A 111,268-nucleotide genomic window follows, 5' to 3' on the forward strand; every position below is an offset into this window, starting at 1 on the left:
CGACCAGCTGCTTGATGTTGAGGATCAGGTCGGTGACGTCCTCCTTGACGCCCGGCACGGTGGTGAACTCGTGCAGGACACCGTCGATACGGATGCTGGTGACAGCAGCACCGGGGATCGACGACAGGAGGGTGCGACGCAGGGAGTTGCCGAGGGTGTAGCCGAAGCCCGGCTCCAGCGGCTCGATCACGAACCGGGAACGGAATTCGTCGACGACCTCTTCGGCCAGCGAGGGACGCTGAGCGATCAGCATGAAGTGAATCCTTCAGTTCAGGGGCACCCGCTATTTGATGCCCTGAGGTACTTCAAGGGTACGGGCGGTACCGCTCTGCACAGAGCCGTACCGCCCGAAAGCGCCGAAACCGGCGGAGCGCTGCGCGTCAGACGCGGCGGCGCTTCGGCGGGCGGCAGCCGTTGTGCGGGGTCGGGGTGACGTCCTGGATGGAGCCGACCTCGAGGCCCGTGGCCTGCAGGGAGCGGATGGCGGTCTCACGACCGGAACCCGGGCCCTTGACGAACACGTCGACCTTGCGCATGCCGTGCTCCTGGGCGCGGCGGGCGGCCGACTCGGCAGCCATCTGCGCGGCGAACGGCGTGGACTTCCGGGAGCCCTTGAAGCCGACGTGGCCGGCGGAGGCCCAGGAGATCACGTTGCCGGACGGGTCCGTGATGGAGACGATCGTGTTGTTGAACGTGCTCTTGATGTGCGCGTGGCCGTGAGCGACGTTCTTCTTTTCCTTGCGGCGCACCTTCTTGGCAGCGCCCTGACGACCCTTGGGGGGCATCTACAAACTCCTACGGGGAGGTGGTCGGTCCTACAGCGAAGACCGCTGATGAAGCGTTGTCCGCCGAGGACTACTTCTTGCCCGGCTTCTTCTTGCCGGCGATGGCGCGACGCGGGCCCTTGCGGGTGCGGGCGTTCGTGCTGGTGCGCTGACCGCGGACGGGCAGACCGCGACGGTGACGGAGACCCTGGTAGCAGCCGATCTCGACCTTGCGGCGGATGTCGGCCTGGACCTCGCGACGGAGGTCACCCTCGGTCTTGATGTTGTTGTCCACGTACTCGCGGATCGCGACGAGCTGCTCTTCGCTCAGGTCACGAACTCGGGTGTTCGGGTCGATGCCCGTCTCCGCCAGCGTCTGCTGCGAAAGGGTCCGGCCAATACCGAACACGTAGGTGAGGGCGACCTCCACGCGCTTTTCGCGCGGGATGTCAACACCGGAAACGCGTGCCACTTCAATGGCTCCTGGTGATCTTCGGAGGTCTTCCGCAGAACCGATTCCCAGCCGCCGTACCAGGTACGAACTGGGTCCCCGGCCTCCGAGCCGGGGGTGTCAGGCGCCTTCGGCACCTGGGTTCTGCGTATGAACATATTCAGCTCGCGTCGCGCGAATCTCTGCGATGTCGATGCAGAGGGATAGGTCGTGCGTCAGCCCTGGCGCTGCTTGTGGCGCGGGTTGTCGCAGATGACCATGACCCGACCGTGACGGCGGATCACCCTGCACTTGTCGCAGATCTTCTTGACGCTCGGCTTGACCTTCATGGGATTGAGGTTCTCCGGGTCAGTTGCCGGCGGCCCCGCTCACGCGGGACGTGGGCAAGATCTACTTGTATCGGTAGACGATCCGGCCACGCGTCAGGTCGTACGGAGACAGCTCCACCACGACCCGGTCGTCAGGGAGGATGCGGATGTAGTGCATACGCATCTTGCCGCTGATGTGTGCCAGGACCTGGTGGCCGTTCTGGAGCTCGACCTTGAACATGGCGTTCGGAAGAGACTCGACGACAGTGCCCTCGATCTCGATGGCACCTTGCTTCTTGGCCACGCTTCGCCCTTCGAATCGACTACCTTGATCGACTCTCGTTGCTTTCCCTTACGGGCGCATGCGGACATGCGGGTGCACGAGAGCCGACGAGTCAGTCTACGTCAGCGCACTCGGAAAGACGAATCGGGAAAGCCTGCCCCAGCACGGAGATCGTTAAGCCCACAGCACAGGAGCGCCCGGTCAGACATCAGGCCAGCGGGTCCGGAGCGGCAGTGATTCCGTGCTCCGCCAGCTTCGCCCTGCCGCCGTCCGGGGACGTGAGGACCAACGGGCCCTCCTCGGTCAGGGCGACCGAGTGCTCCCAGTGGGATGACCAGGTGCCGTCCGTGGTGATGACCGTCCAGTCGTCGGAGAGGACCTCGGGCCCCATATCTGGATGCCGCCCTCGCGGGCTCGGCGCCCAGGGCGCCTCACAAGCTTCGAGCGGCTGCGCCGGCCTCCGGCCGCCGGTCGCGGCTCGGGCATCAGGCCAGCGGGTCCGGAGCGGCAGTGATTCCGTGCTCCGCCAGCTTCGCCCGGCCGCCGTCCGGGGACGTGAGGACCAACGGGCCCTCCTCGGTCAGGGCGACCGAGTGCTCCCAGTGGGATGACCAGGTGCCGTCCGTGGTGATGACCGTCCAGTCGTCGGAGAGGACCTCGGTCTTCGGGGTGCCGAGGGAGACCATCGGCTCGATCGCCAGGCAGAAGCCGGGCACCAGCTTGGGGCCCTTGCCGCGGCGGCGGTCGACGTAGTTCAGCAGGTGCGGGTCCATGTGCATCTCGGTGCCGATGCCGTGGCCGCCGTAGTCCTCGATGATCCCGTACTTGCCGCCGCCCGGCTTCGGCTGGCGGCGGATGTAGGTCTCGATGGCCCGGGAGACGTCGACGAGCCGGTTGCCCTGCTTCATCGCCGCGATGCCGGCCCACATGGACTCCTCGGTGACCCGCGAGAGCTCGATCAGCTCCGGCGCGTGACCCGAGCCCACGAAGGCGGTGTACGCCGCGTCCCCGTGCCAGCCGTCGATGATCGCGCCGCAGTCGATGGAGATGACGTCGCCGTCCTTCAGGACGACGTCGTCGGACGGGATGCCGTGGACGACGACCTCGTTGACGGAGGTGCAGATCGTCGCGGGGAAGCCGCCGTAGCCGAGGAAGTTGGGCTTGGCGTCGTGCTCGGCCAGGACCTTGCGCGCCACCTGGTCCAGGTCCTTGGTGGAGGCGCCGGGCACGGCCGCCTCACGCGTCGCCGCGTGGATGGCGGCGACGACCAGCCCCGCCTCGCGCATCTTGGCGATCTGCTCGGGGCTCTTGATCTGCACCATGGGGTCCTGCGCTCTCCGTCACTTCGGCTACCGGTTACCAACACAACACTACGGCCGTGACGCCCCTTCGGGTGCCACGGCCGTAACAGGCGGACGACTACGCGCCGTCGTCCTTGCGCTTGAGTGCCTCCAGCGCCCGCTGAGTGACCTCGTCCACCGGGCCCAGGGACGAGATCGTGACGACCAGGCCCTGCGCCTTGTAGTAGTCGATGATCGGCTCGGTCTGCGTGTGGTAGACCTCGAGCCGCTTGCGGACGGTCTCCTCGGAGTCGTCGTCGCGCTGGTAGAGCTCCCCGCCGCAGACGTCGCAGACGCCGTCCTTCTTCGGGGGGCTGTACGTCACGTGGAACACGTGCGCGGAGTCGTTGCGGCAGATGCGCCGGCCGGCGATCCGCTTGACGACCTCTTCCTCGGGGACCTCGAGGTCGAGCACCGCGTCCAGCTTGATGTTCTCGGTCTTGAGCAGCTCGTCGAGCGCCTCGGCCTGCGAGACGTTGCGCGGGAAACCGTCGAGCAGGAAGCCGTTCTCCGCGTCCGGCTGCTCCATGCGGTCCTTGGCCATCGCGATGGTCACCTCGTCGGGGACGAGGTTTCCGGCGTCCATATAGGACTTCGCGAGCTTCCCGAGCTCCGTCTGCCGGCTGATGTTCGCTCGGAACAGATCGCCCGTGGAGATGTGCGGGATCGACAGCTTCCCGGCGAGGCGCGTGGCCTGGGTGCCCTTCCCAGCACCGGGTGGCCCGACGAGGACGATTCGCATCAGCGGAGGAACCCTTCGTAATTGCGCTGCTGGAGCTGGCTCTCGATCTGCTTCACCGTCTCAAGACCCACACCCACGATGATCAGGATGCTCGTCCCGCCGAAGGGGAAGTTACCGGTTGCCCCGAACCCGACCAACGCCATCGTTGGTACGAGAGCGATCAGCCCCAGATACAGCGAACCCGGCCAGGTGATCCGGTTGAGTACGTAGCTGAGGTACTCAGCGGTCGGTCGGCCAGCCCGGATGCCCGGGATGAAGCCACCATACTTCTTCATGTTGTCAGCGACTTCTTCGGGGTTGAAGGAGATCGCCACATAGAAGAACGCGAAGAAAACGATCAGCAAGAAGTAGCTGACCAGGTAGATCGGGTGGTCGCCCTTGGTCAGGTTCTGCTCGACCCAGGTCTTCCAACCGGCCTTGCTTCCGGAGAACTGAGCGATCAGCGCCGGGATGTAGAGCAGCGACGACGCGAAGATGACGGGGATCACACCCGCCTGGTTGACCTTCAGCGGAATGTAGGTCGATGTGCCGCCGTAGGAACGGCGGCCGATCATGCGCTTCGCGTACTGCACCGGGATGCGCCGCTGCGCCTGCTCGACGAAGACGACCAGACCGACCATGACCAGGCCGACGACGATGACGGTGCCGAACTCGATCCAGCCGCCGGCCAGGGTGCCCTGCTTCTTGATGGCCCAGAGCGCGGACGGGAAGGTGGCGGCGATCGAGATGAACATCAGGATCGACATGCCGTTGCCGATGCCGCGGTCGGTGATCAGCTCACCGAGCCACATCACGACGGCCGTACCGGCGGTCATGCAGATGACCATGGTGATGGTGGTGAAGATCGACTGGTCCGGGACGATCGAACTCGCGACCGGGCAACCCGAGAACAGGGCGCCGCTGCGGGCGGTGGCCACCAGGCCGGTGCCCTGCAGGATGGCGAGCGCCACCGTGAGGTAACGGGTGTACTGAGTGATCTTCGCCGTACCGGCCTGACCCTCCTTCTTGAGGGCTTCCAGGCGCGGGATCACCACGGTCAGCAGCTGCAGAATGATGCTGGCCGTGATGTACGGCATGATGCCGAGCGCGAAGACCGTGATCTGGAGCAGCGCGCCACCGCTGAACATGTTGACCAGACCGAACAGACCCTGATTTCCCTTGGACACGTCGATACAGGTCTGGACGCTGTGGTAGTCGATGCCCGGGATCGGGATGTGGGTACCGACGCGATACACCACGATGATGCCGAGCGTGAAGAGCAGCTTCTTGCGCAGGTCGGGCGTCCTGAACGCCCGGGCGAACGCGGTGAGCACGGTGCCTCCTGCGACCCCCGCGTGTGCGCGCGTGAGGTGACGACTGAATAGGGATGGCCTGTGGAACGAGATTACGGCATGCGAAGTCGGCGCTGGGCACCAACCTGCAGCCTACCTACATCGCGGGCCTACCGGGATACCGATCCATCGTCTTCCAGGTCACGCCGGGCAGTTCAATCCCGCCACACTGCACCCGCACACCACGGCCAAAATCGAACGCAGGTGCCATTAACTCCTTGACCCTCCCATGTGCATGCCATAAGGTCCCATGATCGAACGGCCGATCATGTGGCCGTGCAGCGTCAAGGACGCGGCTGACCACCGCACTCTGCAGGCCCTTGACGAACCACAAACTGGGGGTTTCACAATCATGCGCACAAAGCGCTCCGTACTGACCGTCGCCTCTCTCGCCGCGGCCGGCGTGGCCGTCGGCGTACTGCTGGCTCCGACCGCCGGGGCAACCACTGGTGACGGCAAGTGCACCAGCACCGAGCTCTGCGTGTTCAACGACTACGGACACAACAAGTCCAAGGGCTACTACGACCTGGACTCGCCTGCCCTCAAGAACTTCCACGGCAGGCACTACTTCAACGACGGCGCGTACATCGGAGACTCCATCTCCAGCTTCATCGCCGGCTCGGGCACCTCCTGCGCGGGGTACAAGGTTTTCGTGGACGTCGACTTCAAGGGCGCGAGCCTCAAGCTCGACAGGGGCACGAAGGGTGACTTGGACAGCCCCTTCACCAGCCCTTACAGCGACGTCATTTCCTCGTACTCCAAGTTCGGCTGCTAAGTCCTCCACGGACGGCCGACTGACGTCCACTTCCCACTGCGTGGCCTCCTGCCGTGAAGCAGGGGGCCACGCGGTTTTTCCTGTTGCCCCACGGAGGACATGTGACTCTCAGGAGATCCGTTCTATTCCTTGCAACCTGCGCGGCGCTCGTGACCGGCTGTTCGGGAGCTCACTCCCAGGCGAGACCCGCCGACACGAGGCACCCTCAGGCGCAACCACCCGTTCGGAACGTCTCGAAAGTGCACGTGGATGGGCTGCAGATAGCGAGGCCCTTGGACAGATACGCTCCCAGCCTCGATGAGAACACGCTGCTGAAGCGTGCTGAAGCCGTGGTGGCGAACCGCTGCCTCAGCCGGCTCGGCTACCGTCGGCATCCGCTCGACGAGGCGGCGAAGGCCGCGCCGGAGCCAAACATCTACGAGTTCTACTGGTTCCCCAAGGCCGACGCCAGCGGCTATGCGACTCCCGCCGATGCCACAGCCGGAACTGCCTGGGACGACACGGCACCCGGTGTCGAGAAGGAACTGCTCTCCGGGAAGCTCACGGCCTACAAGGGACGCCAGGTTCCGAAGGACGGTTGTTACGGGGAAGCCGGGCGCGGGCTGACGGCCGGTGCCCAGCCACCCCACGTATTCGACGAGCAAGGCATGACCATCACTCGCGTGGCCGACACGAGCCCGCGCGGGCTCATCGAGTCGTACGTGAGCCTGATCCGACAGGCCCTGTCCTTCCAGATCGAAAAGGACAGCCGGATCAAGCAAGCCGTATCGCAGTGGGCTGCCTGCATGGACTCCAAGGGTTACCGCTACTCGTCGCCGACCCAGGCCGCGACCGACAAGCAGTGGCAGCAGAACAAGGGCAAGGCAGCAAGCAGGGCCGAGATCGCCACGGCGACGGCAGACATGGCATGCAAGAAGCACGTCCGTTACCTGGACAAGGTCATTGCCGTCGAATCTGCTTACGAGAAGCGCTACATCGACCAGCATCCGAAGCGGATGAAGAAGTTGCTGGAGCTCCGCGGCAAGTGGCAGCGGAACGCTCAACGCGTGGTCGATTGAAAAAGGCCGGGGACGCCCCTCGAGAGAGGGACGTCCCCGGCCGTGTCGCTGACGTCAGCGACGGGCCACCTGGACTCAGACGAGCTCGGTGACGGTGCCGCCGGCGGCGGTGATCTTCTCCTTGGCGGAGCCGGAGACGGCGTCGACCGTCACCTGCAGCGCCACGGAGATCTCGCCCTGGCCGAGGACCTTGACGAGGCTGTTCTTGCGAACGGCACCCTTGGCGACGAGACCCTCGACGGTGACCTCGCCACCCTCCGGGTACAGCGCGGCCAGCTTGTCGAGGTTCACGACCTGGAACTCGGTCTTGAACGGGTTCTTGAAGCCCTTCAGCTTCGGAAGACGCATGTGGAGGGGCATCTGCCCACCCTCGAAGCGCTCCGGAACCTGGTAGCGGGCCTTCGTGCCCTTGGTACCACGACCGGCCGTCTTACCCTTCGACGCCTCACCACGACCCACACGGGTCTTGGCGGTCTTGGCGCCCGGGGCGGGACGGAGGTTGTGGATCTTGAGCGGGTTGTTCTCCGCCATGATCAGTCGACCTCCTCGACCGACACGAGGTGGCGGACGGTGTGCACCATTCCGCGGAACTCGGGGCGGTCCTCCTTGACGACCACGTCACCCAGGCGCTTGAGGCCCAGGGAACGCAGGGTGTCACGGTGGTTCTGCTTGCTGCCGATGTAGGACTTGACCTGCGTAATCTTGAGCTGCGCCATGATTACGCACCCGCCCCGGCGCGTGCACGGAGAAGAGCCGCGGGAGCGACGTCCTCGAGCGGCAGGCCACGGCGCGCCGCGACCTCCTCGGGACGCTGCAGGCCCTTCAGGGCCGCCACGGTCGCGTGCACGATGTTGATCGCGTTGTCGGAGCCGAGCGACTTCGACAGGATGTCGTGGATGCCGGCGCACTCGAGCACGGCGCGCACCGGACCACCGGCGATAACGCCGGTACCGGGGGACGCGGGCTTGAGCAGCACGACGCCGGCAGCCTTCTCACCCTGGATCGGGTGCGGGATGGTGCCCTGGATACGGGGGACCTTGAAGAAGTGCTTCTTGGCCTCCTCAACACCCTTGGCGATGGCGGCCGGCACCTCCTTGGCCTTGCCGTAACCGACACCCACGGTGCCGTCACCGTCGCCCACCACGACCAGCGCGGTGAAGCTGAAGCGACGACCACCCTTCACAACCTTGGCGACGCGGTTGATCGCGACGACGCGCTCAACGTACGCGGTCTTCTCGGCGGCGGCGTTGCCACCGTCGCGACCCTTCCGGTCCCGCCGCTCGCCGCCACCGGCACCGCCACCGCGGCGCTGGGGTCCAGCCATTGGAATTACCTCTCTCTGTTTCCGCTAGCTACGGAACCGACTCAGAACTTGAGTCCGGCTTCGCGGGCGGCGTCCGCCAGGGCGGCGATGCGCCCGGCGTACTGGTTGCCACCACGGTCGAATACGACAGCCTCGACGCCCGCGGCCTTGGCGCGCTCGGCGACCAGGGCGCCGACCTGCTTGGCCTGCGCGGACTTGTCGCCCTCGGCACCGCGGATCGAGGTGTCCAGGGTGGACGCCGACGCAAGGGTGTGACCCTTGATGTCGTCGATCACCTGGGCCACGATGTGGCGGTTCGAGCGGGTCACGACCAGACGAGGACGCTCCGCCGTTCCGTTGATGTGCTTACGGATCCGGATGTGGCGGCGCTTGATCGCGGCGCGCTTGTAGGCGTCGCCCTTGAGGATCTTCTGTCCGTATGCCATGGCTTACTTACCCGCCTTTCCGACCTTGCGGCGGATGACTTCGCCCTCGTACTTGACGCCCTTGGCCTTGTACGGGTCGGGCTTGCGCAGCTTGCGGATGTTGGCCGCAACCTCGCCGACCTTCTGCTTGTCGATGCCCTCGACCGAGAACCGGGTGGGGGCCTCCACCTTGAAGGTGATGCCCTCGGGGGCCTCGACGGTGATCGGGTGGCTGTAGCCGAGAGCGAACTCGAGGTTCGAACCCTTGGCCTGCACGCGGTAACCGACACCGCTGATCTCGAGCTTCTTCACGTAACCCTGGGTCACGCCGGTGATCATGTTCGCCACCAGCGTGCGGGACAGGCCGTGCAGGGCCTTGTTCTGACGCTCGTCGTTGGGGCGGGTGACGTTGAGAACGCCGTCCTCACCCTTGGCGATGTCGATCGGCGCCACGACGGTGTGGGTCAGCGTGCCCTTGGGGCCCTTGACCGAGACCGTACGGCCGTCGATGGTGACGTCCACGCCGGCGGGAACCGTGATGGGGAGCTTGCCAATACGCGACATAGCTTTTTCCTCCGTTCCCTTCCGCTACCAGACGTAGGCGAGGACTTCCCCACCCACGCCCTTCTTGCCGGCCTGCTTGTCGGTGAGGAGCCCGTGCGACGTGGAGATGATCGCCACGCCCAGGCCGCCGAGCACCTTCGGCAGGTTGGTGGACTTCGCGTACACCCGGAGACCGGGCTTGGAGATCCGCTTGATGCCCGCGATGGAGCGCTCACGGTTCGGGCCGAACTTCAGCTCGAGGACGAGGTTCTTGCCGACCTCGGCGTCCTCGACGCGCCAGCCCGTGATGAAGCCCTCCTGCTGGAGGATCTCCGCGATGTGCGACTTGATCTTCGATGCCGGCATCGTCACGGAGTCGTGGTATGCCGAGTTCGCGTTTCGCAGACGCGTAAGCATGTCTGCGATCGGATCAGTCATGGTCATGAATTGGCCTTCGGCCTCTCTCGCCGGGGTTTCCTGGTGCGCCATCCCTCTCCCCGATCCGAGACGGGACGGGTGCGGCGCGGTGGACCTACGGCGTAGTAAGTCGTACGGGCGACCGTCAGGCGCCCAACCCCCCAAGCCTAAGCCATGGAAGGGAGGGCGCCTGACACGCCCATTGCTTACCGAGAGCCCTTGGAATCCCTAAAAGGGGGATTACCAGGAGCTCTTGGTCACGCCCGGCAGCTCGCCACGGTGAGCCATCTCACGAAGGCACACGCGGCACAGGCCGAACTTGCGGTACACGGAGTGGGGACGGCCGCAGCGCTGGCAGCGCGTGTAGCCACGCACGCCGAACTTGGGCTTGCGAGCAGCCTTCGCGATCAGAGCCTTCTTCGCCATCTCGCTCACGCCTCCTTGAACGGGAAGCCGAGGTGACGAAGGAGCGCGCGGCCCTCAGCGTCGTTGGTCGCCGTGGTGACCACGGTGATGTCCATGCCCCGGGTACGGTCGATCTTGTCCTGGTCGATCTCGTGGAACATGACCTGCTCCGTGAGACCGAAGGTGTAGTTGCCACGGCCGTCGAACTGCTTGGGGGACAGACCACGGAAGTCGCGGATGCGCGGGAGCGCGAGCGACAGGGTGCGGTCCAGGAACTCCCACATGCGGTCGCCACGGAGCGTGACGTGGGCACCGATCGGCTGACCCTCACGCAGCTTGAACTGCGCGATGGACTTGCGGGCCTTGGTGACGGCCGGCTTCTGACCGGTGATCGTGGTCAGGTCGCGGATCGCGCCCTCGATCAGCTTCGAGTCACGGGCGGCGTCGCCGACACCCATGTTGACCACGATCTTGACGAGGCCGGGGATCTGCATGACGTTCTCGTACTTGAACTCGTCACGCAGCTTGCCCGCGATCTCCTCGCGGTACTTCGTCTTGAGACGCGGAGTGGTGGTGGTAGCCATCAGATGTCCTCACCCGTCCGCTTGGCAACGCGGATCTTGTTGCCCTCGTCGTCGAAGCGGTAACCGACACGCGTGACGACCTTGTTGCCGTCCTTCTCCACGACCAGCTGAACGTTGGACACGTGGACAGGGGCCTCGGTGGTCACGATGCCGCCGGCCTGCGAACCGCTGGCGGTCGGGCCGGCCTTGGTGTGCTTCTTGACCCGGTTGACACCCTCGACCAGGACACGGTCCTCGCGGGGGTAGGCCGCGATGACCTTGCCCTGCTTGCCCTTGTCCTTGCCGGTGATGACCTGGACCAGGTCGCCCTTCTTGATCTTCATGCTTACAGCACCTCCGGCGCGAGCGAGATGATCTTCATGAACTTCTTCTCGCGCAGCTCACGCCCGACCGGGCCGAAGATGCGGGTGCCGCGAGGGTCGCCGTCGTTCTTCAGAATGACGGCGGCGTTCTCGTCGAAGCGGATGTACGAGCCGTCCGGACGGCGGCGCTCCTTGACGGTGCGAACGATGACCGCCTTGACGACGTCACCCTTCTTCACGTTGCCACCGGGGATCGCGTCCTTGACGGTGGCGACGATGACGTCACCGATACCCGCGTAGCGGCGACCGGAGCCACCGAGCACACGGATGCAAAGGATCTCCTTCGCACCAGTGTTGTCGGCGACACGAAGTCGCGACTCCTGCTGGATCACGTCTATCTCCTGTTTGTCTGCCGGTTCCCGGCAGGGGCTTCCTCGTCACGAGGTGGCGCCCCTGCCGAGCCTGGCGGAACTGTCCTGCGGAGCAACTGCCCCGCAGGAATTGCTACTTGGCCTTCTCGAGGATCTCTACGACGCGCCACCGCTTCGTGGCGGACAGCGGCCGGGTCTCCGCGAGGAGGACACGGTCGCCGACACCCGCGGCGTTCTGCTCGTCGTGCGCCTTGAGCTTGTTCGTACGGCGGATGACCTTGCCGTACAGCGCGTGCTTGACGCGGTCCTCGACGGCGACGACGACGGTCTTGTCCATCTTGTCGCTGACGACGAGACCCTCACGGGTCTTGCGGAAGCCGCGCGCGGCCTTCGTCTCTTCAGTCACGTTGCTCTCGCTCATCAGGCGCTCTCCACCGTCTCGATGCCCAGCTCGCGCTCACGCATCAGGGTGTAGATCCGCGCGATGTCCTTGCGGACCGCCTTCAGACGGCCGTGGTTCTCGAGCTGACCCGTCGCCGCCTGGAAGCGGAGGTTGAACAGCTCTTCCTTGGCTTCGCGAAGCTTCGCGAGAAGCTCCTCGTCACCCAGTTCGCGCAGCTCGGACGCCTTGGTACCGACCGACATCACGCTTCACCTGCCTCGCGCTTGACGATCCGGCACTTCATCGGCAGCTTGTGGGCCGCACGAGTCAGCGCCTCACGGGCGATCTTCTCGTTGGGGTACGACAGCTCGAACATCACGCGTCCGGGCTTGACGTTGGCGATCCACCACTCCGGAGAACCCTTACCGGAACCCATGCGGGTCTCGGCAGGCTTCTTGGTGAGGGGACGGTCCGGGTAGATGTTGATCCAGACCTTGCCACCACGCTTGATGTGACGCGTCATGGCGATACGAGCGGCCTCGATCTGACGGTTCGTCACATACGCCGGGGTGAGCGCCTGGATGCCGTACTCGCCGAACGCAACCGTCGTGCCACCCTTGGCAGCGCCGCTGCGTCCCGGGTGGTGCTGCTTGCGGTGCTTGACCCTACGGGGGATCAGCATTTCGGTCAGGCCTCCGTTCCGGTGCTCTCAGCCGGAGCGGACGCGGGAGCCTCGGCCTTGGGGGCCTCGGCGCCGGCAGCCTGCTGCGGCTTGCGACCGCGCCGCTCGCCACCACGGCCACCACGGGCCGGGCGGTCGGCACCGCCACGGGCCGGGCGGTTACCCGCACGGGCCGCAGCGTTCTCGGCGCGGACCTCGGCGATGTTCTTGACGTCGCCCTTGTAGATCCAGACCTTCACGCCGATGCGGCCGAAGGTCGTCTTGGCCTCGAAGAAGCCGTAGTCCACGTTCGCGCGGAGCGTGTGCAGGGGCACGCGGCCCTCGCGGTAGAACTCCGAGCGGGACATCTCGGCGCCGCCGAGGCGGCCACCGCACTGGATCTTGATGCCCTTGGCGCCGGCCTTCATCGTGCCCTGCATGCTCTTGCGCATGGCACGACGGAAGGAGACGCGGGAGGAGAGCTGCTCGGCCACGGCCTGGGCAACCAGCTGAGCGTCGGTCTCGGGGCTCTTGACCTCGAGGATGTTCAGCTGGACCTGCTTGCCGGTGAGCTTCTCGAGGTCACCGCGGATGCGGTCGGCCTCGGCGCCACGGCGGCCGATGACGATGCCCGGACGAGCGGTGTGGATGTCCACACGCACGCGGTCACGGGTGCGCTCGATCTCCACCTTCGAGATGCCGGCGCGCTCCATGCCGGACGTCATCATCCGACGGATGGCGACGTCTTCCTTGACGTAGTCCTTGTACAGCTTGTCGGCGTACCAACGCGACTTGAAGTCGGTCGTGACACCGAGCCGGAACCCGTGCGGGTTTACCTTCTGGCCCATTACCGGGTTCCTTCCTTGCTGCTGACGACCACGGTGATGTGGCTGGTCCGCTTGCGGATCCGGTAGGCACGACCCTGGGCGCGCGGCCGGAACCGCTTCAGGGTCGGACCCTCGTCGACGTACGCCTCGGAGATGACGAGGCTGTCGGCGTCGGTGTGGTCGTAGTTGTGCGCGGCGTTGGCGATGGCGCTGTCGAGCACCTTGCCGACGGGCACGGAGGCTGCCTGCGGGGCGAATCGCAGAACAGCCTGAGCCTCCGTGGCATCCATGCCACGGATAAGGTCCACCACGCGGCGGGCCTTCATGGGCGTAACGCGGATGTACCGCGCCTGGGCCCTGGCTTCCATGGTTGTCCCTCTCAGTTACTTACGTGTCTGAATGCGATCCGCTGCTAGCGGCGCTTCGACTTCCGGTCGTCCTTGACGTGACCCCGGAAGGTGCGCGTCGGCGAGAACTCGCCGAGCTTGTGGCCGACCATCGACTCGGTGACGAACACCGGGATGTGGGTCTTGCCGTTGTGCACCGCGATCGTGTGGCCGAGCATGGCCGGGACGATCATCGAGCGACGGGACCAGGTCTTGATGACGTTCTTGGTGCCGGCTTCGTTCTGGACTTCCACCTTCTTGATCAGGTGGTCGTCGACGAAGGGCCCCTTCTTGAGACTGCGCGGCATCTAAACCCGCTCCTAGCGCTTCTTGTTCGTCTTGCGGCGGCGGACGATGTACTTGTTCGACGCCTTCTTGGGCGAACGAGTACGACCTTCCTTCTGGCCCCAGGGGCTGACCGGGTGGCGACCACCGGAGGTCTTGCCCTCACCACCACCGTGGGGGTGGTCAACCGGGTTCATCGCCACACCGCGAACGGTCGGGCGGACGCCCAGCCAGCGCTTGCGGCCGGCCTTGCCCCAGTTGATGTTGCTCTGCTCGGCGTTGCCGACCTCGCCGACCGTGGCGCGGCAGCGCTGGTCGACCAGGCGGATCTCACCGGACGGCATGCGGAGGTGGGCCATCGAGCCCTCCTTCGCGAGCAGCTGCACGGAGGCACCGGCGGAGCGGGCGAACTTGGCGCCGCCGCCCGGACGAAGCTCCACGGAGTGGATCGTCGTACCGACCGGGATGTTGCGCAGCGCCAGGTTGTTGCCGGGCTTGATGTCGGCGCCGGGGCCGTTCTCGATCCGGTCGCCCTGGTTCAGGCCGCGCGGCGCCAGGATGTAGCGCTTCTCGCCGTCCGCGTAGTGGAGCAGCGCGATGCGCGCGGTGCGGTTGGGGTCGTACTCGATGTGCGCGACCTTCGCCGGCACGCCGTCCTTGTCGTGACGACGGAAGTCGATCACGCGGTAGGCGCGCTTGTGGCCACCACCCTGGTGGCGGACGGTCACACGACCGGAATTGTTACGGCCGCCCTTGCTGTGCAGGGGACGGACCAGCGACTTCTCCGGCGTGGACCGCGTGACCTCGACGAAGTCGGCGACGCTGGAGCCACGGCGGCCCGGCGTAGTCGGCTTGTACTTGCGGATTCCCATTTCTCAGTCCTCGTCCGATATCGGACGATCCGACCCGCTTACGCGGTCGGACCGCCGAAGATGTCGATACGGTCGCCCTCGGCGAGGGTCACGATCGCGCGCTTGGTCGCCGCACGCTGGCCGAAGCCGGTGCGGGTCCGCTTGCGCTTGCCGATGCGGTTGATCGTGTTGACCCCGGTGACCTTGACCGAGAAGACCGCCTGGACGGCCTGCTTGATCTGGGTCTTGTTGGCACTCGGGGCGACGATGAACGTGTACTTGTTCTCGTCGAGGAGCGCGTAGCTCTTCTCGGAGACGACCGGCTTGAGCAGCACGTCACGGGGGTCCGTGAAGGACTTGCTCAGCGGCGTCTCGACAGTGGCCTTGCCCTCGGCCTCGTGGCGACGCGCCTTGGCGACGCGCGCGGCCTTGGCGGCCTTCGCGGCCTTGGAGGCAATGCTCGGGTGACGCGTAGCCATCAGGCTTCGCTCCCTTCGGTGTCAGCGGCCTTGGGGCCAGACACGAAGGACTCGAAAGCGGCCTGGGTGAAGACCACGTCGTCCGAGACGAGAACGTCGTACGTGTTCAGCTGGCCCGGTTCCAGGATGTGGACCTGGGGCAGGTTGCGGGCGGACAGCCACGCGGCCTCGTCGGCGCGGTCGACGACCAGGAGCAGGTTCTTGCGCTCCGAGATCTTGCCGAACAGCGTCCGGGCGGCCTTCGTCGACGGGCTCTCACCCTCGACGACGCCGGAGACGACGTGGATGCGGTTGTGGCGGGCCCGGTCGGTGAGGGCGTGACGCAGAGCGGCAGCCTTCATCTTCTTCGGGGTCCGCTGCGAGTAGTCACGCGGCTGCGGGCCGTGGACGACGCCACCGCCGGCGAACTGCGGCGCACGGGTCGAACCCTGACGGGCGCGGCCGGTGCCCTTCTGGCGGTACGGCTTCTTGCCGCCACCACGGACTTCACCGCGGGTCTTGGTCTTGTGCGTGCCCTGACGGGCGGCGGCCAGCTGCGCGACGACGACCTGGTGGATCAGCGGGATGCTGACCTTCTCGACGTCGAAGATCTCCGCGGGGAGCTCGACGGAACCGGCCTTCTCGCCAGCGGGCGAAAGGATGTCAACAGTGCTCATCGGTACCTCAGGCCCCCTTGGCCGCGGTGCGGACCAGGACGAGGCCGCCGTTCGGACCGGGAACCGCGCCCTTGATGAGCAGCAGACCCTTCTCCGCGTCAACGGCGTGGACGGTCAGGTTCTGGGTGGTGACCCGCTCGTTGCCCATGCGACCCGCCATGCGGAGGCCCTTGAACACGCGGCCCGGGGTGGCGCAGCCACCGATGGAACCGGGAGAGCGGTGCTTGCGCTGGGTGCCGTGACCGGCGCCGAGGCCCTTGAAGTTGTGACGCTTCATGACACCGGCGAAGCCCTTGCCCTTGCTCTTGCCGGTGACGTCGACCTTGACGCCCGCCTCGAAGACCTCGGCGGTGACTTCCTGACCGAGGGTGTACTCGGAGGCGTCAGCCGTACGGATCTCGACGAGGTGGCGACGGGGGGTGACGTCGGCCTTCGCGAAGTGGCCCTTGAGGGGCTTGTTCACCTTGCGCGGGTCGATCTCGCCGAAGGCGATCTGGACCGACTCGTAGCCGTCGACGTCGTTCGTACGCACCTGGGTGACGACGTTGGGGCCGGCCTTGACGACGGTGACCGGAACAACACGGTTGTTCTCGTCCCACACCTGCGTCATGCCGAGCTTCTCGCCCAGGATGCCCTTGATCTGCTTAGCCATTCTCAGCTCACCGGCCTTCAGAGCTTGATCTCGATGTCGACACCGGCCGGGAGGTCGAGTCGCATCAGAGAGTCAACGGTCTTCGGGGTCGGGTCGAGGATGTCGATCAGGCGCTTGTGCGTGCGCATCTCGAAGTGCTCGCGCGAGTCCTTGTACTTGTGCGGCGACTTGATGACGCAGTACACGTTCTTCTCAGTGGGCAGCGGCACCGGGCCCGCGACCGACGCACCAGTACGCGTCACCGTCTCGACGATCTTCTTCGCCGAGGAGTCGATGACCTCGTGGTCGTAGGCCTTGAGCCGGATGCGGATCTTCTGTCCCGCCATGGCTACTCAGTAGTCCTGTCTCTCGTAACGCTCTGGAACCCGGTGTTCCGTGAATCTCTGCCTCCGACCCACGCGGTCGGGCGTGTCGCGCTCTCACTGACACAGATGTCCCTTGTTCGAACATCCCTGCTGCGAGAGCACGGCCCTTTCGGAACCGCAGGCCGGGGACGAAGGGTCCACCGGGTGCCTGGCCGGTGCCGCACTGACACTTCCCGGAAGATTCCCGTACGTCCGCCCCAGCGCTGCCTTACGGCAGTTAGGGCGACGAGTACTGTGGGACTCGCTTCCGGTCCTCCCGGCGGGAGGCGCGCAGCATCAACACTCGACCGAGCAACTCGGACAGTCTGCCATATGGGGCAGGGGCCTGGCCAATCGAGCCGGAGACAATACCCCGAGGGTGACGCAGGTCAAACCCGCACCCTCACCGCAGCCCGGAGTACGTTCACCCTTGTGAATGAGAATCAAGTCCACGTCTATTGACGCGTCCACAGCAAGCGCTTACGGTCCCGTCCGAGGATCCGAGAAAGCGCTTTCTCCACTGCACGGCAGCCCTGGTCACGACAAACCCGGAGGCACCACCATGCAAGTGAGACCCGTCATCGCGTGCGTCAGCCTGCTGGCAGGCGCACTCGTCGCGCTGTCCGGCGCTCCGGCGCAGGCCGAGAGCTCCACCCAGTACGTGTCGCCCAGCGGCACCGCCGGCGCGGCAGGCACCCAGTCCGCCCCGACGACGCTGGCCACGGCGATCAGCCGCATCGCGCCCGGCGGCACCATCTATCTGCGCGGCGGCACCTACGCCTACTCCTCGACGATCACGATCCCGGCCGGCAGCGACGGCACCTCGAGCGCCCGCACCACCCTGAGCGCCTACCCGGGCGAGACCCCGGTGCTCGACTTCTCGGCGCAGAGCGAGAGCTCGTCCAACCGCGGCCTCCAGCTCAACGCGAACTACTGGCGCCTGTACGGCCTCACCGTCGAGCACGCCGGCGACAACGGCATCTACGTCGGCGGCAGCAACAACGTCGTCGAGCGCACGGTGACGGCGTACAACCGCGACACGGGCCTCCAGCTGGGCCGGATCTCCTCCGGCACGCCCAGCAGCCAGTGGCCGTCGAACAACCTGATCGTGAGCTCGGAGTCGCACGACAACGCCGACTCCGACGGCGAGGACGCCGACGGCTTCGCCGCGAAGCTCACCACCGGCACCGGGAACGTCTTCCGCTACGACGTCTCCCACAACAACATCGACGACGGCTGGGACCTGTACACCAAGACCGACACCGGTGCCATCGGCCCGGTGACCATCGAGTACGCGCTCTCCTACGGCAACGGCACCCTCAGCGACGGCACCGTGAACTCCAACGGCGACCGCAACGGCTACAAGCTCGGCGGCGACGACATCGCGGTCGACCACGTCGTGCGGCACAGCATCGCCTACCGCAACGGCCATCACGGGTTCACCTACAACAGCAACCCCGGCACGATGGCGATCTCGAACAACGTCGGCATCGACAACGCGGAGCGCAACTTCTCCTTCGACAAGGGCACGTCGGTGTTCCGCACCGACACCTCGTGCCGGTTCGCGGTCGACGGCTCGAACGACAAGACGGTCGGCGACGCCGACAGCTCCAACCAGTTCTGGACCGGCACCAACGGCTCCCGCTGCTCCTCCTACAGCGGCGCCCTCGGCTGGTCCTTCGCCTCGGACGGCCATCTGGCCGTGACGTTCGGCGGCAAGGTGGTGACGCCGTAGCAAGGGCTCGGGGCCCGCGCGACGGCGTCGTGCGGGCCCCTACGCCTCCGCGCTGCGCAGCCGCGCGAAGGAGGCGTCCAGACCCCGCTTCAGCAGCCTCGCCACCGGCCGCTCCACGAACCGGTGCACGAGCCAGCTCAGGACCAGGAACCCGGTGATCACCAGGGCGACCAGCAGCCGGGGATCCGTGGTGCCGCGGAGCCGGCTGATCAGCGTCGTACCGGCGACGTAGTGGATCAGATACAGCGGATACGTCAGGCTGCCCGCGGTGACCAGCCACCTCCAGCGGACGCGGTCCGTCGCGCCGAGCGCGATCGCGACCATCAGGAGCAGGAAGGCGGTGAAGAGCACCACGCATCCCCGCCAGCCGGAGACGTGCTCGAAGCCGTCGATCCTGAGCCCCAGTTCGCGCTGGCCCATCAGCCACGCCATGGCGAGGATGCCCCACAGCAGCAGGTCCTGGCCGAACCGGTGCATGAGGTAGAGGGCGAGGCCGGCGATGAAGAACCAGGCGCCGTCCGGGTTTGCGGCCAGCGTCAGCAGAGGGAGGTCCGCGGCCGGGGCCAGCATCGCCGCCGCGCCCCAGACACAGCAGAAGACGACGACCTTGCGGTACGTCAGACCGGTGGCGACCACGGCCATGAAGAGCAGGTAGAAGCGGAGCTCCGACCAGAGCGTCCAGTACACGCCGTCGACGCTGTCCACGCCCGAACCGGACTGGAGCATCGTGAGGTTGAGCAGGATGTCGCGTACCTTCAGCCGGTCCCAGACACCGGGCACGAGCATCACGAAGGCCGTGGTGAAGACGATGCCGAACCAGTACGCCGGGTAGAGCCGGATCACCCGGGAGACGAAGAACTCCCGCGGGGTGCGCCCCCAGCACGACATGCAGATGACGAAGCCGCTGATCACGAAGAAGATCTCGACGCCGATCCAGCCGTAGGCGGCGAGGTGGAACACCGTCGGCATGATCTCGGAGACCGGCCGGTCCCAGACCGGGTTGGCCGGCTGGTCCACGCGCCGGCTGCCGGCGTAGTGGTGCACGGCGACCATCAGCGCGGCGACCAGCCGCAGACCGTCGATGGCGTACAGCCGTGGGCGCTCACGGCGGAGCGGGGCGGCGGTCCGGAGGACCTCCACCCTGCGCAGCTGCTGCGTCGGCCGGTCCACCGTCACGGACATCAACGATCATCCCCTGTCTTGCTGTCGGCCCCTTCACGCTAGGGCCTCACATGCACCCCGAAGCGAGCAAACAGGAACATTCGGCACATGGTCGACGGTGAGTTGGCGCAACTCTCGACCAGGTGTCCCGCGGAGTTCGCCGAGCCTTCACAGGACAACCGAAAGGGCCCGTACGACCGAAGTCGTACGGGCCCTTCAGAGACCTGCCTGGTCAGCCCTCGCGGGCCAAGATCACTTGTTGATCTTGGTGACCTGGCCGGCGCCCACGGTCCGGCCACCCTCACGGATGGCGAACTTCAGGCCCTCCTCCATGGCGACGGGCTGGATGAGCTCCACCTTCATCTCGGTGTTGTCACCCGGCATGACCATCTCGGTGCCCTCGGGGAGGGTCACGACGCCGGTCACGTCCGTCGTACGGAAGTAGAACTGCGGGCGGTAGTTGTTGAAGAACGGCGTGTGACGGCCACCCTCGTCCTTGGACAGGATGTAGGCCTGCGCCTCGAACTCGGTGTGCGGGGTGACCGAGCCCGGCTTGATGATGACCTGGCCGCGCTCGACGTCCTCGCGCTTGATGCCGCGGAGCAGCAGACCGACGTTCTCACCGGCCTGACCCTCGTCGAGCAGCTTGCGGAACATCTCGATGCCGGTGACCGTGGTGGTGGTCTTCTCGGTCTTGATGCCGATGATGTCGACGGTCTCGTTGACCTTGAGGACACCACGCTCGATACGACCGGTGACGACGGTGCCACGACCGGTGATCGTGAAGACGTCCTCGATCGGCATCAGGAACGGCTTGTCGACGTCACGCTCGGGCTGCGGGATCGACTCGTCGACGGCCTTCATCAGGTCGAGGACGGTCTGGCCCCACTCCTTGTCACCCTCAAGGGCCTTGAGCGCGGAGACCTTGACGACCGGAAGGTCGTCGCCCGGGAACTCGTACTCGGAGAGCAGCTCACGGACCTCGAGCTCGACGAGCTCCAGGATCTCCTCGTCGTCCACCATGTCGGCCTTGTTCAGGGCGACGACGATGTACGGAACGCCGACCTGGCGGGCCAGGAGCACGTGCTCCTTGGTCTGCGGCATCGGGCCGTCGGTGGCGGCGACCACGAGGATGGCGCCGTCCATCTGGGCAGCACCGGTGATCATGTTCTTGATGTAGTCCGCGTGACCGGGGCAGTCGACGTGGGCGTAGTGACGCGTCTCCGTCTGGTACTCGACGTGCGCGATGGAGATGGTGATACCGCGCTGGCGCTCTTCGGGAGCCTTGTCGATCTGGTCGAAGGCCGAGGCCTCGTTCAGGTCCGGGTACGCGTCGTGCAGCACCTTGGTAATGGCGGCCGTGAGGGTCGTCTTACCGTGGTCGATGTGACCGATGGTGCCGATGTTGACGTGCGGCTTAGTCCGCTCGAACTTCGCCTTCGCCACTGGGGTCCTCCTGGGAGTGGTTCTGGTACGCCTTACTTCATCGGCGCCAGGTGATCTTTGCTGTTAGTGCCCGGGCCCCGGGGCATTCCCCACAATTGCGGAGGAATGCCCCGACAGGCTCCGGAGTCAAGCCTAAGGCGTGGAAACGCGGTGCGTTAACGCGGTGCGTTACTCGCCCTTGGCCTTCGCGATGATCTCCTCGGCGACGTTCCGCGGAACCTCGGCGTAGGAGTCGAACTGCATGGAGTAGCTGGCCCGGCCGGACGTCTTGCTGCGCAGGTCGCCGACGTAACCGAACATCTCCGAGAGGGGCACGAGGCCCTTCACGACGCGGGCACCGGCCCGCTCCTCCATGGCCTGGATCTGACCACGGCGGGAGTTGATGTCGCCGATGACCTCACCCATGTAGTCCTCGGGCGTGGTGACCTCGACGGCCATCATCGGCTCGAGCAGCACGGGGCTGGCCTTGCGCGCGGCCTCCTTGAAGGCCTGCGATCCGGCGATCTTGAAGGCGAGCTCGGAGGAGTCGACCTCGTGGTAGCCACCGTCGATCAGCGTGACGCGCACGCCGGTCATCTCGTAGCCCGCGAGGATGCCGAACTGCATGGCCTCCTGCGCACCGGCGTCCACCGAAGGGATGTACTCCTTCGGGATACGGCCACCGGTCACCTTGTTCACGAACTCGTACGAGGCGTCGCCGCCCTCGATGGGCTCGATCGCGATCTGCACCTTGGCGAACTGACCGGTACCACCGGTCTGCTTCTTGTGGGTGTAGTCCACGCGCTCGACGGCCTTGCGGATCGTCTCGCGGTACGCGACCTGCGGCTTGCCGACGTTGGCCTCGACCCGGAACTCACGGCGCATACGGTCGACCAGCACCTCGAGGTGCAGCTCGCCCATACCACCGATGATGGTCTGGCCGGTCTCCTCGTCCGAGTGGACCTGGAAGGACGGGTCCTCCTCGGCCAGGCGCTGGATCGCGACGCCCAGCTTCTCCTGGTCGCCCTTCGACTTGGGCTCGATGGCGACCTGGATGACCGGCGCCGGGAAGTCCATGGACTCCAGGATCACCGGGTTCTTGTCGTCGCACAGCGTCTCGCCGGTCGTGGTCTGCTTCAGACCCATGACCGCGACGATGTCGCCGGCGCCCACCGACTCGATCTCCTCACGCTTGTTCGCGTGCATGCGGTAGATCTTGCCGATGCGCTCCTTGCGGCCCTTGACGGAGTTCAGCACGGCCGTGCCGGACTCCAGGCGCCCCGAGTACACCCGGACGAAGGTGAGCTTGCCGAGGTGCGGGTCGCTCATGATCTTGAACGCCAGCGCCGACAGCGGCTCGTCGTCGGACGGCTTGCGCTTGACGACCGTCTCCGGGTCCTTCACGTCGTGGCCCTCGATGGCCTCGACGTCCAGGGGGGAGGGGAGGTAGCGCACGACCGCGTCGAGCAGGGGCTGGACGCCCTTGTTCTTGAACGCGGTGCCGCAGAACACCGGGGTGACCGTGGTGTCCTGGGACTTGCCGGACGCGATGGTGATACGACGGATCGCGGCGTACAGCTGCTCCACGGTGGGCTCGGTGCCCTCCAGGTACAGCTCCATGATCTCTTCGTCGTTCTCGGCCACGGCCTCGAGCAGCTTGCCGCGGTACTCCTCGGCAGCCTCGACGTGGGTGTCCGGGATGTCGACGGTGTCGTACATCTCGCCCTTGGTGGCCTCGGCGGACCACACGAGGGCCTTCATCGTCACGAGGTCGACGACGCCCTTGAAGTCGGCCTCGGCACCGATCGGCAGCTGCATCACGATCGGCTGAGCGCCGAGGCGGTCAGAGATCATGTCGACACAGCGGTGGAACTCGGCACCGGTGCGGTCGAGCTTGTTGACGAAGCAGATGCGCGGAACGCCGTAGCGGTCCGCCTGACGCCACACCGTCTCGGACTGCGGCTCGACACCGGCGACGCCGTCGAACACCGTCACGGCACCGTCGAGCACGCGCAGGGAGCGCTCCACCTCGACGGTGAAGTCGACGTGACCCGGGGTGTCGATGATGTTGATGGTGTGGTCGACGTCTTCCATCGGCCAGTGACAGGTGGTGGCAGCAGAGGTGATCGTGATGCCACGCTCCTGCTCCTGCTCCATCCAGTCCATGGTGGCGGCGCCGTCGTGGACCTCACCGATCTTGTAGGAGACGCCGGTGTAGAACAGGATCCGCTCGGTGGTGGTCGTCTTGCCCGCGTCGATGTGGGCCATGATCCCGATGTTGCGGACCTTGGCCAGGTCAAGTGAAGTGGTAGCCATAAGGCTTCAGTCTTCTCTCGGTCTCGATGTGGGTAGCGACTACCAGCGGTAGTGCGCGAAGGCCTTGTTGGACTCGGCCATCTTGTGCGTGTCCTCGCGCTTCTTCACAGCGGCACCAAGGCCGTTGGAGGCGTCGAGAAGCTCGTTGAGCAGACGCTCGGTCATGGTCTTCTCGCGACGGGCGCGGGAGTAGCCGACGAGCCAGCGCAGCGCGAGCGTGTTGGCACGACCGGGCTTGACCTCGATCGGAACCTGGTACGTCGCACCACCGACACGGCGGGACTTGACCTCGAGGGTCGGCTTGATGTTCTCCAGCGCGCGCTTCAGCGTGATGATCGGGTCGTTGCCCGTCTTCTCGCGGAGACCTTCCATGGCGCCGTAGACGATGCGCTCGGCGGTGGAGCGCTTGCCGTTCAGCAGCACCTTGTTGATGAGCGACGTCACCAGCGGAGAACCGTAGACCGGGTCGATGATGACCGGGCGCTTCGGGGCGGGGCCCTTACGAGGCATTTCTACTTCTCCTTCTTGGCGCCGTAGCGGGAACGGGCCTGCTTGCGGTTCTTGACACCCTGGGTGTCGAGGGAGCCACGGATGATCTTGTAGCGAACACCCGGCAGGTCCTTCACACGGCCGCCGCGCACGAGCACGATGGAGTGCTCCTGCAGGTTGTGTCCCTCACCCGGAATGTAAGCGGTGACCTCGATCCCGCTGGTCAGACGCACACGCGCGACCTTACGCAGGGCCGAGTTCGGCTTCTTCGGGGTGGTCGTGAACACACGCGTGCAGACGCCACGACGCTGAGGGGAACCCTCGAGTGCGGGCGTCTTGTTCTTCTCGACCTTGTCCTGCCGGCCCTTACGGACCAGCTGCTGGATCGTAGGCACTACTTCTCCGGTTTCTGTGTGCCGAATGGTGAAGCTAACCTGGAACGTCGCCGACCCACGCGGTCGGGTGTGTCGAATCCGGCGAACTCCCGCCGCGAGGCGAAAAGAGCACAGATTACGGTGGCCGCTCACAGCTCGCTATGCGGTTTGAAGGCACGCACGAGAGCCAGGGCACACCCCAGGCACAAGGTCTGAGCGTACCTACCTCATTCGCTGCGGTCAAAACAAATGGGCCTCACCCGCATCGCCGTACGTTCCATGTCAAGACCATGCACGCTGTTGATCTTCGATTCGCCACGGCGGCGGCCGTCATCCGGAGGCGAGGGACACCGCGAGGAGCAGGGTCAGCACCAGCGCCCAGCCGGCGGTCGAGAGCCAGCCCAGCACCAGTCCGGTCAGGACGAGACCCTCGCCGGCCTCTCCGGTGCGCTCCATCTCGTTCCGTGCCGTGTGCCCCAGGATGACGGCGGGTATGCCCGTCAGCCCCATCGTCGGCAGGCACAGCAGGCCGCAGACGGCGGCTCCGATGGCCTTGGCGTTCGTCTGGCGCCGTACGACCGGCTGGAACGTCTGTGGCACGGCCAAGGAGGCCGCAGGCTGCGGCACAGGGCCCGCGGGCAGGTCGGCGACCAGCACGGCCAGCTCCCCCACCGTGCGCGCCGCATAGGCACGCGCGACCCGCTTCTCGAACTCGTGATGCTCCAGCCGCCCCTCCCCGTACCCGGCTCTCAGTACGTCCACGGCCCGCTCACGGTCGGCGTGGGAGGCGAGCATGGACGGAGGGCTCTGGGCCTGCCACGGCTGTGGAGCACCCTGTCCCGTCTGCCACGGCTGCCAAGGCGTCGGATTCGACACGGAGCACCTCCCCGAACCCCCCGAGTCCCTCCATGATGCGCCGAACCGGTGTTTCGGGCACAGAGGGCGTAGGGGACACGTCGCCTCCACCCGCTGCAGATCATTTCGCGTCGTTGGCCGGTTCGCGCTCTTTCGTCTCCGGCGCGATCGCGCTTTCAGTACGTTGATCTGCCCGCTGCGAGGGCAGTGCGGGGAATCGGGGGACGAGCGTGACGAGGACGGCGGTGCACCCACCGGACGACGGGGGCCTGGACGACCGGGTGCCCTTTCTGGCGCGGCTGGAGAGCGGGGACCGCTCGGCGCTGCTCGTGCTCGGCCGCCATCTGGACTTCACGGCCCGCATGGTCCTCATCCACCAGCACGAGCCCTCCTCCCACGTGCTCTTCCTGGTGCACGGCTGGACCAAGGTCACGGCCTCCGCGGCCAACGGTTACGAGGCGCTGCTCGCGCTGCGCGGCCCCGGTGACATCGTCGGGGAGTCGGCAGCACTCACCGGGCGGCCGCGGTCGGCGACCGTGACAGCGCTGGAGCCGGTGCGGGCGGTGGCCGTGGAGCACGAGCGCTTCACGGACTTCCTGAGCCGCTCCCCCGCCGTCTCCCTGGCCCTGCTCGGGCTGACCGCCGACCGCACCCGGGCCGCCGACCGGCGCCGCCTGGAGTTCGCGTCGATGAGCGTGCGGGAGCGCTTCGCCGTCCTGCTGCTGGACCTGGCCCGCACCCACGGCCGCCGTACCGAGGAGGGCATCGAACTCGCCGTACCCCTGAGCAAGCAGGAGCTCGCGGGCTCGGTGGGCGCGTCCCGGGAGATGGTGCAGCGGCTGCTGCGTGAGCTGCGGGACAAGGAGGCGGTCGTCACGGGCCGCCGTGCGCTGCTGATCCGGCGGCCGGACGTACTGCGCCGGATCGCGGCGGACGGGCCGGCCTCCGGGATCCCCTCGCCGCAGGGGCCTCGCGAGGAGTGACCTCCTCCGCATCACGAGCCCTTCTGTGCACACGGTCACAGAAGGAGTGCGTCATCCGCCCTCACCACCCGGGTCACCCGCGCGCCACGCTGCTGCCCTGCACCGCACCCCCTCGGAGAGGCGACCATGACCGACCCCGCGAGCCGCACGATCCTGTTGCTGGACATCGAGAGGTACAGCGACCGGGACGACGTGGAGCAGGCGTATCTGCGACGCATGCTCTACGACGTCACCGACCGCGCCCTGGAGGCCGCCGGCATCGACGAGACGCTGCGACTGCGGGCCGACCGCGGGGACTCGGTGATGGAGCTCATCGACGCGAGCGCCTCGGTCACGGCCCTGCTGCGCAGTCTGCTCACCCAGGTGCCGGCACAGCTGCGGACGATCAACCGGATGGCGTCCAGTTCCGCGCAGATCCGGCTGCGCGGTGTCGTCGCCACCGGCTGGGTCGCGGTGGACGAGCTGGACGGCTGGGTCGGCTCCGACCTCAACCACGCCTGCCGGCTGCTGGACGCCCAGGTCCTGCGGGACGCGCTGCAGGAGCGCCCCGACGACTTCGCGCTGTGCGTCTCGGACGTCCTGTACGCGGGGATCGTGCGGCACGACCACACCGGGATCCCCAAGGCCGAGTTCCACCCGGTGACGGTGAACAGCAAGAACGGCCCGCTGAAGGCCTGGCTGCACGGGCCGGTGCCGGGCGGCGCGGCGGGCGAGGACCACGGTGACACGGGGGCGGGGGAGGCGTCGGGGGGTTCGGGGGACCTCCCGACGCCGCGGGTCCCCGCACAGGGCGGCCCGGCGCCGGACCGGGGAGCCCCGGCGCCGGGCCCGGTCTTCGACGGCCCGGTCACCATCGGCGGCGGCACGGTGAGCGGCGACCAGAACAACGTCACCGGCAACCGGATCGGCGGGGACTTCACCATCGGCGGCAGGCGGGGTGAAGGCTCGTGAGCACGCCCGAGCCGCAGCCCGGGGGCGGCGGTCCCGCGCCGGACCGGCCACCGGCCGACGGCGACCCGAAGGCCACGGACGCCAAGGACGCCAAGGACGCCTCCCGAAGAGAGGGCGCGGACGACGAGTCCGAGGAGCGGGACCAACCGCAGAACGCCTGGTCGGCCCGCCGGGACCTGGTCGACCACAGCCCGCGCAGCATGCGCGTCGGCGCCCGGGCCCGCTTCGGCGGCGGCACGGTCGGCGGCGACCAGAACAACGTCACCGGCAACCAGGTCGACGGCGACGTGATCATGGGCACCAAGACGGTGTACCAGTTCTCCATGCCGGGGTTCTCCGGCTCGGCGTCCGCGTCCGGCGAGGTCCCGGCGGCCACCCTGGAACGGCTGGCCGAGCACTTCGTCGCCGACGAGCCGCTCGTCGGCGGGCTGCTGGACCGGTTGCGCCGCGACCATGTACTGATCCTTTCCGGCGCCCGCTTCACCGGCCGCCGCACGGCCGCACTGATGCTGCTGCACCGCCTCGGCCTCGCCGCCGTCCGCACCCTGGACCGCGACACCGGCCCGAGCGCCCTCGCCGACCAGCTCGGTGCGGAGGAGGACGGCTCCCGCGGATACGTCCTGTGCGACCTGTCCACCCGCCGCGACCGCCCGCTGAGCGAACCCCACCTGCTCGCCGCCCGCGACCGGCTCGGCGAGCACGGGTACCTGATCGTCACCGTCGACGACACCGCCGTACTGGAGGACGTGCCGTTCACCGCGGCCTGGCGGCCGCCGGCCGCCGCCGCTGTCCTCGCCGCCCATCTGCGCACCCGGACCGACGCCGGGACCGCCGCCAAGCTGCTCGAACTCCCGGACGTGGCCGAGTTCCTGGCCGGCAGTCACCAGTTGCGCGAGGTCGTCGGGTTCGCCCAGGTGCTCGCCCGGCACGCGGCCGGGGAGCTGGGCGCGGACGCCGTCGCGCAGTACTCGCTCGGCTCGCTGGAGAGCCAGGTCCGGGAGTGGTTCGAGGAAGACGAGGCCTCGGTCCATCTGCGGGACAAGGCGTTCCTGGTCGCCCTCGCCGCCTTCGACGGCGGCCCGTACGCGCTGACCGCCGAGGTCAGCGACCTGCTCTACCGCCTCCTCCAGGAGACCTGGAACCGGTCCCAGGAACCCGAGGTCCCGGTCTTCGGCACGCACATCGGCAAGCGCCTCCAACTCGCCCGCGCGGAGCGGTTCGAGGAGGACGAGCACACCGAGTGGGGGCCGGTGCCCCAGCAGAAGGCCCGGTTCGTCGACGAGCGGGTCTCGTACGTCCTGTTGCGCGAGGTGTGGACCGGTCACCCCTCCGCCCGGCCCGCGCTGATCGGCTGGCTGCGCCGGCTCGCCGACGACGGCCGCCCCCTGGTGCGCACCCGCGCCGCGTCCACCGTCGCGGTCCTCGCCCGCACCGACCTGCCCTCCGCGATGGCCCTGGTCATCGAGCCGTGGGGCACCTCGAAGCCGTTCCGGCAGCGGCTGGTCGCCGTCAACGCGCTCACCCTCGCCCACCTCATCGACACGCCTCACGTCCCACGCATCCTGGACAGCTGGTGCGAGGGCGACGACCCGCGGCTGCGCTGGGTGGCCGTTCGGGCGTACGCGCTGATCGGACCGGAGCGCCCGGAGCAGGCGCTGGCCGCGCTGCGCGGCGCCGTGCGCAGGCTGTACGAGGACGAACCCGACGACCTCGACGGCGAGATGGCCCGCGAACTCGCCGAGGCCGTCGAGCTGTTGCTGCTCTCCCCGGCCAGCGACCGGGTCCTGGCCGAGCTGCGCGGGCACCTCGACGACGACCGCGCCGTGCACGACCTGGCCCTCGGCGGCTTCGTGAACGCCTGCCGCCGTACCGAGGACGGCGAACGGTACGGCACCCCGCTGGTCCTCGACTGGTACGCCCGCTCCGCACAGGAGAACGGCGAGCCCGCCCACGGCATCCCCCTGCTGTGGCGGGCCGCGCTGGCCGACCCGCGGGCCACCCGGCACGCCCTCGACGTGCTGCGCGAGTGGGTGCTGATCGCCGACCGCGCCACGGCCACCGAGTGGGCGCTGGCCGCCCTGCTGCCCCGGCTGGTGACCTCGCCCGCCGAGTACGACCGGCTGAGCCATCTGCTGCGGACCATGCCCGGCGAGGACGGCGACCCGCCGCCCTCGGTCGCCGCCCGCCTGCACGCGGTCCTGTCGCCCCGCTGACCTGTCACATCCCCGAGGAGAGACGCACCATGCCCGCTTTCAACCGTCCGCCCGAGTGGCAGCAGCAGGCAGACCGGCACACCGAACTGGTCGACCCGGTGCTCACCGTGCGCCAGTTGGGCCGCTTCGACTTCAACCTCAAGTCGCTGGTCCGCATCGACCACGCCCTGGTCTTCGCCACGCCGAAGGGCGGTTACGACCCGTATCTGCCGCCCCGGCGGCCGACGCGCAGCGAGATCGCGGCGAAGCGGTACACGGCCGTGTACGAGGTGGACATGGGCGTGCACCCGTTCACCGCCGAGCTCGCGCTGCCCAGTGACAACGACGCGTTCGAGTTCACGGCCGCGGTCGAGCTGTCCTGGCAGGTGCTGGACCCGGCCAGGTTCGTGGCGAGCGGGCACCGGGACGTGCCGGCGCTGGTGCTGGGCGAGCTGCAGCAGGCGGCCCGGCCGGTGACGCGGCGCTTCGCGATCGCCGACAGCGCGGACGCCGAGCGCGAACTGCTGCAGGCGGTCATGGTGCTGGGGCCGCTCGGGGCGCCCGCGGGTCTCCAGGTCACCTGGACGCTCCGCCTCCGCCGCGACCAGGAGAACATCGACCACCAGCGTCGGCTCCAGGCCATCGACCACTCCGCCACCGAGCAGATCCGGGCGGCCGAGCGCGGCATGGAGATCGACGTCGAGGTGGACCGCCGGGACCGGCAGCAGGACCGGCTGCAGATCGAGCGGGCCGCGTCGTACGGGCATCAGCAGCAGGAGCTGATCCTCCAGCAGCAGCGCTGGCAGCACGAGCAGGCGATGCTCGGGAGCGGGCAGCAGCACGAACTCGCCCTGCAACAGGGCCACCAGATGCTGGAGCTGCAACGCATCGAGGCGGAGAAGATCAGCTTCTACCAGTGGCATCTGTCCCAGGGCGGCGTCCAGGCATGGGCGCTGCACCTGGCCCAGCACCCGGAGGACTCCCGGCTCGTCATGCAGAGCATGCGCGAGGACCAGCTCCGCATGATCCAGGCCCAGATGGACCTGGTGGGCCAGCTCCTCAGCGGCGACCAGGCGGAGAACTACGAGCTGGAGGGCCCCAAGCAACTCGCCCTGCGCACGGTCAGCGACATCCTCAACCAACGCCTCCCGGGAGTGGCCCAGACCCCGCCCCTGCTTCCACCCCGGGGAGACGGCCCCGGCCACCCGGGTCCACCGGACAGCGAGCCGACGCCGGGGGCCCCGACACCGCCGCCTCAGGGCATGCCGGGAACGCAGTCACCGCCTTGGCAGCCCTCGCCGCAGATCTTTGCGGCTCCAACGCAGATGCAGCCGCAGCACCCTGCCGCTGCGGGACCCCAGACACCTGCGACTTCGGCACCTCAGCCACCCGGCCCGTACGCCAACCCCGCGGCGACGCAGTACCCGCAGCCCCCGGCCCCCACCCCGCCGGCCGGCACCCCGTCCTGGCAGCCGCCCACGCCCTCCACTCCCCCGCCCAACCCGTACGCCCCACCGGCCCCGGCCTGGCAGCCCCCGCCCGGCTACGGCAGCTCCCCGACCCTGCCCGCGCAGCCCACCGAGGCCCCGGACGGCACCCCGCAGGACCAGCCGGCCGACACGGCCTCCGAGGACAACTCCCCAGAGCCGAGCGGAACATGACGACGACCGACCCGGCGCCGACGCCAGCACCCGTACCCGTACCAGCCGTCGCCTCCCCCGAGCGCCAACGCCTCTGTGAACGTCTGCTCGCCGACCAGCGGAGCGAGATCGCGCGGGCCGACAGCAAGGCGTCCGTGCTGGTCGCGGCGCTCGGGACGACGGCCGGGGTGTTCAGCGGGCTGCTCGCCGGACGGAACTGGACCCCGGCGGCCCTGTCCACGGTCGGCACCGCGCTGTGGTGGTCCGGCGCCACCGCCCTCACCGTCTCCCTCTTCGCCCTGCTCCTGGCCGTACTCCCCCGCTACAACTCCGGAGCGTGGACGCCGGGCCGCCCGCTCACGTACTTCGGCGACATCCGGCAAGCCGCGCGCGAGGGCCACTTGGAGTCCGCGCTCACCGAGACGGCGCACGACCCCGTCGCCGCCCTCACCACCGCCCTGACCGAGTCGAGCCACATCGCCGCTCGCAAGCACCAGTGGATCCGCACCGGCCTGATCGCGTTCTGCGCCGGCACGGTCCTGCTCCCCGCGTCCCTGCTGATCGGCTGAGCCGCCGCACCAGCGTTCCCGACCGAAGCAACCACTAGGAACACCATGACCCAGCAACCACCGGAGTACCCCCAGTACCCGGCACAGTCGCCTCAGCCGTCGGTGCCACCGGAGTACCCGCAGTGGGCCGGACCGCCGGTAGAGCCGCAGCACCGCCGGCCACCGCAGCAGCCGCAGTGCTCACAGGCACCGCAATATCCCGGTCAGGCACCCCCGCAGTACCCCCACACGCCCCCGTTCCAGCAGGCCGCCCAGCCCCCGCAGTACCCGCAGACACCCCCGTCCGCTCCCACCGCGCCACCGACACCGCCCGCGCCCCCGGACCCCACCGCCCACCCCCACCACATCAGCACCGACCACACCGGCCGGGTCCACATCCGCAGTGACCAGCGCCGTACCGACGTCACCGCCGTCGGCAGCCTCCTGCTCCACCTGCCGAACTTCCTGTGCAGCCTGTTCGTCGTCGGCCTGGTCTCACTCCTCTTCGGCGGCTTCGGCGTCCTCGTGATCCTGGCCTGGCTCGCCAGCGGCGCACTCGTCTTCCACCGCCCCACCGAAAGCGCCGTCGCGCGCCGTTTGCTCCGTCTGCGCTACCCCACTCCACAAGAACGGGCCAAACTCGAACCGGTCTGGCGCGAGGTCACGACCCGCGCCGGCATAGAAGGCCGTACCTACGAGCTGTGGGTCGAGGACAGCGACGGCCTGAACGCGGTCGCCGCGGCCGGCCACATCGTCGGTGTCACCCGCTTCGCCATGAACGAGCTCCCCAACGGCGAACTCGCCGCCGTCATGGCGCACGAGCTGGGCCACCACGTCGGCGGCCACGCCTGGGCCGGCCTCCTCGGCTACTGGTACGCCCTGCCCGGCCGCATCGCCTGGCGCGTCCTGAAGGCGTTCTCCAGCGTCGTCTTCCAGGTGTCGAAGGCCTTCGGCTGCATCGGCGTCGGCGTCGTCGTGGTGGTCATCGGCAGCATCACCCTGGCGACGATCAGTTCCCTGTACGGCCTTCCGCTGCTGGTCCTGGCCGTGCCGTACGCGCTCGCCGCAGTCGGACGCCGCTCCGAGCTGCGCGCCGACGAACACGCGGCCGCGCTGGGCTTCGCTCCGATGCTGGCCGCCGTACTCGGCAAACTGCACCAGCAGGAGCAGCAGGCCGAAGCCGCGCTCACCGCGGCGAACGGGAGCGTGAAGCTGGAGGAGAGCGCGCTCAGCAAGCTGCTCTCCTCGCACCCCGACTACTACACCCGCCTGCACCACCTGCAGCCGTACCTCCAGCAGCCGCCGCACTGACGGACCGCACGAACGCCGAAGGGCGGCCACCCCAGGGGTGACCGCCCTTCAACTCATGCTGCTCGCTTACTGGTTGTACGGACCGTAGTCGTAGTCCTCCAGCGGGACGGCCTGGCCGGAGCCCGTGCCGAACGGCGAGTAGTCGATGTCGTCGTAGCCGACGGCCGAGTACATCGCGGCCTTGGCCTCCTCGGTCGGCTCGACCCGGATGTTGCGGTAGCGGGACAGGCCCGTACCGGCCGGGATGAGCTTACCGATGATGACGTTCTCCTTGAGGCCGATGAGCGAGTCGGACTTGGCGTTGATCGCCGCGTCCGTGAGAACTCGCGTCGTCTCCTGGAAGGACGCCGCCGACAGCCAGGACTCCGTGGCCAGCGAGGCCTTGGTGATACCCATGAGCTGCGGGCGACCGGAGGCCGGGTGACCGCCCTCCTGGACCACACGACGGTTCTCGGTCTCGAACTTCGAGCGCTCGACCAGCTCACCGGGCAGCAGCTCGGCGTCGCCGGACTCGATGATCGTCACGCGGCGGAGCATCTGCCGGATGATGATCTCGATGTGCTTGTCGTGGATCGACACACCCTGCGAGTTGTAGACCTTCTGGACCTCGCCGACCAGGTGGACCTGGACGGCACGCTGGCCCAGGATGCGCAGCACGTCGTGCGGGTTGGTAGCACCCACGGTGAGCTTCTGGCCCACCTCGACGTGCTCGCCCTCGCTGACCAGGAGACGGGCGCGCTTCGAGATCGGGAAGGCCGTCTCGTCGCTGCCGTCGTCCGGGGTGACGACGATCTTCTTGGTCTTCTCGGTCTCCTCGATCCGCACGCGGCCGTTGGCCTCGGAGATCGGGGCGACACCCTTCGGGGTACGGGCCTCGAAGAGCTCGACGACACGCGGCAGACCCTGGGTGATGTCGTCACCGGCCACACCACCGGTGTGGAAGGTACGCATCGTCAGCTGGGTGCCGGGCTCACCGATGGACTGGGCGGCGATGATGCCGACCGCCTCACCGATGTCGACCAGCTTGCCGGTGGCCAGCGAGCGGCCGTAGCACATGGCGCAGGTGCCGACCTGGGACTCGCAGGTCAGGATCGAGCGGGTCTTGACCTCCTCGATGCCGTTGGCGACGAGCTGGTCGATGAGGACGTCGCCGAGGTCCACGCCCGCGGGGGCGAGCACCTTGCCGTCGACCACGATGTCCTCGGCGAGGCAGCGCGCGTACACGCTGGTCTCGACGTCGTCCGCCTTGCGCAGGACGCCGTCGGCGCCCCGGTCGGCGATCTTGAGGCGCAGACCGCGGTCGGTGCCGCAGTCCTCCTCGCGAATGATGACGTCCTGGGAGACGTCGACCAGACGACGGGTGAGGTAACCGGAGTCGGCGGTACGCAGGGCGGTGTCCGCGAGACCCTTACGGGCACCGTGCGTGGAGATGAAGTACTCCAGCACGGACAGGCCCTCACGGAAGGACGCCTTGATCGGACGCGGGATCGTCTCGTTCTTCGCGTTCGACACCAGACCACGCATACCGGCGATCTGACGCATCTGCATCATGTTGCCTCGTGCGCCCGAGTTCACCATCATGAAGATCGGGTTGGTCTTCGGGAAGTTGTCGTTCATCGCCTCGGCGACCTCGTTGGTCGCCTTGGTCCAGATCGCGATGAGCTCCTGCGTGCGCTCGTCCTTGGTGATCAGACCGCGCTCGTACTGCTTCTGGACCTTCTCGTCCTGCGCCTCGTAGCCCTTGACGATCTCCTTCTTCGCCTCGGGAACGACGACGTCGGAGATGGCCACGGTGACGCCGGAACGGGTCGCCCAGAAGAAGCCGGCCGCCTTCAGGTTGTCGAGCGTCGCCGCCACGATGACCTTCGGGTAGCGCTCGGCGAGGTCGTTGACGATCTCGGAGAGCTGCTTCTTGCCGACCTCGTAGTCGACGAACGGGTAGTCCTCGGGCAGCAGCTCGTTGAAGAGCGCGCGGCCCAGCGTGGTCTTCAGCCGGAAGCTGTCACCCTGCTGCCACTCCGGCTCGCCCTCCTCCTGCGCCGGAGGCGTCCAGCCGCGCGGCGGGATGGTGCCCACCGGGAAGCGGATGTCCACCCTCGACTGCAGCGAGAGCTCGCCGGCGTCGAACGCCATGATCGCCTCGGCGACGGACGCGAAGGAGCGGTCCTGGCCCTTCACGTTCCGCATCTCGCCGTCGGTGGTGAGGAAGAACAGACCGAGGACCATGTCCTGGGTCGGCATCGTCACCGGACGGCCGTCGGCGGGCTTGAGGATGTTGTTCGAGGACAGCATCAGGATGCGGGCCTCGGCCTGCGCCTCCGCGGACAGCGGCAGGTGCACGGCCATCTGGTCACCGTCGAAGTCCGCGTTGAACGCGGTGCAGACGAGCGGGTGGATCTGGATGGCCTTGCCCTCGACCAGCTGCGGCTCGAAGGCCTGGATGCCGAGACGGTGCAGGGTGGGAGCACGGTTGAGCAGCACCGGGTGCTCGGCGATGACCTCTTCGAGGACGTCGTACACGACGGTGCGGCCGCGCTCCACCATGCGCTTGGCGCTCTTGATGTTCTGCGCGTGGTTCAGGTCCACCAGGCGCTTCATCACGAACGGCTTGAAGAGCTCCAGCGCCATGGCCTTGGGCAGACCGCACTGGTGCAGCTTCAGCTGCGGGCCGACGACGATGACGGAACGCGCCGAGTAGTCGACTCGCTTGCCGAGCAGGTTCTGGCGGAAGCGGCCCTGCTTGCCCTTGAGCATGTCGGACAGCGACTTCAGCGGACGGTTGCCGGGGCCCGTGACCGGGCGACCACGACGGCCGTTGTCGAAGAGCGCGTCGACGGCCTCCTGGAGCATGCGCTTCTCGTTGTTCACGATGATCTCGGGCGCACCGAGGTCGAGAAGGCGCTTCAGGCGGTTGTTGCGGTTGATCACACGGCGGTACAGGTCGTTCAGGTCGGAGGTCGCGAAGCGGCCACCGTCCAGCTGCACCATCGGGCGGAGGTCCGGCGGGATGACCGGGACGCAGTCGAGGACCATGCCCTTGGGGCTGTTGCTCGTCTGCAGGAACGCGGAGACGACCTTCAGCCGCTTCAGGGCGCGGGTCTTCTTCTGGCCCTTGCCGGTGCGGATGATCTCGCGGAGCTTCTCGGCCTCCTCGTCGAGGTCGAAGGACTCCAGGCGCTTCTGCAGCGCCGCGGCACCCATCGAGCCGTCGAAGTACGTGCCGAAGCGGTCACGCAGCTCGCGGTAGAGCAGCTCGTCGCCCTCGAGGTCCTGGACCTTGAGGTTCTTGAACCGGGTCCACACCTCGTCGAGGCGGTCGATCTCGCGCTGCGCGCGGTCGCGCAGCTGCTTCATCTCGCGCTCGGCACCCTCGCGCACCTTGCGGCGCACGTCGGCCTTGGCGCCCTCGGCCTCCAGCTCGGCCAGGTCGGACTCGAGCTTCTTGGCGCGGGCCTCCAGGTCGGAGTCCCGGCGGTTCTCGACCTGCTGCCGCTCGACGGAGACGTGCGCCTCCAGGGAGGGCAGGTCGCGGGTGCGGCGCTCCTCGTCGACGTACGTGATCATGTACGCCGCGAAGTAGATGACCTTCTCGAGGTCCTTGGGCGCCAGGTCCAGCAGGTAGCCGAGGCGCGAGGGGACACCCTTGAAGTACCAGATGTGCGTGACGGGGGCGGCCAGTTCGATGTGGCCCATCCGCTCACGGCGCACCTTGGCGCGAGTCACCTCGACGCCGCAGCGCTCACAGATGATGCCCTTGAACCGGACACGCTTGTACTTGCCGCAGTAGCACTCCCAGTCCCGGGTAGGACCGAAGATCTTCTCGCAGAAGAGTCCGTCCTTCTCGGGCTTGAGGGTGCGGTAGTTGATGGTCTCGGGCTTCTTGACCTCGCCGTGGCTCCACTGACGGATGTCGTCAGCGGTGGCCAGACCGATCCGGAGCTCGTCGAAGAAGTTGACGTCGAGCACTATGCGTCAATCCCTCTCAGGGTTGTAAGTCATGGGGTCTGATACGGGGGTCCTGGGGCCGGCCGGAGGTTCCTCACCAGTTCCTCCGGCCGGACTCCCGTCAGACCTCTTCGACGCTGCTCGGCTCGCGCCGGGACAGGTCGATGCCAAGCTCCTCCGCCGCGCGGAAGACGTCCTCGTCGGTGTCGCGCATCTCGATGGACATGCCGTCCGAGGACAGCACCTCCACGTTGAGGCACAGGGACTGCATCTCCTTGATGAGCACCTTGAAGGACTCGGGGATGCCGGGCTCAGGGATGTTCTCGCCCTTGACGATGGCCTCGTAGACCTTCACGCGGCCGGTGACGTCGTCGGACTTGATGGTCAGCAGCTCCTGGAGGGCGTAGGCGGCGCCGTACGCCTCCAGCGCCCACACCTCCATCTCGCCGAACCGCTGGCCACCGAACTGGGCCTTACCACCCAGCGGCTGCTGGGTGATCATCGAGTACGGGCCGGTCGACCGGGCGTGCAGCTTGTCGTCGACCAGGTGGTGCAGCTTCAGGATGTACATGTAGCCGACCGAGATCGGCTCCGGGAACGGCTCACCCGAGCGCCCGTCGAACAGCGGCGCCTTACCGGTCGGGAGCACCATGCGCTCGCCGTCGCGGTTCGGGATCGTGTGGTTCAGCAGGCCGGCCAGCTCGTCCTCACGCGCACCGTCGAAGACGGGGGTCGCGACGTTGGTACCGGGCTCGACCTTGTCGGCCGCGATGGCCTGGAGGCGCTGCGCCCAGTCGTCCGCGAGCCCGGAGACGTCCCAGCCGCGGCTGGCGAGCCAGCCGAGGTGGATCTCCAGGACCTGTCCCGGGTTCATTCGGGACGGGACACCCAGCGGGTTCAGGATGATGTCGACCGGGGTTCCGTCCTCGAGGAACGGCATGTCCTCGATGGGCAGGATCTTGGAGATGACACCCTTGTTGCCGTGTCGGCCGGCGAGCTTGTCACCGTCGGTGATCTTGCGCTTCTGCGCCACGTACACGCGCACCAGCTGGTTCACACCGGGGGGAAGCTCGTCGCCCTCCTCGCGGTCGAAGACGCGGACGCCGATGACCTTGCCGATCTCACCGTGCGGCACCTTCAGCGAGGTGTCGCGCACTTCGCGCGCCTTCTCACCGAAGATCGCGCGGAGCAGGCGCTCCTCGGGGGTCAGCTCGGTCTCACCCTTGGGCGTGACCTTGCCGACGAGGATGTCACCGGCGACGACCTCGGCACCGATACGGATGATGCCGCGCTCGTCGAGGTCGGCGAGGACCTCCTCGGAGACGTTCGGGATGTCCCGGGTGATCTCCTCGGGGCCGAGCTTGGTGTCACGGGCGTCGACCTCGTGCTCCTCGATGTGGATCGAGGAGAGGACATCGTCCTGCACGAGGCGCTGCGACAGGATGATCGCGTCCTCGTAGTTGTGACCCTCCCACGGCATGAACGCCACGAGCAGGTTCTTGCCCAGCGCCATCTCGCCGTTCTCGGTGGCCGGACCGTCGCCCAGGACCTGGCCCTCGATGATCCGGTCGCCCTCGTTGACGATGACCTTCTGGTTGACCGAGGTGCCCTGGTTGGAGCGGGCGAACTTGGCCAGGCGGTACGTGATGTACGTGCCGTCGTCGTTGGCGGTGGTGATGTAGTCCGCGGAGACCTCCTGGACCACACCCGCCTTCTCGGCCTTGACCACGTCGCCGGCGTCGACGGCGGAGCGGTACTCCATGCCGGTGCCGACGAGCGGGGACTCGCTCTTGATCAGCGGCACGGCCTGACGCATCATGTTCGCGCCCATGAGGGCACGGTTGGCGTCGTCGTGCTCGAGGAACGGGATCATGGCGGTCGCGACCGACACCATCTGGCGCGGCGAGACATCCATGTAGTCCACGTCGTCACCGGCGACGTAGTCGACCTCGCCGCCACGGCGGCGGACCAGGACGCGGTTCTCGGCGAACCGCATGTCGTCCGAGAGCGTGGCGTTGGCCTGCGCGATGACGAATCGGTCCTCTTCGTCGGCCGTCAGGTAGTCCACCTCGTCGGTGACCTGACCGTCGACGACCTTGCGGTACGGGGTCTCGACGAAACCGAACGCGTTGACCCGGCCGTAGGAGGCGAGCGAGCCGATCAGACCGATGTTCGGGCCTTCGGGCGTCTCGATCGGGCACATGCGGCCGTAGTGCGAGGGGTGCACGTCGCGGACCTCGAAGCCGGCCCGCTCACGGGAGAGACCACCCGGGCCAAGAGCCGACAGACGGCGCTTGTGGGTGAGACCCGACAGCGGGTTGTTCTGGTCCATGAACTGCGACAGCTGGCTGGTGCCGAAGAACTCCTTGATGGAGGCGACGACCGGCCGGATGTTGATCAGGGTCTGCGGCGTGATCGCCTCGACGTCCTGCGTGGTCATGCGCTCACGGACGACGCGCTCCATACGAGCCAGACCCGTGCGGACCTGGTTCTGGATGAGCTCGCCGACGCTGCGCAGACGACGGTTGCCGAAGTGGTCGATGTCGTCGGTCTCGACGACGATGTTCGTGCCGCTGTCCCCGGTGGTCTCGGTCTCGCCGGCGTGCAGCTTCACCAGGTACTTGATCGTCGAGATGATGTCCTCGACGGTCAGGATGCCCGCGTCCAGCGGAGCGTCCGCACCCAGCTTCTTGTTGACCTTGTAGCGGCCGACCTTGGCGAGGTCGTAGCGCTTGGGGTTGAAGTACAGGTTCTCCAGCAGCGTCTGCGCGGCCTCACGCGTGGGGGGCTCGCCCGGGCGCAGCTTGCGGTAGATGTCGAGCAGCGCGTCGTCCTGGCCCTGGGTGTGGTCCTTCTCCAGGGTGGCGCGCATCGACTCGTACTCGCCGAACTCCTCGAGGATCTGCTCGGTGGTCCAGCCGAGAGCCTTCAGGAGCACGGTGACGGACTGCTTGCGCTTGCGGTCGATACGGACACCGACCATGTCGCGCTTGTCGATCTCCATCTCCAGCCAGGCACCCCGGGACGGGATGATCTTGGCCGAGAAGATGTCCTTGTCGGACGTCTTGTCGATGGAGGAGTCGAAGTACACACCCGGCGAACGGACCAGCTGCGACACCACGACACGCTCGGTGCCGTTGATGACGAAGGTGCCCTTGTTGGTCATGAGCGGGAAGTCGCCCATGAAGACCGTCTGGGACTTGATCTCGCCGGTCTCGTTGTTGGTGAACTCGGCCGTGACGAAGAGCGGGGCCGCGTACGTGAAGTCGCGCTCCTTGCACTCGTCGATGCTGTTCTTCGGCGGTTCGAAGCGGTGGTCGCGGAACGTCAGCGACATCGACCCGGAGAAGTCCTCGATCGGGGAGATCTCCTCGAAGATCTCCTCCAGACCGGACTTGGTGGGGACGTCCTGACCGGACTCCAGAGCCTCCTCGACCCGACTCTGCCAGGCGGTGTTGCCGAGCAGCCAGTCAAAGCTCTCGGTCTGCAGCGCGAGCAGGTTGGGAACCTCGAGAGGCTCCTTGATCTTTGCAAAAGAGATGCGCAGCGGGGCGGTGCTGGCGGCGTTGTTCGTATTCGCGGTCGAGGCATTGCGCGAGGCGGCCAAGAGGGGGTCCTTCCGAGGGCTCGGACTCACTACGCGCGTACCGGTCCCTCTCCCGACGCACAGAGACAGATTCCCCTGAAATGACTCTTCGGCCAGGTCAGAGGTGTTCTGATCGTCGGTGCTGAGGCGAGGGCAGACCCCTGGTGACGGGCAGGGGGCAGCTAACAGGCAGCGCAAAGGGTCAGTGTAGCCACTTGGCACACTGATGTCCAGCCCCGATTTTCTGTGACCCTCGTTGTCCTCAACGCCCTCGGCATGCCTGCCCTCGATGCACGTTGATACTGCCCTCTTCGTCGCCGATCCATGCCTCGGATTCGGATCCTTGTGACGACGCGTCCTGAGAATTGCGCGCTGCGTGCGGTTCGTCAAGGCCCCCATGGCCCAAACCACATGCCACCTGGGGTGCTTGGAGGCACGACGAAGATCACCATACTCCGCACACCCACCGGTGCAAGGCAGCCGCCGCCCGACGCTCAGGAACGCCGAAGAGCGACCACCCGGATGGATGATCGCTCTTTCGCGCTCAGGCGTTACAGGCTCTGTGAGCCCGAAGGGTCTTACTTGACCTCGACGGAGGCGCCGGCGCCCTTGAGGGACTCGGCGGCCTTCTCGGCGGCGTCCTTGGCGACCTTCTCGAGAACGGGCTTCGGGGCGCCGTCCACGAGGTCCTTGGCCTCCTTCAGACCCAGGGAGGTCAGCTCACGCACGACCTTGATGACCTGGATCTTCTTGTCGCCGGCACCCGTGAGGATGACGTCGAACTCGTCCTTCTCCTCCGGGGCCTCGGCGACGGCGGCCGGGCCGGCCGGGGCGGCGGCGACGGCAGCGGCGGCGGTGACGTCGAACTTGTCCTCGAACGCCTTCACGAACTCGGAGAGCTGGATGAGGGTCATGCCCTCGAACTCGGCGAGCAGTTCGTCCTGGGTGAGAGCCACGATGGCTTTCCTTCCACTAATTCGGCTGGTGCCGATGTACATGTCTGGCGGGCGTACGTTCGGCCCGCTACGACCGCTTCCTCGGGGCGCTGGGCCTCAGGCGGCGGTCATTTCGCGAGCCGAGTTACTCGGCACCGCCCTGCTCGTCCTGCTTGGCGCGAAGTGCGTCCACGGTGCGGACGAGCTTCGACGGGAGCGCCTGGAAGACCTGAGCAGCCTGCGTCTGCTTGCCCTTCAGAGCGCCCGCCAGCTTGGCGAGCAGAACCTCGCGGGACTCGAGGTCCGCAAGCTTCTTGATCTCGTCGGCGGACAGCGCCTTGCCGTCAAGGACACCGCCCTTGATGACGAGGTTCGGGTTGTCCTTGGCGAAGTCACGAAGACCCTTGGCCGACTCCACCGGGTCACCGGTGACGAAGGCGACCGCCGTCGGACCGTTGAACAGGTCGTCGAGCGTGTTGATCCCGGCCGCGTTGGCCGCGATCTTGGTCAGCGTGTTCTTCACCACGGCGTACTCGGAGTTCTCACCGAGCGAACGGCGCAGCGTCTTGAGCTGGGCCACGGTGAGACCCCGGTACTCGGTCAGCACGGCGGCGTTCGAGCTGCGGAACTTGTCCGTGAGCTCGGCTACCGTGGCAGCCTTGTCGGGCGTCGGCATAGAGCGTCGGCCTCCTTCCGGGTGATGAGGACCGCTCAAAAGGAGGCTGGGAAAACGAAACGCCCCGGCGCAGGCGCTCGGGGCGTGGCTCGACCGGTTTTCCCCGTGGAGCGGGGTTCCGGGAGCACTTCCACAGTCACCTGCGCGGGTCGTCCGCGGTTCAGCGGATCCTTCGGCCACCGGGCCCTCTCACGAGCGCACGGCAACGACCAGCGGTCTTTGGCTTCTGTAGGAGAATACGTGACCGGCTCGCCGTCAGGCAAATCCGGTCCTACGGCGCTCAGCCGCTCTGGGCCTGCTTCATCATCTCGGCCAGGTCGGCGGTGTCCTTGGCGGGCGGGGCCGTGACGGTCACCGGCTTGTTGTAGTCGAGGAAGGTGATGGTCATGTCCATCGGGCCCTTGTCGGCGTCGCCGCGCATCCGGAACTGCTTGGTGTGGTCGTCGCCGTCGATCCACATGTCCATGGTCATCGAGTCGATGCCCATCTTCTGGTACTGCTCAAGGCTCTTCTCGCGCTGCTCACGGACGGTCTTGTTCTCGCCCTTGAGAGAGGCCTTGAGGTCGGCGACGGTGACCGTGCCCTTGTAGTGGGTGGTCTTCACGCCCTCCACGGTCTCGGTGCCGACCTTCTTCACGTCCTTGGAGCCGGTGAGGAAGGTGGAGTCGCTGGCCGGGTTCTTGTCGGCCTGGCCGGCGCCCAACTGGTCGGCGTCCATCCCCTTGCCGGCGCCGAGCGCGGACATGTCGAACTTGATCCAGCTCTTGCCGTCCATCTCCTTGGACATCTCGGCGTTCCCGCCGATGTACATGGCCTTGCCGACGAGCCGGATCTCGACCGGGCCGTCGGTGGCCTGGTCCTTCGCCGTCATCTTCATGCTCATGGCCAGCGGCTTCATGCTCATCGCCGCCTCGCCGGAGACCCGGCCCTCGCCGGGGACCTTGCCTGTCATCCGGTAGCGCAGCGACGTGATGTTCTCGGTGTTCTTCGCGGCCTTGGCGACGGCCGCCGCGGGCGTCATCGCCGGCGACCCCTCCGCCTTGTCGCCCTTCTGGCAGGCGACCGCTCCCCCGGCAAGCAGCAGGGCCGCGAGGCCGGCGCCCATCGCTCTGCGACGTACCGGACCACGAACGGCAGACTCCATCGATTCCCCCCAAAGGAATGCATGGCTGATACACAGTAAGGACGAGAGCCTAACCTCAAGAGGTGGCAAAGGTCATCCCAATTCCCGTGTGAACCATGCGCACCAGCAGTCTCAGGAACCACTGCCGTTCGTGCTCTGCTTCTTCAGCAGCTCCCTGAAGTCCTCGGTGTCGCCCGCCGGCGGCCTCGCGGCGGACGCCTTCACCCCGTAGTCGCTGTAGTACGCGGTCTGGCTGTACTCGCTGGCCGACATCCGGCCCTTCTCCGTCTTCTTGACCAGCAGGTCCTTGCCGTCTACCCAGATGTCCACGGTCTCCGTGCTGACGCCGGCCTGGGTGAGCTGCTTCTTCAGTCCGGCGAGCTGGCTCGCGGTGAGGCTGGAGTTCTTGCCGGCAAGGTCGGCGACGTCCACCGTGCCCGAGTAGTGCGTGGTGTCCACGCCGCGCACCTTCTCGGTGCCGACCTTCCTGACGTCCCCGGAAGCGAGCAGCAGCTTCACCGACTGGTTGGGCGTCGTGTTCTGCATCTGGTCCTTGAGGTAGGCGCCGGAGCTGCCGCCGAGCTGGGCGAGGTCGTCGTAGCCGTACCGGATCCAGTGCTTGCCGCCCGCCTGCCGGGCGAACCGGTCGCCCATCCTCGCGTAGTAGGCGTCGGGCAGATAGCGGGCCTGCATCGACGTGGTGCCCAGCCGGCGCATGGTGTCCGCCATGGAGCCGCCGGTGTACGTGATGGTCAGGTTGCCGGTGAGTCCGTCGGCCCAGCCGAGGGCGCCGTCGGCCTTCATGGACATCAGCGAGCCCATCGTGGTCGTCGACTCGACCTTGGCGGAGTCGGCGCCGTCGGTGGACCTCTCGGCACTGCGCAGCGCCGCGACGGGGCTGACGTGCGTCGCGCCCCCGCCGGACGCCCCGTCGTCCTTGCCGCCCGCCGAGGAGTCCGAGGAGCTGCAGGCCGCCACCCCCGACAGTGCGGTCAACACCGCGACGGCCAGGCCCACTTGACGCGCTGTCGTGCTCTTCATCCGTCCCCACCCCTATGCGGTCGCTGTGCCTGCACGCTAACGCAGGGCACAGACACGTATCAGGAAAAGGGACGGGCCCCGCACCTCGAAAGGTTGCGGGGCCCGCGGGAAACTCGCGTACGCGACGCGGCTGCCGTCAGGATCAGACGGCGGCCGGGTCCTCCTCGACGAGGAGGTTGCGGGTGCGGTTGGAGTCGACCGGAATGCCGGGGCCCATCGTGGTGCTGATGGCGGCCTTCTTGATGTAGCGACCCTTGGCGGCGGACGGCTTCAGACGGAGGATCTCCTCCAGGGCCGCGCCGTAGTTCTCCACCAGCTTGGTGTCGTCGAACGACGTCTTGCCGATGATGAAGTGCAGGTTCGAGTGCTTGTCGACGCGGAACTCGATCTTGCCGCCCTTGATGTCGTTGACGGCCTTCGTCACGTCCGGGGTCACGGTGCCGGTCTTGGGGTTCGGCATGAGACCACGGGGACCGAGCACGCGGCCGAGGCGGCCGACCTTGCCCATGAGGTCCGGGGTGGCGACGACGGCGTCGAAGTCCAGGCGGCCCTTCGAGACCTCGTCGATCAGCTCGTCGGCGCCGACGATGTCGGCGCCCGCGGCACGCGCGGCCTCGGCACGGTCACCGGTCGCGAAGACCAGGACCCGGGCGGTCTTACCGGTGCCGTGCGGAAGGTTCACGGTGCCACGGACCATCTGGTCGGCCTTGCGCGGGTCGACACCCAGACGGAAGGCGACCTCGACGGTGCCGTCGAACTTGGTCGTGGAGGTCTCCTTGGCGAGACGGACGGCCTCGAGCGGGGCGTAGAGCTTGTCCCGGTCGATCTTCTCGTCCGCAGCGCGGAGAGACTTGCTGCGCTTGCTCACTGCTTCTCCTGGTGAGTCTTAGGAGTCGTGGTACGGGCCGAGCAGGCCCCGCCACTTCTGCTGATGTACGGGGGAGTTGGGGCTCAGCCCTCGACCGTGACGCCCATGGAACGCGCGGTGCCGGCGATGATCTTCGCGGCGGCGTCCAGGTCGTTGGCGTTGAGGTCGGGGAGCTTCGTGGTGGCGATCTCGCGGACCTGCGCCTGGGTGATCTTGGCGACCTTGGTCTTGTGCGGCTCGCCGGAGCCCTTCTCGATGCCCGCGGCCTTGAGGATCATCTTGGCGGCCGGCGGCGTCTTGGTGATGAAGGTGAAGGAGCGGTCCTCGTAGACCGTGATCTCCACCGGGATCACCCAGCCACGCTGCGACTCGGTCGCGGCGTTGTACGCCTTGCAGAACTCCATGATGTTGACGCCGTGCTGACCCAGCGCGGGGCCGACCGGCGGAGCCGGGTTGGCGGCACCGGCCTGGATCTGGAGCTTGATGAGCCCCGTGACCTTCTTCTTCTTGGGAGGCATTACTCTCCGGGTCCTTTCGGTTCGGGTCCTGCCTGTCTCCGGGGACCACCCGAACGCAGGCATACCGCACAACGATAACGGGTATGGATGCGCGGCCAAAAACCGAGCAGGTCAGGCGTGCTGCGAACAGCCCACCTGACCTGGTCGGAAGCTCTTTTCCGGAAGAAGCTAGTTCTTCTGGATCTGGTCGAAGGAGAGCTCGACCGGCGTCTCGCGGCCGAAGATCTCCACCAGGCCCTTGACCTTCTTCGAGTCGGGGTTGATCTCGTTGATGGTCGCCTGGAGCGTGGCGAAGGGGCCGTCGGTGACGGTGACCGAGTCGCCGACCTCGAAGTCCAGCACCTGGACCTCGACCTTGCGCTGCGGGACGGGCTTGCCCTCGGCCTCGGCGGCCTCGCGGGCGGCCTTCTCCTCGGCCTCCGGGGCGAGCATCTTGACGATCTCGTCCAGGGTCAGCGGGTAGGGGTCGTAGGCGTTGCCCACGAAGCCGGTGACGCCGGGGGTGTTGCGGACGACGCCCCAGGACTCGTTCGTCAGGTCCATGCGGACGAGGACGTAGCCGGGCAGCTTGTTCTGCTTGATCGTCTTGCGGTCGCCGTTCTTGATCTGGACGACCTCTTCCTGCGGCACCTCGGCCTGGAAGATGTAGTCCTCGACGTTCAGCGAGACGGCGCGCTGCTCCAGGTTGGTCTTCACGCGGTTCTCGTAGCCGGCGTAGGTGTGGATGACGTACCACTCGCCGGGCAGGGTGCGAAGCTCCTCGCGGAGGGCCACGACGGGGTCGACCGGCTCGGTCTCCTCCTCGACGGCCTCTTCCTCGGCGGCGTCTTCCTCGGCGGCGTCTTCCTCCGCCGCCTCTACCTCGGCGGCCTCCTGCTCGTCCACGACCTGCAGGGCGGCCTCCTCGGCGGGCTCGCCCGCCTCGGCCTCGGCAGCCTCGAACTCGTCCTGCTCGTCCGCGCCCTCGACGATGTCCAGCTCGTCGTCCACGGACTGGTCCGGCTCGATGGCGTCGTCGTTCAGGTTCGTGTCAGACACGGTGGCTGCTTCTTCCTGGATACATAGGGGTGGAACATGCGAAAGGGGCGCCGGGTACCTCGGCGCCCTTCGCTCTCGGCTCAGCCGAAGACGTACTTGGCGGCGTGGCTGAGTCCATAGTCAATCACCATCACCAGGCCGATCATGATGACGACGAAGACGATCACGACGCTCGTGTAGGTCGTCAGCTGGTTACGTGTCGGCCAGACGACCTTACGGAGCTCTGCGACAACCTGGCGGTAGAAGAGGGCAAGCCTCTTGAACGGACCCTTCTTGGCCCGCTTGCCGCCCTTGCGGGCCTTTTTCGGCTCCTGCGCCTCGTCCTGGGCGTCAGGCGTGTCGATGGAGCCCACGGCGTCCGCCATTCGTCCTCACCTGTTCCCGGGTCGTGGCCGTGCCGCGCCCGGTCTGAGCCGCACGGCGTTGCAATGCTGTACGTACATGGGCACACCGGCGAAGGTGTGTGTAGCAGGGCCGGAGGGACTTGAACCCCCAACCGCCGGTTTTGGAGACCGGTGCTCTACCAATTGAGCTACGACCCTTTGCGTGTCCCCCAACGTACCGCATCCGGACGGGTGCTCGGTGTGCACCGCCCGCGGCGCGGCAGCTGATGGCCAACGAGGTGAGAGTGTACGTGGTCCGAAGCGCCCCGTCGAACAGAAAGCGCCCGTGGGGGCCTTGGGAGAACGGGATCGCCGGGAAAGGGGCGGAAGATCACCCAGGCCATCGGAGGATTCCGGACGGGTGTTCAACGACCGACCCTTGGATGTTCAGTCTGTGAAACCCGCGTGCCGCGCCGGTTTCCGGTCTGAAACGATGGGCCCATGAGCGCTGCAACCCCTCCCACCGAGCGCCGGGTCTCCGCCCGAGTCGGCGCGATCTCCGAGTCCGCCACTCTCGCCGTGGACGCCAAGGCGAAGGCCCTCAAGGCCGCCGGGCGTCCGGTGATCGGCTTCGGCGCCGGTGAGCCCGACTTCCCGACCCCGGACTACATCGTCCAGGCCGCCGTTGAGGCCTGCTCGAACCCGAAGTACCACCGGTACACCCCGGCCGGCGGTCTGCCCGAGCTGAAGTCCGCGATCGCCGCGAAGACGCTGCGCGACTCCGGCTGGGAGCCCGACGTCTCGCAGATCCTCGTCACCAACGGTGGCAAGCAGGCGATCTACGAGGCGTTCGCCGCGATCCTCGACCCGGGCGACGAGGTCATCGTGCCGGCGCCGTACTGGACGACGTACCCGGAGTCGATCCGGCTGGCCGGCGGCGTCCCGGTGGAGGTCGTCGCGGACGAGACGACCGGCTACCGCGTGAGCGTGGATCAGCTGGAGGCTGCGCGGACGGAGAAGACGAAGGTCGTCCTCTTCGTCTCGCCGTCCAACCCGACCGGCGCGGTGTACAGCGAGGCCGAGACCGAGGCGATCGGCCGCTGGGCCGTCGAGCACGGCCTGTGGGTGCTGACCGACGAGATCTACGAGCACCTGGTCTACGGCGACGCGGTCTCCGTGTCCCTGCCGGCGCTGCTGCCCGAGCTGCGCGACAAGTGCGTCGTGGTCAACGGTGTCGCGAAGACGTACGCGATGACGGGCTGGCGCGTGGGCTGGGTCATCGGCCCGAAGGACGTGGTCAAGGCCGCGACCAACCTCCAGTCGCACGCCACGTCGAACGTCTCGAACGTGGCCCAGGTGGCCGCCCTGGCCGCCGTCTCCGGCGACCTGGAGGCCGTGGCGAAGATGCGCGAGGCCTTCGACCGCCGCCGCAAGACCATCGTGCGGATGCTCAACGAGATCGACGGCGTGGTCTGCCCGGAGCCCGAGGGCGCCTTCTACGCGTACCCGTCGGTCAAGGGCCTGCTCGGCAGGGAGATCCGCGGCAAGCGCCCGCAGGACACGGTCGAGCTCGCCGCGCTGATCCTGGAGGAGGCCGAGGTCGCGGTCGTCCCGGGCGAGGCGTTCGGCACGCCCGGTTACCTGCGGCTGTCGTACGCCCTGGGTGACGAGGACCTCGTCGAGGGCGTCAGCCGGATCCAGAAGCTGCTGGCGGAGGCGAAGGCCTGACGTCCGCGTCGTACAGGGGCCGACACACCGTTTTCGGTGCATCGGCCCCTGTTTCTTTGTGCGAGCAAGACCACGTACGGGGAATCCGCTACCGGGACGGCAGGGACGTACGGCAGGATCCTGGAATGGAGCGTGTACGTGATGTCTCTGAGCTGCCGAAGGCCCATCTGCATCTGCATTTCACCGGGTCGATGCGGCCCACCACCGTCCTGGAGCTGGCCGACAAGTACGGCGTGCGGCTGCCCGAGACGCTGACCGAGGCGCTGACCAGCGGGGAGCCGCCGAAGCTGCGGGCGACGGACGAGCGGGGCTGGTTCCGGTTTCAGCGGCTGTACGACGCCGCGCGCTCGTGCCTGCGGCAGCCGGAGGACATCCAGCGCCTGGTGCGGGAGGCCGCCGAGGAGGATCTGAAGGACGGCTCGGGCTGGCTGGAGATCCAGGTGGACCCGACGTCGTACGCGCCCCGTCTGGGTGGTCTGATCCCGGCGCTGGAGATCATCCTGGACGCGGTGGAGACGACGATGCGGGACACGGGCCTGGGCATGCGGGTGCTGGTCGCCGCGAACCGTATGAAGCATCCGCTGGACGCCCGCACCCTGGCCCGGCTGGCCGTGCGGTACGCGGAGCGCGGCGTGGTCGGCTTCGGTCTGTCGAACGACGAACGCCGGGGCATGGCGCGGGACTTCGACCGGGCGTTCGCGATCGCCCGGGAGGGCGGGCTGCTGTCGGCCCCGCACGGCGGCGAGCTGGCCGGCCCCGCCTCGATCCGCGACTGCCTGGACGACCTGAGCGCCCACCGCATCGGGCACGGCGTGCGGGCGGCTGAAGATCCGCGGCTGCTGGAGCGTCTGGCGCGCAAGGGCGTCACGTGCGAGGTGTGTCCGGCGTCGAACGTGGCGCTGGGCGTGTACGAGAAGCCGGAGGACGTGCCGCTGCGGACGTTCCTCGACGCCGGGGTCGCGATGGCGCTCGGTGCCGACGATCCCCTGCTGTTCGGCTCCCGGCTGGCCGCCCAGTACGACATCGCGCGACGTCACCACGGCTTCACGGACGCCGAGTTGGCGGAACTGGCCCGCCAGTCGGTACGGGCCTCGGCGGCACCGGAGGACGTGAAGGCGAAGCTGCTCTCGGGCGTGGACGACTGGCTCAGCGCCCCGGCCGTCTGAAGTGGGCGTAGGGCGGGTACGGCTTGAAGCAGATCAGCACCTCGACGGGGTGTCCGCCGCCGGGCGGCTGGACCAGGCTGGGGAGCGCCGACATCAGCGCGGATCGCCCGGTGTGGACGCGTTCGTGACGCGGCCCCCAGCCCGCCGCGTACGCGAGGTTCGTGGCCGCCTCGGCGAAGATGCCCCGGCTGCCGAACAGGAAGAACGTGCGGGCGTACGTGGCGTGCCGCAACTCCTCCCGGAAGTCCGCGTGTTCCCACTGCTCGCGCCATGACCCGGCGTCCCGGGCGGTGCGCGCCTCGTCGGTGCGGGCGGTCAGGGGCGTGCCCTGCCGCAGCTTGCGGCGCAGTTCGGGCCACTTGCTGGGGCGCAGGCCGGACGTGTGGTGGGCCAGGACCAGGTCGGCCGGCTCGCCCCAGCCCTCGTCGGCCGGGATCCCGTCGCGCAGCGGCACATGGACGATCGTGTGGCGGGAGCAGGCGGCGAAGGAGAACAGACCCGCGAGCCGGCTGAGCCCGTCGTGGTCGCCCAGCAGCAGGCCGATCGGGTCCGGTGCGCTCAGGGAGGTGTGGCGCAGGGCCGTGCGGGGCTGCACCACACGGTGTTCGTGCGGGCCCAGGCGCGGGCGGAACTCGTGCAGTCTCAGGCGCATGGGGCGGGCCGGGCGGTACGGCCGTACTGCGCGACGGGGTGTGTCATGTCCCCAGCGTTGCGGTCAGGCCGGGTCCCCGGCAACGGAGATTCCGGCGGTCAGCGTGCTGGCCAGGCGGCGGGCGAAGTCGTCGGCCGGCGGCGGGCCGGACTCCGTCGACTCGTAGGCGAACGCCCGCTGGGCGCAGGCGCCCAGGAGCAGGGAGGCGGCGGCGAAGGTGTCGGCGTCGGGGCGGACGCGTCCGAGCTCCCGCTCGGCCCGCAGATAGGTGTCGAGGCTCTGGATCGGCATGTGCGGGCCCGCGCCCATCTTCCGCATCGCGTCGTCGTGCCGCCGTTTGAGCTGGGTCTCGGCGTACAGGGACGCGGCGATCGGGAAGCTCTGCTCGTAGAACAGGGCGGCCTGGTGGGCGATCTCGGTGAGGTTCTCCTCCAGCGTGCCCCGGCCGGGCTCGGCGGCGAGTCTGCTCAGCAGGGGTTTCAGCCGGGGCAGCCGCTCCGACAGGACCCGGATGAACAGGTCTTCCTTGCCGGCGAAGTGCTTGTAGAGCGCCGCCTCGGAGCAGCCGGCCGCCCTGGCGATCTCCTTGGTGGTGGTGCGGGCGAGCCCGACGGTGAGCATCAGCTCGTGAGCGGCATCGAGGATGCGGACACGGGCCGGCTTCGTCTCCATGGCACGTCCAATCGGGCTTGACGGGTGGGTGAGTGTTTACCCACTCTAGTGGGAGGCAGGGGTGAGTGAATACTCACCCACCGATCGCGAGCACGGGAGTACCCATGAAGCTCACCGTTTTCGGCGCCACCGGCGGCATCGGCCGGGAGATCGTCCGTCAGGCCCTGGACGCGGGCCACGAGGTCACGGCGGTGGTACGGGATCCGGCACGGCTGTCCGTGACGGGCGAACGGCTGGAGGTGTTCCGGGACGACCTGGCCGCCCCGGAGGCCGTGCGCCCGGCGGTTGCCGGGCGGGACGTGGTCCTGTCCGGGCTCGGGGCGCGCAGCCGCAAGGACGCCGGAATCGCGGCCCGGCTCACGCGTACGGTGCTGGGCGCCATGGAGGCCGAGGGGGTGCGGCGGCTGCTCGTGGTGAGCGCCGGTCCGGTCGGGCCGGCGCCCGGGAGCGAAGGGCTGCTCGACCGCACCGCGCGCGGGATCGTCTCCACGCTGCTCAAGGACGTCTACGCCGATCTGGGCGAGATGGAGGCCGAGTTGGAGCGCAGCGCCACGGACTGGACGGTCGTACGGCCGCCGCGGCTCCAGAACAAGCCGGTCACGGGCGTGTACCGGACGGTGGTGGGCGGCTTCCCGGCGGGCGGCCGCTTCATCGCCCGCGCGGACGTGGCCCACGCGATGCTGGCGATGGCCGGCGACCCGGCGACGGTGAAGCAGGGGGTGGGCGTCGCCTACTGAGATCGCCTGCCGAACCGGCTGCTGACCGCCTGTCGAGGCCGTCCGCGACCGGGGCCTGCGAAGGCCACCCCGCGTCGCCCCCCTACAGGCTGGCCCCGACCGTCACCGGCTCGTTGACCAGCGTGATCCCGAAGGCGTCGCGGACGCCGGCGACGACCTCGCGGGCGAGGGCGAGCAGGTCCTCGGTGGTGGCCGCGCCCCGGTTGGTGAGGGCGAGGGTGTGCTTGGTGGAGATGCGGGCGGGACCGGTGCCGTAGCCCTTGGTGAAGCCCGCCTTGTCGATCAGCCAGGCGGCGGAGGTCTTGGTGCGGCCCTCCCCCGCCGGGTACGCGGGCGGCTCCACGCCCGCACCGAGGCGCTCCTCCACGCGCGCGTGGAACGCGGCGAACTGCGCGTCCGTGAGGATCGGATTGGTGAAGAAGGAGCCGGCCGACCAGGTGTCGTGGTCCTCGGGGTCCAGGACCATGCCCTTGCCGGAGCGCAGCTTGAGGACCGTCTCGCGGGCCGCGGCCAGCGGCACGCGGTCGCCGGGCCCGACACCGAGGGCGCGGGCCGTCTCGGCGTACCTGATCGGACCGGAGAGGCCGTCCGCGTCCTCCAGCTCGAAGCGGACGCGTAGGACGACGTACCGCTCGGGGTCGGACTTGAAGCGGCTGTGGCGGTAGGAGAAGGCGCACTCGGCGTTCGGAATCGTCACCGTCTCGCGGGTGCGGCGGTCGTAGGCGACGACCTCGGTGATGGTGGAGGAGACCTCCTGGCCGTACGCGCCCACGTTCTGGATGGGGGTCGCGCCCGCCGAGCCCGGGATGCCGGCCAGGCACTCGATGCCGGCCAGGCCGGCCTCCACGGTGCGGGCGACGGCGTCGGTCCACACCTCGCCGGCGGCCAGCTCCAGGCGCGTGCCGGTCCGGTCGAAGCCCTTGGTGGCGACGACGAGTGCGGTGCCCGCGAAGCCCTTGTCGCCGATGACCAGGTTCGAGCCGCCGCCGATCACCAGCAGCGGCGTTCCGGTGTCGTCGGCCTCGCGGACGGCGGCGATCACCTCGGCGTCGGTCGTCGCGGTGAGCAGCCGGGTCGCGGGGCCACCCAGCCGGAAGGTGGTCAGCGGGGCGAGGGGGGCGTCGTGGAGTTCCTGCACGGGCCCAAGACTACGAGACGCCACCGACAGCCCCGGCAGCGCTCGGCCGGCGAAGCGGCCACGCGCGCGTGCGGCCCCGCCGGGGTGGACGGGGCCACACGCGCGCGTGCTCAGCTCAGGCGCCGGAACGCCTCTGCCCAGTCCAGCGGAAGCTCCTCGCCGGCGACGGACCAGCCGACGAACCTGGAGTCCCGCATCTGGGCGGCCAGGCCGCCGGAGGCGGGGGCGTGCACGCCGGAGCGGGCGAACTCCTTGAGCGCCTGCGGCGACTCCCAGGCGGACAGGGTCCAGAAGGTCCGCCGCAGGGGCTGCGCCTTCAGGGTGGCTCCGTAGGCGCCGGGCGCGCGGCTCACCTGCCGCCACACGCCGGGGGTGCGGACCAGGAAGCGGAGTGCTCCCCACAGGGTGCGGGTCTCGAAGCGGGAGGCGAAGACGTGCACCTCGGTGTTCCGGGGCGGGGGGTTCGGCACGGTCCAGGGCAGGGTGGGCATGGCTGCTCCTTCGGGTGGGGCCGGTCGGGGGGTCAGCGGGACGCCGTCTCGAGCACCGGCTCCGCCGTCCGGTCGGTGGTCGTCGCGAGCTGTGCGGCGCGCCGCCGGGTCGGGATCATCAGCGCCGCCACCCCGGCGAGGGCGACGACCGAGGAGCCCGTCACCAGCGCGGGCTTCAGTCCGTCGACGAAGGCGAGGCCGGACTCGTAGCCGCCCTGCGCCGCGAAGATCGACGACATGATCGCGATGCCGAGTGCGCCGCCGACCTCGCGCAGGGCGTTGTTGGCGCCGGAGGCGATGCCCTGTTCCTTGGGGAGCACGCTGGACATGACCAGGTTGGAGGCGGGGGCGAAGAACAGCGCCATGCCGATGCCGCTGAGGATCAGCCCGGGAAGCTGGGTGGCGTAGGAGACGCCGACCTCGGACACGTCGGCCAGCCAGCCGAGGCCCGCGGCCTGGAAGAACAGCCCGGTGGCGACGACGGGGCGGCCGCCGATGCGGTCGGAGAGGATGCCGGCGATCGGCGCGACGAGCATCGGCATGCCGGTCCAGGGCAGCATCCTGAGGCCCGCCTCGGTGGGCGAGTAGCCGAGGACGCCCTGCATGAACTGGCTGAGCAGGAAGATCGAGCCGAACATCCCGAGGAACATCAGCAGGCTCGCGGCGTTGATCCCGGAGAAGGCGCGGGAGCGGAACAGCCGCATCGGGAGCATGGGGTTCTTGGCGCGCAGGCTGTAGAGGACGAACCCGAAGAGCAGCGCCGATCCGGCGAACAGGCCGGTCAACACCAGCGGGCTGGTCCAGCCGTCGGCGGGCCCGCGGACCAGTCCGTAGACGATTCCGAAGAGGCCGCCGCTGGCGAGCAGGGTGCCGGGGATGTCGAGCGGGGCGCCGGTGCCGTGGGACTCGGCGAGGCGCAGCCGGGCCAGCGGCAGCAGGGCGACGCCCAGCGGGACGTTCAGCCAGAAGATCCAGTGCCAGGAGACGTGCTCGGTGAGGCTGCCGCCGATCAGCGGTCCGGAGGCCACCGCGAGGCCGTTGACGGCGCCCCATATCCCGTACGCCATTCCGCGCTTGGCGGCGGGCACGGCGGCGGTCAGCAGGGTGAGGGTCAGGGGCATCATGATGGCCGCGCCGACGCCCTGGACGGCGCGGGCGGCGATCAGGGAGTCGATCCCGGTGGCCATGGCGGCCGCGGCCGAGGCACCGGTGAAGACGGTGAGGCCGACGAGGAACATCCGGCGGCGGCCGAAGCGGTCGCCGAGCGCCGCGCCGAACATCAGCAGGACGGCGAAGGTGAGCGTGTACGCGCTCACCGTCCACTCCAGGTCGCCCAGCGCCCCGCCGAGGTCCTTGCGGATGGAGGGCAGGGCGGTGGTGACGACGAGGTTGTCGAGGGCCGCCATGAATCCGGCGACGCTGGTGATGACGAGGGCCCAGACGGTTCCCCCGCGATGTGCGGTCTGCTGTGACATCGCTCCCCCAACGGGTGAGTCGGCCGCTGCTGCGGTTCCGTTCGATTAGTTAGTGATGACTAATTTTCGCGGACATGGAAAGGCGCCCGCGACGCCCTTCCCGTGGGCTACTTCCCCAGCCGGCCCTTGAGCCGCGCCTCCGGGAACAGCCCTTCCCAGACCCGGTGCTCGGGCGGAAAGCCCATCGCCACCAGGCAGTTGATGAGCATTCCGTACGCCATGAACGTCGTCGTCTCCTCGACGTCGGCGCCGAGCGGCAGATGGACCGTGTCCCACAGCCGCATCCAGCCCGCCCGCACCTCCTCGCCGAGTTCGTGGTCACCGGCCTGCTCGGCGGCGGCCACGGTGACGTACATCTGCATCTGCATCAGCAGCCGCTCGGGCCGCTCCGCGATGACCTTGGTGTACGCGTTCGCCATGGCGAGCTGGGCCTCTTCGCCCTCCAGCCCCGCGGCGGCCTCCTCGAACGTGCGGATGGTGTCCTCCATGCACCGCTGGGCCACCGCCAGGAAGATCGCTTTCTTGCCCGGGAAGAGACGGAAGAGATACGGCTGCGAGACCCCGACCCGCTTGGCGATCGCCTCGGTCGAGGTGCCGTGGTAACCGCCGCGGGCGAACTCGGTGATCGCCGCACGGATGACGCTCTCGCGCCTCTCTTCTGCACTCATCCTGACCATGCAAGTAAGTTAGTGCTCAATCACTAACTACGTCAAGCGGTTCCCGGAACCCACGTCCACCCTCGCCCGTTGTCGCAGGCAGGGGGCCTCAACCCGGTAAGGGGCGCCCCACAGTGGAGGACACCCCTTACACCAGCTCAGGACCTACCGCTCAGGCCAGCCGTACGACCGCCCGCGACATCCCCAGCACCTTCTGGCCGCCGCTGGTCGCCGTGAGGTCCACGCGGACGGTGTTGTCGTCGAGCTTGGCGGCGACCTTTCCGCTGACCTCGATCGTGGCGCCCTGGTCGTCGTTCGGGACGACGACGGGCCTGGTGAAACGGACGCCGTACTCGACGACCGCGCCCGGGTCGCCGGCCCAGTCGGTGACCACGCGGACCGCCTCGGCCATGGTGAACATGCCGTGCGCGATGACGTCCGGCAGTCCGACCTCCTTGGCGAACTTCTCGTTCCAGTGGATCGGGTTGAAGTCCCCGGAGGCGCCCGCGTACCGGACGAGCGTGGCACGGGTCACGGTGAAGGTCCGGGCGGGCAGTTCGGTGCCGACCTCGACGCCGTCGTAAGCGATCTTCGCGGTCATCGGTTCCTCACGCCTCCTCTGCCGCACGGGCGACCAGCTTCGTCCAGGCGGTGACGACGTGCTCGCCCGCCTCGTCGTGGACCTCGCCGCGGATGTCCACGATCTCGTTGCCCGCCATGGACTTGACGGCCTCGATGGTCGAGGTGACGGTCAGCCGGTCCCCGGCACGCACCGGGCGGACGTAGGCGAACTTCTGGTCGCCGTGCACGACGCGGCTGTAGTCGAGGCCGAGTTGCGGGTCCTCGACGACCTGTCCGGCGGCCTTGAAGGTGATGGCGAAGACGAAGGTCGGCGGGGCGATCACGTCGGGGTGGCCGAGAGCCTTGGCGGCCTCCGGGTCCGTGTACGCCGGGTTGGGGTCCCCCACCGCTTCCGCGAACTCGCGGATCTTCTCCCGGCCCACCTCGTAGGGCTCGGTGGGCGGGTAGCTGCGCCCCACGAAGGACTGGTCGAGCGCCATGGCTCGGCACCTCCTGGTGTCTGCCTGTCGATGTCCGGCTGGTGCCGGGGTCCGGTCGACCTTTCGGTCGGCCGGCTGTACGGCCGGCCGACCGAGCAAGAGCTGCCAGGCGAGCAGCAAGTGCTGTCGGCCGATCGGCAACCGCCTCCGGTCGACCGGGCATTGCTATCAGTCGCCCGGCAGTCGCTGTCGGTCGCCCCATGGTTACTCATGTGGTTACCCATGCGGTTACTCATGGTCGATCCGTGTTGAACGGGAACCGGGCGGCAACCAGGGCCGAAACGACGTGAGGCCGCCCCCCGACTGCGGGGGCGGCCTCACGAACGAGCCTGATTTATCGCGTCTCGCGGTGCGCGGTGTGCGCGTTGCAACGCGGGCAGTGCTTCTTCATCTCAAGACGGTCCGGGTTGTTACGCCGGTTCTTCTTGGTGATGTAGTTCCGCTCCTTGCACTCCACGCAGGCCAGCGTGATCTTCGGGCGGACGTCGGTGGCAGCCACGTGAGTGCTCCTTGACGAACGGATAGAAAGGGATTAACGCATAGAAGAGTAGCCGATCGAAGGACCGACCCCACAATCGGCTACTGTCAGTAGCGGTGACCGGACTTGAACCGGTGACACAGCGATTATGAGCCGCTTGCTCTACCGACTGAGCTACACCGCTGTGATGCGATCCGTTCCCGTCTCGCGACGGGAACCTCACACACCAGAGCCCCAATGCGGAATCGAACCGCAGACCTTCTCCTTACCATGGAGACGCTCTACCGACTGAGCTATTGGGGCGAGCGATGAAGACATTACACGCTCCGCCGCCGTTCGCCCAAATCCGTTTCGCGGCCCCCGTCGCGGCCTGTTTCCACGACCTGCCGCGGCCCCGCCCAGGTCCGTTCCCCCGCTCCCCCACGCGCCACTGCCGCCTCTGCCGGACGGCGGACCGCACGGGTACGGCTGCGGACCACACCGGTACGGCCATGGACCACACCGGCACGACTGCGGACCACACCGGTACGACTATTGCGCTCCTCCCCGACACGGGCGGACCGCCGTCCTAGGCTCGTCTCACTCTGCGTGATCTTGCGTCTTGCCGCACAGTCCCCGAGCACCTGGAGCGCGATGCCCGAGAGCCAGCCGCCGCCCCACTCGTGGTCCTCCTCTTCGGGCGCCTCGGGCAGTCCGGGTTCCCCGGGCCAAGGAGGCGATCCGTCCGCGCTGCTGCTGTGCGGGGCGCGGCTGACCGACGGCCGGACCGTGGACGTACGGCTGGGCGGCGGGCGTATCGAGGCGGTCGGCACGGCGGGCAGCCTCGCCGCGGGCGGGCCGCAGGGCTGCGGCACCCGCGTGGACCTCACCGGCTATCTGCTTCTGCCGGCCCCGGCCGAGCCGCACGCCCACCTGGACACCGCGCTGTCCGCCGAGGGCGACGGCCCGGTGTCGTACGACTCCAAGGACGTCCAGCGCCGGGCCACGGAGGCGGCGTTGCTTCAGCTGGGGCACGGGGCGACCGCAGTGCGCGCGCACGTGCGCGTGGGCGACGTCCAGGGACTGGGGGCGCTCGCCGCCGTCCTGCAGGCGCGGCGTTCGCTGCGCGGGCTGACGGAGCTGACGACGGTGGCGATGCCAAGGGTGCTGACCGGCGTGGCCGGGGCGGACGGGCTGGCGATGCTGCGGGACGCGCTGAAGATGGGCGCCTCCGTGGTGGGCGGCTGTCCGGACCTGGACCCGGATCCGACCGGGTACGTGGAGGCCGTCCTCGAGGTCGCCTCCGAGCACGGCTGCCCCGTCGACCTGCACACCGACGCCGCCGATCCCGCGCGGATCGCCCGGCTCGTCGCGATGGCCGCCGGGCTGCGCCCCGGGGTGACGCTCGGCCCGTGCGGTGGCCTCGCCGGCCTGCCCGCCGAGCCCGCCCGGCGGGCGGCCGACCAGCTCGCGGCGGCCGGGGTGACGGTGGCATGTCTGCCACAGGGCGGCTGCGACGGATCCGACCTGCGCGAGACGGCTCCGGTACGGCTGCTGCGGGCGGCCGGTGTGCGGGTGGCGGCGGGCAGCGGCGCCCTGCGCGATGTGTCGAACCCGGTGGGGCGCGGGGACCCGTTGGAGGCGGCCTACCTGCTGGCCTCGCGGTACGGGCTGCGGCCCGAGGAGGCGTACGACTCGGTGAGCTCGTCGGCGCGGGCCGTCATGGGGCTGCCCGAGGTGCGCGTGGAGGCGGGATTCCCGGCCGAGCTGCTGGCCCTGCGCGGTGACGGGCTGGCCGGCGCGTTGTCGCTGGCCTACAGCCGGATCGTGGTGCACCGGGGGCGGGTGGTGGCGCGGACGAGCGCGGTGCGGGAGTACTGCAACTCGGAGTCGGCGGCGACGGAGTTGGGGCTGCCTCGGCAGGGGCGGGGGAAGTTGTCGTAGGGGCGGGGCCTGTGCCGTAGGGGCGGTGAATGCCCCGTGGGGACGGTGTTCGTGCCGACGAGATATACGTGGGTGGTGGCGCGCGGGAGCGTGCGCGGGCGCACACGATGAGTACATGCGCGGGCGCGTGCGCGCCTGATGTGTGCTTCGCATGCGCACCCTGAGCCGTGGCTCAAGTCGTGCGGCGGATGCGGTCGTCCGGGCGTACGGTCGAAGACATGCGCATTGTCATCGCTGGTGGTCATGGTCAGATCGCGCTGCGGCTGGAGCGGCTGCTCGCCGCGCGCGGGGACGAGGTGGCGGGCATCATTCGTCACGCCCAGCAGGCCGACGACCTGCGGGAAGCCGGTGCCGAACCGGTTCTGCTGGATCTGGAGTCGGCCTCGGTCGAGGAGGTGGCGGCGCATCTGCGCGGCGCCGACGCGGCCGTCTTCGCGGCGGGCGCGGGCCCGGGCAGCGGGGCGTCCCGCAAGGACACGGTGGACAAGGGCGCGGCGATCCTGTTCGCGGACGCGGCGGTTCGGGCCGGCGTACGACGGCATGTGGTCGTCTCGTCGATGGGTGCCGACCCCGCGCACCAGGGCGACGACATCTTCGACGTGTACCTGCGCGCGAAGGGCGAGGCCGACGCGTACGTACGGCGGCTCGACGCGCTGGACGTGACGATCCTGCGGCCCGGGATGCTGACGAACGACGCCGGCACCGGTCTCGTACGGCTGGAGGCGCACACGGGCCGCGGCCCGATCCCGCGCGACGATGTGGCCGCCGTACTGGCGGAGTTGGTGGACAACTCGGCGACGTCCGGCCTGACCCTGGAAGTGGTCAGTGGATCGGCGCCGGTGTCGGTGGCGGTGAAGTCGGTCGCGGGGAACTGAGGGATCCGCACCGACCGGGGAAGTTTCATCGACCGGGGAAGTTCCCGGCCGGGAAGCCGCACCAGCGGGGAAGCTGCAGGGAAAGCTGCATCGAGCAGGGAAGCCCTGCCGGCCGTCGGGCGACTAGAACAGGGGCAGTTGGCCCGGGATCTCGGGGACGACGTAGCCGTCCAACGCCGGTTGGGCGGCGTCGGGTCGGGCCTGGCTGCGGGAGCCGGGGCAGGAGAGCAGTACGCCGTTCTCGCGCGCGCCGGGCGGGTCGTGCCGTGCGAACCGGCCGGCGACGACGGCGATCTCGCGACGGCATTCGGGGCAGCGTCTGCGACGAGTGGACATGGGGTCAGTGTGCCCCGCGCGGTAGCCAGTTGTACGTGGGGCGCACGCCTGGGGCGGTCGCGGTCAGCCGATGCAGTCGCGGTCAGCCGATGTAGGGGAACGTCCGCGTCCAGTCCATCGCGTGGTCGATGCGCAGGCGCATGGTCGGATGGATGTCCAGGCCGGCAAGGTCGTCCGGGGCGACCCAGCGGGCGGCGGGGGTCTCGCTGCTCGTGCGGAGTTCGCCGCCCGTGGGGCGCGCCCGGAAGCAGATGCTGAACTGCTGGCGGACCTCACCGTCGTCGTAGCGCATGACGTGGCCGGGATCGGTGTAGAGCCCGGAGAGGCCGACGACCTCGACCTCGATCCCGGTCTCCTCCCGGACCCCGCGCACCACCGTGTCGCTGATGGACTCCCCCACCTCGTGCCCGCCGCCCGGCAGTGCCCAGCGGCCGTTGTCGGAGCGCCGGATCATGAGCACGTAACCGGCGCCGTTCCGCACGAACGCCACCACGGAGGGCACCACCGAGTTCGCCGGCGGGGCGGCGGGGTCGTGCAGGTAGTCGATCCGTCCCATACCGGCGTACGTACCCCGTTTTGCCCGGGACATGGCGGCCGCCCGATCGGCCTTGCTTAAGTCAATCAACTGACTTAGCTTGGGGCTGTCGCGGCGCACGTCCCCTGCCGGTGCGCCCACGCCCGACGCCCACGCCCGACGCCCATGCCCGACGCCCACGCCCGACGCCCACGGAGGCCCGGCCCATGTCCCACGCACTGCCCCGCCCCGCCGACGACGACGGGGTGGTGACCGCGGCGCCGCGGGCCAATGCCGTCGTCGCGGTCCTGGCCTTCGGCGGGATCGTGGTCTCGCTGATGCAGACCCTGGTGATCCCGATCGTGCCGGAGCTGCCGAAGCTGCTGAACGCCCCCGCGTCCGACACCGCGTGGGCCGTCACCGCGACGCTGCTGGCCGCCGCCGTGGCCGTCCCGATGATGGGGCGGCTGGGAGACATGTATGGCAAGCGCCGCATGCTGCTGGCCAGCCTGGTGCTGCTGATCGCCGGTTCGGTCACGGCCGCGTTCAGCGACTCTCTGGCCCCGATGATCGTCGGACGGGCACTGCAGGGCACGGCCAGCGGCGTGATCCCGCTGGGCATCAGCATCATGCGGGACGAGCTGCCCGCCGAACGACTCGGCTCGGCCACCGCCCTGATGAGCGCCTCTCTGGGTGTCGGCGGCGCGCTCGGCCTGCCCGCGGCCGCGCTGATCGCCGACAACTTCGACTGGCACGTCCTGTTCTGGAGCTCGGCCGCCATGGGCTTCGTCGCGCTGCTGCTGGTGCTGTTCGTGGTGCCCGAGTCGAAGGTGCGCACGGGCGGGCGGTTCGACGTCGTCGGCGGTCTCGGGATGGCGGCCGGCCTGCTCTGCCTGCTGCTGCCGATCTCCAAGGGCGGCGACTGGGGCTGGGACAGCGGCACCACGCTCGGCCTGTTCGGCTCCTGCGCCGTCATCCTGCTGCTGTGGGGCTGGTACGAACTGCGCACCGACCAGCCGCTGGTCGACCTGCGCACCACCGCCCGCCGACAGGTGCTGGTCACCAACCTGGCCTCGATCGCGCTCGGCTTCGGCATGTTCGCGATGTCCCTGGTGCTTCCGCAGCTCCTGCAGTTGCCCGAGGCGACCGGGTACGGCCTCGGTAAGTCGCTGCTCACCGCCGGCCTGGTCATGGCCCCGTCCGGCCTGGTGATGATGGCCGTCGCGCCCGTTTCGGCCGCCCTGTCCAAGGCCAAGGGCCCCAAGGCCAGCCTGATGCTCGGCTCCCTCATCGTGGCCGCGGGCTACGGCCTCAACATCGTGCTGATGTCCGAGGTCTGGCAGTTCGTGCTGGTGTCCTGCGTCATCGGTTCCGGCATCGGCTTCACCTACGGCGCCATGCCGGCCCTCATCATGGGCGCGGTGCCGCCGTCGCAGTCGGGCGCGGCCAACAGCCTCAACACCCTGATGCGATCCATCGGCACGTCGACGGCGAGCGCCGTCGCCGGCGTCATCCTCTCCCAGATGACCATCGACTTCGGCGGGGTCGCGCTCCCCTCGGAGGACGGCTTCAAGACGGTCCTGGCGGTGGGCGGCGGCGCGGCGCTGCTGGCATTCGTGGTGGCCTCGTTCATCCCGCGGCATGGGACGGGGGCGGGGGCGGGGGCGGGGACGACTGCGGACAGGAGCGGGGCCGGGGTCCTGGAAGCCGGTGACGGAATGCCGGAGACCGGCGGCGACATCACGGTGATCCCGGTGAGCGGCCGTGTTCTGGGGGCGGACCGCGTCCCCGTCGCCGCGGCCGCGGTCACGCTCATCTCGCTGGGCGGGAAGCAGCTGAGCCGGTCGGTCGCGGGGAACGACGGTTCGTACGGCGTCGACGCGCCCGCCGCGGGCTCGTACGTCCTGATCGCCTCCTCCGAGGGCTACCAGCCACAGGCCTCGACCCTCGTCGTCGACGGCGGACCGGTCTCGTACGACGTCCTGCTCAGCGGCACGAGCAGCCTCGCCGGTCTGGTGCGCTCCGCGGACAGCGGGACGCCGGTCGCCGATGCCGTGGTGATCGTGACCGATGTGCGCGGGGACGTGCTGTCCACAGGACGGACCGACGTACTGGGCGAGTTCACGGTCACCAACCTGGTCCCTGGGACGGTCACGCTCGCCGTCAACTCCCCCAAGCACCGCCCGCTGGCCCTGCCGGTCGAGATCGGCGGGAGCGGCACCACGCGTACGGAGGTCGAGCTCCGGCCGGGCGCGCATGTGCGGGGCACGGTGCGGGGGGCGGGCGTGCCGCTGAGCGACGCCCGGGTGACCCTGGTCGACACCGCGGGCAACGTCGTCGCCACGACGAGGACCGGGCACGACGGCGCCTACGCCTTCTCCGACCTGGACAGCGGCGCCTACACGGTCATCGCGACGGGCTACCCGCCACAGGCGGCCACGGTGACGGTCTCGAACACCGACACGGACGACCACGACATCGAACTGGCCCACAGCCGACAGTAGTTGAGCCGCCGTACCTTGCCGCCGGAGGAAGAACGTGAACCCGCTACAGGCCGTCGACGACGAGGTAGCCGTCGAGGCGTCGTACGCGGTCGCCTTCCGGGTCAGCGGGGAGTGGGTGTCCGAGGCTGTCCGCGCGGACCTCGCCGATCCACTGGTCGTGCTGGTACTCGTGGTTGATCAGCACGGTGAGCAAGTGGGCGCCGACGATGGTGAGTTGATCCGGAGCCGAGACATTGCCGGAGGCGATGGCGTGCAAACGGGCGTGCACGCGTTCGGCGACGGTGTCGCGGAAGGTGGTGAGCCGTTCGACGGTGGGCAGGGCGCCGCGGAACTTCTCCGGGTTCGCCGAATCCATGAGCCCGTCCAGTTCGGGGTCGGGGCTGGGTTCGGCGGCGGTGAGGTTGCGCACCATGAAGTGGGCGACGTGGGCCTGGTGGCCCAGGTGCCAGCCGATGGCGCTGGAGTTCTCGTGCGGACGCCAGATCACCTCGTCCGGGGTGAGGTCCTTCCACAGGTCGTCGGTGTACGCACGGGCGCGGTCGTACTCACGCAGCAGGACGTCGATGCGGTGCATGCGGTCGCCTTCCTCGGGGTGGGGACGTGGCCTTCGGCCGTCCGGACGGACTTCGGCCGGCCGTCCCCGTCAGCATCGCGCGCGTCGCTCGCTCCCCTGCGGCCAGTGCGCCTTCTACGTGGCCGGCGACGTCCGGCGCGGTCTCGGTGGAGGCTCAGTGCAGTAGCCTCCTGCCCCCAGCACGACTTAGCGGCCTCGGGACCGTCCGCGGCGACCAGTTGCGCGCGCACCGCATCCTCGAAGCCCGGGTTAGCGGGCGAGGATGAACGCCGCTGCAGGGGTGGGCGCTGGTCTGCCGGCACTCCGTGAGGTGCGCGCGGCCGGGGTCCATGCGAGACGGGCGTCAGGACCGTGGCCAGGATCCTCGTCGACGTCGGCGGCCGATTCACCTTTCCACCGTCGTCCACCTCGCCACGCACGTGGGCCCCGGCGCCGGGTGGTTCGGCGCCGGGGCCCGTGTGAGCTACTTGCCGAGGATGATCGTGTTGTTGCATCCCAGGGTCGAGCCGACGTTGGTGCTCTGCGTGCCAGGTGAGCCGTTGCCGTTGGGCGCGTTGCCCTCCCGGCCGTTCTCGAACCCGGACTGGCCCTGTACGTCGACGTTCTCTTCGGTCGTCGTGCATGTGGTGCTCTGGCTGAACTGGGTCGTGTGGACCTCTCGAGCATGGTGCTCGCGCACATGGGCATGTGCGCGTCCGTGTTTGGGATTGCCCCCGTACCCATCCCCGTACCCGTGGGCGTAGGCGGTACCGGTGCCGAGGAAGCCGACGGCGCCGAGGAGGACGGCCACGACAACGGCCTTGCGAGGCTTTTGCATGTCTTCTCCGGATGTTGAAGCGGACGCGAACGTCATCTGCCACGCCGCAAGATGACGAGAGGTTAATGGGCAAATGCCCTATATGTGCTCATCGGCACGCCGGATCGTCCGATCAACGAGCACGGACGCCCCCCGTACCCCGGGCAGGTCCGTCAGTCCGTCGGGTCCATCGGGTCCATCAGGTCCATCGGGTCCGTCGGGCCGGAGGCCGCAGCGCGCTCGTGTCGTCGACTGCATGCCGTGGGCGTGGGCAGGCGCGGGTGAGGTCGAAGACCTTGCCGGGGTCGATCTTGCGGTCCCAGATCAGCAGGATCAGCTCGCGGCGGCCCCTGCAGGCCACACGAAAAGACCCCCTCCGTACTGCATAAATGCAGTTCAGAGGGGGTCTTCCTCAGCGTGGCGGCGCCAGGATTCGAACCTGGGAAGGCTGAGCCGGCAGATTTACAGTCTGCTCCCTTTGGCCGCTCGGGCACACCGCCGGGGTTGCTGCCCGTTCGAACCGTCTTGCGGCGGTGCTCCGTGGCAACGACGTAAACAATACCCGATGCGGAGGGGTGCTTCGCCACTCGATTGATCTGCGCCCGGAGGACCGCGGGTGGCTAGGCTTGTGCGGATGCGGCCCGGGACCACGCCGGGCTCGGCGCCGTCCCACGCACGCCGATACGCACCCGTACGCACCCCCTTTCACGCACTGATACAAGGAGCCACAGGACATGGCCGACTCCAGTTTCGACATCGTCTCGAAGGTCGAGCGGCAGGAGGTCGACAACGCCCTCAACCAGGCCGCCAAGGAGATCTCGCAGCGCTACGACTTCAAGGGCACGGGTGCCTCGATCTCGTGGTCCGGCGAGAAGATCCTGATGGAGGCGAGCGGCGAGGAGCGCGTCAAGGCGATCCTCGACGTCTTCCAGTCCAAGCTGGTCAAGCGCGGGATCTCGCTGAAGTCCCTGGACGCGGGCGAGCCCCAGCTCTCGGGCAAGGAGTACAAGATCTTCGCGACGATCGAGGAGGGCATCTCCCAGGACAACGCGAAGAAGGTCGCGAAGATCATCCGGGACGAGGGCCCCAAGGGCATCAAGGCGCAGGTGCAGGGCGACGAGCTGCGGGTCAGCTCCAAGAGCCGGGACGACCTGCAGACCGTGATCGCCCTTCTGAAGGGCAAGGACTTCGACTTCGCGCTGCAGTTCGTGAACTACCGGTGACGGACTGACCGCCTGCTCGATGAGGAGAGGGCGTGACGAGGGCGGTCGTCCTCGTCACGCCCTCTCCTCATTCGCCGTCAACTCCCGCGGCGGACCCCGGCAATTGGCGTGACCTGATGGCCCGTCGCCGATGGTGGTGCCACGCTGGTGAGGAACCTGTTTCCGCTGCCCGTCGGGCATGGGAGGTAGCTGTGGCCACAGAGTCGGTCGGCACGTCGGCGTCGGGAAGAGGCGGGGAGCTCACACTCGAGCTGGCGCTGTACGGGCCCGACCCGGCGCCGGAGCAGCTCACGGAACTGCGCCGGGCACTGACGGCCGCGGGGGCCGCCCGTGTCGAGCGCACGCACCTCACCGCTCCGGCATCGGACCAGCGCGTGGCCGAACCGGTCGAGGTCACCACGCTGTTGGTCGGCGCGGCCGGCAACGTGGTGGCGATCGTGGAGACGGTACGGGCATGGCTCGCCCGGCGTCGTGAGGCGGCCGCGCGCCGGCCCACCGCGTCGGGGGCGGACGCCGCCACGCCCCGGGTGATCGTGACGCTGAACGGCGAGACGCTGGAACTCGTCGACCCGCCCGAGCGGGCCATGAACGAGGCGATCGCCCGCTTCTACGACCGACACCGGCAGGACTGAGCGATGACGGTCCTCCAGGTCCGGGTGTCGGAGCCGCGGCGCGGGCGCACCCAGTACTCGTACGAACTCAAATCCGGTGACGGGTCCGTGCTCGGGCCGCTGGAGCAGGAGCACACCGTCGACGTGAGCCAGGACCTGGTCAAGGACCTGTGCATGGAGATCGACGAGGCGCTGAAGAACACGGACGCCGCGGCCGGGACGGAGCTGCGCGAGAGCCTGGCCAGGCTCGGCAGTCTGCTCTACGACGCGCTCTTCCCGCAGGCCGGCCAGCCCGAGCTGATGCGGCGGTTGCGCGAGTCCACCGGGCCGCTGCTGGTGCAGAGCAACGAGGTGCTGGTCCCGTGGGAACTGCTGCACGACGAGGGCGACTTCCTCGGGCTGCGGCACGACATGGGGCGCCGGGCGAAGGTCGACCGCCCGGTGGTCAGCGGACGCAGCATCGACCAGGTCCGCCGGGCACTGGTCGTCGGCGACACCCTGGGGGATCTGGCATCGGCCCGGGAGGAGACCGAGCGGATCAGCGCGTGGCTGAGCGAGAACGGGGTGGCCTGCACGGTGCTGACCGGCCGCGAGGCCACCCTGTCGCGGGTCGTCGGGGAGCTGGCGCGCGAGCAGCAGCCGTACGACCTCTTCCACTACTCGGGGCATGTCTCCGGGGTGCCGGACGCCGCCGGGCTGATGGTGCACGACCGCAAGTTCATCGGGATGGACGCGCTCCAGCCGCTGGCTCGCAGGGGCGCGCCGCCCGTCGTCTTCATCAACGGCTGCGCCTCGGCGGACCCGATGCTCGAGTCGGCGCCGCGGGCGCAGGCGGAGGCGGCACAGACCATGAACGCCTGCATGGCCTTCATGGTCGTGGGCGCCAAGACGGTCGTCGGGACGCGTACGGCGGTCGGGGACGCCGGGGCGCTGCGCTTCGCGGAGGCGTTCTACGGGCAGCTGCGCGACCACATGGAGGCGGGCACGGCGGTGCGCAGGGCGCGGGCCCTGCTGGCGGAGCAGTCGGAGGAGACGTGGGCGTCCTTCGTGCTGTACGGCGATCCGGGCGTGCGGATCACCACGACCGCGGAGCCCGAACCGATCCGCCGTGTCGACCGGAAGAAGCCCGAGCCCGGGCGGCCGGCGTTCTCCGCGGAGGCGACCGGGCTGCTGCGGCGGACCAGGCGGTTCGGCTCGGTGCGCGGGATCGTCACGTCGGTCGATCTGCTGACCGCGCTGCTGGAGACGGAGAAGGTGCGGGAGCGGGCCGCGGCGCGGATCGGGGCGAAGCGGCTCCAGCTGCTGACCGAGGTGCTGCGGCAGTTGCAGAGCCATACGCCGGGGGCCGGTGACACGGGGTCGTTCCACACGGGTTCGTACGGCACGGACAGCTTGAACCGCACGAACGGCACGAACGGCACGAAGGCCGCGACCGGCCCGAAGCCGGACGGCGGCGGGAGCATCGTCCTGTCCGACACCGTCGAGCGGGTGCTGGAGGGGGCCGAGGCGGCCGTGGTGCGGGACGGGCGCTCGGCGGTCGGGGTGGACGACATCTCGACGGCGTTCCTGGAGACGGGCGGCGGCAGTTGTGCCGAGCTGCTCCAGCTCTTCGGCATCCGGCCGGACCGGCTGCTGTCGCCGGTGGTCGAGCGGCGGGGACCGCGTACGGGCGACGACGTCTTCTGCCTGGACGGGCTGTCCCCGGCGGCGGCGACGGCGGTGCGGTGTGCGCGGCTGCTGGCGGCGGTGAAGGGCGAGAAGATCAGTACGTACCTGCTGTTGCAGGCCTTCGCGATGACCGGCAGCGAGGTGCTGGAGGAGGCTCTGGCGGAGCAGGGCGAGGAGGGGACGGACGCGTATCACACGCTGGCGCCGCTCGGCGGGGCCCGGCCCCGGGACTTCTCCCGGCGCACCCTGGCCAGGCTGGAGCAGACGATCGCGGAGGCGGACGGCCCCGTCGGCGAGGAGGCGCTGCTGATCGCGCTCCTCACCGAGGAGGACGCCTCGGCCCGACGCCTGCTGCAGAAGCTGGGCGTCGAGCCGGAGCTGCTCATTCAGGCGCTGCGGAACCCACTGGGCTGACGGCGGCGGGTTCGGGCGGCTCCGCCGATTCCGGCGGCCCGGGCTTCGCCGCGGCCGTCAGGTGCGCCACGCCCCGGCGGGCCACCGGGTCGTCCGGGTCGCGGGTCAGGGCGAGGTGCCAGTGGTGGTGGGCATCGGTGTGGGCGCCGAGGTGGTAGCAGGCCAGCGCCAGGGCGTTGTGGGCCTCCATGTCGTCGGGGTACCAGTGGACGATCGCGGCGAAGCGGTCGCGGGCGGTGGCGTGGTCACCGGTGCGGGCGGCGGCCAGGCCCTCGTTGAACAGGCGCGCCGCGTGGGCCGACAGCCGGACGTACGCCTGGAGCGGGGTGCCGCAGCGGCGGCAGCTGCCGGCCGTGGGTTCGTTCTCGGCACGGCAGCGGGCGATGGGGCAGACGACCGTCACCGCAGCCCACCGCCCGAGTACGACTCGCCGGTGACGATCGGGATGCCGACCTCGTCCGCGCCGCCGTCGCCGAGGAGCAGGCGTGCGAGGTGACGCAGCCGCGCCATCAGCTTCCCGGCCTCCTGCATCACCCGCTCGGGATCGGTCGCCAGCGACGGCGCCAGCTGCTCCAGCCGGTACCGGATCTCCTCCAGCTCCCGCTGCTCAGCCGTCCTGCCGGTACCGGCGGCCACCCGCAGCAGCTCCTGGCTTCCCTGCATACCGGCCCGCACCAGCTCCTCCGCCCGCACCGCGGGGGTGAGTTCCGGGGCCGACTCGGTCCGCATCAGCTGCTCCAGGTACCGGTACATCCGGTGCAACTGCTGGATGACCTCGCCGTAGGCCCGCTGGTCGCTGTTGGTCCAGGCCCGCTCTCCGCGCTGCCGCTGGTCCTCGATGGTCCGGGACATCTCGGGTGCGTCGAAGGTCTTGCCCTGCGGCACGCCGTTCTGGACGAGGTACGCGTGCAGGCTCAGACAGGCCTCGACCAGGTCGTCGAAGTCCTGCTTGGGCGGTTCGAGGCCGCGGGAGTGCTGGGTCGTCACGGAGTCCGCGAGCTGCTGGAGTTCCTGGAACTCGTGCACGGCCGAGGACACGTCACCGCTGCCGCGTGCCTCCTCGAAGGCCTTGCGCACCATGGTCCACTTGGTACGGGCGATGGTCTGCGGCCCGGCCGGGAGGTAGCCGGCGTTCTCCTCGAAGCCCCGGTACAGCGCGTCGATCTCCGCCTGCTCGGGCATAGGCCGCTCGTCGGGCAGCTCCACCGGCACGTCGAAGGACGTGTCGCCGATGGTGCCGCGCACGGTGATCGCGGCGTTCTCGTGCATCGCCACGTTCAGCTGGATCAGGGTGCCGCGCGGTGTGGACGACCCCACCTCCACGGTGATCACCTGGATCGGCGTGCTCTGCTGGAACAGCCGCAGTTCGACCCGCTCCTTGCCGGGGTGCGTGAACTCGAAGTCGCGTTCGTACGGCAGCTGCTGCATCGCCGGCACCAGCTCCAGCCGGTCCGTGCTGCCGTCCCCCAGGGCGACCTCCAGCTTCACGGCCTTGGCGTTGAGCGCGGCGCCGCCGGTGCCGCCGGTGGGCCGCTGCTCGCCCGAGCTGTGCGCCATCTGGCGGCCGGCGACGGCACGCAGGTCGCCGTAGGCGTCGTACACCTCGAAGGCGAGCTGGGTCTCGGCGTCCGGCTGCACGGGTACGTCCTGGAAGGCGAAGGTGCCGTCCGGGAGGAGGTCGGTCTCGTCCTCGAAGCCCGGGGTGGTCAGCCGGACCTGTCCGTCGGTGAGGTCCAGCCCCTCGACGAGCGGCTGGACGGTGCCGCCGACGGAGGTCTCGGCGCGGCCGGTGGCGGCGCTGCCGTGGAAGGAGACCCGTACGGTGCGCTGCTCGTCGTAGACGGCGAGTCCGCCGACGGCCGCCGCGCGGACCGCCGCGCCCAGCGCGACCACGGTGTCGACCTGCTCGTACACCGGCTCCGCGCAGGCGGCGCGGACCTGCCGGGGCGAGTCGGGGGCGGCCGGGCCGCACAGCTCGCGGGTCACCATCTCCCGTACCAGCGGCATGTGGGTGGAGCCGCCGGCCAGGATGATGTGGTCGACGTCGGCGAGGGTGATGCCGGCGCGCTCCTCGGCGCGGCCGATCGCCTCGTCGCAGTAGGTGAAGGTGCGCTCGATGAGGGGCCCGGCGACCGCGTCGAGTTCGGCGCGCTCCAGGAGTGCCTCGACGACGACCGGGTCGCCCTGCTGGTCGATGAGCCGGCCCGCGTCCCGCAGCACGAACTCGGTGCGGTCGGTCAGTGCCTTCTTGGCGCCCTCGGCGAGCATCTTCAGCTGGCTGAAGCGCAGCGCGTCCTCGGGGTCCCGCTCGGGGTCGAGATCGAGGGCGTAGCCGTCGCGCCGCAGCATCTCCTGGAGGTGGCGGGCGAGGGCCGTGTCGATGTCGTCGCCGCCGAGCCGGTTGTTGCCGCTGATGCCGAGCACCTCGAAGGTGCCCGCGGTGCAGCGCAGCACGCTGACGTCGAAGGTGCCGCCGCCGAGGTCGTAGACGAGGAAGGTGCCGTTCTGGGTGGCGGTGCGCCAGCAGTAGTGGCTGGCGGCGGCGGTCGGCTCGTGCAGCAGTCCGAGCACCTCGAGGCCGGCCTGCTCGGCGGCCTCCCGGGTGGCGTCGATCTGCGGCTGGTCGAAGTACGCCGGCACGGTCACCACGGCGCGGTCGACGATCCAGCGGGCGGTCGGTGTGTCGAAGGCGGCGACGTCGGCCTCGATCTGCTGCTTCATCTCGCGCAGGATCGCGGCGGACACCTGCGGCGGGGTGAGTTCCTCGCTCCCGAGTCGGGCCGTGCGGCGGGTGCCCATCAGCCGTTTCACCGAGGTGACCGGTTCGGGGGTGCTGCCCTTCCTGGCGAACGCCTTGCGGCCGACGACGAGTTCACCGCCGCTCGGGGCACGCCAGACGCAACTGGGCGTGGTGGCGGACTTGGTGACCGGGTCGCGGTGCAGGACGATCTCGCTGTCGGCGGGATTCATGACCGCGACCGCGCTGTTGGTGGTGCCCAGGTCGATCCCGACGGCCTTGCTGACGATCTGCTGCGTCATACCCTCGTGTCCGTTTCTTCGCGCTCTTGGTGTTCCTGATGTTCCTGGCGTGCTTCTACGGGGCTTCGGGTTCGGGGCAGCCCATGACCACCCGGGCGCGGCGGACGACCTTGTCGTCGTCCCCCGTCCCGTCGTGGTCGTCGCGGCCGTGGTGGAACACCGCCGGCTCGATGGTCTGCGCCACCACCTCGGCGGTGAACTGGGGGCCGCTGCGCCAGTGGACGACGTCGGCCCACTCCGCCACCTCGTCGTGGCCGCGTCCCAGCGGGTCGCGCACCTCGATGCCGCGCTGCCGCAGCTCTTCGAGCATCTGGTTCTTCAGGACGCGCAGCAGGTCGTGCAGGCGCTTGTTGCCGCCCTCCACCAGCGGCGCCTCGGCCCGGGCGAGTTGCAGCTCCAACTGCCCGGCCAGAGCGGCCAGTTCGTAGAGCGTGCCGACGACGGCGGCCGCCTCCTGCGCGGCTCTGCCGCGGTCCTTGGCCAGGTCGTCGCGGGAGCGCTGGAGCACTCCGGCCAGTTCGTGCGAGAGGTGGACGGCCTGGCCGAGGCCCTCGGGGACCGGGCGTTCGGCGAAGGCGTCCCAGCCCGGCGGGCCGGTGGGCTCCGCCGGCGCGGGATCCGGCCGTCCGCCGGTCTCCGGGTCGGCCGGAGTCGCGTCAGCGGGAGCGGTGTCGGCCGAAGTCGCGTCGGCCGGAGCCGGGTCAGCCGAGATCGCGTCAGCCGGAGCCGGGTCAGCCGAGATCGCGTCGGCCGGAGCCGTGTCAGCCGAGATCGCGTCGGCCGGGGTCGGGTCAGCCGAAGAGGACATCGCCCACCTCCAGGTCGGGTTCCGGGTCGCCGGCCACCGGCGACCGGTCCTCCAGGACGGCGTGGGTGCCGTCCGGAAGGGGCTGCAGCAGTTCCCGCAGGACTCTGCGTACGGCCTCGGTGACGTCGAAGTCGTCCGGACCGAGCGGCCGCGCCCGCGGGCCCGCCGGGGCGGGCCGGTGCCGGCGGGCGAACTTGTCCCAGCGCCGGCCGCGGTAGTCGGTGCCCGGCGGTTCGGTGAGCGCGTGGCGCTGCCGGGTGAGCTCGTTGCCGATGAGCTCGCGCATGGCCCAGTCGTACAGCTCGCGCTCCGCCTCCGGGGCGGTCTTGAGGCCGTCCTCGCCGCGCTCGACGATGGTCTGCCGGTCGGCGTCGACCGGCAGCGCCAGTACGTGGAAGGGGTTGGGCCTGCGCGATGCGGGCGTCATGGCCGCGCTCCTCGGCCGCCGGGTCCGCACAAGTCCCCTTCGCGGGGCGGGGGTTCAGTAGTCGCCATAGTGGCCGAGCCTCCTGATGATGTCCTCGGCGGCGGCCAGGTTGTCCCGGGCCGCCTTCAGATCGGGGTCGATGCGCAGGGCCTCACGGAAGTGGTGCATCGCGGTGCGGATGTTGGCGGTCTCGTCGCGGAGAGTGGGCCTGAAGCCGGTTTTGGGGAGGTTCCCGATGCGGTCCATCGCCTGTTCGACGAGGCTGACGCCCTGCGCATTGCGCGCCCTGGCGACATCCTTCAGGGCCTGCTCGGCGTCCTGGCGCAGCTTGCCGTCCTCCGCCCTCATGGCGCCGGCGACGCCCCTGGCGTCATGGACGCGGGCCTCGGCCTCGCCGAAGCGGTTCTCCCGCATGTCGACGTAGCCCTGGTTGATCAGGGTGGTGGCCCGCATGGTGTCGAGGAGGTCCTGGGTGGACGCGTTGCGCGGGATGCGGTCCAGCTCGGCCAGGGCGCGCTCGTAGCGCTTGGCGCGGATGTGGTCCAGCGCCGTGCCGAACAGGGCCTCCCTGCGGGCCTGTTCGAGCAGTTTGTCGACGCTGGGGTTGGCCGGGTCCCACGCCTTGGCCCGCTCCAGGAGCCGGACGCTGTCCTGCGTCGATCTCTCCAGCAGGCCGCGGTCGACGAAGTGCATGCCGAGCGCCTGGTTCTCGCGTGCGTACGGGCGCCCCTCGGTGGACCGTTCGGCCAGCAGATCGGCGGTACGGGCGGCCTTCCGTGCCACCTCGCGCATCCGGTCCCGCTCGTCGAGTTCGTACAGCCGGGTCTGCCACCTGTTGTGCCACTCCAGCACGGTGCACAGCACGGAGGTCGGCGCGAAGCCCTGCCGGACGGCGGTGTCCAGGATCTCGATGCCCGCCTCGTAGTCGCCGTCGATGCCGCGCGGGAGCCGCTTCAGTGCCGCGGGGTCGTCCACGCGCCGGGTCGCGGTGCGCACCAGCTCGGTGGCCCATTCGTCCAGCAGCACGCCGGCCCGGGCGGCGATCTGGGCGAACAGCTCCTCGTCGACGTCGGCCGGTGCGACGAAGCCGAGCGGCCCGCCGGCGAGCAGCCCGCGGGTGGCGGTGGGGCCGTCCCGCACGGCCTCCAGGCAGTGCAGATGCATCCGGACGGCCTTCTCGTCCTGCCGGTCCAGGCAGCGCGCGCCGTGGGTGCGGTGCAACTCCAGCAGTTCGTCGGCCAGTTCCTTGCGCAGCCGGGCGGTGTCCGTGCCGGGCGTGCCGGTCTCCTCCCAGAAGCCGGGGTGGGCCAGCAGCAAGGTCCACAGGGCGGTCGCGGAGACCAGTTCGGGCCCGGCGGTCCCGGTGCGGGCGACGGCGCCGAGGGCCGCCTCCCGGTAGACCGCGGCGAAGGCGTGCGCCAGCGGGACGTCCTGGCCGTGGCCGCTGAGGCAGCGGTCCAACTCGCGTACGGCGCCCGGCTCGTCGTCCTGCCCCAGGGCCCTCCACAGCGCCGGGCGGCCCGCCACGAGGTCCTCCAGCAGGCGGTGGCGTCCCCGGCGCTCGAGACCCGCGACCGCGTCGGGCAGCAGGACCGCGAGGAGGGCGTCGACGCGGTCGTCCCGTTCCAGCGCGGCCGTCTCGGCGTGCACGGGGTGGTCCGGGGGCAGCAGCCGTGCCGCCTTGCGCAGCAGTTCCAGCGCGCCGGTCCGGTCCCCGTCCGCGTACGCGGTCACCGCGCGGTGGCAGAGATATGCGCCGTACTCCTCGCCCGCCTCGGGCGCCTGCAGCAGCGCCCGCCTCCACAGGTCCTCGGCGGTGCCGTGGTCGCCGACGACCGCGGCACACCGCACCAGGGTCAGCAGGGCGGTGCCGTCGGCGTCCGCCGCGTCGGCCGCCTGCCGTCGTACGGCGGCCCGGAGCGCCTCGGCGGAGCCGCCGGCCCGCTTGCCCCGCGCCGCCCGGGCGCACAGGGCGGGCAGGGCGCGGCCCAGGTCCACGAGCCCCGCCACGTCGTGCTCGGCCAGGGCCCGGGTGAGTACGTCGGCGGCCCGCGGCGGGTCGGTACGTACGAGTCCGGCCGCCCGGGCGACGAGCAGCGGCGCCGCGAGCCCCGGCCCGCCGTCGGCGGGCGGCTCCCCGTCCGGCGGGCGCCCGTCCAGCGCCCCGGCGAGGAAGCCGGCGACCTGCCGGGCCCGTGCCGCTTCGGGGCCGATGCCGTCAGCCGGCGTACTGGGCGCGACGACCTGACCGGCGACGGGCGTGGCCACGGGGACGTCGCGGTCCGCCGCCGCGTCGGACCGTACGGATCCGTCGCCGCCCGCCGCTGCGTCGGACCGTACGGATCCGTCGCCGCCCGCCGCCGCGTCGGACCGAACGGATCCGTCGCCGCCCGCCGCCGCGTCGGACCGAACGGATCCGTCGCCGCCCGCCGGTGCGGCCTCCCGCACCCGCGGGGCCTGTTCCGTCCGGCCGTTCAGGGTCGGCGGCCCGGCCGCGTGATCCGCCGCGGCCGCCCGCAGCAGGCGTACGGCCGCGTCGTGGCCGCCGTTCGCGAGTGCGGGCAGAGCCGCTTCCAGGGCGAGGACCGGATCGACTCCGGCCTGGTGCGCGGTGTCCGGCTCCGCTCCCGTGGACAGCGCGGCGAGGCGGGCCGTGGTGAGGGCCGCGCGGCGGGCCTCGGGGACGGGGTGCCGCTCGGCCAGGTGGACTAGCGCCGCGGCCAGTTCGGCCCGGGTGTCCGGGTCGGTGGCCAGGGCACGGCCGCGGGCCAGGGCAGCGGCGAGCGGCCCCGCCTGGTCACGGCCGGTCCACTCCGTCAGCGCCTCCGCCAGTACCGGCTCGACGTGCTGGGGTTCGGCCAGCAGCTGGGAGAAGCCGAGGAGCCGGCCGGTGCGGGCCCGGTGCCGCACGGCCCGCCAGGGCGAGGGGCCGGTGCCGGGGCGGGCGGCGCGCTCGGCCAGCAGACGGGCGGCGCGGGACAGCGCCCGGGCCTCGTCGGGCACCGATGGCAGGGCGTCCGCCCCGGTGACCGCCGCGTCGGTGAGCCGGGCCGCCGCCTGCTCCGCGCACCGCACGGCCTCGTCCGCGCGGCCGGCCGCCCAGTGCACCGCGGCCTGCCGCAGCCCGAGGACCCCGGCGGCGTGCCGGGCGCGGGGCAGGCCGCTCCGCACCAGGGCGGTCAGCCGTTCCTCGGCGGCACCGGTCCTGCCCTCGAGCACCTCCGCCTGCGCCCGCAACAGCTCCGCCTTGCGGCCTCGTACGCCGTGCAGCAGTGCCGTCACGTCCGCGGTGCGGCCGGCCTTCAGCTCCAGCAGCGCCAGGAGCACCCCGGCCCGGTCGCGGCCCCGGTCGCGCGCCGTGTGGAGCAGCTCGCGGGCCCGCTCCGGGTCCCCGGGCAGGGCCAGCACCCCGTGCCACAGCATCCGTTCGGCGTGCGGGAGCCGCCTGAACAGCGGCAGCCAGGTGAGCCGCTGGGCGGCCTCCGGGCGCCCGCGCGCGATCTCGGCGCCGAGCATCGTGCGCAACGCCTCCAGCAGGTACGGCAGTCCGGCGCCCCGCGTGTCCAGCCCGTCCCACTCGTGCAGGGCGGGCGGCCGCCGGCCGGCGGTCATGCGCACCCGCGCCTGCGCGAGAGGGGCGAACCCTCCGGCTTCGGCGGCGAGCTCGGCGGAACGGTCGCCGGGCAGCGCCAGGTCGGGGTCGGCGTCCAGCAGCAGGCAGGCCAGGGCCCAGCCACCGGGCCGGCCCAGCCAGTCGAGGCAGCGCTCGGCGGCCGCGTCCGGTTCCCCGCCGAGCAGCTGCGCCCAGGCCGCGTGGTAGGCGATGTCGGCCCGCTCCGGCAGCCTCTCGGCGAGCGGCACCAGGTGCTGTCTGGCGCGCACATGGTCGCCCTCCAGCAGATACGCCCGTCCGAGCGCGTACGGCTGCCAGGGGCCGGTGTCGGGGCCGGGCTCCGTCGCGGCGAGCAGACCGGCCGTCAGCGGGGGCGGCACCCGGTCGCCACCCGCGCCGGGTACTTCCTCCAGCCAGGCCAGCATCCGGCACAGGTCCAGCAGTTGGGCCGCGCGCGGCGTCAGCAGGTGGCCCCGGCCCGCCGCCGCGCCGGCCGCCCCGGTGAACTCGCCGGCGTGCAGCCGGGCGGCCAGCAGTCCGTGCAGCGCCGACGCGTCGTTCGGGTCGGCCCGCAGGGCGGTCTCGAAGCGCTCCGCGGCCTCGGCGGGCCGGTCGTGCAGCAGCAGTTCGCCGTAGCCGAGCGTGCGCTCGACGCCGGGCAGGGGGCGGGTGGCCGCAAGCTGCCGGGCCAGCTCCTCCGCCCGCTCGACTCGTTGCACCGGGTCGGCGAAACCCGTCGCGAGCAGCCCCACGACCTGGTCGACCACCTCCTGCGGTGGCCGTGCGTGCCGGGCCAGCAGGTCGGCGTAGACACCGAGGGGGGCGTCACCGTCCGCGCCCCAGCGGGCGAGCGTGGCCGCGGCGCCGACGCGGGCCTCCTCGAAGGCGCGGCCGGAACGGTAGAGCCGCGTCAACAGGTCCTCGGCCCACTGCCGGTCACCGGGGCGGTCTCGTGCCGCCACCGCCCCGGCCAGCGGGAACCAGGACTGCTGGATCCCGGTCCGGTCGGTGCCGGCCATGCGCTCGCCGAGGTCCCGCAGCCGGTCGAGGTCGGCCTCCTCCAGCAGCGGCAGGGCCGGGCCGGTCAGCAGGGACTCCTGGAACGACAGCCATAAGCCGGCCGTCTGCTCCGGCCGCTCCTCGAAACGCGGCAGCAGCTCCCGCAGCCGGGTCAGGCCCCGGGCGGGGTCACTGTCGGCGAGGCCGGCCGCCCAGGCATTCTCCAGGCGTCCCAGGAAGCTGAGGTTGTTGCGGACCGACCGCTGCGGCTGCATCCGTCACCCCCGGCCCGGCTCGCCGCCGGACAGCCGGGCGAAGTGGTCGGCCTGGAAGCGGTTGCCCGCCTGCCGGAACGCCCGCTCCGCGCGCCGGGCCAGGTCGGCGCGGACCGTCCCGTCCGACATCCGGGCGCCGGCCCGGACGAGGTCGTGGGCCTTCGCCCAGTGCGCCGCGGCGGCGTCGTAGGTCCCCTGCTGTTCCAGTGCCTGCGCCAGCTCGGCCAGCACGGACGGTAAGAGGTCGCGCCCCGTGCGGCCGTCCTCGGTCAGCGGCAGCAGCAGGGACACGGCCTCGGCCGCCCTGCCCGCCGTCAGCGCCCGCCGCGCCTCGGCGAGTTCGCGGGTCCCCGGCGGCGCCGTCGGCCGCGCGGAGGCCGCCCCGGCGACCGGCCCGGCGGCCGGCCTGGCCTCCGGCAGCGCGTCCAGGGCGGCCATCACCTCGGCCGCACCCCGGAAGCGGCGGCCGGGCCGTACCTCCAGACAGCGCAGGACCAACGCGTCCAGCTCCGGCGGAACCGAGTTGTTGAGCGCGGACGGCGGGACCGGCGGAGCCTTGAGCTTCTGCTCCTGGAGCCACTCCCCGTGCGCCCGCTGCGGCAGTGACAGCGGCGGGACGAGGTGGTCGTAGGCGTGCCGGCCGGTGAGGCCCTCGTACATCAGCAGGCCCAGCGAGTAGAGGTCGGAGGCGGGCACGCTCGCCCCGGCGGCCGTCTCCGGTGCCATGTACTGGATGGTCCCGGCCGTGCCCGGGACCATGCCGCCGTCCAGCATGCGGGCGGCGAGCCCGAAGTCGATCAGCCGGACCGAACGGTCCGTGCCCAGCAGGACGTTGTCCGGTTTGAGGTCGCGGTGCAGCAGGGGCGGGACGAGGCCGTGCAGCCCGCGCAGCGCCAGGCAGATCTGCCGGGCCCACTTGACCATGAGCCGCGCGGGCACCCGCTGGAGCCTGGCGAACTCGGCGGCGAGGGTGCTCCCCTGCACGTACTCCATGACCAGGAAGGCCCTGCCGCCCAGATCCCGGGCCAGTCCGCCGTCGTAGACGTGCACCAGATGGTGGCGGGCCTCGGTGTCGGCCATCGTGCCCATCGCCTCGGCGAGCAGCAGCACGTCGGCGAACAGGTCGGCCGCCGTGGCCTCGGTGATGCCCGTGCGCCGGGACAGCTTGCACGCCACCTGGCGCACCGGGCTGCCGAGGATGTACTGCTCGCTGCGGTAGACCGCGCCGAAGCCGCCCCCGCCGAGCCAGTCGCGCAGTACGTAGCGGCCGTCGACCGTCCTGCCGGTCAGGCCCCGCATGCCGGACTCATCGGTCGGGATCACGCCTCACGCACTCCTCTCCGGTCCGGGATCGGTCAACTCCCCCTCCGCATACGACACTTCGGCGTCCGCTCGCGGTTCCGGGGGAAGGAATCGGACCTCAGTGCCCGGGGTACCCGCACCGAGGGCGGCGTCCGCCGGGCCGGTCCGGGCGAGACCGACCACGACCCGGCCGCACGCGCGGTACTCCTCCGGATTCGCCTCGGCCGCCGCGAGAGCCGGGTTGTCCACCCAGTCCTTGAGGATGCGCCGCATCACCCGCCCGCCCTCCCGGCCCCGGGCCTCGCGGTCGAGACGGTGGCCCAGCTCCGCCGCCCGGTCCAGCAGCTCCGCCGAGACGACCAGCTCCTTCTCCCGCCGCTCGCGCCAGCGTTCCTGCCACTGGGTGAGGATCTTGCGTCCGATGCCGTGCATGGCCGCCAGGTCGAGCTGTCGGAAGACGACGATCTCGCGGATACGGGCCAGGAACTCCGGCGTGAAGACCGGGTCCCCCTGCCGGTGCCTCACCTCGCCGAGGCGCTCGCGCACGGCCTTGGCGATGTCCTCGTCGGCGCTGCCCGGGCCCATCCGGGAGATGACCTCCTGCCCGGCGTTCGTGGTGAGGATGAAGATCGCCCGGTCGCCGTGCGCCTTCTCTCCGCGCTGGTCCGTGATCCAGCCCTCGTCGAAGAGGTTGAGGAAGGGGCGCAGCACCTCGGGGTGCGCCTTCTCCGCCTCGTCGAGCAGGACCACGCAGTACGGATCGGCGTTGAGCTCCCCGATGAGCCGGCCGCCGCGGTCGAAGCCCGCGTAGCCGGGCGGCGAGCCGAGGATGCTGGCCACGCTGTGCGGCTCGGTGAAGTTCCCCATGGTGTACGTCTGCAGCCGCTTGGACGCCGAGTAGAGGTCCGCGACCGCCTTGGCCAGCTCGGTCTTGCCGACCCCGGTCAGTCCGGCGAACAGCAGCACGGACGCCGGTCCCGAGGTGTCCGCCAGGCCCGCCTTGATGCGCCGCAGCTCGCCGGCGACGGTCCGCACCGCCCTTTCCTGACCGACCACTTGAGCGGTGAGCGCCGCCTCGTAGTCGATGCCGTCCTCGCCCGTTCCGGCGACCTGGCCGCGTGGCACCCGGGACAGCTCCGCGACCGCGTCGACGACCTCCGCCTGGGTCACCGCCCCGCGCTCGTCCCCCTGCTGGGTCCGGGCGTAGTGCAGGTCCTCGAAGGCCCGGCCGAGCACCCGGACCGCGGACAGCGGCAGCCTCTGGTGCGGGATGAACTCGCCCGCCAGCAGCACCGCCCTGCCCACCGCGTGGTCCTCCGCCGGGATGCCGAACTCCTCCGTCAGCCCGTCCGCCGCCAGGCGCGCCATGTCGCACGCCGTCTCCCGGTCCGGCTCCGTCATCTCGATCCGGGTGGTCAGCTCCTGCAGGGCGTGGTCGGCGGCGATCAGGTCGTCGTAGTCGTGCACGGACAGCGCACCGACCAGATGCATGCGGCGTTCCTTGAGCGCACGGCGCAGCTGGAGCAGATGGTCGGTTCCGTGCGGGCCCCGCAGCAGACCTCCGAGCCCGTCCAGGCAGACGACCAGATCGGTACGGCCGGAGACGTGTGCGACCAGCGCGGCGAGCTGGTCGCCGCTCTTCTCGGCCGCGACGTCCCGGCAGTCCACCCGCAGGAACCGTTTGCGCCGCAGGAACGGGATCTCACCCGTCGCGGCCCGCCGCGCCAGCTCGCGCAGCAGCGTCGTGGTGCCCACGCCCGGCAGGCCGGTGATCAGCACATGGTTGTTCTCGGTCCGGTGCAGCGCCCGGCACAGCGGATCGAAGTAGTGGTCGAGGTGGCAGGCCGGTGTGATGCCGCCGGTGCGGGCGAGCCAGGTGAGGTCCTCGGAGGGCGGCAGGAACGCGGGCAGCGTGTACGCCGTCTCCCGCGGGGTGGTACTGCGCGACTCCTGAAGCACCTCCCGTACGTGGGCCCGTAACCGGTCCGGATCGAGGCGCAGCGGGTCCGCGCGCAGGACCCCGGTCAGCCGGGGCGAGGGGTCGTCGAGGAGCGCGGCCAGCAGATGCGGGGTGTCGATCCGGTCGGCGTCCCAGAGCGCGGCCGTGCGGCGGGACGCGCGCAGCAGGGTGTGGAAGGCGTCGCCGCATTCGTCGCGGTGCAGACGCGGTGCTGCCGGGCGGCCCCGCTCGGAGAGCCGGAAGGCCGCGGTGATGATCTCCGTGGCCTTCACCAGGCCGATCTGCGGGGGCAGTTGGAGCCTGAGCAGCCGCTCCGCGAGGCCCTCGGTCTCACCGAGCAGGGCGATCAGGCAGTGCGGTGGCAGCAGCCGGTCGTAGCCCAGTTCGGCGGCCCGCTCGGCGGCCCGCTCCAGGACGGACCAGACGTCCGCCGTGAACTCCTCCGACCGCAGCCGTCCCGAGTTCTCGTCGAACAGCTCGGGCAGCGGCTCCAGTTGGACCCGCGCCCGCTGCCGTAACGCCCCGGCCGCCCGCGGCAGATCCAGCACCTCGCCCAGGAACTGCCGGTCCTGCTCGTCCGGATGGTCGAGCACACAGGCCAGGAGCAGTTCGAGGGTGACCTCGTGGAGGCCGGGCGAGGGCATGGCCGCGGGCGCGGATGTCGTGGGCGCGGATGCTGTGGGCGCGGAGGTCGTCTTGTCGGCGTGGCCGGCGTACTCGGCGTCGAAGTCGGCGAACGCCGCCATCAGTTCCGGGGCGATACGGCCCGGCGAACCGTCGAAGCCGTAGGCGGTGCCGGGCGGGTCGTAGACGTCGATGGCCGCCATGAGGTGCTGCGGTGCGGCACCCTCGGCGAGCGCCGCCTCCAGCGCGGGCAGCACCGCCGGGTCCCGGCCGGCCAGCACGGCGAACAGCACGTCGCCGGGCCTCAGCCGCTCGGCCGCCCGCTCGGACGCGGCTCTCAGGACGTCATGGGTCCGCCGGTCCCCGCACGCCCCGGGGTCGAGCACACCGTCGGTGAACAGCAGCGATGACAGTGCGGACCTGCTCGGTGCCATGACTGACGGGTCGTGCCGTGCGGAGTCTTCTGACTGCATACCTGTGCCCGCGGCTCCGCCCTGTACAGGTACCGGGCCCGCGAACCCACCTCCCCGTTGACGAAATGCTTCCACACGGGGACTCGTGTGACTCCCGCATCCGTCAAAAAGCACATGCCCCACCGTTCCGTTGGGAAATGTGCACGAATCGAGGTGGCCTGCGATCACATCCCGCGCGCGGCGGAGGCCGGCGGGCGGGTGGGTGAGTGGGCGGCGAAAGGTGAGCGGCGAAGGGTGGGCGCCCGTCGGCGCCCACCCTTCCTGCTGCTGGCCGCAGTCGGGGGCGTGCTCAGTTGCGCGAGTTGCCGAACAGGATGCGGTAGGCGATCAGCAGGACCAGCGAACCGCCGATCGCCGCGGCCCAGGTCGCTCCGTCGTAGAAGCTCTTGGTGATCGGGTGGTCCAGCCAGCGCGACGAGATCCAGCCGCCGATGAACGCGCCCGCGATGCCTATGAGGGTCGTGCCGATGAAGCCGCCCGGGTCCCGGCCCGGCAGCAGGAACTTGGCGATGGCCCCTGCCAACAGCCCCAGGATGATCCAGCTGATGATGGTCATGCCCTCAACCTGCCCTTCCGCGCTGTGCATGCACTTTCCGGACAGTGTGCATTCGGTCAAGATCCGCTGTGCTTCGCGCCTCGTGCCTGCCCTTTCGATGAACAGGACGTCACGACGGCGCCCTCCGGTTGCAGTGATCAGCGGTGTGCGGGGCCATGACACCGACCCGGCAACGCCGTCGCCTCGGTACGGTCTGCCGCCCCGTATCCAGCAGGTGCGCGCGTCGGGTGCGCCCGGCGGGTGCGCGCCGTAGGGGTGTCGTGGGCGGGAGGGCGCTGGCCCGGACAGCGTCCGTCCGGTGGCGGCGGGCGGGCAGCCGGGAGACGAGGTCGGCCGCCGCGGACGGCGGCCGTTGCGGCGTCGTAGGAGCCGCTACGACGGGGCCACAGCGGCTAGGACGCTCGCCGCGCCTCCGTGCGTATGCGGAAATCACCCCAAGGGACCATCTCCATCTCCTCGTTCGTCTCCTCGTACCAGCCTGTGCCGTCCACCCAGGCACTCAGCCAGGCCGTGAGGCTGGGGGCGTCGACGAACCAGGCGTGGTCGGACTCGTCGGCGTTCGGCTCGAAGAGCAGGACGGGTGCTTCGGGGGCGCGGCAGTCCACGCACGCATACATCGCGCAGCCCCAGTGGGATATCGGCAGGACACCCTCCGGCCAGGGCCAGTCGGGGTCCTTGCGGCCGCTCTCAAGGTTGGCGAGGTACTGCGCGACGGCGGCTGGCTCGCCGGCGGGCGGGCTGTCGAGCAGGGGCAGCAGGCCGTACTCCGGGCCGAATCCGCCGTCGCCTATGCGCAGATAGAGGTCAGCGAGCAGAGGAGGCAGGGCGAAGCCCAGGGTGGCCTCGGCCCGGGCCAGGGTCGACGCGTCGGCCGGCTCGGGCAGTGAGGGCCAGCCCCATGGACGGGTGTCGCGTGCCTTGTCCGCCACCCGTGCAAGCAACTGCTCGTTCTCGCTCATGGGTTCATGATGCAAGGCGCCACTGACAATCGGGCCGGCCTGTGGACAACCGACGGACTGTGGAGAAGTCGGTGGGTCAGCGGCTGTGGAGAAGTCGGTGGGTCAGCGAGCCGCGAACGGCTCGTCCGTCCGCACGATCTCGCGGCCGAGCGGCAGCAGCGAGACCGGGATCAGCTTGAAGTTGGCGATGCCGAACGGGATCCCGATGATCGTGATGCACAGGGCGATGCCGGTGACGATGTGCGTGAGTGCCAGCCACCAGCCCGCGAGGACCAGCCACAGGACGTTGCCGACGCAGGAGGGCGCACCGGCGTCGCGGCGCTCGACCGTCGTGTATCCGAAGGGCCACAGGGCGTAGACGCCGATACGGAACGCGGCGATGCCGAACGGGATCCCGATGATCGTGATGCAGAGCAGGAGGCCCGCGGCCAGGTATCCGAGGAACAGCCAGAAGCCGCTCAGGACGAGCCAAATGACGTTCAGGATGGTTTTCACTGCTGGCGACCTGCCATCTTCTCGAGCCGGGCGATGCGCTCTGCCATCGGCGGGTGTGTCGAGAACATCTTGGAGAGTCCCTGCCCTGGGCGGAAGGGATTCGCGATCATCATATGGCTGGCGGTCTCGATGCGCGGCTCGGGCGGCAACGGCAGCTGCTTGGTGCCCGCTTCGAGCTTGCGCAGCGCACTGGCGAGCGCGAGCGGGTCACCGGTCAGCTGGGCGCCGGACGCGTCGGCCTCGTACTCCCTGGAGCGGCTGATGGCCAGCTGGATGAGGCTGGCCGCGAGCGGGCCCAGGATCATGATCATCAGCAGGCCGAGAATGCCTGGTCCGTCGTCGTCGTCCGAGCGTCCGACGGGGATCAGCCAGGCGAAGTTGACCAGGAACATGATCACGGAGGCCAGGGCGCCGGCGACCGACGAGATGAGGATGTCGCGGTTGTAGACGTGACTCAGCTCGTGACCGATGACGCCGCGCAGTTCACGCTCGTCCAGGATGTGCAGGATGCCTTCCGTGCAGCACACGGCGGCGTTGCGCGCGTTGCGGCCCGTCGCGAAGGCGTTGGGTGCCACCGTCGGTGAGATGTAAAGCCGGGGCATGGGCTGACGGGCCTGGGTGGAGAGCTCGCGGACCATCCGATAGAGAGCGGGGGCCTCGAACTCGCTGACCGGACGGGCACGCATCGCGCGCAGCGCCAGCTTGTCGCTGTTCCAGTACGCGTACGCGTTCGTGCCCAGTGCGATCACAACCGCGACGACGAGCCCCATACGGCCGAAGAAACTGCCGATGACGATGATGAGGGCGGACAGTCCCCCGAGGAGTACTGCGGTCCTTAGCCCGTTGTGCCGGCGGTGCACGGTACGCCCTCCAAATGGTGCAGCAGGGGAACCCTTTGCTTACGGAGCTTGCTTGCTGTCTCGGGTACCACCGGTGCCGTGGTTGCACGTCCAGTGGACCCTCCCGCACAGGTCAACGCCAGGCGAGGGCCACTAGTTCCCTTGTGCGCACGGCGCCGCCGGTCGGCCGGCCGGGTGACGGCGGGCGCGGGCGGCCGAGAGCCTCGACGCGAGGCTTCAGAAGAGGGTCGTGTCGGCGAAGCGCAGGATCAGCTGGGGTGCTCCGGAAAGGGCCACGGCGAGGACGCCGGTGAGGGTGATGGCCGCGGTGAGGGGCGCCGGGAGCCGGTGCTTGACGGGTTCACCTTCGGGGGCGCGGAACAGAAGTGCCGTCCACTGGAGGTAGTAGAAGAGGGCGATCACGACGTTGACGGCCATGATCACGGCCAGCCAGCCGAGTCCCGCGTCGACCGCCGCCGAGAACACGGTGACCTTGGCGAAGAGGCCGATGATGCCCGGGGGCAGTCCGGCCAGGCAGAGCAGGAAGAACGCCATCAGCAGGGCGGCGAGCGGGTTCGTCGCGTAGAGGCCGCGGTAGTCCGTGATGCGGTTCGTGATCCTGCTCCGGCCCACCAGTGCGGCGACGGCGAAGGCTCCGAGGTTCACCGCCGCGTACATGAGGGCGTAGGCGACCGTGGAGCCGATGGAGTGCTCGGCGTCGTCGGAGTAGGCGGCCGCGGCGATCGGTACGAGGAGGTAGCCGGCCTGGCCCACCGACGACCAGGCCAGCAGCCGTACCGCGCTGTACGCGCGCGTGGCCTGCTGGCGCAGGGCGCCGACGTTGCCGACGGTCATGGTGAGCGCCGCCAGGGCCGCGAGCGCGGGCCCCCAGACGTCGGCGTACGACGGGAACGCGACGACGGTGACGAGGATCAGGCCCGAGAAGCCGACCGCCTTGCCGACGACCGAGAGGAAGGCGGCGATCGGCAGGGGCGCCCCCACGTAGGTGTCCGGGACCCAGAAGTGGAAGGGCACGGCGGCCGTCTTGAAGGCGAAGCCGATCAGGGTGAGGACCACGCCGGTCTGCGCGAGCGTGTGGAGTTGCCCGTCGACGTGCTGGATGCGGCCGGCGACCTGGGTGAGGTAGAGGGTGCCCGTGGAGGCGTACACGAAGCTGATGCCCATGAGGCTGACGGCGGTCGCGGTGACCGACGACAGGAAGAACTTCAGGGCCGCTTCGGAGGACTTCCTGTCGCCGTACCGGAGCCCGACGAGCGCGAAGGCGGGCAGGGAGGCGACCTCCAGGGCGACGATCAGGGTCGCGAGGTCGCGTGAGGCGGGCAGGAGGGCGGCGCCCGCCGCGGAGGACAGCAGCAGGAACCAGTACTCCCCCTCGGGGAGTTGCTTGTCGGCGTCCTTCAGGGCGGTCACCGACAGCAGGGCGGCGAGGAGGGCGCCGCCGAGGACCAGGAGCTGGATCACCAGGGTGAACCGGTCGGCCGTGTAGCTGCACGCGTGCGTGCCGTGCACGCAGAAGGTGCTGCGGTCGCCGTCCAGCAGCGGCAGGAGCATCAGCCCGGCGGCGGCCAGGCCCGCCACGGAGACCCAGCCGAGGAGGGGCTTGCGCGACTCGGGCACGAACAGGTCGGCGACGAGCACCAGGAGCGCCACCACGGCGGCGATGGTCGGCGGCGCGACGGCGAGCCAGTCGACGGACTGGACGAGGTTCGCGGCCAGCGGCTGGGCCAGGGAGCTCATCGGGTGCCTCCTGCGAGGAGCTGCTGGACGGCCGGGTCGGTCAGGCCGAGGAGGGCCTTGGGCCACAGCCCGGCGACGACGGTGAGGGCGACGAGCGGGGTCCAGGCCGCGAACTCGTACGTCTGGACGTCGGCGAGCTGCGGCGCTTCCTGCGGTACGGCACCCATGCAGACGCGGCGGACCACGACAAGCATGTACGCGGCCGTCAGGAGTGTGCCGAAGGCCGCGATCGACATGAAGGTCAGGAAGGCGGGGCGGCTGAGGTCGGCGGCCGGCTTGAACGCGCCGAACATCGCCAGCATCTCGCCCCAGAAACCGGCCAGGCCCGGCAGCCCGAGCGAGGCGACCGCACCGAAGGCGATCAGCCCGCCGAGGCGGGGGGCCTTGCCGTAGAGGGCGGCGCCCGTCTTGTCCGCGAGGGTGTCGAGGTCGGTCGTGCCCGTGCGGTCCTTCAGCGCGCCGACCAGGAAGAAGAGGAGGCCGGTGATGAGGCCGTGGGCGATGTTGGCGAACAGGGCGCCGTTCACGCCGGTCGGGGTCATGGTCGCGATGCCGAGCAGGACGAAACCCATGTGGCCGACGGAGCTGTACGCGATGAGCCGCTTGAGGTCGCCCTTCGCTCCCTGCTTGGCGAGGGCCAGGCAGGCCAGCGATCCGTAGATGATCCCGACGACGGCGAAGGCGGCGAGGTAGGGCGCGAAGGTGCGGAAGCCGTCCGGCGCGATCGGCAGGAGAATCCGGACGAAACCGTACGTACCCATCTTCAGCAGGACACCCGCCAGCAGGACCGAGCCGACGGTCGGCGCGGAGGTGTGGGCGTCGGGCAGCCAGCTGTGCAGCGGCCACATCGGCGTCTTGACCGCGAGCCCGATGCCGATCGCCAGAACGGCGATGACCTGCACGGACGAGGTGAGCGACCGGCCGTTGTCAGTGGCGAGTGCCACCATGTCGAATGTGCCGGCCTTGATCCCGATCAGGAGCAGGCCGAGCAGCATGACGACCGAACCGAGCAGCGTGTAGAGGATGAACCGCCAGGCGGCCTGGGTCCTGCCCTCGCCGCCCCAGCGGGCGATGAGGAAGTACATCGGGATGAGCACCGTCTCGAACGCGAGGAAGAACAGCAGCAGATCGAGGACGGCGAAGGTCGCGAGGGTGCCGGACTCGAGGACGAGCAGCAGTGCGACGAACGCCTTCGGGGTCGGGCCCGCGGGCATCTTGAAGTACGAGTAGAGCGCGCAGAGGAAGGTCAGCAGCGCGGTCAGGACCAGAAGGGGGAGGGAGATGCCGTCGATGCCGAGGTGGATCCGCACGTCGAGTGCGGGGATCCAGCTGATGTCGGTCGTGGCCTGCATCTTCGACGGATGGTCGTGGTCGAAGCCGAGCGCGAGGACGATCGCGGCAATGAGGACCAGACCGGTCACGATGACGCCGTGCCGCAGCACGGCCTGCTCGGGCGACTTCCCCTTCAGCCCGGGCGGGGCCGGCAGGAGCGCGGCGAGCGCGCTGAGGAGCGGCACGACGACGATCAACGCCAGAAGGACCTGCATCACGGACTCGCTGATATCCATCACGCCTGCTCACGCTCCCGTGGCGACGAGGACGACGGCGACCGCGAGGACGACGGTGCCGGCGAGCAGCGCGCTCACATAGGTCTGCACATTGCCGGTCTGGGCGCGCCGTACGGCGGCACCCAGCAGCCGGGGTAGGGCGCCCGCACCGCGTACGTAGGTCTCGACGACCTCGCGGTCCAGGAACCGGACGAGACTCGCTCCGGCCTGGACCGGGCGGACGAAGAGGGCCGCGTACACGGCGTCCAGGTGGAAGCCGACGGCCGCGTGCCGGTGCAGCGGGCCGAGCAGCAGCCGTCCGGGATCGGCCGGGTCGGGCGCGGAGGCGACGTCGCCGTACGCGGGTGCGTGGGTGGCGATGGCTTCGGCCTCGACGAGTCCGGCGTCGCCCTCCGGATGGGCCGCGACCGCACCCAGCGGGACGCGGGCCGCGAGTGCCGTGCTGTGCCGCCAGGCGGCGTAGGTGACGATGCCGCCGATCAGGGCCACACCCGTGCCGAGCACGGAGGTGGTGAGGGTCGGGGCGAGGTCGCGGCCGTCGAACCAGTCGGGCATCGAGCGGTAGGCGAGCCCGCCGAAGGCGAGGGAGGGGACGGCGAGCACCCACAGCACCACGGTCATGGTGAGCGGCTCGCGGCCGTGGTCGGGGGCCTCGGCGCCCCGTCCGCGGAAGGCGAGCAGCCACAGGCGCGTCGCGTAGGCGGCGGTGAGCGCGGCCGTGACCAGGCCGGCGACGAGGGTGATCCAGCCCGTGGCGGCGGGGACGTGCTCGGTGTGGCCGGTGACGACGTGCTCCGCGGCGCCGAGGACGGACTCCTTGGAGAAGAAGCCGCTGAAGGGCGGGATCGCGGCGAGCGCCAGGAGCGCCACGGTCATCGTCCAGAACGCGTCGGGGACGCGGTCGCGCAGGTTGCTCATGCGGGACATGGCGGCCAGCGAGTTGGTGCCGGCGGCATGGATGATCACGCCGGCCGCGAGGAACAGCAGCGCCTTGAAGGCACCGTGGGACAGGAGGTGGAAGACGGCGGCGCCGCGGTCGCCGACCGAGAGGGCACCGGTCATGTAGCCGAGCTGGCCGATCGTCGAGTAGGCGAGGACGCGCTTGATGTCGTCCTGGGCGAGTGCGGCGAGACCCGAGCCGAGCATCGTGACTGCGGCCATGACGGCCATGACCACCATCGCGGCCGCGGAGGCCTCGAAGACCGGGAGGAGACGGGCGACGAAGTAGACACCGGCGGCGACCATCGTCGCGGCGTGGATCAGCGCGGAGACGGGCGTCGGGCCCGCCATCGCGTCGGGGAGCCAGGTGTGCAGCGGGAACTGCGCCGACTTGCCCGCCACGCCGGCCAGGAGCAGCAGGGCGACGAGCGTCGGGTGGCCGAGTCCGCCGTGCGCGACGGTGCTGAGGACCGTCGTGATGCGGAAGGAGCCGGCGTCGGTGGCGAGGGCGAACAGACCGATCAGGAAGGGGACGTCACCGAGCTTGGTCACCAGGAAGGCCTTGATGGAGGCGGCGCGGGCCTCCGGGGTCTCCCAGTAGTGGCCGACCAGGAAGTACGAGCAGATGCCCATGATCTCCCAGCCGACCAGCAGCACGATCAGGTCGCCGGAGTAGACGACGAGCAGCATCGCGGAGGTGAAGAGGGAGACGAGAGCGGCGTACGAGGGGTAGCGCGGGTCGTCGCGCAGGTAGCCCGTCGAGTAGATCTGGACGCAGGTGGCGACGAGGCCGACCAGGACGGCGACGAGGGCGGCGAAGCCGTCGATGTGCAGGGCGAGTTCGATCGGGACCGAGCCCGTGGGCGTGAGTTCGGTGTGCGCGTCGATCGTCTGGCCGCCGCCCTGGCGCACGGCGACCAGCACGGCCAGCACGAAGGCGGCGAGGGTCGGCAGGACGGCGAGCGGGCGGACGAAGCCGGGGGCGGTGCGGCCCAGGAGCAGGCCGGCCGCGGCGCCCAGGAACGGCAGGAGGGGGACGAGGACGGCGAGGGTGGTCGTGGTCACGCGGTGGCCTCAGCCTTCCCGGTCTGATCCGCCGCCGGGGCGCCGCCGTCGGGACCGTCGCTCTCGTGGCCCTCGGCGCTGTCGCGGAGCTTGTCGATGTCGGAGGTGCCGCGGTTGCGGTAGACGGCGAGGACGATCGCCAGGCCGATGCCGATCTCGGCGGCGGCGATGGCGATCGTGAACAGGGTCAGGGCCTGGCCGGAGTGCAGCGTGTCCCGGGCGGTCCTGCTGAGCCAGACGTCGAAGGCGACGAGGTTGAGGTTGACGGCGTTGAGCATCAGCTCGACGGACATCAGGACCAGGATCGCGTTGCGGCGGGCGAGGACGCCGTACAGGCCGGTGCAGAACAGGAGGGCGGAGAGTACGGCGGGATAGGCGAGGTGCATCAGCGGACGCCTTCCTTCTCGCTCCGGCTGCCCGGCACGGCCGGGGTGCCCGCGGCACCGGACGCCGCGTCCGCCTTGGCCTTGCGGGACAGCACGATCGCGCCGACCAGGGCGGCGAGGAGGAGGACGGAGAGTGCCTCGAAGGGGAGGACCCAGTTCTGGAAGAGGCTCGCTCCGGTGACGGCGGTGGAGCCGGCGGCCGGGCCGTCCAGGTCGATCCAGGTCGTACGGAAGGCGTCGACGACGACCCACACCAGGGCGGCGGCCGCGGCGACGGCCACGGTGAGGGCGGCCCAGCGGTTGCCGGAGTCGGCGTCCGGGGAGCGGCCGATCGGGGCCCTGGTGAGCATCAGACCGAACAGGAGGAGGACGACGACGGAGCCGACGTAGATGAGGACCTGCACCCAGGCGATGAACTCGGCGGTGAGCAGGAGGTATTCGACGGCGAGGCCGCCGAGGGTGACCACCAGCCACAGGGCGGCGTGGACCAGTTGCCGGGTGGTGACGGTGACCAGGGCCGCGCCGAAGGTGACCAGGCCGACGAGGAGGAAGGCGATCTCGACGCCGGTCGGGGAGAGGAAGCCGTGGGCGTCGGCGGCCATGGTCGTGGCGCGGGCCGCGGTGGCGGCTGCGGCTACGGCGGGGCTCACGACTCTCCTTCCTGCGGTTCCGCCTGGGCGGCCGCCAGCTTCTCGGCGGACTTGCGGGCGGCGGCGATCTCCTTCGGTTCCTCCGCGCCGGGGTCGAGGGCCGGCGGGGCCGGGACCGTCCACATCCACTCGCGGAGCTTGTCGCGTTCGTGGGTGAGCTCGTGGATGTCGGTCTCGGCGTACTCGAACTCCGGGGACCAGAACAGGGCGTCGAAAGGACAGACCTCGATGCAGATACCGCAGTACATGCACAGGGCGAAGTCGATGGCGAAGCGGTCGAGGACGTTGCGGCTGCGTTCGCGGCCGCCCGGTGTCGCCGCCGGGACCGTCTCCTTGTGGGAGTCGATGTAGATGCACCAGTCGGGGCACTCGCGGGCGCACAGCATGCAGACCGTGCAGTTCTCCTCGAACAGGCCGATGACGCCGCGGGTACGGGGCGGCAGGTCGGGCTGGACGTCCGGGTACTGCTCGGTGACGGACTTGCGCATCATCGTGCGCAGCGTGACGGCGAGGCCCTTGGCCAGGCCGGAGCCGGGGATGCGGGACCGCGTGGAGGGCAGTGGCTCAGCCATCAGGAGATCACCACCTTGACGATGCCGGTGAGGGCGATCTGGGCGAGGGAGAGGGGGACGAGGAGGGTCCAGGAGAGCTTCTGGAGCTGGTCCTCGCGCAGGCGGGGGTAGGTGACGCGGAGCCAGATCACGAGGAAGGCGAGGACGGCCGTCTTCAGCAGGGTCCAGACCCAGCCGAGGCCGTCGGCGCCCCAGGGGCCGTGCCAGCCGCCGAGGAAGAGGACGGTGGTCAGGCCGCACAGGACGATGATTCCGGCGTACTCGGCGAGGAGGAACAGGGCGAAGCGCAGGCCGGTGTACTCGGTGTACGCGCCGAAGATGATCTCCGAGTCGGCGACGGGCATGTCGAAGGGCGGGCGCTGGAGTTCGGCGAGTCCGGCGACGAAGAAGACGACCGCGCCGACGACCTGCCAGGGCAGCCACCACCACTCGAAGGCATCGAGGATGCCGGGGAGGGAGACGGTGCCGGCCGCCATGGCCACGGAGGCGGCGGCGAGGAGCATCGGGAGTTCGTAGGCGAGGAGCTGGGCGGCGGTGCGCAGGCCGCCGAGGAGGGAGAACTTGTTGGCGGAGGCCCAGCCGGCCATGAGGGAGCCGAGGACGCCGACGCCCATCACCGCGAGGACGAAGAAGATGCCGGCGTCGAGGACCTGGCCGACCGCGCCCTCTCCCGGGCCGATGGGGATGGCGAGGAGGACGATCAGGTACGGCAGGAGGGCGACGGCGGGGGCGAGCTGGAAGACGCGGCGGTCCGCGCCCGCCGGAACGATGTCCTCCTTCTGCGCGAACTTCACGCCGTCGGCGACGAGTTGGGCCCAGCCGTGGAAGCCGCCGGCGTACATCGGTCCGAGGCGGCCCTGCATGTGGGCCATGACCTTGTGCTCGGTCTGCCCGACGATCAGGGGGAAGGTGAGGAAGACGACGAACACGATCAGGAGTCGCAGGGTGACGTCCAGGGCGTCGGTCACGGCGCGCCTCCTGCGGTGTCCTCGGGGTTCGTGGGCGGGTCTTCGGAGTTCGCGGGGTTCTTGCCGGCCGAGGGCTTGTCGGCGGGGTTCTTGCCGGCGGGGGGCTTGTCGGCCGGGTCCTCCTCGGACGAGGTCGGCTCCGAAGGGGGCTCACCGGGGCCGGGGGCCGCTTCGGGGGCGTCCACCCCGGCGCCGGCCGCGCTCGCCTCCGGCGCCGGCACCGACTTCGGCTCCTGCTTCGGCTCCGGCTCCCGCTCCGGCACCGACTTCGACTCCGCCTCCGGCACCGGCACCGGCTCCCGCTCCCGCTCCCGCTCCCGTTCCGCGCCAGGCTTCGCCTCCGACCCCGACCCCGGTTCGTCGAACGCCGGGCGGGCGTGGTGCCACGGGGCGTCCGAAGTGCGCGGGGCGGGGCGGGTGTTCGGAGCTTCCGGTGACGCGGTCCCGGCCGTCCGCGAGGACGAGTCCGGACCGGGCGCGGCCTGTGCCTCACCGGACCCCCCGGCCGGCCTCTGGCTCGCCGAGCCTTCCCCGGCCGTACGCGCGCGCCGGGGCCCGGCCGCGGCGTCACCTCCGGACGCCGAATCCGTTCGCCGGCTCGCAGAGCCCTCCGCTGCCGAACGAGAACGCCGAGGTGCGTTCGCGCCCTCGCCGGGCACCGCCGTCTGACTCGCGGACCCCTCCGCGGCCGTACGCGCGCGCCTCGGCGCAGTCGCACCCGCGCTCGCACCCGCGCCCGCGCTCGCACCCTCGCCCGCCGCGGGAGCCGGCGCCTGGCTCGCCGAGCCCTCCCCCGCCGAACGAGAACGCCGCACAGGGCGTTCGCCCGGGGCTCGGCCGGCGCCTCGGGCCGGGCGGGCCGGGGCAGGAGGGAGCTGGCCCTTCTGGGGGCCCCATTCGTTGGGGTCGGGGACGCCCGGCGGGAGCATCTGGCGGCGCTTGGGGCCGCCGTGGTCGGACTCGCCCGGTTCCTTCGCGCCCGGCCACGCCTTGGCGACGCGGGCGGCCAGGACGAAGTCCTTGCGCAGGGGGTGGCCTTCGAAGGTCTCCGGCAGCAGGAGGTGGTCCAGGCCGGGGTGGCCCTCGAAGACGACGCCGAACATCTCGTGGGTCTCGCGCTCGTGCCAGGCGGCGCCCGCGTAGACGCCGACGGCGGAGGGCAGCACCGGCGCCTCGTGCGGGACCGTGGTGCGCACCAGCAGCCGGCGTACCGGCGACAGGGACACCACGTGGGCCGCGACGCGGAACCCCGTGCCGGGTTCGTCGACCGCGCTCAGCCAGTCGAAGTAGGTGCAGGCCAGCCGATCGCGCGCCACCTCCAGCGCGGCGAGCCAGGACGCCGGCGGGACGTCGACCGTCAGGACCTCGTACGACTCCTCGGCCGTGGCCTGCGTACCGAAGAGTTCCTCGGCGGGGGCGGGCAGCCAGCCGACCGTGCTCATCGGCCCTCCCCTGACGGGGACCCGGCGGCCGGCGGCTTGACCAGGCCGCTCTGCAGGGCCGCGGCCGATGGGCGGGAGGTGCCGTACCGCTCGTCCAGCGACTCCCGGGCGATCTTCTCCTGGAGCTTCAGAATCCCCTGGAGCAGGGCCTCGGGGCGGGGCGGGCAGCCGGGGACGTAGACGTCGACCGGGATGATCTGGTCGACGCCCTTGGTGACGGAGTAGGAGTCCCAGTACGGGCCGCCGCAGTTGCTGCACGCGCCGAAGGAGATGACGTACTTCGGTTCGGGCATCTGCTCGTACAGGCGCTTGACCGCGGGCGCCATCTTGTCCGTGACCGTGCCGGAGACGACCATCAGGTCGGCCTGGCGCGGGCCCGGCGCGAAGGGGATGACGCCGAGCCGGATGAAGTCGTGGCGGGCCATCGAGGCGGCGATGAACTCGATCGCGCAGCAGGCGAGGCCGAAGTTGAAGACCCAGAGGGAGTAGCGGCGGCCCCAGTTCAGGACCACCTTCATCGGCTCCGGCGCGAGGCGGGCCAGCGCGCCCAGCCTCTTCGGCTCCGGCAGCAGAACGGGCTCCGCCGGCTGCCCGTCGGTGTCTGGCGTCGTCACGTCCATGCCAGAACGCCCTTCTTGTATGCGTACAGCAGGCCCACGGTCAGGAAGCCGAGGAAGACGAACATCTCGACGAGCGTCGTCGCACCGTAGCCGGGGGCGGCGAAGACCGTCGCCCAGGGGAACAGGAAGATCGAGTCGACGGCGAAGATGACGTACAGGAAGGCGTAGACGTAGTAGCGGACCTGGGTGTGGGCCCAGCCCTCGCCGACGGGGTCGACTCCGCACTCGTACGTCAGAAGCTTCTCGGGGGTGGGCACCACGGGCCGCAGCAGGCGGCCGGCCCCGAAGGCGACCGCGACGAAGAGCACGCCGACGACGGCGAGCAGTCCGACGACGGAGTACGACTGGAAGTAGTCCGCCGCGACGACGGTCGGTTCCCGCACGTCCGTCCCCTCGCTTCCTGACTGGGCACGCCCTGTGACCTGCGGCCCTGATGAACACTGCTGTCCGACGATCTGTACGCACGGGAGTCTAGGCCCTGATAAAGGGACGGTAAGCAGCCCGTCACGCCTTGAGATGCGCTTGAGATACCGGGCGGGATGCCGGGGTGGGGTTTTCCCCAGGGGACGACGCCTGCCGACCTCATGGCGCGGGCGGGCGGCGCGCGGCACGCTAGCCCATATGACCGAACGACTCTCGCGCCCGATGGGGGCCCTGGAAGCTGACGGCGACCGTCTGCCGCCTCCCCGTTTCGCCTACGACCGGCAGACCTGGAAGGAGATCGCGCACCTCCTGGCGAACCTCCCCGTGGCGCTGCTCGGGTTCGTCTACGTCGTGACGGTGCTGTTCACGGGCTTCGGGCTGACGGTGACGGTGATCGGACTCCCGCTGCTGGCCCTCGGGCTGGCGGGCGCGCGGCTGCTGGGCAGGATGGAGCGGGCGCGGGCCAGGAAGCTGCTCGGGGTGCGGGTGGACGAGCCGAGTCCGCTGCCCGGGCGCGGCACCGGCCTCCTCCCCTGGCTGTGGATGAGGCTGAAGGACCCGGTGGGCTGGCGGACGGTGCTGTACGACTTCATCCGGCTGCCCTGGGGCGTCGTCACGTTCACCGTCACGCTGACCTCGCTGTTCGTGCTGTGGCCGGTGCTGCCGTTCGTCGCGCGGGGACTGACCAACGCCGACCGGGCGATGGTGCGCGGGCTGCTGTCGCCCTCCGACGAGCTGGAGCGGCGGATCGCGGAGCTGGAGTCGGACCGGGGAGTCGTGGTCGACACGGCCAACGCCGATCTGCGGCGGATCGAGCGCGATCTGCACGACGGGGCGCAGGCCCGCCTGGTCAATCTGGCGATGGGGCTCGGCCTGGCCAAGGAGAAGCTCCTGGAGGACCCCGACTCGGCGGCGGAGATGGTCGCGGAGGCGCACGGCGAGGTGAAGCTCGCGCTCCAGGAGCTGCGGGATCTGGCCCGGGGCATTCATCCGGCCGTACTGACCGACCGCGGCCTCGACGCCGCCCTGTCCGCGGTCGCCTCGCGCTGCACCGTCCCCGTGAAGGTGACGGTCGACCTCGCCGCACGGCCCGCCGCCGCCATCGAGGGCATCGCCTACTTCACCGTCTCCGAGCTGCTGCAGAACGTCAGCAAGCACAGCGGGGCGAAGACCGCGTCGGTCGAGGTGTGGCAGTCGAAGCAACGGCTGCTGATCCAGGTGGAGGACGACGGCAACGGGGGTGCGCGCCTGGACGCCGGTACGGGGATGCAGGGGCTCGCCGACCGGCTGGGCGCCGTCGACGGGCTGTTCGTCATCGACTCGCCGCAGGGCGGGCCGACCGTCGTCACGGCGGAGCTGCCGTGGCGCGACCGGGCACCCGGCGACGGGCGCCCCGGCGAGCGGTGAGGTAGGGAAAACCCCCCTTCCAAGAGGCCGACGCACTCCATGGCTCGCGGACCTGCGGCGGAGGAACGTGGAGGTACGGCGGGACAGCCGCAGGGACGGGCAGGACGAGTAGAACGGACGACGCCGATGGCCGCGCAGTACGGACAGGGCTACGGGCACGGATACGACGACGGGTTCGGGCAGGGCGAGCGGCGGCGGCTGCCCGCCGGGCTGCGGGCGCCGTTCGAGGCGCGCAGCTGGCGCGAGTTCGCGTATGTGCTGCTGAGCCTGCCGATCGGCATCGCGCTCTTCGTCTACGCCGTCACGATGGTCTCGCTCGGGGCCGGTCTGCTGGTGACGTTCCTCGGCGTCCCGGTGCTGGCGGCGGGGCTGGCCGGCTGCCGGGGCATCGCGGCGCTGGAGCGGACCCGGGCGCGCGCGCTGCTGGGCCTCGAGGTGGCCGACCCCGATCCGCTGCGGATGAAGAAGTCCGGAGTGATGGCCTGGATGGGCGCCGTGCTGAAGAGCGGCACGTCCTGGCGGACGCTGCTGTACGCGCTGCTCCAGTTCCCCTGGTCGGTGTTCTCGTTCGTCGTCGCGGTGAACTTCTGGGTGTACGGCTGGGCCCTGCTGACGTATCCGCTGTGGTTCTGGCTCTTCCCCATGTACGGCGGCCAGGACGGGCTCCAGCTCTACGGCGACTCGACCCACAGCATCTATCTCGACAACCCCTTCGAGATCACCGTGACCGCGCTGGTGGGACTGATCTTCACGCTGGCCACGCCGTGGATCGTGCGGGCGCTGACGACGGTGGACCGGCTGATGGTGCACGGGCTGCTCGGGCCGTCGCGGCTGTCGGCGCGGGTGGTGGAGCTGGAGTCGGACCGCGGTGTCGTGGTGGACACGGCGGCCGCGGACCTGCGGCGGATCGAGCGGGACCTGCACGACGGGGCGCAGGCCCGGCTGGTGGCGCTCGCCATGGATCTTGGTCTGGCGAAGGAGAAGCTGACCGAGGATCCGCAGGCGGCGGCGCGGATGGTCGACGAGGCGCACGGCGAGGTGAAGACGGCGCTTCAGGAGCTGCGGGACCTGGCGCGGGGCATCCACCCGGCCGTCCTGACCGACCGCGGTCTCGACGCCGCACTGTCCGCGGTCGCCTCGCGCTGCACCGTGCCGGTGCAGGTGGAGGTGGACCTTGCCGAGCGGCCGGCGCCGGCGATCGAGGGGATCGCCTACTTCACCGTCTCCGAGCTGCTGCAGAACATCAGCAAGCACGCGCGGGCCACCTGGGCGGCCGTGGACGTGTGGCGGGTGGAGAACCGGCTGATGGTGCAGGTCATGGACAACGGGGTGGGCGGCGCGAACGCCTCCGGCGGTTCGGGGCTCGCCGGGCTCGCGGAGCGTCTGGACGCCGTCGACGGAATCCTGGTGGTGGATTCGCCGGCCGGCGGGCCGACCCGGGTCACCGCGGAGCTGCCCTGGCGCGGGGAGCGGTCGCTCGCGTGAGGCCGGGGGCCGTCCCCCGGCAGACGCCCGCGCGGGCCGCAAGGTGCCCTGCGCTGCACACTTTCCCGCTGATTCCCGTTCCCCCGGCGCAGTCCGATCCGAATGCTGGAATGCTGGACCACTGGCATAAGGAATCGGGCTGGGGGGACCGGACATCGTGGAGGACAGGGTGCGGGTGGTCATTGCCGAGGATTCAGTGCTGCTCAGGGAGGGGCTGACCCGGCTGCTGACCGACCGCGGGCACGACGTCGTCGCCGGTGTCGGTGACGGGGAGGCGCTGATCAAGACCATCACCGAGCTGGACGGTCAGGGCGAGCTGCCGGACGTCGTGGTCGCGGACGTGCGCATGCCGCCGACGCACACCGACGAGGGCGTGCGGGCGGCGGTGCAGCTGCGCAAGGCGCATCCGGGGCTCGGCGTGCTGGTGCTGTCGCAGTACGTGGAGGAGCGCTACGCCACCGAACTGCTGGCCGGTTCGAGCCATGGCGTCGGCTATCTGCTGAAGGACCGGGTGGCCGAGGTCCGCGAATTCGTGGACGCGGTGGTGCGGGTGGCCCAGGGGGGCACCGCACTGGACCCGGAAGTGGTCGCGCAGCTGCTCGGACGCAGCCGTAAGCAGGACGTCCTGGCGGGGCTGACGCCCCGGGAGCGGGAGGTCCTGGGGCTGATGGCCGAGGGGCGGACCAATTCGGCCATCGCGCGCCAGCTCGTGGTCAGCGACGGCGCCGTCGAGAAGCACGTGAGCAACATCTTCCTGAAGCTCGGGCTCTCCCAGAGTGACGGGGATCACCGACGTGTTCTCGCGGTACTCACCTATCTGAACTCTTGACGGGCTGACACTTGGTCAGAAGACGGTCGGCCGTCCGTCGCTCGGCGTCCGTCCGGATTCCGTCCAGCCCCAGAACCGAACAAATGCGGGGAGCGTCTTCAAGGGCAGCGCCGGGGGGCGAGAAATCATGACAATTCAGGGTGTCCCGATGTCTCACATTCGTGTCCATCATCCGAATGGTCACGGGAAGGCGACCCTAAGCGACGTAGGGTTGATCCTGGGAGGGCCTGCGGGAAGGCCGGTCCCGGGCAGTCGCCTCGAGGGAGGTCCAGTTCAGTGACCAGCCAGGTCAGCAGGACAGCGGAGCAGGCAGACGGAACCAACGCCGAAGAGCAGCGCGAGCCGGGCGGAACGAAGGGCGTACGCAGGCTGGACCGGGTGATCATCCGGTTCGCGGGGGACTCCGGTGACGGGATGCAGCTCACCGGCGACCGGTTCACCTCGGAGACGGCCACGTTCGGCAACGACCTGTCGACCCTGCCGAATTTCCCGGCCGAGATCAGGGCGCCGGCCGGAACGCTGCCCGGTGTCTCGTCCTTCCAGCTGCACTTCGCCGACCACGACATCCTCACGCCGGGCGATGCGCCGAACGTGCTGGTGGCGATGAACCCGGCGGCGCTGAAGGCCAACCTCGCCGATCTGCCGCGTGGTGCGGAGATCATCGTCAACACGGACGAGTTCACCAAGCGGGCGATGCAGAAGGTCGGCTACAGCGCGTCCCCGCTGGAGGACGGCTCGCTGGACGGCTACAGCCTGCATCCGGTGCCGCTGACCACGCTGACGGTGCAGGCGCTGAAGGCGTTCGACCTGTCCCGCAAGGAGGCCGAGCGCAGCAAGAACATGTTCGCGCTGGGACTGCTGTCGTGGATGTACCACCGGCCCACCGAGGGCACGGAGAAGTTCCTGCGCACCAAGTTCGCGAAGAAGCCGGAGATCGCCGAGGCGAACCTGGCGGCGTTCCGGGCGGGCTGGAACTTCGGGGAGACGACGGAGGACTTCGCGGTCTCCTACGAGATCGCGCCGGCCACGACCGCGTTCCCGGCCGGCACCTACCGCAACATCTCCGGCAACCTGGCCCTGGCCTACGGCCTGATCGCCGCCTCCCGGCAGGCGGACCTGCCGCTGTTCCTGGGCTCGTACCCGATCACTCCGGCCTCGGACATCCTGCACGAGCTGGCGCGGCACAAGAACTTCGGGGTGCGCACCTTCCAGGCCGAGGACGAGATCGCCGGGATCGGCGCGGCGCTGGGTGCCGCGTTCGGCGGCGCGCTGGGCGTGACCACCACCTCCGGGCCCGGCGTGGCCCTCAAGAGCGAGACCATCGGGCTGGCGGTGTCGCTGGAACTGCCGCTGCTGGTGATCGACATCCAGCGCGGCGGCCCGTCGACCGGACTGCCGACCAAGACGGAGCAGGCCGACCTGCTGCAGGCGATGTTCGGCCGCAACGGCGAGGCTCCAATCCCGGTGGTCGCGCCGAAGACCCCGGCCGACTGCTTCGAGGCGGCACTGGAGGCGGCCCGGATCGCGCTGGCCTACCGCACCCCGGTGATGCTGCTCTCCGACGGCTACCTGGCCAACGGCTCGGAGCCCTGGCGCATCCCCGACCTCGACGAACTGCCGGATCTGAGCGTGCAGTTCGCGCAGGGCCCGAACCACACCCTGGACGACGGCAGCGAGGTGTTCTGGCCCTACAAGCGCGACCCGCGCACCCTGGCCCGGCCGTGGGCGATCCCGGGCACGCCGGGCCTGGAGCACCGCATCGGCGGCATCGAGAAGCAGGACGGCTCCGGCAACATCTCCTACGACCCCGCCAACCACGACGTCATGGTCCGCACCCGCCAGGCCAAGATCGACGGCATCGAGGTGCCCGACCTCGCCGTGGACGACCCGCACGCGGCGCGCACCCTGGTGCTCGGCTGGGGCTCCACCTACGGCCCGATCACCGCCGCCGTCCGGCGGCTGCGCGCGGCCGGGGAATCGATCGCGCAGGCCCACCTGCGCCACCTCAACCCCTTCCCCCGCAATCTCGGCACCGTGCTGAAGGGCTACGACAAGGTGGTGATCCCCGAGATGAACCTCGGCCAGCTCGCCACCCTGATCCGGGCGAAATACCTGGTGGACGCCCACTCGTACAACCAGGTCAACGGTATGCCGTTCAAGGCCGAACAGCTCGCCACGGCTCTCAAGGAGGCCATCGATGGCTGAGACGTCCACGGAAGGCACGGGCACGATCGAGGCGCTTTCTCTCGTCCCCAAGGCCGAGGCCCGCCAGTCCATGAAGGACTTCAAGTCCGACCAGGAAGTGCGCTGGTGCCCCGGCTGCGGCGACTACGCGATCCTGGCGGCCGTCCAGGGCTTCATGCCGGAGCTGGGCCTGGCCAGGGAGAACGTCGTCTTCGTCTCCGGCATCGGCTGCTCGTCCCGCTTCCCGTACTACATGAACACGTACGGCATGCACTCCATCCACGGCCGCGCCCCGGCCATCGCCACCGGCCTGGCGACCTCGCGTCGCGACCTGAGCGTGTGGGTGGTCACCGGTGACGGGGACGCCCTGTCCATCGGCGGCAACCACCTCATCCACGCCCTGCGCCGCAACGTCAACCTCAAGATCCTGCTGTTCAACAACCGGATCTACGGCCTGACCAAGGGCCAGTACTCGCCCACCTCCGAGGTCGGCAAGATCACCAAGTCGACGCCGATGGGCTCCCTCGACGCACCCTTCAACCCGGTCTCGCTGGCGATCGGTGCCGAGGCGTCCTTCGTCGCCCGCACCATCGACTCCGACCGCAAGCACCTCACCTCGGTGCTGCGCGAGGCCGCCGCCCACCCGGGCACCGCCCTGGTGGAGATCTACCAGAACTGCAACATCTTCAACGACGGCGCCTTCGAGGCCCTGAAGGACAAGCAGCAGGCCGAGGAAGCCGTGATCCGCCTCGACCACGGGGCCCCGATCCGCTTCGGCGCCGACAACGCGCGCGGCGTCGTACGGGACGCGGCCACCGGTGATCTGAAGGTCGTCACGGTGACACCGGACAACGAGGCCGACGTGCTGGTCCACGACGCACACGCCGCCTCCCCGACGACCGCGTTCGCGCTGTCGAGGCTGGCCGACCCGGACACCCTGCACCACACCCCCATCGGTGTGCTCAGGTCCGTCGACCGGCCCGTCTACGACACGCAGATGGCCGACCAGCTCGACGCCGCAGTCGAACAGCGCGGCAAGGGCGACCTCGCCGCGCTACTGGCCGGCCACGACACCTGGACGGTCGTCGGCTGACGTCGCGGGATCAGGAGGCGCCGGCACCCCGGCGGGTGTCGTACGCCTCCCGCGCCTCCCGCACCGCGTCCATCCGCTTCTCGGTCCACAGCGCCAGCCCCCGCACCTGCTCCGCCGCCTCGCGGCCCAGGCCGGTCAGGGAGTAGTCGACCCTGGGCGGGATCACCGGCTTGGCGTCGCGGTGCACCAGGCCGTCGCGCTCCAGGGTCTGGAGGGTCTGGGTGAGCATCTTCTCGCTGACACCGCGGCCGTAGCCGCCGATGGCCCGGCGCAGTTCGCTGAAGCGGTACGGGCGGTCCAGGAGCTCGATCAGGACCAGGACGCCCCAGCGGCTGGTGACATGTTCGAGGACGAGCCGATAGGGGCACATCGCCTCGACGACGGAGTCCGTTCCACTTACTGCCATGCCAGTACCTTACTTCAAAGTGGGTACTTTCCAATAGTTAGCGCAGCTCCTAGGGTAAGTGTCATCCGCACCCCACAAGGAGTTCTGCATCATGAGCATCGTCGTCACCGGCGCCACCGGACACCTCGGCCGTCACGTCCTGGAACAGCTGCTGGAGAAGGTCCCCGCGGACCGGATCACGGCGGTCGTACGGGACGAGGCCAGGGCCGCCGACCTCGCCGAGCGCGGGGTGAGGCTCGCGGTCGCCGACTACAACAGCCCCGAGACCTTCGGCAGCGTCTTCTCCGCCGGGGACAAGGTGCTGCTCATCTCCGGCAACGAGTTCGACAAGGGCCGCGTCGGCCAGCACAAGGCGGTCATCGCGGCCGCGAAGGCCGCCGGTGTCGCGCTGCTCGCCTACACCAGCGCCCCGGGCAGCCTGACGGCCGCGCTCGCCGACGACCACCGCGGCACGGAGGAGGCCCTCCTCGCCTCCGGCGTGCCGTACGTGCTGCTGCGCAACGGCTGGTACCACGAGAACTACACCGAGAACCTGGCCCCGGTCCTGGAGCACGGCGCCGTCGTCCAGGCCGCCGGCGAGGGCCGCATCTCCTCCGCCTCGCGCGCCGACTACGCGGCCGCCGCGGTCGCGGTCCTGACCGGCGAGGGCCACGAGAACAAGACGTACGAACTGGGCGGCGACGAGGCGTGGAGCTTCGCCGAGTACGCGGCCGAGCTGAGCCGGCAGACCGGCAAGGACATCGCCTACAACCCCGTCCCGGTCGAGACCTACGCCGGCATCCTGGCCGGGGCCGGGCTGCCCGGCCCGCTCGCCACGATCCTCGCGGGCGTGGACAGCTCCATCGAGAAGGGCGAACTGGTGGTCTCCACCGGCGACCTGTCCCGGCTGGCCGGCCGTCCGACCACCCCGCTCGCCGACGCGATCGCCGCGGCGGTCAAGGGCTGACCGACCGCCGCCCGGGTTCCCTCGGCGGCCCACCGAGTGCACCAGCCCCGCCTGTCATGACCGTATGGCGATACGGACATGACAGGCGAGGGCGGTTGGCGCTACCTTCTGCCTGGCACGCGTGTGCGACAAGGCAAGGAGGGGGCCCGTGAGCGGGAAGTCGGGCGGCGAGCGCGCAGGACTGCTGAACGGCATCGCGGCCTACGGGATGTGGGGCCTCGTCCCCCTCTTCTGGCCGCTGCTCAAGCCCGCCGGCGCGGTGGAGATCCTGGCCCACCGGATGGCCTGGTCCCTCGCCTTCGTGGCCGTCGCGCTCGTCGTGACACGGCGCTGGGCCTGGGCCGGCGAGCTGCTGCGGCAGCCGCGCAGGCTGGGGCTCGTCACGGTCGCCGCGGCCGTCATCACCGTCAACTGGGGCGTCTACATCTGGTCCGTGAACAGCGGGCACGTGGTCGAGGCCTCGCTCGGGTACTTCATCAATCCGCTGGTCACCATCGCCATGGGCGTGCTGCTGCTGAAGGAACGGCTGCGGCCGGTGCAGTGGGTGGCGGTCGCGACGGGCTTCGCGGCGGTGGTCGTGCTCACCGTGGGGTACGGGCAGCTGCCGTGGATCTCGCTCACGCTCGCCTTCTCGTTCGCCACGTACGGGCTGGTGAAGAAGAAGGTCGCGCTCGGCGGGATGGAGTCGCTGGCCGCCGAGACCGCGATCCAGTTCGTGCCCGCGGTCGGCTATCTGCTGTGGCTGTCCTCGCAGGGCCGGTCGACGTTCGCGACGCAAGGGGCGGGGCACGGGGCGCTGCTCGCGGCGACCGGAGTGGTCACCGCGCTGCCCCTGGTCTGCTTCGGGGCGGCGGCCATCCGGGTGCCGTTGTCGACGCTCGGGCTGCTGCAGTATCTGGCGCCGGTGTTCCAGTTCCTGCTCGGGATCTTCTACTTCCACGAGGCGATGCCGGTGGAGCGGTGGGCCGGGTTCGGGCTGGTGTGGGTGGCGCTGTGCCTGCTGTCCTTCGACGCGTGGCGCGCGGCGCGCAGGCTTGGCAGGGTTCGTCGGCTGGCCCGGGTCGATGCGGCGGCCGCGGCCGCCGCCGCTGCAGTGGACGCCTGACCCGGGGGCCCCAGACCCCTGTTCGGCCTGAACGGCCTCGGCCTCGGCCTCAAACGCCGGACGTTCCGAAGAACGCCGCATATAAGTAGTCCATGACACAGACCCCCATCCACTGGAAACTCGTCATCGACGCCGCCGATCCGCATGCGCAGGCCGAGTTCTGGGCCGCCGCGCTCGGATACGAGGTGGAGGACAACGCCGCGTTCATCGAACGGCTGCTGGAGCTCGGGGCGCTGCCGGACGCGGCCACCGTCGACTTCCACGGGCGCCGCGCCTTCCGGGACCTGATCGCCGTACGGCATCCGGACGACCCGTGTGACCCGGAGAAGGGGGTCGGGCTCGGGCGGCGGCTGCTGTTCCAGCGGGTGCCGGAGCCGAAGAGCGTCAAGAACCGCCTCCATCTCGATCTGCACCCCGGCGAGGGGCGGCGTGACGGCGAGGTCGAGCGGCTGGAGGGGCTCGGGGCGAGCGTCCTGCGGCAGGTGAAGGAGCCGGCCGGGGAGTGGGTGGTGATGGCGGATCCGGAGGGGAACGAGTTCTGCGTCGCCTAGGCGTACCCGTGTGAGGGGCCGAGACTCCCGCGTCCGCTATGTGAACCACCTGTCCTGATACCGCTCTTGACGCGCAGTTAGTAAAGAGTTCACCATCCTGGGACCCCATTCATTGCGGAATCCCCGTGATTCCCAAGGAAATCGGAGCCCCCCACATGAAGTTCTCCGTTTCCGGGCGTTCGGCTGCCACCGGTGTGGTCGCAGCCGCCGTCTCGACTGTCATGCTCCTGACCACAGGGTCGACGGCCGGCGCCGCACCCGCGCGGGCGGCCGCCGCCGCGCCCGACATCCCCGTGGCGAACGTCAAGGCCCACCTCGCCCAGCTCCAGTCCATCGCCACCGCCAACGGCGGCAACCGCGCACACGGCAAGGCCGGCTACAAGGCATCCCTCGACTATGTGAAGGGCAAGCTGGACGCGGCCGGGTTCACCACCACCGTCCAGTCCTTCACGTCCTCGGGGAGTACCGGCTACAACCTGATAGCCGACTGGCCGGGCGGGGACGCGAACCATGTCGTGATGGCCGGGTCCCATCTGGACAGCGTCAGCGCGGGGCCCGGCATCAACGACAACGGCTCCGGCTCGGCTGCCGTCCTGGAGACCGCGCTCGCGGTGTCGCGGGCCGGCTACAAACCCACCAAGCATCTGCGGTTCGCCTGGTGGGGCGCGGAGGAGCTGGGCATGGTCGGCTCCCGCACCTACGTCAACGGCCTCTCCACCGCGAACCGTTCGAAGATCAGCGACTACCTGAACTTCGACATGATCGCCTCGCCCAACCCCGGCTACTTCGTCTACGACGACGACCCGGCGATCGAGAAGACGTTCAAGGACTACTTCACCGGCCTGAACATCGCCACCGAGCCCGAGACCGAGGGCGACGGCCGCTCCGACCACGCGCCGTTCAAGAACGCCGGCATCCCGGTCGGCGGCCTGTTCAGCGGCGCCGACTACATCAAGACGGCGGCGCAGGCCACCAAGTGGGGCGGCACGTCGGGCAAGGCCTTCGACGCCTGCTACCACCGCTCCTGCGACACGTCGTCCAACATCGACGACACCGCCCTGGACCGCAACAGCGACGCCATCGCGCACTCGGTGTGGGAGCTGTCCTCCTAGGGAATTGCCAGACACTCCCTAGCGTCCGGGCGGCAACTCGCGGACTACTGGGCCGACTTGCGGGCGCGTTCCGTGAGTCGGCCCATGCGTGCGCGGGCCGACTCCAGCTGCTCGATGTCGTCCGCGGCGGGGCCGTCCTCGGCGGTGAGCTCGGTCCACAGGCCGATCAGATCGCGGCCCAGGTCCAGGCCCAGCTGCGGGTCGCGCACGGCACGCCAGGCGGAGGCCGCGCTCTGGATGTTGCCGTAGGCCGCCTCCGCGTCGCGGGTGCGCCGGCGGATCCGGGCGAGGTCCAGCGAGAGCCGGAAGGAGCGCACCGGGTCGCCCGCCAAGTAGGCGATGTACGCGGTCAGTTCACGCAGCCGCAGCACCTCGCCGTGGTCGGGTCCCAGCGCCGCCGACGCCTCCCCGACCGCGCCCTCGGCCAGCCCCGCCGCCGTCTCTATCCGGCCCGCCTTGACGGCCTCATTGATCTGCGCCATCGGCTCGACGAGGAAGCTGGTGGTGGCCGGCGGTTCGTCGCCGAGCACGGCCTCGGCCACGGCGTCGAAGCCGCGGGCCGGAGTGGGCTTGGGGTCGGGGTCGGCGGCCGGGTCCAGGTCCGGGGGCATGGTGGTGAGGGAGGTCGACGGGCGGGCGGGTGCGGGTTCCGGCCGCGGCGCGGGCGCGTCCTCGGGCTCGGGACGGCGTTGCGGCACCGCGTCCATCGGCGGGGGCGGGCCGAACTGGCCCTTCGGTGCCGCGACCGTGCCGGGGGCCCGGTCCTCGACCGGTTCCTGCTCGGGCACCGCACGCAGCGCGAACGTCGGCGAGACGCCCCCCGCCTCCCCCGGCTCCCCCGGCTCCGGGACGGCCCGCAGCGGGAACGTCGGCACGTTCTCGCCCAGCGGCTGGGGCTCCGACACCGCCCGCAGCGGGAAGGTCGGCGCGGTCTCCCGATGGGGTTCGGAGGCCGCCCGCAGGACGTGCGTCGGCTTGTCGCGCCGGGGCTGCTCGGACTCGGGCTGCGGCGGTTCCCCGGCGGCCGCGGGCGCCTCCGGCTCGGCGGGCGGCGCGGGCGGCAGCGGGGAAGGGGCCGGGAACGAGGACGGAGCCGCTGGGGGCGAGGGCGCGGGCGGCGGGGGCGGAAGCACCTGCGCCGCCTTCGCCGACTCCCCGGTGGGGGCCATCTGCGCGGGCTCCCCCGTGAAGCCGCTGGCTCCGTCGGTCTCCACCTGGAGGTGGACGACGTAGCCGATCCGCTCGTCGTGGACCGTGGCCCGGACGGGCCGGCCGGTGGCGAGGGCGATGCGCGTGAGGTGGTTCAGGACGGCCTGCTGGATCTCCTCGTCGGCGGCCGCGCCGACCGGCACGCCGCCGACCCAGGCGCCCACCGGTCCTGCCGCGGGGACACGGACGTCGATCGGCGCGGCCGCCAGGGGCGCCGCGCCCGCGACGTGGTTCTGTTCCCGCTTCTTGTCGCGGCTGAGTCGAGACATCGCTTCCCTCACTCGGATGCGTCGGGGAGTCCGTGGACGGCGCGTCCGGCTTCCATGGTGCTCCCTCCCGCCGTCGGACTTCCGCTCCCCCGGCGTCAAGATCCGGTTCTGCACGTACTGTCGAGTCTCTCCGGTCGCTCCCGGTTCTCACGTCACCGTGGCGTCACAGCATCGTCCCAGGTGCTGCGCACGCCCTCGCGTGACCGTACCGGTGTCATGAGGATCGGGGGGCGTGACGAGGGAGGAGAGCGGGCATGCGGACGGATGTGCAGCAGGGACCGGAGATATGGCTCCGCGGCCCGGTCGCCGTACCTGGACCGGGACCGCGGGAGACGCCCCATGCCCACGCCACCGCCCGGCACTACTCCTGGGTCGGCACCCACGGCGGCGCCGGCGTCACCACGCTCGCCGCGGTCTACGGCGGTCACGACTGCGGCCGTGACTGGCCGGGCCCCGGGGACCCGGCGTCCGTGCTGCTCGTGGCCCGGACGCACGCGTCGGGTCTCGCGGGCCTGCTGCGCGCCCTGGAGGTGTTCCGGCTCGGGGAGGCTCCGCCCGGGCTCGACCTCGACGGCGTCGTACTCGTCGCGGACGCGCCGGGGCGGCTGCCGAAGCCGCTCGACAAGCAGGTCCGGCTGATCGAGTCGATCATCGACGTGTACCGCGTGCCCTGGGTGACCGACTGGCGCCTGGGCGACCTGAGCGGCCGGCCGCCCCGCGAGACGGAGTCGCTGGCCCGGCTCACCGGAGCGGCCGAACGCCACCGGTGACCGCGGCCCGGAGCCAGCACCAGGGCGAGGACCAGGACCAGGGCGAGGACCAGGGCCAGGGCGAGGACCAGGGCTTCAGGCCGTGATGTCCTTCGTCGTGAACCGTGCCCATGCCGCCGAGCCGAACACCGCCGCGTACAGGACCTGCAGACCGAGGTTTCTGGTCAGGTCGTCCCAGTAGACGGGCTCCCGCATCAGGTCGGCGAAGGACAGCCAGTAGTGGGAGAAGAAGTACGGCTGGACGGCGTGCAGTTGGGGGATCTGATCGAGGATCTGGACGGTGATCAGCAGTCCTACGGTGGTCGCCATCGCGGCGATGCCGCTACTGGTCAGCGTCGAGACGAACAGGCCCAGGGCCGCGACGCCCACCAGGGACGCGGCGACGACCAGGGCGATCAGCAGGGCGCGCCCCAGGCCCTCGGCGAAGGTGATCTGGGTGCCGGAGATCGTCGTGAGGTCGCCGAGCGGGAACAGGACGGCTCCGACCGTCAGCGCGGAGACCGCGACGACGAGGGTGGCCACCAGGCAGAAGGCCATCACGGTCGCGTACTTGGTGAGCAGCAGGCGGGTACGGCCGGCGGGGGCGACCAGGAGATAGCGCAGGGTGCCCGAGTTCGCCTCGCCCGCGATCGCGTCGCCCGCCACGACACCGATCGCCATCGGCAGGAAGAACGGCAGCGTCGCGGCCAGCGCGGTGAAGACCAGGAACAGACCGTTGTTGGTGATCTGCGAGATGAACGCCGGGCCTCCGCCGCCGTCGCCGGGGCCGCCACCGGCCGTCGAGCCGTCGCTGGTCTCGATCTTGACCGCGATGCCGACCAGGATCGGCACGGCCGCCAGCACGGCGAGCAGCGCGAGCGTGCGCCAGCGCCGGAAGGTGATGAGCAGCTCGCTGCGCAGGAGCCCGAAGGTCCACAGCAGCCGCGGTGCGCGGAGCGCCTCAGCCTGCGACATCGAAACCCTCCCCCGTGAGTGCCACGAACGCGTCCTCCAGGGAGGCCCGCTCCACGCCGAAGCCGCGGACGCGGACGCCCGTCTTCACCAGCGCGGCGTTCACCTCCGCGAGGTCGCGGTCGGGCGGCTCGGCGGTCACCCGGTCGTCGGCCACCACCACGTCGGCGGCGCCCTGCTCCTTCAGCACCCGGGCCGCTTCCCCGGGGTCGGGCGTGGTGACGACCAGCCGGCCGCGCGCCCCCGCCGACAGGTCGGCCACGGGGCCCTGGGTGATCAGACGGCCCTGCGCCATCACGGCGGCATGGGTGCAGACCTGCTCGATCTCGTCGAGCAGGTGCGAGGAGAGGAAGACGGTCGCGCCGTCGGAGGCCAACTCCCTGACCAGGGAGCGGATTTCGCGCATGCCCTGCGGGTCGAGGCCGTTGGTCGGCTCGTCCAGCACGAGCAGCCTGCGCGGCTGGAGCAGCGCGGCCGCGAGACCGAGCCGCTGCTTCATGCCCAGCGAGTACGCCTTCGCCTTCTTGCCGGCCGCCGCCGTCAGGCCCACCCGGTCCAGCGCCGCCGCCACCCGGGTGCGCCGGGTGCGCGGATCCGCGGTCGGGTCGGCGGCGTCGTAGCGCAGGAGGTTGTCACGGCCGGAGAGGAAGCCGTAGAGGGCGGGGCCCTCGATCAGGGCGCCGACGTGCGGGAGCACGGCGCGCGAGGCGCGCGGCATGGGCCGCCCGAGTACGCGCGCCGTGCCCGACGTGGGCTCGATGAGCCCCATCAGCATGCGGATGGTGGTGGTCTTGCCCGAGCCGTTCGGACCGAGGAAGCCGAAGACGCTGCCCGCCGGGACGGTCAGGTCCAGGCCGTCGACGGCGAGCTGCCCGCCGCGGTAGCGCTTGGTGAGCCCACGGGTGGCGATGACGCCGTCACCCGGCTCCCCCTTGTCCGGCTCCGTGGCGGACGCATCGCCCATCGGCTCCCTCGATTCGTCGTACGTGCGCGGCGGTTGACCGCGCTGTCTACTTCCCCGCGTCGGCGGCCTTCACCAGCGCGGCCTTGTCGACCGCGCCGACGTAGACCTTGCCGTCGTCGGTGATCAGGGCGTTGATCAGGCGGGTCTTGAAGATCGTGCCCGAGCCGAACTTGCCGGAGACCTTGTCGCCGAGGGAGTCCAGGATGCCGCCGAACTGGCCGCCGGCCTGGGAGCCGGACGGCACGCCCTTGCCGCCGGTGTCGAAGGTGGCGATGGAGTTCCAGCCCTTGCCGAGGACCTTCATCCCGTCGGTGCCCTTGGCGAGGTCCTTGCCGGACCCGGGGGCCTTGTCGGTGCCCTTGAGCTCGTGCCCGGCCCTGCCGTGCCCGGCCTTGTTGTCCTCGGTGACCTTCGCGCCCTTCGGCGGGGTGAAGTCGAAGGTCGAGGAGCTCGGCCTGGCGAAGCTGACCTGGGTGAAGCCGGCATCGATCACGGCCGAGCCGCCGCTCGACGGCGTCAGCGTGAACTTCAGCGGCATACCGGTCTTGGCGTCCACGGCGACCGTGATCTGACCGAC

Annotated in this window: 111 protein-coding genes, 4 tRNA genes and 3 pseudogenes (1 of these 118 cut by a window edge); 28 read left to right on the forward strand and 90 right to left on the reverse strand. The window is 70.0% G+C overall.

Features of this window, described 5'->3' with window-relative positions:
- The 9 genes and pseudogenes from ACIBN2_RS33935 to secY form a co-directional block, all read right to left on the reverse strand.
- Window positions 1–253: pseudogene (locus ACIBN2_RS33935) on the reverse strand (DNA-directed RNA polymerase subunit alpha); the annotation flags it as partial.
- Between the two features lie 127 nt (window positions 254–380).
- Window positions 381–785: a 30S ribosomal protein S11 gene (gene rpsK / locus ACIBN2_RS33940; protein ID WP_003956432.1), complete on the reverse strand. Its 405-nt coding sequence runs from the start codon at window positions 783–785 to the stop codon at window positions 381–383.
- A 70-nt stretch (window positions 786–855) separates the two neighbouring features.
- Window positions 856–1,236 (reverse strand): 30S ribosomal protein S13, encoded by a 381-nt coding sequence (gene rpsM / locus ACIBN2_RS33945; protein ID WP_399140259.1) that lies wholly within the window; start codon window positions 1,234–1,236, stop codon window positions 856–858.
- Between the two features lie 194 nt (window positions 1,237–1,430).
- Window positions 1,431–1,544 (reverse strand): 50S ribosomal protein L36, encoded by a 114-nt coding sequence (gene rpmJ, locus ACIBN2_RS33950; protein WP_003974245.1) that lies wholly within the window; start codon window positions 1,542–1,544, stop codon window positions 1,431–1,433.
- A 61-nt stretch (window positions 1,545–1,605) separates the two neighbouring features.
- The gene (infA, locus tag ACIBN2_RS33955; RefSeq protein WP_003948620.1) at window positions 1,606–1,827 is read right to left on the reverse strand and encodes a translation initiation factor IF-1; all 222 of its coding nucleotides are present in this window, start codon (window positions 1,825–1,827) and stop codon (window positions 1,606–1,608) included.
- A 187-nt stretch (window positions 1,828–2,014) separates the two neighbouring features.
- Window positions 2,015–2,188: pseudogene (locus ACIBN2_RS33960) on the reverse strand (type I methionyl aminopeptidase); the annotation flags it as partial.
- Between the two features lie 103 nt (window positions 2,189–2,291).
- A complete protein-coding gene (gene map / locus ACIBN2_RS33965) occupies window positions 2,292–3,128 on the reverse strand; it encodes a type I methionyl aminopeptidase (protein WP_399140261.1) in 837 nt (278 codons plus the stop codon).
- Window positions 3,129–3,225: 97 nt separating this feature from the next.
- Complete coding sequence (locus ACIBN2_RS33970; protein WP_399140263.1) at window positions 3,226–3,888, reverse strand: adenylate kinase; 663 nt, start codon at window positions 3,886–3,888, stop codon at window positions 3,226–3,228.
- Complete coding sequence (secY, locus tag ACIBN2_RS33975; RefSeq protein ID WP_399140265.1) at window positions 3,888–5,201, reverse strand: preprotein translocase subunit SecY; 1,314 nt, start codon at window positions 5,199–5,201, stop codon at window positions 3,888–3,890. The genes ACIBN2_RS33970 and secY overlap by 1 nt, the downstream gene beginning before the upstream one ends.
- Window positions 5,202–5,571: 370 nt before the next feature.
- Here secY and ACIBN2_RS33980 point away from each other — a divergent pair, with 370 nt between their 5' ends.
- Together ACIBN2_RS33980 and ACIBN2_RS33985 are read left to right on the forward strand one after the other, a co-directional pair.
- Window positions 5,572–5,994 (forward strand): hypothetical protein, encoded by a 423-nt coding sequence (locus tag ACIBN2_RS33980; protein ID WP_399140267.1) that lies wholly within the window; start codon window positions 5,572–5,574, stop codon window positions 5,992–5,994.
- Between the two features lie 272 nt (window positions 5,995–6,266).
- A complete protein-coding gene (locus tag ACIBN2_RS33985) occupies window positions 6,267–7,052 on the forward strand; it encodes a hypothetical protein (RefSeq protein WP_399140268.1) in 786 nt (261 codons plus the stop codon).
- Between the two features lie 75 nt (window positions 7,053–7,127).
- Here the strand turns inward: ACIBN2_RS33985 and rplO are convergent, their stop codons facing one another.
- The 21 genes from rplO to rpsJ form a co-directional block, all read right to left on the reverse strand.
- On the reverse strand, window positions 7,128–7,583 hold the full coding sequence (rplO, locus tag ACIBN2_RS33990; RefSeq protein ID WP_003974249.1) for a 50S ribosomal protein L15: 456 nt from the start codon (window positions 7,581–7,583) through the stop codon (window positions 7,128–7,130).
- Between the two features lie 2 nt (window positions 7,584–7,585).
- The gene (gene rpmD / locus ACIBN2_RS33995) at window positions 7,586–7,768 is read right to left on the reverse strand and encodes a 50S ribosomal protein L30 (RefSeq protein ID WP_059127183.1); all 183 of its coding nucleotides are present in this window, start codon (window positions 7,766–7,768) and stop codon (window positions 7,586–7,588) included.
- A gap of 2 nt (window positions 7,769–7,770) precedes the next feature.
- Window positions 7,771–8,376 (reverse strand): 30S ribosomal protein S5, encoded by a 606-nt coding sequence (gene rpsE / locus ACIBN2_RS34000; protein ID WP_175434226.1) that lies wholly within the window; start codon window positions 8,374–8,376, stop codon window positions 7,771–7,773.
- A gap of 41 nt (window positions 8,377–8,417) precedes the next feature.
- The gene (rplR, locus tag ACIBN2_RS34005; RefSeq protein ID WP_190073610.1) at window positions 8,418–8,801 is read right to left on the reverse strand and encodes a 50S ribosomal protein L18; all 384 of its coding nucleotides are present in this window, start codon (window positions 8,799–8,801) and stop codon (window positions 8,418–8,420) included.
- A gap of 3 nt (window positions 8,802–8,804) precedes the next feature.
- Complete coding sequence (gene rplF, locus ACIBN2_RS34010; protein ID WP_399140270.1) at window positions 8,805–9,344, reverse strand: 50S ribosomal protein L6; 540 nt, start codon at window positions 9,342–9,344, stop codon at window positions 8,805–8,807.
- Window positions 9,345–9,368: 24 nt separating this feature from the next.
- Complete coding sequence (gene rpsH, locus ACIBN2_RS34015; protein WP_030046382.1) at window positions 9,369–9,767, reverse strand: 30S ribosomal protein S8; 399 nt, start codon at window positions 9,765–9,767, stop codon at window positions 9,369–9,371.
- 213 nt (window positions 9,768–9,980) lie between these two features.
- A complete protein-coding gene (locus tag ACIBN2_RS34020; protein WP_003948630.1) occupies window positions 9,981–10,166 on the reverse strand; it encodes a type Z 30S ribosomal protein S14 in 186 nt (61 codons plus the stop codon).
- A 5-nt stretch (window positions 10,167–10,171) separates the two neighbouring features.
- Window positions 10,172–10,729, reverse strand: a complete 558-nt coding sequence (gene rplE / locus ACIBN2_RS34025) for a 50S ribosomal protein L5 (RefSeq protein ID WP_020135807.1) — start codon at window positions 10,727–10,729, stop codon at window positions 10,172–10,174.
- Window positions 10,729–11,052, reverse strand: a complete 324-nt coding sequence (gene rplX / locus ACIBN2_RS34030) for a 50S ribosomal protein L24 (protein ID WP_129307392.1) — start codon at window positions 11,050–11,052, stop codon at window positions 10,729–10,731. Before rplX ends, rplE begins: the two co-directional genes overlap by 1 nt.
- Before the next feature lie 2 nt (window positions 11,053–11,054).
- Window positions 11,055–11,423, reverse strand: coding sequence for a 50S ribosomal protein L14 (rplN, locus tag ACIBN2_RS34035; RefSeq protein WP_003998823.1), 369 nt, complete (start codon window positions 11,421–11,423; stop codon window positions 11,055–11,057).
- Window positions 11,424–11,535: 112 nt separating this feature from the next.
- Window positions 11,536–11,823, reverse strand: a complete 288-nt coding sequence (rpsQ, locus tag ACIBN2_RS34040) for a 30S ribosomal protein S17 (protein ID WP_016434628.1) — start codon at window positions 11,821–11,823, stop codon at window positions 11,536–11,538.
- Window positions 11,823–12,047 (reverse strand): 50S ribosomal protein L29, encoded by a 225-nt coding sequence (gene rpmC / locus ACIBN2_RS34045; protein ID WP_352347372.1) that lies wholly within the window; start codon window positions 12,045–12,047, stop codon window positions 11,823–11,825. The genes rpsQ and rpmC overlap by 1 nt, the downstream gene beginning before the upstream one ends.
- Window positions 12,047–12,466 (reverse strand): 50S ribosomal protein L16, encoded by a 420-nt coding sequence (gene rplP / locus ACIBN2_RS34050; protein ID WP_007494765.1) that lies wholly within the window; start codon window positions 12,464–12,466, stop codon window positions 12,047–12,049. The genes rpmC and rplP overlap by 1 nt, the downstream gene beginning before the upstream one ends.
- Before the next feature lie 5 nt (window positions 12,467–12,471).
- Window positions 12,472–13,293, reverse strand: a complete 822-nt coding sequence (rpsC, locus tag ACIBN2_RS34055) for a 30S ribosomal protein S3 (RefSeq protein WP_370263032.1) — start codon at window positions 13,291–13,293, stop codon at window positions 12,472–12,474.
- On the reverse strand, window positions 13,293–13,640 hold the full coding sequence (gene rplV, locus ACIBN2_RS34060; RefSeq protein ID WP_030619142.1) for a 50S ribosomal protein L22: 348 nt from the start codon (window positions 13,638–13,640) through the stop codon (window positions 13,293–13,295). Before rplV ends, rpsC begins: the two co-directional genes overlap by 1 nt.
- Before the next feature lie 44 nt (window positions 13,641–13,684).
- Window positions 13,685–13,966, reverse strand: coding sequence for a 30S ribosomal protein S19 (gene rpsS / locus ACIBN2_RS34065; protein ID WP_016434625.1), 282 nt, complete (start codon window positions 13,964–13,966; stop codon window positions 13,685–13,687).
- A 12-nt stretch (window positions 13,967–13,978) separates the two neighbouring features.
- Window positions 13,979–14,815 carry a 50S ribosomal protein L2 gene (gene rplB, locus ACIBN2_RS34070; RefSeq protein ID WP_016434624.1) on the reverse strand — a complete coding sequence of 279 codons (837 nt, stop codon included), beginning with the start codon at window positions 14,813–14,815 and terminating at the stop codon, window positions 13,979–13,981.
- Window positions 14,816–14,853: 38 nt separating this feature from the next.
- Window positions 14,854–15,273, reverse strand: coding sequence for a 50S ribosomal protein L23 (gene rplW / locus ACIBN2_RS34075; RefSeq protein ID WP_399140274.1), 420 nt, complete (start codon window positions 15,271–15,273; stop codon window positions 14,854–14,856).
- Window positions 15,273–15,929, reverse strand: a complete 657-nt coding sequence (rplD, locus tag ACIBN2_RS34080; RefSeq protein ID WP_399140275.1) for a 50S ribosomal protein L4 — start codon at window positions 15,927–15,929, stop codon at window positions 15,273–15,275. Before rplD ends, rplW begins: the two co-directional genes overlap by 1 nt.
- A 7-nt stretch (window positions 15,930–15,936) precedes the next feature.
- A complete protein-coding gene (rplC, locus tag ACIBN2_RS34085) occupies window positions 15,937–16,581 on the reverse strand; it encodes a 50S ribosomal protein L3 (protein WP_062706771.1) in 645 nt (214 codons plus the stop codon).
- Window positions 16,582–16,598: 17 nt separating this feature from the next.
- Window positions 16,599–16,907, reverse strand: coding sequence for a 30S ribosomal protein S10 (gene rpsJ, locus ACIBN2_RS34090; protein ID WP_003948644.1), 309 nt, complete (start codon window positions 16,905–16,907; stop codon window positions 16,599–16,601).
- 667 nt (window positions 16,908–17,574) lie between these two features.
- On the opposite strand from rpsJ, the pseudogene ACIBN2_RS34095 reads away from it, so the two are divergent.
- Window positions 17,575–18,660: pseudogene (locus tag ACIBN2_RS34095) on the forward strand (right-handed parallel beta-helix repeat-containing protein); the annotation flags it as partial.
- Between the two features lie 39 nt (window positions 18,661–18,699).
- On the opposite strand, the gene ACIBN2_RS34100 reads toward ACIBN2_RS34095, so the two are convergent.
- From ACIBN2_RS34100 to ACIBN2_RS34125, 6 genes are all read right to left on the reverse strand, one after another.
- Window positions 18,700–19,842: an acyltransferase family protein gene (locus tag ACIBN2_RS34100; RefSeq protein WP_399140276.1), complete on the reverse strand. Its 1,143-nt coding sequence runs from the start codon at window positions 19,840–19,842 to the stop codon at window positions 18,700–18,702.
- A gap of 231 nt (window positions 19,843–20,073) precedes the next feature.
- The gene (tuf, locus tag ACIBN2_RS34105; protein WP_399140278.1) at window positions 20,074–21,267 is read right to left on the reverse strand and encodes an elongation factor Tu; all 1,194 of its coding nucleotides are present in this window, start codon (window positions 21,265–21,267) and stop codon (window positions 20,074–20,076) included.
- Window positions 21,268–21,435: 168 nt separating this feature from the next.
- Entirely contained in the window at window positions 21,436–23,562 is a 2,127-nt protein-coding gene (gene fusA, locus ACIBN2_RS34110; protein WP_399140279.1) for an elongation factor G, read from the reverse strand.
- A gap of 39 nt (window positions 23,563–23,601) precedes the next feature.
- Window positions 23,602–24,072: a 30S ribosomal protein S7 gene (gene rpsG / locus ACIBN2_RS34115; RefSeq protein WP_003992340.1), complete on the reverse strand. Its 471-nt coding sequence runs from the start codon at window positions 24,070–24,072 to the stop codon at window positions 23,602–23,604.
- 2 nt (window positions 24,073–24,074) lie between these two features.
- The gene (rpsL, locus tag ACIBN2_RS34120; RefSeq protein ID WP_003948652.1) at window positions 24,075–24,446 is read right to left on the reverse strand and encodes a 30S ribosomal protein S12; all 372 of its coding nucleotides are present in this window, start codon (window positions 24,444–24,446) and stop codon (window positions 24,075–24,077) included.
- Between the two features lie 309 nt (window positions 24,447–24,755).
- Complete coding sequence (locus tag ACIBN2_RS34125; RefSeq protein ID WP_399140281.1) at window positions 24,756–25,301, reverse strand: DUF1707 and DUF4190 domain-containing protein; 546 nt, start codon at window positions 25,299–25,301, stop codon at window positions 24,756–24,758.
- A 209-nt stretch (window positions 25,302–25,510) separates the two neighbouring features.
- Here ACIBN2_RS34125 and ACIBN2_RS34130 point away from each other — a divergent pair, with 209 nt between their 5' ends.
- From ACIBN2_RS34130 to ACIBN2_RS34155, 6 genes are all read left to right on the forward strand, one after another.
- Window positions 25,511–26,263: a Crp/Fnr family transcriptional regulator gene (locus tag ACIBN2_RS34130; RefSeq protein WP_399140283.1), complete on the forward strand. Its 753-nt coding sequence runs from the start codon at window positions 25,511–25,513 to the stop codon at window positions 26,261–26,263.
- 126 nt (window positions 26,264–26,389) lie between these two features.
- Window positions 26,390–27,214 carry a hypothetical protein gene (locus ACIBN2_RS34135; RefSeq protein WP_399140285.1) on the forward strand — a complete coding sequence of 275 codons (825 nt, stop codon included), beginning with the start codon at window positions 26,390–26,392 and terminating at the stop codon, window positions 27,212–27,214.
- A complete protein-coding gene (locus ACIBN2_RS34140; protein WP_399140287.1) occupies window positions 27,211–29,427 on the forward strand; it encodes a hypothetical protein in 2,217 nt (738 codons plus the stop codon). The genes ACIBN2_RS34135 and ACIBN2_RS34140 overlap by 4 nt, the downstream gene beginning before the upstream one ends.
- Window positions 29,428–29,456: 29 nt before the next feature.
- Complete coding sequence (locus ACIBN2_RS34145; RefSeq protein WP_399140289.1) at window positions 29,457–31,067, forward strand: hypothetical protein; 1,611 nt, start codon at window positions 29,457–29,459, stop codon at window positions 31,065–31,067.
- Complete coding sequence (locus ACIBN2_RS34150; protein ID WP_399140290.1) at window positions 31,064–31,615, forward strand: Pycsar system effector family protein; 552 nt, start codon at window positions 31,064–31,066, stop codon at window positions 31,613–31,615. The genes ACIBN2_RS34145 and ACIBN2_RS34150 overlap by 4 nt, the downstream gene beginning before the upstream one ends.
- Before the next feature lie 45 nt (window positions 31,616–31,660).
- Window positions 31,661–32,905 carry a M48 family metalloprotease gene (locus ACIBN2_RS34155; RefSeq protein WP_399140292.1) on the forward strand — a complete coding sequence of 415 codons (1,245 nt, stop codon included), beginning with the start codon at window positions 31,661–31,663 and terminating at the stop codon, window positions 32,903–32,905.
- 66 nt (window positions 32,906–32,971) lie between these two features.
- Here the strand turns inward: ACIBN2_RS34155 and ACIBN2_RS34160 are convergent, their stop codons facing one another.
- The 11 genes from ACIBN2_RS34160 to ACIBN2_RS34210 all read right to left on the reverse strand — a co-directional run bounded on the left by ACIBN2_RS34160 (window position 32,972) and on the right by ACIBN2_RS34210 (window position 47,177).
- Complete coding sequence (locus ACIBN2_RS34160) at window positions 32,972–36,871, reverse strand: DNA-directed RNA polymerase subunit beta' (protein ID WP_399140294.1); 3,900 nt, start codon at window positions 36,869–36,871, stop codon at window positions 32,972–32,974.
- Window positions 36,872–36,971: 100 nt separating this feature from the next.
- Window positions 36,972–40,457: a DNA-directed RNA polymerase subunit beta gene (gene rpoB / locus ACIBN2_RS34165; RefSeq protein ID WP_399140296.1), complete on the reverse strand. Its 3,486-nt coding sequence runs from the start codon at window positions 40,455–40,457 to the stop codon at window positions 36,972–36,974.
- Between the two features lie 557 nt (window positions 40,458–41,014).
- Entirely contained in the window at window positions 41,015–41,395 is a 381-nt protein-coding gene (gene rplL / locus ACIBN2_RS34170; protein ID WP_399140655.1) for a 50S ribosomal protein L7/L12, read from the reverse strand.
- Between the two features lie 121 nt (window positions 41,396–41,516).
- Entirely contained in the window at window positions 41,517–42,047 is a 531-nt protein-coding gene (gene rplJ, locus ACIBN2_RS34175) for a 50S ribosomal protein L10 (protein ID WP_399140297.1), read from the reverse strand.
- 280 nt (window positions 42,048–42,327) lie between these two features.
- Window positions 42,328–43,191 carry an LppX_LprAFG lipoprotein gene (locus ACIBN2_RS34180; RefSeq protein ID WP_399140299.1) on the reverse strand — a complete coding sequence of 288 codons (864 nt, stop codon included), beginning with the start codon at window positions 43,189–43,191 and terminating at the stop codon, window positions 42,328–42,330.
- A 111-nt stretch (window positions 43,192–43,302) separates the two neighbouring features.
- Window positions 43,303–44,211, reverse strand: coding sequence for a hypothetical protein (locus ACIBN2_RS34185; protein ID WP_399140301.1), 909 nt, complete (start codon window positions 44,209–44,211; stop codon window positions 43,303–43,305).
- Between the two features lie 142 nt (window positions 44,212–44,353).
- Window positions 44,354–45,079 (reverse strand): 50S ribosomal protein L1, encoded by a 726-nt coding sequence (gene rplA, locus ACIBN2_RS34190; RefSeq protein ID WP_399140303.1) that lies wholly within the window; start codon window positions 45,077–45,079, stop codon window positions 44,354–44,356.
- 83 nt (window positions 45,080–45,162) lie between these two features.
- A complete protein-coding gene (gene rplK / locus ACIBN2_RS34195; RefSeq protein WP_020135826.1) occupies window positions 45,163–45,597 on the reverse strand; it encodes a 50S ribosomal protein L11 in 435 nt (144 codons plus the stop codon).
- A gap of 168 nt (window positions 45,598–45,765) precedes the next feature.
- The gene (gene nusG / locus ACIBN2_RS34200) at window positions 45,766–46,635 is read right to left on the reverse strand and encodes a transcription termination/antitermination protein NusG (RefSeq protein ID WP_399140305.1); all 870 of its coding nucleotides are present in this window, start codon (window positions 46,633–46,635) and stop codon (window positions 45,766–45,768) included.
- Window positions 46,636–46,715: 80 nt separating this feature from the next.
- Window positions 46,716–47,000, reverse strand: a complete 285-nt coding sequence (gene secE, locus ACIBN2_RS34205; RefSeq protein WP_399140306.1) for a preprotein translocase subunit SecE — start codon at window positions 46,998–47,000, stop codon at window positions 46,716–46,718.
- A 104-nt stretch (window positions 47,001–47,104) separates the two neighbouring features.
- Window positions 47,105–47,177 (reverse strand) — tRNA-Trp (locus tag ACIBN2_RS34210).
- Window positions 47,178–47,459: 282 nt separating this feature from the next.
- On the opposite strand from ACIBN2_RS34210, the gene ACIBN2_RS34215 reads away from it, so the two are divergent.
- A complete protein-coding gene (locus ACIBN2_RS34215) occupies window positions 47,460–48,686 on the forward strand; it encodes a pyridoxal phosphate-dependent aminotransferase (RefSeq protein ID WP_399140308.1) in 1,227 nt (408 codons plus the stop codon).
- A 125-nt stretch (window positions 48,687–48,811) separates the two neighbouring features.
- Window positions 48,812–49,852, forward strand: coding sequence for an adenosine deaminase (locus ACIBN2_RS34220; RefSeq protein WP_399140310.1), 1,041 nt, complete (start codon window positions 48,812–48,814; stop codon window positions 49,850–49,852).
- Here the strand turns inward: ACIBN2_RS34220 and ACIBN2_RS34225 are convergent.
- A complete protein-coding gene (locus tag ACIBN2_RS34225; RefSeq protein ID WP_399140311.1) occupies window positions 49,833–50,504 on the reverse strand; it encodes a hypothetical protein in 672 nt (223 codons plus the stop codon). The two genes, ACIBN2_RS34220 and ACIBN2_RS34225, sit on opposite strands and share 20 nt — an antisense overlap.
- Window positions 50,505–50,567: 63 nt before the next feature.
- Window positions 50,568–51,176 (reverse strand): TetR/AcrR family transcriptional regulator, encoded by a 609-nt coding sequence (locus tag ACIBN2_RS34230; RefSeq protein ID WP_399140313.1) that lies wholly within the window; start codon window positions 51,174–51,176, stop codon window positions 50,568–50,570.
- A gap of 104 nt (window positions 51,177–51,280) precedes the next feature.
- Between ACIBN2_RS34230 and ACIBN2_RS34235 the strand changes: the two genes are divergently transcribed.
- Window positions 51,281–51,913, forward strand: a complete 633-nt coding sequence (locus ACIBN2_RS34235; RefSeq protein WP_399140314.1) for an NAD(P)-dependent oxidoreductase — start codon at window positions 51,281–51,283, stop codon at window positions 51,911–51,913.
- A gap of 82 nt (window positions 51,914–51,995) precedes the next feature.
- On the opposite strand, the gene ACIBN2_RS34240 is transcribed toward ACIBN2_RS34235, so the two are convergent.
- The 9 genes from ACIBN2_RS34240 to ACIBN2_RS34280 form a co-directional block, all read right to left on the reverse strand.
- Window positions 51,996–53,051: a UDP-N-acetylmuramate dehydrogenase gene (locus ACIBN2_RS34240; RefSeq protein WP_399140315.1), complete on the reverse strand. Its 1,056-nt coding sequence runs from the start codon at window positions 53,049–53,051 to the stop codon at window positions 51,996–51,998.
- A gap of 110 nt (window positions 53,052–53,161) precedes the next feature.
- On the reverse strand, window positions 53,162–53,542 hold the full coding sequence (locus ACIBN2_RS34245; protein WP_399140316.1) for a DUF3291 domain-containing protein: 381 nt from the start codon (window positions 53,540–53,542) through the stop codon (window positions 53,162–53,164).
- Window positions 53,543–53,574: 32 nt separating this feature from the next.
- Window positions 53,575–55,017 carry a DHA2 family efflux MFS transporter permease subunit gene (locus ACIBN2_RS34250; RefSeq protein ID WP_399140318.1) on the reverse strand — a complete coding sequence of 481 codons (1,443 nt, stop codon included), beginning with the start codon at window positions 55,015–55,017 and terminating at the stop codon, window positions 53,575–53,577.
- Window positions 55,018–55,124: 107 nt separating this feature from the next.
- Window positions 55,125–55,694 (reverse strand): TetR/AcrR family transcriptional regulator, encoded by a 570-nt coding sequence (locus tag ACIBN2_RS34255; RefSeq protein WP_399140320.1) that lies wholly within the window; start codon window positions 55,692–55,694, stop codon window positions 55,125–55,127.
- Window positions 55,695–55,845: 151 nt separating this feature from the next.
- On the reverse strand, window positions 55,846–56,274 hold the full coding sequence (locus tag ACIBN2_RS34260; protein WP_399140322.1) for a MaoC family dehydratase: 429 nt from the start codon (window positions 56,272–56,274) through the stop codon (window positions 55,846–55,848).
- A 7-nt stretch (window positions 56,275–56,281) separates the two neighbouring features.
- Window positions 56,282–56,734 (reverse strand): MaoC family dehydratase N-terminal domain-containing protein, encoded by a 453-nt coding sequence (locus tag ACIBN2_RS34265; RefSeq protein WP_399140324.1) that lies wholly within the window; start codon window positions 56,732–56,734, stop codon window positions 56,282–56,284.
- A 334-nt stretch (window positions 56,735–57,068) separates the two neighbouring features.
- Window positions 57,069–57,233 (reverse strand): 50S ribosomal protein L33, encoded by a 165-nt coding sequence (gene rpmG / locus ACIBN2_RS34270; RefSeq protein WP_003948671.1) that lies wholly within the window; start codon window positions 57,231–57,233, stop codon window positions 57,069–57,071.
- A 90-nt stretch (window positions 57,234–57,323) separates the two neighbouring features.
- Window positions 57,324–57,396: transfer RNA gene (locus ACIBN2_RS34275), tRNA-Met, on the reverse strand.
- A gap of 46 nt (window positions 57,397–57,442) precedes the next feature.
- A tRNA-Thr gene (locus ACIBN2_RS34280) sits at window positions 57,443–57,515 on the reverse strand.
- A 330-nt stretch (window positions 57,516–57,845) separates the two neighbouring features.
- On the opposite strand from ACIBN2_RS34280, the gene ACIBN2_RS34285 reads away from it, so the two are divergent.
- The gene (locus ACIBN2_RS34285; RefSeq protein ID WP_399140326.1) at window positions 57,846–59,135 is read left to right on the forward strand and encodes an amidohydrolase family protein; all 1,290 of its coding nucleotides are present in this window, start codon (window positions 57,846–57,848) and stop codon (window positions 59,133–59,135) included.
- 218 nt (window positions 59,136–59,353) lie between these two features.
- Window positions 59,354–60,010 (forward strand): NAD(P)H-binding protein, encoded by a 657-nt coding sequence (locus tag ACIBN2_RS34290; RefSeq protein WP_399140328.1) that lies wholly within the window; start codon window positions 59,354–59,356, stop codon window positions 60,008–60,010.
- 123 nt (window positions 60,011–60,133) lie between these two features.
- Here ACIBN2_RS34290 and ACIBN2_RS34295 read toward each other — a convergent pair whose 3' ends face one another.
- Window positions 60,134–60,346 (reverse strand): hypothetical protein, encoded by a 213-nt coding sequence (locus ACIBN2_RS34295; RefSeq protein WP_399140330.1) that lies wholly within the window; start codon window positions 60,344–60,346, stop codon window positions 60,134–60,136.
- A gap of 82 nt (window positions 60,347–60,428) precedes the next feature.
- Complete coding sequence (locus ACIBN2_RS34300; protein WP_399140332.1) at window positions 60,429–60,902, reverse strand: NUDIX hydrolase; 474 nt, start codon at window positions 60,900–60,902, stop codon at window positions 60,429–60,431.
- Window positions 60,903–61,087: 185 nt separating this feature from the next.
- Between ACIBN2_RS34300 and ACIBN2_RS34305 the strand changes: the two genes are divergently transcribed.
- Window positions 61,088–63,364, forward strand: a complete 2,277-nt coding sequence (locus ACIBN2_RS34305; protein ID WP_399140334.1) for an MFS transporter — start codon at window positions 61,088–61,090, stop codon at window positions 63,362–63,364.
- A 43-nt stretch (window positions 63,365–63,407) separates the two neighbouring features.
- On the opposite strand, the gene ACIBN2_RS34310 is transcribed toward ACIBN2_RS34305, so the two are convergent.
- From ACIBN2_RS34310 to ACIBN2_RS34325, 4 genes are all read right to left on the reverse strand, one after another.
- Window positions 63,408–63,938, reverse strand: coding sequence for a DinB family protein (locus tag ACIBN2_RS34310; RefSeq protein WP_399140336.1), 531 nt, complete (start codon window positions 63,936–63,938; stop codon window positions 63,408–63,410).
- A gap of 463 nt (window positions 63,939–64,401) precedes the next feature.
- The gene (locus tag ACIBN2_RS34315; protein ID WP_399140337.1) at window positions 64,402–64,755 is read right to left on the reverse strand and encodes a hypothetical protein; all 354 of its coding nucleotides are present in this window, start codon (window positions 64,753–64,755) and stop codon (window positions 64,402–64,404) included.
- A gap of 178 nt (window positions 64,756–64,933) precedes the next feature.
- The gene (locus ACIBN2_RS34320) at window positions 64,934–65,095 is read right to left on the reverse strand and encodes a hypothetical protein (protein ID WP_399140338.1); all 162 of its coding nucleotides are present in this window, start codon (window positions 65,093–65,095) and stop codon (window positions 64,934–64,936) included.
- A gap of 57 nt (window positions 65,096–65,152) precedes the next feature.
- A tRNA-Tyr gene (locus tag ACIBN2_RS34325) sits at window positions 65,153–65,234 on the reverse strand.
- A 234-nt stretch (window positions 65,235–65,468) separates the two neighbouring features.
- Here ACIBN2_RS34325 and ACIBN2_RS34330 point away from each other — a divergent pair.
- From ACIBN2_RS34330 to ACIBN2_RS34340, 3 genes are all read left to right on the forward strand, one after another.
- The gene (locus ACIBN2_RS34330) at window positions 65,469–65,957 is read left to right on the forward strand and encodes a YajQ family cyclic di-GMP-binding protein (RefSeq protein ID WP_399140340.1); all 489 of its coding nucleotides are present in this window, start codon (window positions 65,469–65,471) and stop codon (window positions 65,955–65,957) included.
- A gap of 191 nt (window positions 65,958–66,148) precedes the next feature.
- A complete protein-coding gene (locus ACIBN2_RS34335) occupies window positions 66,149–66,589 on the forward strand; it encodes a hypothetical protein (protein WP_399140342.1) in 441 nt (146 codons plus the stop codon).
- Window positions 66,590–66,592: 3 nt separating this feature from the next.
- Window positions 66,593–68,650, forward strand: coding sequence for a CHAT domain-containing protein (locus tag ACIBN2_RS34340; RefSeq protein ID WP_399140343.1), 2,058 nt, complete (start codon window positions 66,593–66,595; stop codon window positions 68,648–68,650).
- Here the strand turns inward: ACIBN2_RS34340 and ACIBN2_RS34345 are convergent.
- The 21 genes from ACIBN2_RS34345 to ACIBN2_RS34445 form a co-directional block, all read right to left on the reverse strand.
- Window positions 68,619–69,053 (reverse strand): tetratricopeptide repeat protein, encoded by a 435-nt coding sequence (locus ACIBN2_RS34345; RefSeq protein WP_399140345.1) that lies wholly within the window; start codon window positions 69,051–69,053, stop codon window positions 68,619–68,621. The genes ACIBN2_RS34340 and ACIBN2_RS34345 overlap by 32 nt on opposite strands.
- Complete coding sequence (locus tag ACIBN2_RS34350; protein WP_399140346.1) at window positions 69,050–71,689, reverse strand: Hsp70 family protein; 2,640 nt, start codon at window positions 71,687–71,689, stop codon at window positions 69,050–69,052. The genes ACIBN2_RS34345 and ACIBN2_RS34350 overlap by 4 nt, the downstream gene beginning before the upstream one ends.
- A gap of 55 nt (window positions 71,690–71,744) precedes the next feature.
- Window positions 71,745–72,497: a hypothetical protein gene (locus tag ACIBN2_RS34355; protein WP_399140347.1), complete on the reverse strand. Its 753-nt coding sequence runs from the start codon at window positions 72,495–72,497 to the stop codon at window positions 71,745–71,747.
- A complete protein-coding gene (locus tag ACIBN2_RS34360) occupies window positions 72,481–72,924 on the reverse strand; it encodes a hypothetical protein (protein WP_399140348.1) in 444 nt (147 codons plus the stop codon). The genes ACIBN2_RS34355 and ACIBN2_RS34360 overlap by 17 nt, the downstream gene beginning before the upstream one ends.
- A 54-nt stretch (window positions 72,925–72,978) precedes the next feature.
- Window positions 72,979–77,811 (reverse strand): hypothetical protein, encoded by a 4,833-nt coding sequence (locus ACIBN2_RS34365; RefSeq protein WP_399140350.1) that lies wholly within the window; start codon window positions 77,809–77,811, stop codon window positions 72,979–72,981.
- A 3-nt stretch (window positions 77,812–77,814) separates the two neighbouring features.
- Complete coding sequence (locus tag ACIBN2_RS34370; protein WP_399140352.1) at window positions 77,815–79,134, reverse strand: serine/threonine-protein kinase; 1,320 nt, start codon at window positions 79,132–79,134, stop codon at window positions 77,815–77,817.
- A gap of 3 nt (window positions 79,135–79,137) precedes the next feature.
- Window positions 79,138–82,131 (reverse strand): AAA family ATPase, encoded by a 2,994-nt coding sequence (locus ACIBN2_RS34375; protein WP_399140353.1) that lies wholly within the window; start codon window positions 82,129–82,131, stop codon window positions 79,138–79,140.
- A gap of 328 nt (window positions 82,132–82,459) precedes the next feature.
- Entirely contained in the window at window positions 82,460–82,726 is a 267-nt protein-coding gene (locus tag ACIBN2_RS34380) for a GlsB/YeaQ/YmgE family stress response membrane protein (protein ID WP_399140354.1), read from the reverse strand.
- 392 nt (window positions 82,727–83,118) lie between these two features.
- A complete protein-coding gene (locus tag ACIBN2_RS34385; RefSeq protein WP_399140356.1) occupies window positions 83,119–83,685 on the reverse strand; it encodes an SMI1/KNR4 family protein in 567 nt (188 codons plus the stop codon).
- Window positions 83,686–83,787: 102 nt separating this feature from the next.
- The gene (locus ACIBN2_RS34390; RefSeq protein ID WP_399140358.1) at window positions 83,788–84,180 is read right to left on the reverse strand and encodes a YccF domain-containing protein; all 393 of its coding nucleotides are present in this window, start codon (window positions 84,178–84,180) and stop codon (window positions 83,788–83,790) included.
- The gene (gene htpX / locus ACIBN2_RS34395; protein ID WP_399140360.1) at window positions 84,177–85,040 is read right to left on the reverse strand and encodes a zinc metalloprotease HtpX; all 864 of its coding nucleotides are present in this window, start codon (window positions 85,038–85,040) and stop codon (window positions 84,177–84,179) included. The genes ACIBN2_RS34390 and htpX overlap by 4 nt, the downstream gene beginning before the upstream one ends.
- A 216-nt stretch (window positions 85,041–85,256) precedes the next feature.
- Window positions 85,257–86,777 (reverse strand): NADH-quinone oxidoreductase subunit N, encoded by a 1,521-nt coding sequence (locus ACIBN2_RS34400; RefSeq protein WP_399140362.1) that lies wholly within the window; start codon window positions 86,775–86,777, stop codon window positions 85,257–85,259.
- Window positions 86,774–88,348, reverse strand: coding sequence for an NADH-quinone oxidoreductase subunit M (locus tag ACIBN2_RS34405; protein WP_399140363.1), 1,575 nt, complete (start codon window positions 88,346–88,348; stop codon window positions 86,774–86,776). The genes ACIBN2_RS34400 and ACIBN2_RS34405 overlap by 4 nt, the downstream gene beginning before the upstream one ends.
- Window positions 88,349–88,354: 6 nt before the next feature.
- Complete coding sequence (locus ACIBN2_RS34410; RefSeq protein ID WP_399140365.1) at window positions 88,355–90,349, reverse strand: NADH-quinone oxidoreductase subunit L; 1,995 nt, start codon at window positions 90,347–90,349, stop codon at window positions 88,355–88,357.
- A complete protein-coding gene (gene nuoK, locus ACIBN2_RS34415) occupies window positions 90,346–90,735 on the reverse strand; it encodes an NADH-quinone oxidoreductase subunit NuoK (protein WP_399140367.1) in 390 nt (129 codons plus the stop codon). The genes ACIBN2_RS34410 and nuoK overlap by 4 nt, the downstream gene beginning before the upstream one ends.
- Entirely contained in the window at window positions 90,735–91,337 is a 603-nt protein-coding gene (locus tag ACIBN2_RS34420) for an NADH-quinone oxidoreductase subunit J (protein ID WP_399140656.1), read from the reverse strand. Before ACIBN2_RS34420 ends, nuoK begins: the two co-directional genes overlap by 1 nt.
- Before the next feature lie 44 nt (window positions 91,338–91,381).
- Complete coding sequence (locus ACIBN2_RS34425; RefSeq protein WP_399140368.1) at window positions 91,382–91,957, reverse strand: NuoI/complex I 23 kDa subunit family protein; 576 nt, start codon at window positions 91,955–91,957, stop codon at window positions 91,382–91,384.
- Window positions 91,957–92,925 carry an NADH-quinone oxidoreductase subunit H gene (locus tag ACIBN2_RS34430; RefSeq protein WP_399140370.1) on the reverse strand — a complete coding sequence of 323 codons (969 nt, stop codon included), beginning with the start codon at window positions 92,923–92,925 and terminating at the stop codon, window positions 91,957–91,959. Before ACIBN2_RS34430 ends, ACIBN2_RS34425 begins: the two co-directional genes overlap by 1 nt.
- Window positions 92,922–94,367: an NADH-quinone oxidoreductase subunit C gene (locus ACIBN2_RS34435; protein ID WP_399140372.1), complete on the reverse strand. Its 1,446-nt coding sequence runs from the start codon at window positions 94,365–94,367 to the stop codon at window positions 92,922–92,924. The genes ACIBN2_RS34430 and ACIBN2_RS34435 overlap by 4 nt, the downstream gene beginning before the upstream one ends.
- Complete coding sequence (locus ACIBN2_RS34440) at window positions 94,364–94,987, reverse strand: NADH-quinone oxidoreductase subunit B (RefSeq protein WP_399140374.1); 624 nt, start codon at window positions 94,985–94,987, stop codon at window positions 94,364–94,366. Before ACIBN2_RS34440 ends, ACIBN2_RS34435 begins: the two co-directional genes overlap by 4 nt.
- Window positions 94,978–95,370, reverse strand: coding sequence for an NADH-quinone oxidoreductase subunit A (locus ACIBN2_RS34445; RefSeq protein WP_399140376.1), 393 nt, complete (start codon window positions 95,368–95,370; stop codon window positions 94,978–94,980). The genes ACIBN2_RS34440 and ACIBN2_RS34445 overlap by 10 nt, the downstream gene beginning before the upstream one ends.
- Before the next feature lie 238 nt (window positions 95,371–95,608).
- On the opposite strand from ACIBN2_RS34445, the gene ACIBN2_RS34450 reads away from it, so the two are divergent.
- The 5 genes from ACIBN2_RS34450 to ACIBN2_RS34470 all read left to right on the forward strand — a co-directional run bounded on the left by ACIBN2_RS34450 (window position 95,609) and on the right by ACIBN2_RS34470 (window position 102,408).
- Window positions 95,609–96,817 carry a sensor histidine kinase gene (locus ACIBN2_RS34450; RefSeq protein WP_399140377.1) on the forward strand — a complete coding sequence of 403 codons (1,209 nt, stop codon included), beginning with the start codon at window positions 95,609–95,611 and terminating at the stop codon, window positions 96,815–96,817.
- Window positions 96,818–96,943: 126 nt separating this feature from the next.
- Window positions 96,944–98,302, forward strand: a complete 1,359-nt coding sequence (locus ACIBN2_RS34455) for a sensor histidine kinase (protein ID WP_399140379.1) — start codon at window positions 96,944–96,946, stop codon at window positions 98,300–98,302.
- Window positions 98,303–98,471: 169 nt separating this feature from the next.
- Window positions 98,472–99,131, forward strand: a complete 660-nt coding sequence (locus ACIBN2_RS34460; RefSeq protein WP_277751740.1) for a response regulator transcription factor — start codon at window positions 98,472–98,474, stop codon at window positions 99,129–99,131.
- Window positions 99,132–99,407: 276 nt separating this feature from the next.
- Entirely contained in the window at window positions 99,408–101,336 is a 1,929-nt protein-coding gene (locus ACIBN2_RS34465; RefSeq protein WP_399140380.1) for a 2-oxoacid:acceptor oxidoreductase subunit alpha, read from the forward strand.
- On the forward strand, window positions 101,329–102,408 hold the full coding sequence (locus tag ACIBN2_RS34470) for a 2-oxoacid:ferredoxin oxidoreductase subunit beta (protein ID WP_399140381.1): 1,080 nt from the start codon (window positions 101,329–101,331) through the stop codon (window positions 102,406–102,408). The genes ACIBN2_RS34465 and ACIBN2_RS34470 overlap by 8 nt, the downstream gene beginning before the upstream one ends.
- A 10-nt stretch (window positions 102,409–102,418) precedes the next feature.
- Here the strand turns inward: ACIBN2_RS34470 and ACIBN2_RS34475 are convergent, their stop codons facing one another.
- Entirely contained in the window at window positions 102,419–102,814 is a 396-nt protein-coding gene (locus ACIBN2_RS34475; RefSeq protein ID WP_399140383.1) for a winged helix-turn-helix transcriptional regulator, read from the reverse strand.
- Window positions 102,815–102,905: 91 nt separating this feature from the next.
- Between ACIBN2_RS34475 and ACIBN2_RS34480 the strand changes: the two genes are divergently transcribed.
- The 4 genes from ACIBN2_RS34480 to ACIBN2_RS34495 all read left to right on the forward strand — a co-directional run bounded on the left by ACIBN2_RS34480 (window position 102,906) and on the right by ACIBN2_RS34495 (window position 106,528).
- Complete coding sequence (locus tag ACIBN2_RS34480; RefSeq protein WP_399140384.1) at window positions 102,906–103,760, forward strand: NAD(P)H-binding protein; 855 nt, start codon at window positions 102,906–102,908, stop codon at window positions 103,758–103,760.
- Window positions 103,761–103,908: 148 nt separating this feature from the next.
- Window positions 103,909–104,865, forward strand: coding sequence for an EamA family transporter RarD (rarD, locus tag ACIBN2_RS34485; protein ID WP_399140386.1), 957 nt, complete (start codon window positions 103,909–103,911; stop codon window positions 104,863–104,865).
- A gap of 92 nt (window positions 104,866–104,957) precedes the next feature.
- Window positions 104,958–105,416 carry a VOC family protein gene (locus ACIBN2_RS34490; RefSeq protein ID WP_399140387.1) on the forward strand — a complete coding sequence of 153 codons (459 nt, stop codon included), beginning with the start codon at window positions 104,958–104,960 and terminating at the stop codon, window positions 105,414–105,416.
- Between the two features lie 155 nt (window positions 105,417–105,571).
- Complete coding sequence (locus tag ACIBN2_RS34495; protein WP_399140389.1) at window positions 105,572–106,528, forward strand: M28 family metallopeptidase; 957 nt, start codon at window positions 105,572–105,574, stop codon at window positions 106,526–106,528.
- A 44-nt stretch (window positions 106,529–106,572) separates the two neighbouring features.
- Here ACIBN2_RS34495 and ACIBN2_RS34500 read toward each other — a convergent pair whose 3' ends face one another.
- A complete protein-coding gene (locus tag ACIBN2_RS34500; protein WP_399140391.1) occupies window positions 106,573–108,006 on the reverse strand; it encodes a tetratricopeptide repeat protein in 1,434 nt (477 codons plus the stop codon).
- Window positions 108,007–108,260: 254 nt separating this feature from the next.
- Here ACIBN2_RS34500 and ACIBN2_RS34505 point away from each other — a divergent pair, with 254 nt between their 5' ends.
- Window positions 108,261–108,776: a hypothetical protein gene (locus ACIBN2_RS34505; protein WP_399140393.1), complete on the forward strand. Its 516-nt coding sequence runs from the start codon at window positions 108,261–108,263 to the stop codon at window positions 108,774–108,776.
- Between the two features lie 75 nt (window positions 108,777–108,851).
- On the opposite strand, the gene ACIBN2_RS34510 is transcribed toward ACIBN2_RS34505, so the two are convergent.
- The 3 genes in view from ACIBN2_RS34510 to ACIBN2_RS34520 are tightly spaced (at most 46 nt apart) and all read right to left on the reverse strand, a layout consistent with a single transcriptional unit that may run on beyond the window.
- A complete protein-coding gene (locus ACIBN2_RS34510) occupies window positions 108,852–109,730 on the reverse strand; it encodes an ABC transporter permease (protein ID WP_399140395.1) in 879 nt (292 codons plus the stop codon).
- The gene (locus tag ACIBN2_RS34515; RefSeq protein ID WP_399140396.1) at window positions 109,717–110,691 is read right to left on the reverse strand and encodes an ABC transporter ATP-binding protein; all 975 of its coding nucleotides are present in this window, start codon (window positions 110,689–110,691) and stop codon (window positions 109,717–109,719) included. Before ACIBN2_RS34515 ends, ACIBN2_RS34510 begins: the two co-directional genes overlap by 14 nt.
- 46 nt (window positions 110,692–110,737) lie before the next feature.
- Window positions 110,738–111,268, reverse strand: partial view of an outer membrane lipoprotein carrier protein LolA gene (locus tag ACIBN2_RS34520; RefSeq protein ID WP_399140398.1) — the 3' portion only. 693 nt of this gene lie beyond the right edge of the window; only the last 531 of its 1,224 coding nucleotides appear in the window; its start codon lies beyond the right edge, outside the window — the gene reads right to left on this strand; it ends in the stop codon at window positions 110,738–110,740.

It is taken from the genome of Streptomyces sp. NPDC050534 (genome assembly GCF_044457745.1).
In the GTDB taxonomy this organism is placed as follows: Bacteria; Actinomycetota; Actinomycetes; order Streptomycetales; family Streptomycetaceae; genus Streptomyces.

Excerpts from the sequence above, each read along its gene's own strand:
- ACIBN2_RS33980 (WP_399140267.1), top strand. The coding sequence starts at position 5,572 with ATGCGCACAAAGCGCTCCGTACTGACCGTCGCCTCTCTCGCCGCGGCC.
- ACIBN2_RS34265 (WP_399140324.1), bottom strand. The coding sequence starts at position 56,734 with ATGGCGCTCGACCAGTCCTTCGTGGGGCGCAGCTACCCGCCCACCGAG.
- ACIBN2_RS34500 (WP_399140391.1), bottom strand. The coding sequence starts at position 108,006 with ATGTCTCGACTCAGCCGCGACAAGAAGCGGGAACAGAACCACGTCGCG.
- rplP (WP_007494765.1), bottom strand. The coding sequence starts at position 12,466 with ATGCTGATCCCCCGTAGGGTCAAGCACCGCAAGCAGCACCACCCGGGA.
- fusA (WP_399140279.1), bottom strand. The coding sequence starts at position 23,562 with ATGGCTACCACTTCACTTGACCTGGCCAAGGTCCGCAACATCGGGATC.
- ACIBN2_RS34470 (WP_399140381.1), top strand. The coding sequence starts at position 101,329 with ATGGCTGAGACGTCCACGGAAGGCACGGGCACGATCGAGGCGCTTTCT.
- ACIBN2_RS34340 (WP_399140343.1), top strand. The coding sequence starts at position 66,593 with ATGACGGTCCTCCAGGTCCGGGTGTCGGAGCCGCGGCGCGGGCGCACC.
- ACIBN2_RS34225 (WP_399140311.1), bottom strand. The coding sequence starts at position 50,504 with ATGCGCCTGAGACTGCACGAGTTCCGCCCGCGCCTGGGCCCGCACGAA.
- ACIBN2_RS34315 (WP_399140337.1), bottom strand. The coding sequence starts at position 64,755 with ATGCAAAAGCCTCGCAAGGCCGTTGTCGTGGCCGTCCTCCTCGGCGCC.
- ACIBN2_RS33970 (WP_399140263.1), bottom strand. The coding sequence starts at position 3,888 with ATGCGAATCGTCCTCGTCGGGCCACCCGGTGCTGGGAAGGGCACCCAG.
- rplC (WP_062706771.1), bottom strand. The coding sequence starts at position 16,581 with ATGGCTAAGCAGATCAAGGGCATCCTGGGCGAGAAGCTCGGCATGACG.
- ACIBN2_RS34020 (WP_003948630.1), bottom strand. The coding sequence starts at position 10,166 with ATGGCGAAGAAGGCTCTGATCGCGAAGGCTGCTCGCAAGCCCAAGTTC.
- ACIBN2_RS34215 (WP_399140308.1), top strand. The coding sequence starts at position 47,460 with ATGAGCGCTGCAACCCCTCCCACCGAGCGCCGGGTCTCCGCCCGAGTC.
- ACIBN2_RS34490 (WP_399140387.1), top strand. The coding sequence starts at position 104,958 with ATGACACAGACCCCCATCCACTGGAAACTCGTCATCGACGCCGCCGAT.
- rplW (WP_399140274.1), bottom strand. The coding sequence starts at position 15,273 with ATGGCTACGCGTCACCCGAGCATTGCCTCCAAGGCCGCGAAGGCCGCC.
- rplX (WP_129307392.1), bottom strand. The coding sequence starts at position 11,052 with ATGAAGATCAAGAAGGGCGACCTGGTCCAGGTCATCACCGGCAAGGAC.
- ACIBN2_RS34435 (WP_399140372.1), bottom strand. The coding sequence starts at position 94,367 with ATGAGCACGGTCGGCTGGCTGCCCGCCCCCGCCGAGGAACTCTTCGGT.
- ACIBN2_RS34245 (WP_399140316.1), bottom strand. The coding sequence starts at position 53,542 with ATGCCCACCCTGCCCTGGACCGTGCCGAACCCCCCGCCCCGGAACACC.
- rplK (WP_020135826.1), bottom strand. The coding sequence starts at position 45,597 with ATGCCTCCCAAGAAGAAGAAGGTCACGGGGCTCATCAAGCTCCAGATC.
- map (WP_399140261.1), bottom strand. The coding sequence starts at position 3,128 with ATGGTGCAGATCAAGAGCCCCGAGCAGATCGCCAAGATGCGCGAGGCG.
- ACIBN2_RS34150 (WP_399140290.1), top strand. The coding sequence starts at position 31,064 with ATGACGACGACCGACCCGGCGCCGACGCCAGCACCCGTACCCGTACCA.
- rpsJ (WP_003948644.1), bottom strand. The coding sequence starts at position 16,907 with ATGGCGGGACAGAAGATCCGCATCCGGCTCAAGGCCTACGACCACGAG.
- rplB (WP_016434624.1), bottom strand. The coding sequence starts at position 14,815 with ATGGGAATCCGCAAGTACAAGCCGACTACGCCGGGCCGCCGTGGCTCC.
- rplF (WP_399140270.1), bottom strand. The coding sequence starts at position 9,344 with ATGTCGCGTATTGGCAAGCTCCCCATCACGGTTCCCGCCGGCGTGGAC.
- ACIBN2_RS34145 (WP_399140289.1), top strand. The coding sequence starts at position 29,457 with ATGCCCGCTTTCAACCGTCCGCCCGAGTGGCAGCAGCAGGCAGACCGG.
- ACIBN2_RS34350 (WP_399140346.1), bottom strand. The coding sequence starts at position 71,689 with ATGACGCAGCAGATCGTCAGCAAGGCCGTCGGGATCGACCTGGGCACC.
- ACIBN2_RS34330 (WP_399140340.1), top strand. The coding sequence starts at position 65,469 with ATGGCCGACTCCAGTTTCGACATCGTCTCGAAGGTCGAGCGGCAGGAG.
- ACIBN2_RS34480 (WP_399140384.1), top strand. The coding sequence starts at position 102,906 with ATGAGCATCGTCGTCACCGGCGCCACCGGACACCTCGGCCGTCACGTC.
- rpmC (WP_352347372.1), bottom strand. The coding sequence starts at position 12,047 with ATGTCGGTCGGTACCAAGGCGTCCGAGCTGCGCGAACTGGGTGACGAG.
- ACIBN2_RS34285 (WP_399140326.1), top strand. The coding sequence starts at position 57,846 with ATGCCCGAGAGCCAGCCGCCGCCCCACTCGTGGTCCTCCTCTTCGGGC.
- secE (WP_399140306.1), bottom strand. The coding sequence starts at position 47,000 with ATGGCGGACGCCGTGGGCTCCATCGACACGCCTGACGCCCAGGACGAG.
- ACIBN2_RS34255 (WP_399140320.1), bottom strand. The coding sequence starts at position 55,694 with ATGGTCAGGATGAGTGCAGAAGAGAGGCGCGAGAGCGTCATCCGTGCG.
- rplE (WP_020135807.1), bottom strand. The coding sequence starts at position 10,729 with ATGGCTACCACCACCACTCCGCGTCTCAAGACGAAGTACCGCGAGGAG.
- ACIBN2_RS34260 (WP_399140322.1), bottom strand. The coding sequence starts at position 56,274 with ATGACCGCGAAGATCGCTTACGACGGCGTCGAGGTCGGCACCGAACTG.
- ACIBN2_RS34220 (WP_399140310.1), top strand. The coding sequence starts at position 48,812 with ATGGAGCGTGTACGTGATGTCTCTGAGCTGCCGAAGGCCCATCTGCAT.
- ACIBN2_RS34135 (WP_399140285.1), top strand. The coding sequence starts at position 26,390 with ATGACCGACCCCGCGAGCCGCACGATCCTGTTGCTGGACATCGAGAGG.
- rplD (WP_399140275.1), bottom strand. The coding sequence starts at position 15,929 with ATGAGCACTGTTGACATCCTTTCGCCCGCTGGCGAGAAGGCCGGTTCC.
- ACIBN2_RS34510 (WP_399140395.1), bottom strand. The coding sequence starts at position 109,730 with ATGTCGCAGGCTGAGGCGCTCCGCGCACCGCGGCTGCTGTGGACCTTC.
- rplJ (WP_399140297.1), bottom strand. The coding sequence starts at position 42,047 with ATGCCGACGCCCGACAAGGCTGCCACGGTAGCCGAGCTCACGGACAAG.
- ACIBN2_RS34515 (WP_399140396.1), bottom strand. The coding sequence starts at position 110,691 with ATGGGCGATGCGTCCGCCACGGAGCCGGACAAGGGGGAGCCGGGTGAC.
- ACIBN2_RS34250 (WP_399140318.1), bottom strand. The coding sequence starts at position 55,017 with ATGTCACAGCAGACCGCACATCGCGGGGGAACCGTCTGGGCCCTCGTC.
- ACIBN2_RS34295 (WP_399140330.1), bottom strand. The coding sequence starts at position 60,346 with ATGTCCACTCGTCGCAGACGCTGCCCCGAATGCCGTCGCGAGATCGCC.
- rpmD (WP_059127183.1), bottom strand. The coding sequence starts at position 7,768 with ATGGCGCAGCTCAAGATTACGCAGGTCAAGTCCTACATCGGCAGCAAG.
- ACIBN2_RS34235 (WP_399140314.1), top strand. The coding sequence starts at position 51,281 with ATGAAGCTCACCGTTTTCGGCGCCACCGGCGGCATCGGCCGGGAGATC.
- ACIBN2_RS34230 (WP_399140313.1), bottom strand. The coding sequence starts at position 51,176 with ATGGAGACGAAGCCGGCCCGTGTCCGCATCCTCGATGCCGCTCACGAG.
- ACIBN2_RS34495 (WP_399140389.1), top strand. The coding sequence starts at position 105,572 with ATGAAGTTCTCCGTTTCCGGGCGTTCGGCTGCCACCGGTGTGGTCGCA.
- ACIBN2_RS34305 (WP_399140334.1), top strand. The coding sequence starts at position 61,088 with ATGTCCCACGCACTGCCCCGCCCCGCCGACGACGACGGGGTGGTGACC.
- ACIBN2_RS34185 (WP_399140301.1), bottom strand. The coding sequence starts at position 44,211 with ATGAAGAGCACGACAGCGCGTCAAGTGGGCCTGGCCGTCGCGGTGTTG.
- ACIBN2_RS34420 (WP_399140656.1), bottom strand. The coding sequence starts at position 91,337 with ATGGCCGCCGACGCCCACGGCTTCCTCTCCCCGACCGGCGTCGAGATC.
- rpsH (WP_030046382.1), bottom strand. The coding sequence starts at position 9,767 with ATGACCATGACTGATCCGATCGCAGACATGCTTACGCGTCTGCGAAAC.
- ACIBN2_RS34100 (WP_399140276.1), bottom strand. The coding sequence starts at position 19,842 with ATGTCCGTGACGGTGGACCGGCCGACGCAGCAGCTGCGCAGGGTGGAG.
- rpmJ (WP_003974245.1), bottom strand. The coding sequence starts at position 1,544 with ATGAAGGTCAAGCCGAGCGTCAAGAAGATCTGCGACAAGTGCAGGGTG.
- ACIBN2_RS34505 (WP_399140393.1), top strand. The coding sequence starts at position 108,261 with ATGCGGACGGATGTGCAGCAGGGACCGGAGATATGGCTCCGCGGCCCG.
- nuoK (WP_399140367.1), bottom strand. The coding sequence starts at position 90,735 with ATGCACCTCGCCTATCCCGCCGTACTCTCCGCCCTCCTGTTCTGCACC.
- ACIBN2_RS34475 (WP_399140383.1), bottom strand. The coding sequence starts at position 102,814 with ATGGCAGTAAGTGGAACGGACTCCGTCGTCGAGGCGATGTGCCCCTAT.
- ACIBN2_RS34455 (WP_399140379.1), top strand. The coding sequence starts at position 96,944 with ATGGCCGCGCAGTACGGACAGGGCTACGGGCACGGATACGACGACGGG.
- rpsK (WP_003956432.1), bottom strand. The coding sequence starts at position 785 with ATGCCCCCCAAGGGTCGTCAGGGCGCTGCCAAGAAGGTGCGCCGCAAG.
- ACIBN2_RS34365 (WP_399140350.1), bottom strand. The coding sequence starts at position 77,811 with ATGCAGCCGCAGCGGTCGGTCCGCAACAACCTCAGCTTCCTGGGACGC.
- rplO (WP_003974249.1), bottom strand. The coding sequence starts at position 7,583 with ATGGCGGAGAACAACCCGCTCAAGATCCACAACCTCCGTCCCGCCCCG.
- rpsG (WP_003992340.1), bottom strand. The coding sequence starts at position 24,072 with ATGCCTCGTAAGGGCCCCGCCCCGAAGCGCCCGGTCATCATCGACCCG.
- rpsC (WP_370263032.1), bottom strand. The coding sequence starts at position 13,293 with ATGGGCCAGAAGGTAAACCCGCACGGGTTCCGGCTCGGTGTCACGACC.
- ACIBN2_RS34425 (WP_399140368.1), bottom strand. The coding sequence starts at position 91,957 with ATGGCTGAGCCACTGCCCTCCACGCGGTCCCGCATCCCCGGCTCCGGC.
- rpsS (WP_016434625.1), bottom strand. The coding sequence starts at position 13,966 with ATGCCGCGCAGTCTCAAGAAGGGGCCCTTCGTCGACGACCACCTGATC.
- rplR (WP_190073610.1), bottom strand. The coding sequence starts at position 8,801 with ATGGCATACGGACAGAAGATCCTCAAGGGCGACGCCTACAAGCGCGCC.
- ACIBN2_RS34300 (WP_399140332.1), bottom strand. The coding sequence starts at position 60,902 with ATGGGACGGATCGACTACCTGCACGACCCCGCCGCCCCGCCGGCGAAC.
- ACIBN2_RS34360 (WP_399140348.1), bottom strand. The coding sequence starts at position 72,924 with ATGACGCCCGCATCGCGCAGGCCCAACCCCTTCCACGTACTGGCGCTG.
- ACIBN2_RS34290 (WP_399140328.1), top strand. The coding sequence starts at position 59,354 with ATGCGCATTGTCATCGCTGGTGGTCATGGTCAGATCGCGCTGCGGCTG.
- ACIBN2_RS34310 (WP_399140336.1), bottom strand. The coding sequence starts at position 63,938 with ATGCACCGCATCGACGTCCTGCTGCGTGAGTACGACCGCGCCCGTGCG.
- ACIBN2_RS34375 (WP_399140353.1), bottom strand. The coding sequence starts at position 82,131 with ATGGCACCGAGCAGGTCCGCACTGTCATCGCTGCTGTTCACCGACGGT.
- ACIBN2_RS34155 (WP_399140292.1), top strand. The coding sequence starts at position 31,661 with ATGACCCAGCAACCACCGGAGTACCCCCAGTACCCGGCACAGTCGCCT.
- ACIBN2_RS34385 (WP_399140356.1), bottom strand. The coding sequence starts at position 83,685 with ATGAGCGAGAACGAGCAGTTGCTTGCACGGGTGGCGGACAAGGCACGC.
- rplV (WP_030619142.1), bottom strand. The coding sequence starts at position 13,640 with ATGGAAGCCAGGGCCCAGGCGCGGTACATCCGCGTTACGCCCATGAAG.
- ACIBN2_RS34380 (WP_399140354.1), bottom strand. The coding sequence starts at position 82,726 with ATGACCATCATCAGCTGGATCATCCTGGGGCTGTTGGCAGGGGCCATC.
- ACIBN2_RS34355 (WP_399140347.1), bottom strand. The coding sequence starts at position 72,497 with ATGTCCTCTTCGGCTGACCCGACCCCGGCCGACGCGATCTCGGCTGAC.
- ACIBN2_RS34450 (WP_399140377.1), top strand. The coding sequence starts at position 95,609 with ATGACCGAACGACTCTCGCGCCCGATGGGGGCCCTGGAAGCTGACGGC.
- ACIBN2_RS34440 (WP_399140374.1), bottom strand. The coding sequence starts at position 94,987 with ATGGACGTGACGACGCCAGACACCGACGGGCAGCCGGCGGAGCCCGTT.
- rpsE (WP_175434226.1), bottom strand. The coding sequence starts at position 8,376 with ATGGCTGGACCCCAGCGCCGCGGTGGCGGTGCCGGTGGCGGCGAGCGG.
- rpsQ (WP_016434628.1), bottom strand. The coding sequence starts at position 11,823 with ATGAGCGAGAGCAACGTGACTGAAGAGACGAAGGCCGCGCGCGGCTTC.
- ACIBN2_RS34180 (WP_399140299.1), bottom strand. The coding sequence starts at position 43,191 with ATGGAGTCTGCCGTTCGTGGTCCGGTACGTCGCAGAGCGATGGGCGCC.
- ACIBN2_RS34400 (WP_399140362.1), bottom strand. The coding sequence starts at position 86,777 with ATGAGCTCCCTGGCCCAGCCGCTGGCCGCGAACCTCGTCCAGTCCGTC.